Source organism: Pseudomonas sp. PDNC002, from assembly GCF_016919445.1.
Classification (GTDB): domain Bacteria; phylum Pseudomonadota; class Gammaproteobacteria; order Pseudomonadales; family Pseudomonadaceae; genus Pseudomonas.
This window is the reverse complement of the sequence record NZ_CP070356.1, coordinates 5,903,222-6,014,898: the sequence shown is the minus strand read 5'-3', so window position 1 is coordinate 6,014,898 and position 111,677 is coordinate 5,903,222. Positions and strand designations below refer to the sequence as shown.

Annotated in this window: 105 protein-coding genes and 1 tRNA gene (2 of these 106 running past the window's edge); 65 read left to right on the top strand and 41 right to left on the bottom strand. The window is 64.5% G+C overall.

Annotation, left to right across the window (positions count from 1 at the left end):
- The 4 genes from JVX91_RS27220 to JVX91_RS27205 form a co-directional block, all read right to left on the bottom strand.
- On the bottom strand, positions 1-367 hold the 5' portion of the coding sequence (locus JVX91_RS27220) for a VTT domain-containing protein (protein WP_205337136.1). It extends 212 nt beyond the left edge of the window; only the first 367 of its 579 coding nucleotides appear in the window; it begins with the start codon at positions 365-367; its stop codon lies off the left edge, out of view.
- A 10-nt stretch (positions 368-377) separates the two neighbouring features.
- On the bottom strand, positions 378-674 hold the full coding sequence (locus JVX91_RS27215) for a winged helix-turn-helix domain-containing protein (protein WP_205337135.1): 297 nt from the start codon (positions 672-674) through the stop codon (positions 378-380).
- Positions 675-705: 31 nt separating this feature from the next.
- Complete coding sequence (locus JVX91_RS27210) at positions 706-2,535, bottom strand: SLC13 family permease (protein ID WP_205337134.1); 1,830 nt, start codon at positions 2,533-2,535, stop codon at positions 706-708.
- Positions 2,536-2,649: 114 nt separating this feature from the next.
- Positions 2,650-4,305 carry a thiamine pyrophosphate-binding protein gene (locus tag JVX91_RS27205; protein ID WP_205337133.1) on the bottom strand — a complete coding sequence of 552 codons (1,656 nt, stop codon included), beginning with the start codon at positions 4,303-4,305 and terminating at the stop codon, positions 2,650-2,652.
- A gap of 225 nt (positions 4,306-4,530) precedes the next feature.
- On the opposite strand from JVX91_RS27205, the gene JVX91_RS27200 reads away from it, so the two are divergent.
- Positions 4,531-6,435 carry a M14 family metallopeptidase gene (locus tag JVX91_RS27200; RefSeq protein WP_205337132.1) on the top strand — a complete coding sequence of 635 codons (1,905 nt, stop codon included), beginning with the start codon at positions 4,531-4,533 and terminating at the stop codon, positions 6,433-6,435.
- A gap of 347 nt (positions 6,436-6,782) precedes the next feature.
- Here JVX91_RS27200 and JVX91_RS27195 read toward each other — a convergent pair whose 3' ends face one another.
- From JVX91_RS27195 to JVX91_RS27180, 4 genes are all read right to left on the bottom strand, one after another.
- Complete coding sequence (locus tag JVX91_RS27195) at positions 6,783-9,632, bottom strand: valine--tRNA ligase (RefSeq protein WP_205337131.1); 2,850 nt, start codon at positions 9,630-9,632, stop codon at positions 6,783-6,785.
- Between the two features lie 255 nt (positions 9,633-9,887).
- Positions 9,888-10,259 carry a DNA polymerase III subunit chi gene (locus JVX91_RS27190; protein WP_205337130.1) on the bottom strand — a complete coding sequence of 124 codons (372 nt, stop codon included), beginning with the start codon at positions 10,257-10,259 and terminating at the stop codon, positions 9,888-9,890.
- A gap of 19 nt (positions 10,260-10,278) precedes the next feature.
- On the bottom strand, positions 10,279-10,707 hold the full coding sequence (locus JVX91_RS27185) for a DNA polymerase III subunit chi (protein ID WP_205337129.1): 429 nt from the start codon (positions 10,705-10,707) through the stop codon (positions 10,279-10,281).
- A gap of 34 nt (positions 10,708-10,741) precedes the next feature.
- Positions 10,742-12,232, bottom strand: coding sequence for a leucyl aminopeptidase (locus tag JVX91_RS27180; protein ID WP_205337128.1), 1,491 nt, complete (start codon positions 12,230-12,232; stop codon positions 10,742-10,744).
- Positions 12,233-12,421: 189 nt separating this feature from the next.
- Between JVX91_RS27180 and lptF the strand changes: the two genes are divergently transcribed.
- On the top strand, positions 12,422-13,546 hold the full coding sequence (gene lptF, locus JVX91_RS27175) for an LPS export ABC transporter permease LptF (protein ID WP_205337127.1): 1,125 nt from the start codon (positions 12,422-12,424) through the stop codon (positions 13,544-13,546).
- Positions 13,539-14,606 (top strand): LPS export ABC transporter permease LptG, encoded by a 1,068-nt coding sequence (gene lptG / locus JVX91_RS27170; RefSeq protein ID WP_205337126.1) that lies wholly within the window; start codon positions 13,539-13,541, stop codon positions 14,604-14,606. The genes lptF and lptG overlap by 8 nt, the downstream gene beginning before the upstream one ends.
- Before the next feature lie 54 nt (positions 14,607-14,660).
- On the opposite strand, the gene JVX91_RS27165 is transcribed toward lptG, so the two are convergent.
- A complete protein-coding gene (locus JVX91_RS27165; protein ID WP_205337125.1) occupies positions 14,661-15,176 on the bottom strand; it encodes an RDD family protein in 516 nt (171 codons plus the stop codon).
- Positions 15,177-15,339: 163 nt separating this feature from the next.
- On the opposite strand from JVX91_RS27165, the gene JVX91_RS27160 reads away from it, so the two are divergent.
- Positions 15,340-16,890: an EAL domain-containing protein gene (locus tag JVX91_RS27160; RefSeq protein ID WP_205337124.1), complete on the top strand. Its 1,551-nt coding sequence runs from the start codon at positions 15,340-15,342 to the stop codon at positions 16,888-16,890.
- 54 nt (positions 16,891-16,944) lie between these two features.
- On the opposite strand, the gene JVX91_RS27155 is transcribed toward JVX91_RS27160, so the two are convergent.
- Positions 16,945-17,850, bottom strand: coding sequence for a hypothetical protein (locus JVX91_RS27155; protein ID WP_205337123.1), 906 nt, complete (start codon positions 17,848-17,850; stop codon positions 16,945-16,947).
- A gap of 194 nt (positions 17,851-18,044) precedes the next feature.
- Positions 18,045-18,130: transfer RNA gene (locus tag JVX91_RS27150), tRNA-Leu, on the bottom strand.
- A 105-nt stretch (positions 18,131-18,235) separates the two neighbouring features.
- Here JVX91_RS27150 and queA point away from each other — a divergent pair.
- The 6 genes from queA to JVX91_RS27120 all read left to right on the top strand — a co-directional run bounded on the left by queA (position 18,236) and on the right by JVX91_RS27120 (position 24,345).
- Positions 18,236-19,279: a tRNA preQ1(34) S-adenosylmethionine ribosyltransferase-isomerase QueA gene (gene queA / locus JVX91_RS27145; RefSeq protein WP_205337122.1), complete on the top strand. Its 1,044-nt coding sequence runs from the start codon at positions 18,236-18,238 to the stop codon at positions 19,277-19,279.
- A 12-nt stretch (positions 19,280-19,291) separates the two neighbouring features.
- Positions 19,292-20,410 carry a tRNA guanosine(34) transglycosylase Tgt gene (gene tgt, locus JVX91_RS27140; RefSeq protein WP_205340114.1) on the top strand — a complete coding sequence of 373 codons (1,119 nt, stop codon included), beginning with the start codon at positions 19,292-19,294 and terminating at the stop codon, positions 20,408-20,410.
- A gap of 43 nt (positions 20,411-20,453) precedes the next feature.
- Entirely contained in the window at positions 20,454-20,795 is a 342-nt protein-coding gene (yajC, locus tag JVX91_RS27135; RefSeq protein WP_024762947.1) for a preprotein translocase subunit YajC, read from the top strand.
- A 64-nt stretch (positions 20,796-20,859) separates the two neighbouring features.
- Positions 20,860-22,722: a protein translocase subunit SecD gene (gene secD, locus JVX91_RS27130; RefSeq protein ID WP_205337121.1), complete on the top strand. Its 1,863-nt coding sequence runs from the start codon at positions 20,860-20,862 to the stop codon at positions 22,720-22,722.
- Positions 22,723-22,732: 10 nt separating this feature from the next.
- Positions 22,733-23,650, top strand: a complete 918-nt coding sequence (gene secF, locus JVX91_RS27125; protein WP_205337120.1) for a protein translocase subunit SecF — start codon at positions 22,733-22,735, stop codon at positions 23,648-23,650.
- A 158-nt stretch (positions 23,651-23,808) separates the two neighbouring features.
- Entirely contained in the window at positions 23,809-24,345 is a 537-nt protein-coding gene (locus JVX91_RS27120; protein WP_037010115.1) for a glycine zipper 2TM domain-containing protein, read from the top strand.
- A 207-nt stretch (positions 24,346-24,552) separates the two neighbouring features.
- On the opposite strand, the gene suhB is transcribed toward JVX91_RS27120, so the two are convergent.
- On the bottom strand, positions 24,553-25,368 hold the full coding sequence (suhB, locus tag JVX91_RS27115; protein WP_205337119.1) for an inositol-phosphate phosphatase: 816 nt from the start codon (positions 25,366-25,368) through the stop codon (positions 24,553-24,555).
- 146 nt (positions 25,369-25,514) lie between these two features.
- On the opposite strand from suhB, the gene trmJ reads away from it, so the two are divergent.
- The 21 genes from trmJ (at position 25,515) to JVX91_RS27010 (ending at position 44,186) form a co-directional block, all read left to right on the top strand.
- Positions 25,515-26,294 carry a tRNA (cytosine(32)/uridine(32)-2'-O)-methyltransferase TrmJ gene (trmJ, locus tag JVX91_RS27110; protein WP_205337118.1) on the top strand — a complete coding sequence of 260 codons (780 nt, stop codon included), beginning with the start codon at positions 25,515-25,517 and terminating at the stop codon, positions 26,292-26,294.
- Positions 26,287-27,066, top strand: coding sequence for a serine O-acetyltransferase (cysE, locus tag JVX91_RS27105; RefSeq protein ID WP_205337117.1), 780 nt, complete (start codon positions 26,287-26,289; stop codon positions 27,064-27,066). The genes trmJ and cysE overlap by 8 nt, the downstream gene beginning before the upstream one ends.
- A gap of 140 nt (positions 27,067-27,206) precedes the next feature.
- A complete protein-coding gene (iscR, locus tag JVX91_RS27100) occupies positions 27,207-27,701 on the top strand; it encodes a Fe-S cluster assembly transcriptional regulator IscR (protein ID WP_152225360.1) in 495 nt (164 codons plus the stop codon).
- A 28-nt stretch (positions 27,702-27,729) separates the two neighbouring features.
- Complete coding sequence (locus tag JVX91_RS27095) at positions 27,730-28,944, top strand: IscS subfamily cysteine desulfurase (RefSeq protein WP_205337116.1); 1,215 nt, start codon at positions 27,730-27,732, stop codon at positions 28,942-28,944.
- A gap of 27 nt (positions 28,945-28,971) precedes the next feature.
- On the top strand, positions 28,972-29,358 hold the full coding sequence (gene iscU, locus JVX91_RS27090; RefSeq protein ID WP_192435189.1) for a Fe-S cluster assembly scaffold IscU: 387 nt from the start codon (positions 28,972-28,974) through the stop codon (positions 29,356-29,358).
- A gap of 26 nt (positions 29,359-29,384) precedes the next feature.
- Positions 29,385-29,708: an iron-sulfur cluster assembly protein IscA gene (gene iscA, locus JVX91_RS27085; protein ID WP_017522292.1), complete on the top strand. Its 324-nt coding sequence runs from the start codon at positions 29,385-29,387 to the stop codon at positions 29,706-29,708.
- 8 nt (positions 29,709-29,716) lie between these two features.
- Entirely contained in the window at positions 29,717-30,238 is a 522-nt protein-coding gene (hscB, locus tag JVX91_RS27080) for a co-chaperone HscB (protein ID WP_205337115.1), read from the top strand.
- 44 nt (positions 30,239-30,282) lie between these two features.
- Positions 30,283-32,142 (top strand): Fe-S protein assembly chaperone HscA, encoded by a 1,860-nt coding sequence (gene hscA / locus JVX91_RS27075; RefSeq protein WP_205337114.1) that lies wholly within the window; start codon positions 30,283-30,285, stop codon positions 32,140-32,142.
- Positions 32,143-32,147: 5 nt separating this feature from the next.
- Positions 32,148-32,486, top strand: a complete 339-nt coding sequence (fdx, locus tag JVX91_RS27070; RefSeq protein WP_205337113.1) for an ISC system 2Fe-2S type ferredoxin — start codon at positions 32,148-32,150, stop codon at positions 32,484-32,486.
- A 10-nt stretch (positions 32,487-32,496) separates the two neighbouring features.
- Positions 32,497-32,697, top strand: coding sequence for a Fe-S cluster assembly protein IscX (gene iscX / locus JVX91_RS27065; protein WP_017522288.1), 201 nt, complete (start codon positions 32,497-32,499; stop codon positions 32,695-32,697).
- A gap of 250 nt (positions 32,698-32,947) precedes the next feature.
- Positions 32,948-33,379: a nucleoside-diphosphate kinase gene (gene ndk, locus JVX91_RS27060; protein ID WP_024762960.1), complete on the top strand. Its 432-nt coding sequence runs from the start codon at positions 32,948-32,950 to the stop codon at positions 33,377-33,379.
- 29 nt (positions 33,380-33,408) lie between these two features.
- Entirely contained in the window at positions 33,409-34,557 is a 1,149-nt protein-coding gene (rlmN, locus tag JVX91_RS27055) for a 23S rRNA (adenine(2503)-C(2))-methyltransferase RlmN (protein WP_205337112.1), read from the top strand.
- A gap of 16 nt (positions 34,558-34,573) precedes the next feature.
- Positions 34,574-35,332, top strand: coding sequence for a type IV pilus biogenesis/stability protein PilW (gene pilW / locus JVX91_RS27050; protein ID WP_205337111.1), 759 nt, complete (start codon positions 34,574-34,576; stop codon positions 35,330-35,332).
- Positions 35,332-36,369 carry a RodZ family helix-turn-helix domain-containing protein gene (locus JVX91_RS27045; RefSeq protein WP_205337110.1) on the top strand — a complete coding sequence of 346 codons (1,038 nt, stop codon included), beginning with the start codon at positions 35,332-35,334 and terminating at the stop codon, positions 36,367-36,369. Before pilW ends, JVX91_RS27045 begins: the two co-directional genes overlap by 1 nt.
- 1 nt (position 36,370) lies before the next feature.
- Positions 36,371-37,483, top strand: coding sequence for a flavodoxin-dependent (E)-4-hydroxy-3-methylbut-2-enyl-diphosphate synthase (ispG, locus tag JVX91_RS27040; protein ID WP_205337109.1), 1,113 nt, complete (start codon positions 36,371-36,373; stop codon positions 37,481-37,483).
- 18 nt (positions 37,484-37,501) lie between these two features.
- The gene (gene hisS / locus JVX91_RS27035; protein WP_205337108.1) at positions 37,502-38,791 is read left to right on the top strand and encodes a histidine--tRNA ligase; all 1,290 of its coding nucleotides are present in this window, start codon (positions 37,502-37,504) and stop codon (positions 38,789-38,791) included.
- A 25-nt stretch (positions 38,792-38,816) separates the two neighbouring features.
- Positions 38,817-39,461, top strand: coding sequence for a YfgM family protein (locus tag JVX91_RS27030; RefSeq protein WP_205337107.1), 645 nt, complete (start codon positions 38,817-38,819; stop codon positions 39,459-39,461).
- Between the two features lies 1 nt (position 39,462).
- Complete coding sequence (gene bamB / locus JVX91_RS27025; RefSeq protein ID WP_205337106.1) at positions 39,463-40,605, top strand: outer membrane protein assembly factor BamB; 1,143 nt, start codon at positions 39,463-39,465, stop codon at positions 40,603-40,605.
- Between the two features lie 84 nt (positions 40,606-40,689).
- On the top strand, positions 40,690-42,174 hold the full coding sequence (der, locus tag JVX91_RS27020; RefSeq protein WP_205337105.1) for a ribosome biogenesis GTPase Der: 1,485 nt from the start codon (positions 40,690-40,692) through the stop codon (positions 42,172-42,174).
- An 81-nt stretch (positions 42,175-42,255) separates the two neighbouring features.
- The gene (locus JVX91_RS27015) at positions 42,256-43,404 is read left to right on the top strand and encodes a pyridoxal phosphate-dependent aminotransferase (protein WP_205337104.1); all 1,149 of its coding nucleotides are present in this window, start codon (positions 42,256-42,258) and stop codon (positions 43,402-43,404) included.
- Positions 43,392-44,186: an amidohydrolase gene (locus JVX91_RS27010; protein ID WP_205337103.1), complete on the top strand. Its 795-nt coding sequence runs from the start codon at positions 43,392-43,394 to the stop codon at positions 44,184-44,186. The genes JVX91_RS27015 and JVX91_RS27010 overlap by 13 nt, the downstream gene beginning before the upstream one ends.
- Before the next feature lie 18 nt (positions 44,187-44,204).
- On the opposite strand, the gene JVX91_RS29170 is transcribed toward JVX91_RS27010, so the two are convergent.
- Together JVX91_RS29170 and JVX91_RS27000 are read right to left on the bottom strand one after the other, a co-directional pair.
- Positions 44,205-45,809: a M10 family metallopeptidase gene (locus tag JVX91_RS29170; RefSeq protein WP_205337102.1), complete on the bottom strand. Its 1,605-nt coding sequence runs from the start codon at positions 45,807-45,809 to the stop codon at positions 44,205-44,207.
- Between the two features lie 326 nt (positions 45,810-46,135).
- Entirely contained in the window at positions 46,136-47,089 is a 954-nt protein-coding gene (locus JVX91_RS27000; protein ID WP_205337101.1) for an aldo/keto reductase, read from the bottom strand.
- A 296-nt stretch (positions 47,090-47,385) separates the two neighbouring features.
- Here JVX91_RS27000 and JVX91_RS26995 point away from each other — a divergent pair, with 296 nt between their 5' ends.
- Positions 47,386-47,718 (top strand): DUF5629 family protein, encoded by a 333-nt coding sequence (locus JVX91_RS26995; protein ID WP_205337100.1) that lies wholly within the window; start codon positions 47,386-47,388, stop codon positions 47,716-47,718.
- A gap of 42 nt (positions 47,719-47,760) precedes the next feature.
- On the opposite strand, the gene JVX91_RS26990 is transcribed toward JVX91_RS26995, so the two are convergent.
- The 4 genes from JVX91_RS26990 to leuA all read right to left on the bottom strand — a co-directional run bounded on the left by JVX91_RS26990 (position 47,761) and on the right by leuA (position 52,958).
- The gene (locus JVX91_RS26990; RefSeq protein WP_205337099.1) at positions 47,761-48,999 is read right to left on the bottom strand and encodes an OprD family porin; all 1,239 of its coding nucleotides are present in this window, start codon (positions 48,997-48,999) and stop codon (positions 47,761-47,763) included.
- Positions 49,000-49,079: 80 nt separating this feature from the next.
- The gene (locus JVX91_RS26985; RefSeq protein WP_205337098.1) at positions 49,080-50,456 is read right to left on the bottom strand and encodes an MFS transporter; all 1,377 of its coding nucleotides are present in this window, start codon (positions 50,454-50,456) and stop codon (positions 49,080-49,082) included.
- A 272-nt stretch (positions 50,457-50,728) separates the two neighbouring features.
- Complete coding sequence (locus tag JVX91_RS26980; protein WP_205337097.1) at positions 50,729-51,205, bottom strand: hypothetical protein; 477 nt, start codon at positions 51,203-51,205, stop codon at positions 50,729-50,731.
- 82 nt (positions 51,206-51,287) lie between these two features.
- A complete protein-coding gene (gene leuA / locus JVX91_RS26975; protein WP_205337096.1) occupies positions 51,288-52,958 on the bottom strand; it encodes a 2-isopropylmalate synthase in 1,671 nt (556 codons plus the stop codon).
- A 401-nt stretch (positions 52,959-53,359) separates the two neighbouring features.
- On the opposite strand from leuA, the gene JVX91_RS26970 reads away from it, so the two are divergent.
- From JVX91_RS26970 to JVX91_RS26950, 5 genes are all read left to right on the top strand, one after another.
- Positions 53,360-53,818, top strand: coding sequence for a DUF2946 domain-containing protein (locus JVX91_RS26970; protein WP_205337095.1), 459 nt, complete (start codon positions 53,360-53,362; stop codon positions 53,816-53,818).
- A gap of 105 nt (positions 53,819-53,923) precedes the next feature.
- Positions 53,924-56,020 carry a TonB-dependent copper receptor gene (locus JVX91_RS26965; RefSeq protein ID WP_205337094.1) on the top strand — a complete coding sequence of 699 codons (2,097 nt, stop codon included), beginning with the start codon at positions 53,924-53,926 and terminating at the stop codon, positions 56,018-56,020.
- A 53-nt stretch (positions 56,021-56,073) separates the two neighbouring features.
- A complete protein-coding gene (locus JVX91_RS26960; protein WP_205337093.1) occupies positions 56,074-57,444 on the top strand; it encodes a PepSY domain-containing protein in 1,371 nt (456 codons plus the stop codon).
- Positions 57,445-57,573: 129 nt separating this feature from the next.
- Positions 57,574-58,062: a copper chaperone PCu(A)C gene (locus tag JVX91_RS26955; RefSeq protein ID WP_205337092.1), complete on the top strand. Its 489-nt coding sequence runs from the start codon at positions 57,574-57,576 to the stop codon at positions 58,060-58,062.
- A complete protein-coding gene (locus JVX91_RS26950; RefSeq protein ID WP_205337091.1) occupies positions 58,062-58,604 on the top strand; it encodes a GNAT family N-acetyltransferase in 543 nt (180 codons plus the stop codon). The genes JVX91_RS26955 and JVX91_RS26950 overlap by 1 nt, the downstream gene beginning before the upstream one ends.
- On the opposite strand, the gene JVX91_RS26945 is transcribed toward JVX91_RS26950, so the two are convergent.
- The 4 genes from JVX91_RS26945 to xseA all read right to left on the bottom strand — a co-directional run bounded on the left by JVX91_RS26945 (position 58,585) and on the right by xseA (position 62,346).
- Positions 58,585-58,974 carry a DUF2809 domain-containing protein gene (locus JVX91_RS26945; protein WP_205337090.1) on the bottom strand — a complete coding sequence of 130 codons (390 nt, stop codon included), beginning with the start codon at positions 58,972-58,974 and terminating at the stop codon, positions 58,585-58,587. The genes JVX91_RS26950 and JVX91_RS26945 overlap by 20 nt on opposite strands.
- A complete protein-coding gene (locus JVX91_RS26940; protein WP_205337089.1) occupies positions 58,974-59,810 on the bottom strand; it encodes a M23 family metallopeptidase in 837 nt (278 codons plus the stop codon). The genes JVX91_RS26945 and JVX91_RS26940 overlap by 1 nt, the downstream gene beginning before the upstream one ends.
- 394 nt (positions 59,811-60,204) lie before the next feature.
- Positions 60,205-60,960, bottom strand: coding sequence for a M15 family metallopeptidase (locus tag JVX91_RS26935; protein ID WP_205337088.1), 756 nt, complete (start codon positions 60,958-60,960; stop codon positions 60,205-60,207).
- Between the two features lie 6 nt (positions 60,961-60,966).
- A complete protein-coding gene (xseA, locus tag JVX91_RS26930) occupies positions 60,967-62,346 on the bottom strand; it encodes an exodeoxyribonuclease VII large subunit (RefSeq protein ID WP_205337087.1) in 1,380 nt (459 codons plus the stop codon).
- Positions 62,347-62,494: 148 nt separating this feature from the next.
- Here xseA and guaB point away from each other — a divergent pair, with 148 nt between their 5' ends.
- The 4 genes from guaB to tadA all read left to right on the top strand — a co-directional run bounded on the left by guaB (position 62,495) and on the right by tadA (position 67,909).
- Entirely contained in the window at positions 62,495-63,964 is a 1,470-nt protein-coding gene (gene guaB, locus JVX91_RS26925) for an IMP dehydrogenase (protein WP_205337086.1), read from the top strand.
- A gap of 81 nt (positions 63,965-64,045) precedes the next feature.
- On the top strand, positions 64,046-65,623 hold the full coding sequence (gene guaA, locus JVX91_RS26920) for a glutamine-hydrolyzing GMP synthase (protein WP_205337085.1): 1,578 nt from the start codon (positions 64,046-64,048) through the stop codon (positions 65,621-65,623).
- A gap of 376 nt (positions 65,624-65,999) precedes the next feature.
- The gene (locus tag JVX91_RS26915; protein WP_205337084.1) at positions 66,000-67,403 is read left to right on the top strand and encodes a multicopper oxidase family protein; all 1,404 of its coding nucleotides are present in this window, start codon (positions 66,000-66,002) and stop codon (positions 67,401-67,403) included.
- Positions 67,391-67,909 carry a tRNA adenosine(34) deaminase TadA gene (gene tadA / locus JVX91_RS26910; RefSeq protein WP_045210481.1) on the top strand — a complete coding sequence of 173 codons (519 nt, stop codon included), beginning with the start codon at positions 67,391-67,393 and terminating at the stop codon, positions 67,907-67,909. The genes JVX91_RS26915 and tadA overlap by 13 nt, the downstream gene beginning before the upstream one ends.
- 185 nt (positions 67,910-68,094) lie before the next feature.
- Here tadA and mltF read toward each other — a convergent pair whose 3' ends face one another.
- On the bottom strand, positions 68,095-69,573 hold the full coding sequence (gene mltF / locus JVX91_RS26905; protein WP_205337083.1) for a membrane-bound lytic murein transglycosylase MltF: 1,479 nt from the start codon (positions 69,571-69,573) through the stop codon (positions 68,095-68,097).
- 290 nt (positions 69,574-69,863) lie between these two features.
- Here mltF and purL point away from each other — a divergent pair, with 290 nt between their 5' ends.
- The 3 genes from purL to JVX91_RS26890 all read left to right on the top strand — a co-directional run bounded on the left by purL (position 69,864) and on the right by JVX91_RS26890 (position 74,602).
- Positions 69,864-73,760 carry a phosphoribosylformylglycinamidine synthase gene (gene purL, locus JVX91_RS26900; RefSeq protein WP_205337082.1) on the top strand — a complete coding sequence of 1,299 codons (3,897 nt, stop codon included), beginning with the start codon at positions 69,864-69,866 and terminating at the stop codon, positions 73,758-73,760.
- On the top strand, positions 73,700-74,101 hold the full coding sequence (locus JVX91_RS29215; protein WP_345890267.1) for a CDGSH iron-sulfur domain-containing protein: 402 nt from the start codon (positions 73,700-73,702) through the stop codon (positions 74,099-74,101). Before purL ends, JVX91_RS29215 begins: the two co-directional genes overlap by 61 nt.
- A 183-nt stretch (positions 74,102-74,284) precedes the next feature.
- Entirely contained in the window at positions 74,285-74,602 is a 318-nt protein-coding gene (locus JVX91_RS26890; RefSeq protein ID WP_205337081.1) for a YqfO family protein, read from the top strand.
- 48 nt (positions 74,603-74,650) lie between these two features.
- Here JVX91_RS26890 and JVX91_RS26885 read toward each other — a convergent pair whose 3' ends face one another.
- Together JVX91_RS26885 and JVX91_RS26880 are read right to left on the bottom strand one after the other, a co-directional pair.
- The gene (locus JVX91_RS26885; protein ID WP_205337080.1) at positions 74,651-75,151 is read right to left on the bottom strand and encodes a L,D-transpeptidase family protein; all 501 of its coding nucleotides are present in this window, start codon (positions 75,149-75,151) and stop codon (positions 74,651-74,653) included.
- A 53-nt stretch (positions 75,152-75,204) separates the two neighbouring features.
- On the bottom strand, positions 75,205-75,756 hold the full coding sequence (locus JVX91_RS26880) for an NUDIX hydrolase (RefSeq protein WP_205337079.1): 552 nt from the start codon (positions 75,754-75,756) through the stop codon (positions 75,205-75,207).
- A gap of 153 nt (positions 75,757-75,909) precedes the next feature.
- Between JVX91_RS26880 and JVX91_RS26875 the strand changes: the two genes are divergently transcribed.
- From JVX91_RS26875 to JVX91_RS26855, 5 genes are read left to right on the top strand one after another with little or no spacing between them, the layout of a single operon-like run.
- Positions 75,910-76,515, top strand: coding sequence for a CoA pyrophosphatase (locus JVX91_RS26875; protein ID WP_205337078.1), 606 nt, complete (start codon positions 75,910-75,912; stop codon positions 76,513-76,515).
- A gap of 48 nt (positions 76,516-76,563) precedes the next feature.
- The gene (locus tag JVX91_RS26870; protein ID WP_205337077.1) at positions 76,564-77,088 is read left to right on the top strand and encodes a gamma carbonic anhydrase family protein; all 525 of its coding nucleotides are present in this window, start codon (positions 76,564-76,566) and stop codon (positions 77,086-77,088) included.
- On the top strand, positions 77,085-77,273 hold the full coding sequence (locus JVX91_RS26865; RefSeq protein ID WP_205337076.1) for a DUF1289 domain-containing protein: 189 nt from the start codon (positions 77,085-77,087) through the stop codon (positions 77,271-77,273). Before JVX91_RS26870 ends, JVX91_RS26865 begins: the two co-directional genes overlap by 4 nt.
- A gap of 50 nt (positions 77,274-77,323) precedes the next feature.
- Complete coding sequence (gene purT, locus JVX91_RS26860; RefSeq protein WP_205337075.1) at positions 77,324-78,505, top strand: formate-dependent phosphoribosylglycinamide formyltransferase; 1,182 nt, start codon at positions 77,324-77,326, stop codon at positions 78,503-78,505.
- Positions 78,502-79,242: an SGNH/GDSL hydrolase family protein gene (locus JVX91_RS26855; protein ID WP_205337074.1), complete on the top strand. Its 741-nt coding sequence runs from the start codon at positions 78,502-78,504 to the stop codon at positions 79,240-79,242. Before purT ends, JVX91_RS26855 begins: the two co-directional genes overlap by 4 nt.
- 84 nt (positions 79,243-79,326) lie before the next feature.
- Here JVX91_RS26855 and JVX91_RS26850 read toward each other — a convergent pair whose 3' ends face one another.
- From JVX91_RS26850 to JVX91_RS26840, 3 genes are all read right to left on the bottom strand, one after another.
- A complete protein-coding gene (locus JVX91_RS26850) occupies positions 79,327-80,640 on the bottom strand; it encodes an MFS transporter (protein WP_205337073.1) in 1,314 nt (437 codons plus the stop codon).
- 286 nt (positions 80,641-80,926) lie between these two features.
- On the bottom strand, positions 80,927-82,219 hold the full coding sequence (locus JVX91_RS26845; protein ID WP_205337072.1) for an HlyC/CorC family transporter: 1,293 nt from the start codon (positions 82,217-82,219) through the stop codon (positions 80,927-80,929).
- A 42-nt stretch (positions 82,220-82,261) separates the two neighbouring features.
- Positions 82,262-83,062, bottom strand: a complete 801-nt coding sequence (locus JVX91_RS26840) for an inner membrane protein YpjD (RefSeq protein ID WP_205337071.1) — start codon at positions 83,060-83,062, stop codon at positions 82,262-82,264.
- Between the two features lie 221 nt (positions 83,063-83,283).
- Here JVX91_RS26840 and ffh point away from each other — a divergent pair, with 221 nt between their 5' ends.
- From ffh to JVX91_RS26810, 6 genes are all read left to right on the top strand, one after another.
- A complete protein-coding gene (gene ffh / locus JVX91_RS26835; protein WP_205337070.1) occupies positions 83,284-84,657 on the top strand; it encodes a signal recognition particle protein in 1,374 nt (457 codons plus the stop codon).
- A 144-nt stretch (positions 84,658-84,801) separates the two neighbouring features.
- Positions 84,802-85,050, top strand: a complete 249-nt coding sequence (gene rpsP, locus JVX91_RS26830) for a 30S ribosomal protein S16 (protein ID WP_017522237.1) — start codon at positions 84,802-84,804, stop codon at positions 85,048-85,050.
- Between the two features lie 5 nt (positions 85,051-85,055).
- Positions 85,056-85,592: a ribosome maturation factor RimM gene (rimM, locus tag JVX91_RS26825; protein ID WP_205337069.1), complete on the top strand. Its 537-nt coding sequence runs from the start codon at positions 85,056-85,058 to the stop codon at positions 85,590-85,592.
- A 26-nt stretch (positions 85,593-85,618) separates the two neighbouring features.
- Positions 85,619-86,362, top strand: a complete 744-nt coding sequence (gene trmD / locus JVX91_RS26820) for a tRNA (guanosine(37)-N1)-methyltransferase TrmD (RefSeq protein WP_205337068.1) — start codon at positions 85,619-85,621, stop codon at positions 86,360-86,362.
- 43 nt (positions 86,363-86,405) lie between these two features.
- Positions 86,406-86,756 (top strand): 50S ribosomal protein L19, encoded by a 351-nt coding sequence (rplS, locus tag JVX91_RS26815; RefSeq protein ID WP_017522234.1) that lies wholly within the window; start codon positions 86,406-86,408, stop codon positions 86,754-86,756.
- A gap of 160 nt (positions 86,757-86,916) precedes the next feature.
- Entirely contained in the window at positions 86,917-87,330 is a 414-nt protein-coding gene (locus JVX91_RS26810) for an acyl-CoA thioesterase (protein WP_205337067.1), read from the top strand.
- A gap of 47 nt (positions 87,331-87,377) precedes the next feature.
- Here the strand turns inward: JVX91_RS26810 and JVX91_RS26805 are convergent, their stop codons facing one another.
- Both JVX91_RS26805 and JVX91_RS26800 read right to left on the bottom strand, forming a co-directional pair.
- On the bottom strand, positions 87,378-88,055 hold the full coding sequence (locus JVX91_RS26805) for a hypothetical protein (protein WP_205337066.1): 678 nt from the start codon (positions 88,053-88,055) through the stop codon (positions 87,378-87,380).
- A 98-nt stretch (positions 88,056-88,153) separates the two neighbouring features.
- Positions 88,154-89,998 (bottom strand): sodium:proton antiporter, encoded by a 1,845-nt coding sequence (locus JVX91_RS26800; protein WP_205337065.1) that lies wholly within the window; start codon positions 89,996-89,998, stop codon positions 88,154-88,156.
- Between the two features lie 88 nt (positions 89,999-90,086).
- Between JVX91_RS26800 and xerD the strand changes: the two genes are divergently transcribed.
- From xerD to JVX91_RS26775, 5 genes are all read left to right on the top strand, one after another.
- Positions 90,087-90,983: a site-specific tyrosine recombinase XerD gene (gene xerD, locus JVX91_RS26795; protein WP_205337064.1), complete on the top strand. Its 897-nt coding sequence runs from the start codon at positions 90,087-90,089 to the stop codon at positions 90,981-90,983.
- 241 nt (positions 90,984-91,224) lie between these two features.
- Positions 91,225-91,953 carry a thioredoxin fold domain-containing protein gene (locus JVX91_RS26790; RefSeq protein ID WP_205337063.1) on the top strand — a complete coding sequence of 243 codons (729 nt, stop codon included), beginning with the start codon at positions 91,225-91,227 and terminating at the stop codon, positions 91,951-91,953.
- A 174-nt stretch (positions 91,954-92,127) separates the two neighbouring features.
- Positions 92,128-93,432 carry a homoserine dehydrogenase gene (locus tag JVX91_RS26785; RefSeq protein ID WP_024766890.1) on the top strand — a complete coding sequence of 435 codons (1,305 nt, stop codon included), beginning with the start codon at positions 92,128-92,130 and terminating at the stop codon, positions 93,430-93,432.
- A 51-nt stretch (positions 93,433-93,483) separates the two neighbouring features.
- Positions 93,484-94,893: a threonine synthase gene (gene thrC, locus JVX91_RS26780; RefSeq protein ID WP_205337062.1), complete on the top strand. Its 1,410-nt coding sequence runs from the start codon at positions 93,484-93,486 to the stop codon at positions 94,891-94,893.
- Positions 94,894-95,065: 172 nt separating this feature from the next.
- A complete protein-coding gene (locus JVX91_RS26775) occupies positions 95,066-95,347 on the top strand; it encodes a DUF3509 domain-containing protein (protein WP_205337061.1) in 282 nt (93 codons plus the stop codon).
- 103 nt (positions 95,348-95,450) lie between these two features.
- Here the strand turns inward: JVX91_RS26775 and JVX91_RS26770 are convergent, their stop codons facing one another.
- The 5 genes from JVX91_RS26770 to JVX91_RS26750 form a co-directional block, all read right to left on the bottom strand.
- Positions 95,451-96,152: an ATP-binding cassette domain-containing protein gene (locus JVX91_RS26770; protein WP_205337060.1), complete on the bottom strand. Its 702-nt coding sequence runs from the start codon at positions 96,150-96,152 to the stop codon at positions 95,451-95,453.
- Positions 96,153-96,155: 3 nt separating this feature from the next.
- A complete protein-coding gene (gene livG / locus JVX91_RS26765) occupies positions 96,156-96,923 on the bottom strand; it encodes a high-affinity branched-chain amino acid ABC transporter ATP-binding protein LivG (protein WP_205337059.1) in 768 nt (255 codons plus the stop codon).
- Positions 96,920-98,176 (bottom strand): high-affinity branched-chain amino acid ABC transporter permease LivM, encoded by a 1,257-nt coding sequence (locus JVX91_RS26760; RefSeq protein ID WP_205337058.1) that lies wholly within the window; start codon positions 98,174-98,176, stop codon positions 96,920-96,922. The genes livG and JVX91_RS26760 overlap by 4 nt, the downstream gene beginning before the upstream one ends.
- Positions 98,173-99,096 (bottom strand): high-affinity branched-chain amino acid ABC transporter permease LivH, encoded by a 924-nt coding sequence (livH, locus tag JVX91_RS26755; protein ID WP_205337057.1) that lies wholly within the window; start codon positions 99,094-99,096, stop codon positions 98,173-98,175. Before livH ends, JVX91_RS26760 begins: the two co-directional genes overlap by 4 nt.
- A gap of 116 nt (positions 99,097-99,212) precedes the next feature.
- Positions 99,213-100,334, bottom strand: coding sequence for a branched-chain amino acid ABC transporter substrate-binding protein (locus JVX91_RS26750; protein ID WP_205337056.1), 1,122 nt, complete (start codon positions 100,332-100,334; stop codon positions 99,213-99,215).
- 331 nt (positions 100,335-100,665) lie between these two features.
- Here JVX91_RS26750 and JVX91_RS26745 point away from each other — a divergent pair, with 331 nt between their 5' ends.
- Positions 100,666-100,983, top strand: coding sequence for a DUF2288 domain-containing protein (locus JVX91_RS26745; RefSeq protein ID WP_205337055.1), 318 nt, complete (start codon positions 100,666-100,668; stop codon positions 100,981-100,983).
- 66 nt (positions 100,984-101,049) lie between these two features.
- Positions 101,050-101,415 carry a DUF5064 family protein gene (locus tag JVX91_RS26740; protein WP_205337054.1) on the top strand — a complete coding sequence of 122 codons (366 nt, stop codon included), beginning with the start codon at positions 101,050-101,052 and terminating at the stop codon, positions 101,413-101,415.
- A 558-nt stretch (positions 101,416-101,973) separates the two neighbouring features.
- Here the strand turns inward: JVX91_RS26740 and phnE are convergent.
- Genes phnE through JVX91_RS26720 form a run of 4 tightly spaced genes read right to left on the bottom strand, consistent with a single transcriptional unit; the run spans position 101,974 to position 105,237 of the window.
- On the bottom strand, positions 101,974-102,744 hold the full coding sequence (gene phnE, locus JVX91_RS26735; RefSeq protein WP_205337053.1) for a phosphonate ABC transporter, permease protein PhnE: 771 nt from the start codon (positions 102,742-102,744) through the stop codon (positions 101,974-101,976).
- On the bottom strand, positions 102,741-103,583 hold the full coding sequence (locus tag JVX91_RS26730) for an ABC transporter permease (RefSeq protein WP_205337052.1): 843 nt from the start codon (positions 103,581-103,583) through the stop codon (positions 102,741-102,743). The genes phnE and JVX91_RS26730 overlap by 4 nt, the downstream gene beginning before the upstream one ends.
- Positions 103,577-104,383: an ATP-binding cassette domain-containing protein gene (locus JVX91_RS26725; protein WP_205337051.1), complete on the bottom strand. Its 807-nt coding sequence runs from the start codon at positions 104,381-104,383 to the stop codon at positions 103,577-103,579. The genes JVX91_RS26730 and JVX91_RS26725 overlap by 7 nt, the downstream gene beginning before the upstream one ends.
- A complete protein-coding gene (locus JVX91_RS26720) occupies positions 104,380-105,237 on the bottom strand; it encodes a putative selenate ABC transporter substrate-binding protein (protein ID WP_205337050.1) in 858 nt (285 codons plus the stop codon). Before JVX91_RS26720 ends, JVX91_RS26725 begins: the two co-directional genes overlap by 4 nt.
- 165 nt (positions 105,238-105,402) lie before the next feature.
- On the opposite strand from JVX91_RS26720, the gene JVX91_RS26715 reads away from it, so the two are divergent.
- Positions 105,403-106,302: an NAD(P)-dependent oxidoreductase gene (locus JVX91_RS26715; RefSeq protein WP_205337049.1), complete on the top strand. Its 900-nt coding sequence runs from the start codon at positions 105,403-105,405 to the stop codon at positions 106,300-106,302.
- Positions 106,299-107,087 (top strand): TIM barrel protein, encoded by a 789-nt coding sequence (locus JVX91_RS26710; RefSeq protein WP_205337048.1) that lies wholly within the window; start codon positions 106,299-106,301, stop codon positions 107,085-107,087. Before JVX91_RS26715 ends, JVX91_RS26710 begins: the two co-directional genes overlap by 4 nt.
- 19 nt (positions 107,088-107,106) lie before the next feature.
- On the opposite strand, the gene JVX91_RS26705 is transcribed toward JVX91_RS26710, so the two are convergent.
- On the bottom strand, positions 107,107-109,269 hold the full coding sequence (locus tag JVX91_RS26705) for a bifunctional diguanylate cyclase/phosphodiesterase (RefSeq protein ID WP_205337047.1): 2,163 nt from the start codon (positions 109,267-109,269) through the stop codon (positions 107,107-107,109).
- Positions 109,270-109,561: 292 nt separating this feature from the next.
- On the opposite strand from JVX91_RS26705, the gene JVX91_RS26700 reads away from it, so the two are divergent.
- The gene (locus tag JVX91_RS26700) at positions 109,562-111,220 is read left to right on the top strand and encodes a phosphoethanolamine--lipid A transferase (RefSeq protein ID WP_205337046.1); all 1,659 of its coding nucleotides are present in this window, start codon (positions 109,562-109,564) and stop codon (positions 111,218-111,220) included.
- A 67-nt stretch (positions 111,221-111,287) separates the two neighbouring features.
- On the opposite strand, the gene JVX91_RS26695 is transcribed toward JVX91_RS26700, so the two are convergent.
- A protein-coding gene (locus JVX91_RS26695) for a universal stress protein (protein WP_205337045.1) crosses the window boundary here: on the bottom strand, positions 111,288-111,677 show its 3' portion. It continues 63 nt past the right edge of the window; the window shows 390 of its 453 coding nt (coding positions 64-453); its start codon lies beyond the right edge, outside the window; its stop codon occupies positions 111,288-111,290.

The window sequence follows — 111,677 nt, the reverse complement described above, 5'->3', positions numbered from 1 at the left end:
GGGTCAGCCTGTTGTTCAGCAGGCGCAGGCCATTGCCGCCGACGGCACGCACGATCAGGAAGGTGAAGCCACAGGAAAACACTGCCGCGCAGTAGGTGATCAGTCCGCCCCAGAGCTTGCCCATGGTCAGCACGGCGGCGGCGAGGAACAGCAGGCCGGGGATGTGCAGCAGGTTGCCCAGGGCGAACAGCCCGACGAACAGCAGCATCCCACGCAAGCGGTTGTCGGTGAGTTCGCTGCGCAGGTAGTCGAGGCTGAACTCCTCGTGCAGGCCGCTGGCGCGATAGAGCAGCGCCAGCACGATGGCGAAGGCCAGCAGCAGGATCAGTCGCCGAAAGCGCCAGATGGCGGGAGGGAGGGCAAGCATGGCAGCGGGCTCAGGGGTATCGCAGGATATCCTTGATCCGCGAGAGGTGCGCGGCGATCCAGCGAGGATCGATGGCACCCCAATCACGGATGCGGTAGTGACCGGCGTTGTTGCGTTCGCCGTCGTGCTGCTCGAAGGCGCAATCGATGTCCAGGTCGGCAAGGGCAGCCAGGGTGTCCTGGGCGGTGCGCCGGGGCATGCCGGTGGCTTCCATCAGCGCCGGGACGCTGGTGGCGGTGCCGCTGTCGATCAGCCAGGCGACGTACAGGCGACGGTAGAAACTGCTTTTCGTCTTGCTCACTTCCATCGAGACGCTTCCTTGGGGCCTTGTTGGACGACTACAGCGGCAGCAGCCAGGGTACCAGCAGAACGCTGACGATCATCACCAGAATCGTAAACGGTACGCCAACCTTGACGAAATCTCCGAAGCGATAGCGTCCGGGGCCGAGCACCAGGGTATTCACCGGCGAGGAAATCGGCGTCATGAAGGCCGCCGAGGCGGCCAGCGCGACGATCATCGCGAAGGCTTCGGGAGAGGCGCCAAGTGCCTTGGCCGTGGCGATGGCCACCGGCGCCATGAGCACGGCGGTGGCGGTGTTGGAGATGAACAGGCCGATCACCGCGGTGAGCACGAACAGGCTGGCGAGGATGGCATAAGGGCCCGCGCCGCCGAGGGCGCCGACCAGCCCGTTGACCGCCAGGGTGATCCCGCCGGTCTTCTGCAGGGCGAGAGCGAAGGGCAGCATGCCAACGATCAGCAGTAGGCTCTGCCAGTGGATGGAGCGATAGGCGCTGTCCATGTCGATGCAGCGGAAAGCGCCCATCAGCAGGCAGGCGATCAGCGCGGCCATGACGTTGGGCACCAGCCCGCTGACCATCAGGATCACCATCACCGCCAGGCTGAACAGCGCGTGGGGCGCCTGGCTGGCGGCGGGAGCGGCCTCGTCCACCTCGGCAGGCAGGCTGAGGACGAGGAAGTCGCGGGCGCGTGCCTGCAACTGGCGGATTTCCTTCCAGCCGCCGATCACCAGCAGGGTATCGCCGACCTTCAGCTTGGCCTCCAGCAGGCCCTCCACCAGCGCCTCGCGGTTGCGCCGCAGGCCGACCACGTTGAGACCGAACTGGCTGCGGAACTCCAGGTCGCGCACGCTCCTGCCCAGCAATCCGGACTCCGGCGGCAGGGTGACTTCGGCCATGCCCACCTCGTGGGCGCGTTCGGTGAAATAGTCGCCCTGCAGGCTCAGCGGCTCCAGGCCGAACTCGTGGTACATACCCAGCAGGTCGCTGCGATCACCGTAGATATCCACCAGCAGCACGTCGCCGGCCTGCAGGAGAATGTTGGCGGTCGGGCTGAGAATCTTCAGGCGAAAATGCACCATGCGCTCGATGGCGACCACGTTGGTCCCGGCGCGGGCCCGCAGCTCCACATCGCCCAGGCTCATGCCGACCAGTTGTGAGTCGGCGCGGATGCGCAGGCGACGTTCGCGGCCGGCCAACTGGTAGTCGCGGATCAGGTCGCTCAAGGTGCGCCGCTTGACGCTCTGCCCGGCGTCACCCGGGTCATCGCCCAGCCAGCGCCGCGCCACCAGCATGTAGCCGACGCCGAGCACCAGCACGACCAGGCCGAACGGGGTAAAGCTGAAGAAGCTGAAACCCTTCGAGCCTTCACGCACCAGCTCGCTGTGCACCACCACGTTGGGTGCGGTGGCGACCAGGGTGAGCATGCCGCTGATCAGCCCGGCGAAGCTCAGCGGCATCATCAGCCGGCGCGGAGAGACATGCAGACGCGCGGCGATGCTCAGCACCACGGGGATAAAGATGGCGACCACGCCGGTGGAGCTCATCACCGAACCGAGGCCGGCCACGGCGAGCATCAGCAACACCAGCAGGCGCGTCTCGCTGGCGCCGGCTCGGCGGGTCAGCCATTCGCCGATGCGGTAGGCCACGCCGGTGCGCACCAGGCCTTCGCCGATGACGAACAGCGCGGCGATCAGGATGACGTTGGGATCGGCGAAGCCGGCCAGCGATTCCTGCACGCTGAGGATGCCGGACAGCGGCAGGGCGACCATCACCAGCAGGGCGACCACGTCCATGCGTGGCCGGTTGATGATGAACAGCCCGACCGCAGTGGCGAGCAGGGCGAGGACCCAGATCAGTTGCAGACTCATGCGCTTCCCTAGCGTTTTTTCGGCGCGCCATTGTGCCCGCTGCGATGGGCACGATGCGTTGATCCGATGCAGCTTAGCGAAGCGTGACGCCCTGCGCGCGGGACGATCCCGTGGTTACGGGAGGCGCGCGACCGGGGTGATCTGCTTCGGATCGGTGCGCAGTTCGATCAACGCCGGCTTGCCGCTGGCCTGGGCGCGTTCGAAGGCGGCGGCGAAGTCCTCGGTGCGTTCGACCAGCTCGCCGTGGGCGCCGAAGGCCCGGGCGAGGGCGACGAAGTCCGGGTTGCGCAGCTGCGTGGCACTGATGCGGCCGGGGTATTCGCGCTCCTGGTGCATGCGGATGGTGCCGAGCATGCCGTTGTTGACCACGATGACGGTCAGTGCCGCGCCGTACTGCACGGCGGTGGCCAGCTCCTGCGGGTACATCATGAAGCAGCCGTCGCCGGCGAAGCACACCACGCTGCGTTGCGGGTCGCGCAGCTTGGCGGCGATGGCGGCGGGGAAGCCGTAACCCATGGCGCCGTTGGTGGGGGCCAACTGGCTGCGGGGGCTGCGGTAGCGGTAGAAACGGTGCACCCAGACGGCGTAGTTGCCGGCGCCGTTGCTGATCACCGCGTCGTCCGGGAGCGTTTCGTTGAGGTACTGGACGACCTGCGCCAGGTCTACGCCTTGCGGTGGTTCGGTAGGTTGCGGTGGGGTGGCGTAGGCCAGGTAGTCGGCGCGGGCGGCGGCGGTCCAGTCGGCCCAGGGTGCTTCAGTGATGGGTTCGAGACTGGCCAGGGCGGCGGCGATCTCCGGCATGCCGGCCTCGATCGTCTGGTCGGCCTGGTAGACGCGGCCCAGCTCGCTGGCGTCGGCGTGTACGTGGATCATCGCCTGCAATGGACGTGGGCTCTGGATGAGGGTGTAGCCGGCGGTGGGCGTTTCGCTCAGCCGTGAGCCGAGCACCAGCAGGAGATCGGCTTCCTGCACCCGTGCGGTGAGCTTGGGCGAGGCGCCGAAGCCGAGCTGGCCGGCGTACTGTTCGTCGCGGTTGTCGATCAGGTCCTGGCGACGGAACGAAGCTACCAGTGGCAGGCGGTTGGCGCGGGCGAAGTGGCGGACCTGCTCGCAGGCATCACGGGTCCAGCCAGTGCCGCCGACGATCAGCAGCGGGCGCCGCGCCTTGGCCAGGCGTTCGCGCAGTTCGGCCAGCGCGTCGGTCGTCGGTGCGGCGCGGGTGATCGGCGTCGGCGCGACGTCAGCGACCTGCGCCGAGCCGAACAGCACTTCCTCCGGCAGACCGATCACCACCGGTCCCGGCCGCCCGGATTGGGCGACGCGGAAGGCGCGGGCGATGACTTCGGGAATGCGACGGATGTCGTCGATCTCCGTGGCCCACTTGGCCAGGCCGCCGAACATCTGCCGGTAGTCCACTTCCTGGAAGGCTTCGCGGCCCTTGAAGGCGCTTTCCACCTGGCCGATGAACAGGATCATCGGTGTCGAGTCCTGCATCGCGGTGTGCACGCCGTTGGCCGCGTGGGTCGCGCCCGGCCCGCGGGTGACGAAGCAGATGCCCGGGCGCCCGGTCAGCTTGCCGTAGGCGTCGGCCATGTTCGAGGCGGCGCCTTCGTGGCGGGTGACGATGGTCTGGATATCAAGGGCGTCGTGCAGGGCATCGAGCACCGGCAGGTAGCTTTCGCCGGGGATGCAGTAGACGGTATCCGCTGCGTGGCGCAGCAGGGCATCGACGAGAATCTGGCCGCCGTTGCGGGCCGGAAGGTCGGACATGGGAATCGGGTTCCTGGAGGGGGCAGGGGTGCGCTGATCTTCGAACAACTGCCACGGGGATCCAAGCGAGCATTCTTCGCAAGGTCATTCCTTCGAGGAATGAATACGCCGCCGTAGAGCGGGCGCGACGACGAACCGCGCTGGCTTTTCCCCGGCGTTGACTATGGTTGATGCACGGGCGCGCCTGCGTCCGCAGGACGTTTTGCTGCAAAAGGAGAACCTCCCATGTACCACCTCTCGTCCCGAGCATTGCTCGCCGGCCTGTTCGCCACCGCCAGCCTGCCCCTGTACGCCGCCCTGCCTTCGGCGCCGGGGTATATCGATGACAGCGGCTACGGCGCTGCGGCCAAGACCCGCATCCTGCCGGCGATGTTCGAGCAGAAGCTGACCAGCACGAAATACATCGCCAAGGCCGACAACCCGCTGATCACCCTGGCCGAATCCAGCGGCTTCAAGGAAACCTCCGATTACCACCAGACCCGTGCCTGGCTGCAGAAGCTGGCGGATGCTTCGGGCGGCGTCATCACTCTCAGCGACCTGCCGGAGAACAGCGCCACCGGCGAGCCGATGCTGCTGGTCACCGCCAGCCGCGAGGCGGACAAGTCGGCGGCGGGGCTGAACAAGTCCAGCAAGCCGACCATTTTTGTCGAGGCGGAAATCCACCCCGGAGAGGCCAATGGCAAGGACGCGATGTTCATGCTGCTGCGCGACATGACCACCGGCGACAAGCCGCTGGCCGGGCTGCTGCACAAGGTCAACATCCTGTTCATCCCCACCGTGAACATCGACGGCGACCTGCGCCGCAGCCCCTACGGGCGGATCAACCAGAACGGTCCGGAAGTCACCGGCTGGCGGGTCAACGGCCTGAACTACAACCTCAACCGCGACTTCACCAAGCTCGACAGCGCGGAAATCCGCAACGTCGCCTCGGTGTTCAACCAGTACGACTTGAGCTTCTTCGCCGACACCCATTCCACCGACGGCGCCATGTACCCCTACGACAGCTCCTATTGCCACAACGGCAACGGCTGGTCGCCGGCCTCCAGTGAATGGATGGACAAGGTCATGCGGCCGCCTGTTTACAAGGAGCTGGAAGGCGACGGCCATGTGGTCCACGAGTGCATCAGCTTCAACGACAACCAGGACCCGACCAAGGGTTACTACCCCTATCGCACGGACCTGGCGCGCTTCTCCAACCAGTACGGCGATATCCGCAACGTGCCGTCGATCCTCATCGAGCAGCACGCGCTGCATCCCTACGAAACCCAGGTGCTGGGCAACTATGTGATGCTCAAGGCGATGTTCCAGGTGATCGGTGATAACGCCGATTCGCTCAAGCAGGCCATCGCCAAGGATCGTGAGCGGCTGGCCGCGCAGAAGGAGGTGATCCTCACCTGGAAGCCCGGCAAGGAGCAGCACACGCCGTTCATCGTGGGCGACTACCGCTACGAGGAGTCGCCGATCACCGGGAAGAAGACCATCGTCTGGAGCAACAAGCCCAAGCAACTCAATGTGCCGATCAGCGATAACTCGGTGCCGGACCTGGTGGTGAAGCGGCCGAAGCAGTTCGTGGTGCCGGTGCAGTGGAGCGAGGTGATCGCGCGCCTGAAATCCCACGGCATCCAGATGAAGACCCTGGACAAGGCCACGCCCATCGAGGTGACCCTGAACCGCATGGACGACATCAAGCTGGCCGGCGGCTTCGAGCCGGATCGCGCCGCCACCAACGAGATTCCCGGCTACGAGGGGCACCTGCTGGTCAGTGGCGTGGGCAAGCCGTTCCAGCGCCTGCAGACCTACCCGGCGGGCTCTGTGGTGATCGACACCGACCAGCCGCTGGGCGTGCTGGCGATCAACCTGCTGACGGCGGAAAGCCCGGACTCGTTCTGGTCGTGGGGCTTCTTCAACTCGACGCTGGTGGTTGCCGAGGAGCCGGAGGAGTACGTGATGGAACCGATGGCGCGCAAGATGCTCGCCGAGGACCCGAAGCTCAAGGCCGAGTTCGAGAAGAAGCTCAAGGACGACAAGGCCTTCGCCAAGGACGCGCAGGCGCGCCTGCAGTGGTTCTACCAGCGCACGCCGTTCTATGACGTGAATGCCTACGTGTATCCGGTGGGGACGGTGTATTAAGAGAGAAGGGATTGCTGGGAGCAGTCTTCCCCGGCAAATCCGTGCATGTATTGGCCCTCTCCCCAGCCCTCTCCCTGAAGGGAGAGGGGGCAGTCAGTGCCGGCTGACACTTTGGTTACATTCTGCACCGAACGGTCCCCTCTCCCGCTTGCGGGAGAGGGTCAGGGAGAGGGGAATTTGATCGGCGAACGACACCGAAGCGGTGTGTCAGTGCCGCCTTGCTGTTCTCCAGCAACCTGACGGTCGTCTCGCGATTCATCGGGCGATCCATCCATGCGTTGCAGTTGGCTGAAGTGAGCACCGCGGAAAAGCAAAAGGCCCGCGCGGGGCGGGCCTTTCGGTGGCACTTACAGGCTGGCGATCTTCTCGCGCTGCTGGATCAGGTTGGTCACCGCCTGCTCGGCTTCAGCCAGCTTGGCGCGTTCCTTCTCGATCACTTCCGGCGGAGCCTTGGCGACGAAGCCTTCGTTGGACAGCTTGCCGCCCACGCGTTTGACTTCGCCTTCCAGGCGCTGGATTTCCTTGTCCAGGCGCGCCATCTCGGCGGCCTTGTCGATCAGGCCGGCCATCGGCACTAGCACCTGCAGGTCGCCGACCAGCGCGGTGGCGGACATCGGTGGTTCTTCGCCTTCGTCCAGCACGCGGATGGTCTCGAGCTTGGCCAGCTTCATCAGCAGCGGCTCGTTGTCGGCCAGGCGACGGTGGTCTTCGGGCGATGCGTTGTTCAGCACCAGGTCGATGCGCTTGGCCATGGAGATGTTCATCTCGCCACGGATCTGGCGGATGCCCAGCATCAGCGCCTTGACCCACTCGATGTCGCCTTCGGCGGCGGCATCGATCTTCGCCTCGTCGGCGATCGGCCAGGGTTGCAGCATCAGAGTCTCACCGGATTTGCCAGCGGCGGTCTTGATGCGCTGCCAGATTTCCTCGGTGATGAATGGCATGAACGGGTGCGCCAGGCGCAGTGCGGTTTCCAGCACGCGCGCCAGGGTGCGACGGGTGCCGCGCTGACGTTCGATGGGGGCGTTCTCGTCCCACAGCACCGGCTTGACCAGTTCCAGGTACCAGGCGCAGTACTCGTCCCAGATGAACTCGTAGAGGGCCTGGGTGGCCAGGTCGAAGCGGAAGGCATCGAGCTGACGGGCGACTTCGATCTCGGTGCGCTGCAGGGCGGAGATGATCCAGCGGTCCACGGAGGACAGCTCGACCGGCTCGCCATTCACGCCGGTGTCCTTGCCATCGGTGTTCTCGATGACGAAGTTGGCAGCGTTCCACAGCTTGTTGCAGAAGTTGCGGTAACCCTCGACGCGGCCCATGTCGAACTTGATGTCGCGACCGGTGGACGCCAGCGAGCAGAAGGTGAAGCGCAGGGCGTCGGTGCCGTAGCTGGCGATACCTTCGGGGAACTCGGCCTTGGTCTGCTTGGCGATCTTCTCGGCAAGCTTGGGCTGCATCATGCCGCTGGTGCGTTTCTCCAGCAGTTCGTCGAGGGTGATGCCGTCGACGATGTCCAGCGGGTCGAGCACGTTGCCCTTGGACTTGGACATCTTCTGGCCCTGGCCATCGCGCACCAGGCCGTGGACGTAGACGGTCTTGAACGGAATCTGCGCGGTGCCATCGCCATTCTTGATCAGGTGCATGGTCAACATGATCATGCGCGCGACCCAGAAGAAGATGATGTCGAAGCCGGTCACCAGGACGTCGGTGGGGTGGAAGGTCTTCAGGTATTCGGTCTGTTCCGGCCAGCCGAGGGTGGAGAAGGTCCACAGGCCCGAGCTGAACCAGGTGTCGAGGACGTCTTCGTCCTGGCGCAGGTTGGCGTCGCCCAGGTTGTGCTTGGCGCGCACTTCGGCTTCGTTGCGGCCGACGTAGACGTTGCCGGCGTCGTCGTACCAGGCGGGGATGCGGTGGCCCCACCACAGCTGACGGCTGATGCACCAGTCCTGGATATCGCGCATCCAGCTGAAGTACATATTTTCGTACTGCTTGGGCACGAACTGGATGCGGCCGTCTTCCACGGCGGCGATGGCGGGTTCGGCCAGCGGCTTGGTGGAGACGTACCACTGGTCGGTCAGCCACGGTTCGATGACTGTGCCGGAGCGGTCGCCCTTGGGCACTTTCAGCGCGTGGTCGTCGATCTTCTCGAGCAGGCCGGCGGCTTCGAAGTCGGCGACGATCTGCTTGCGTGCGACGAAGCGGTCGAGGCCGGCATAGGCGGCGGGCAGGCTGGCGTCGAACTCGGTGTTGACGCTGCCGTCGAGCTGGAACACCTGGGCGGTACCGAGCACGGCGGCGTTCTTGTCGAAGATGTTGATCAGCGGCAGGTTGTGGCGCTTGCCGACTTCATAGTCGTTGAAGTCGTGGGCCGGGGTGATCTTCACGCAGCCGGTGCCGAACTCGCGGTCGACGTAGTCGTCGGCGATGATCGGGATGCGGCGGCCCACCAGCGGCAGGTCGATGAAGGTGCCGATCAGGGCGGCGTAACGCTCGTCTTCCGGGTGCACGGCGACCGCGCTGTCACCCAGCATGGTTTCCGGACGGGTGGTGGCGACGATCAGGTGGTCCTTGCCGTCGGCGGTCTTGTTGCCATCGGCCAGCGGGTAGCGCAGGTGCCAGAGGTGGCCCTTCTCGTCGTGGTTCTCCACTTCCAGATCGGAAATGGCGGTGTGGAACTTGGTGTCCCAGTTGACCAGGCGCTTGCCGCGGTAGATCAGGCCGTCGTCGTGCAGGCGCACGAAGGCTTCCTTGACCGCTTCGGAGAGGCCGTCGTCCATGGTGAAGCGCTCGCGCGACCAGTCCACGGAAGAGCCCAGGCGACGAATCTGGCGGGTGATGGTGCCGCCGGACTGGTCCTTCCATTCCCAGACCTTCTCCAGGAACTTCTCGCGGCCCAGGTCATGACGGGCGATGCCTTGGGCGGCCAGCTGGCGTTCCACCACCATCTGGGTGGCGATGCCGGCGTGGTCGGTGCCCGGCTGCCACAGGGTGTTGCGGCCCTGCATGCGGCGGTAGCGGATCAGCGCGTCCATGATGGCGTTGTTGAAGCCGTGACCCATGTGCAGGCTGCCGGTGACGTTCGGCGGCGGGATCATGATGGTGTACGGCTCGCCGGAACCTTGCGGGGCGAAGTAGTTCTCTTTCTCCCACAGGGGATACCAGTGGGATTCAATGGCGTGGGGCTGGTAGGTCTTGTCCATGAGTGCGGCGGGACCCTGATAAGGCTAGACGGAAAACCGCTGAGTATAACGGGAGGCGGGGCGCTCAGGCCACCGGCGCGGATGGCCGTGTGCCCAAAGGGGAGTTGTAGGAGCGAGGCGGCCGTAGGGCATACAACCGTTCGCGGTTGTACGCCGGCACGTTTCAACTGGCCCGTCGCCAAGGTCGAGCGCAGCCTGCCCTGGGATCAAGGCCAATCGGCGTATAACGCGGAGCGTTATACGCCCTACGTTGGGTTAGGGCTTGCGCTGGGCCAGCAGGCGCTGCATCCGCGCTTCCAGGCGGCGCTGCAGTTCGGCTTCGATCTGCGGCGCGAAGTCGTCGATGACATCCTGCAGGATCAGTTGAGCGGCGGCGCGCAGCTCCAGGTCCAGGCGATTCAGCTCGCTAGCCTGGGGCAAGGGGTTCGGCTCGACCGGTTGGATGGCAGGCGGCGCCGGGGCCTGGGGCGCAGGCGTGACGACGTCGGACAGCAGCGGAATGTTGTCCGGCTCGAAGGATTCGGTGAGCAGAGGCGGCTCGACGCCGGACTCGTCCAGCAGGTCCTGGATCTTCTTCAGGTCTTCCAGCAGGTGGTCGGGGTCGTGCGGGGGCTTACGGCTGTCCATGGTCTTAGTTGAAGCGTTCTCAAGGGCGCGGCAGGCGATGGTCCTGCAAAGGATAGCCTTGCTCGCGGTATCGGCGGAAATTCTCCCGCGCGGCCTGACGAATCGCCGGCTCCTCGATTACCAGCTCGGCGACGCGGTTGAAGCGGTCGACGAAGGTGGGAATGGCGAGGGTCAGGTTGATCAGCAGGTCCTTGTGACTCTCCGGCGGCTCGCCCAGGGCGAGCACGATCGGCGAGTCGGCGTCTTCTTCCACCGCGTTGTGTGGGATGAAGGTTTCACCGCGGAAGTTCCACAGCCGGGCATCCAGCGCCTCGCGCTGGGCCTCGTCGCTGCACAGCACGAAGATGCGCATGCCTTGCCGCCAGGCCTTTTCGGCCAGGCGGCAGGCGATGGTCAGGCGTGCGTCGGGATCGGCGCTGGGAATGACGTAGAAATCCACACGCGTCATGCGTTCGATCCCATCGGCAGATTGCACTGTGCCATTACTTGGCGCGGTCCAGCAGATACTGGGTCAGCAGCGGAACCGGGCGGCCCGTGGCGCCCTTGTCCTTGCCACCACTGATCCAGGCGGTGCCGGCGATGTCCAGGTGCGCCCAGTGGAACTTCTTGGCGAAGCGCGACAGGAAGCAGCCGGCGGTAATGGTGCCGGCCTTCGGCCCGCCGATGTTGGCGATGTCGGCGAAGGGGCTGTCCAACTGCTCCTGGTACTCGTCGAACAGCGGCAGTTGCCAGGCGCGGTCGTCGGCGACTTCGCCGGCCTTGAGCAGTTGCTTGATCAACGCGTCGTTGTTGCCCATCAGGCCCGAGGTGTTGGAGCCCAGGGCGACGATGCAGGCGCCGGTGAGGGTGGCAATGTCCACCACGGACTGCGGCTTGAAGCGCTCGACGTAGGTCAGTGCGTCGCACAGCACCAGGCGGCCTTCGGCGTCGGTGTTTAGGATTTCGACGGTCTGGCCGCTCATGGTGGTGACGATGTCGCCAGGACGGGTGGCGCCGCCGCTGGGCATGTTCTCGGCGCAGGCCATCACGCCCACCAGGTTGATCGGCAGCTGCAGCTCCAGCACGGCGCGGAAGGTGCCGAACACGCTGGCGGCGCCGCACATGTCGAACTTCATCTCGTCCATGCCCAGGCCAGGCTTCAGGCTGATGCCGCCGGTGTCGAAGGTGATGCCCTTGCCGACCAGGACGTGCGGGGCTTCGTCCTTCTTCTTCGCGCCGTTGTACTGCAGCACGATCAGGCGCGGCGGCTGGTCGCTGCCCTGGGCGACGGCGAGGAAGGAGCCCATGCCCAGTTCGCGCAGTTTCTTCTCGTCGAGGACTTCGACTTTCAGCCCCTTGTATTCCTTGCCCAGCGCCTTGGCCTGTTCGCCCAGGAAGGTCGGGTGGCAGAGGTTCGGCGGCAGGTTGCCCAGGTCGCGGGTCAGGGCCATGCCATTGGCGATGGCCTGGGCTTCCTTGGCGCCTTGTTCGACGGCGGCGGCGTCAGCCTTGTCGGCCAGCAGGGTGATCTTTTTCAGCTTCGGTGCTTCGGCCTTCTGGCTCTTGAAGCGGTCGAAGACGTAGGTGCCGTCGGCCAGGGTTTCTACCTGCAGGCGGGCCTTGCCGTGGGCGTTGCGGCCTTTTACCGCCAGATCGCCGAGGGCCAGGACGGCGTCGGCGCCGCCCAGGTTCTTCAAATTGCCGAGAACGGCGGAAACCAGTTTGCGGTAGGCGCGGTCGGAGAGTTCGCGCTCTTTGCCGGCGCCGACCAGCAGCACGCGCTCGGCCTTAAGGTTGGGTAAATCTTGCAGGAGTAGAGTCTGACCCACCTTGCCTGCCAGGTCGCCACGCTTGAGCAGGGCGCTGACGGCACCGCCGGTCGCCTCGTCCACCGCCTTGGCAGTGGCGCCGAGCTTGCGGCCTTCGCCCACGGCGATGACCAGGGTGGCGGTCTTCAGGGTTTCCGGACGTACGCTTTTTACAAGGAATTCCATGGCTGAGTGTCCCCGGGACAAAGAGCAGAATGGTCTGCGAATGAAGGTGGACTGCGCAGTGACAGGCCCGGCGAATCGCAGGATAATGCCGGCTATTTGCGCTGGGTCGCGTCTACGCGGGCCGGCAATGCTTCACGGCGGCTAGTTTGAGCGTAGCCGCCTGAGCGTGACAACCCTGGAGTGTCCGGTTTGATTGTCTTCCGTTACCTGTCCCGTGAAGTGCTGATCACCATGAGCGCGGTGAGCGCCGTGCTGCTGGTGATCATCATGAGCGGCCGCTTCATCAAATACCTGGCACAGGCGGCCCAGGGCCTGCTCGATCCGGGTTCGCTGTTCATGATCATGGGGGTGCGCCTGCCGGGCTTCCTCCAGCTGATCCTGCCGCTGGGCCTGTTCCTCGGCATCCTGCTGGCCTATGGCCGCCTGTATCTCGACAGCGAGATGACCGTGCTCACCGCCACCGGCATGAGCCAGCAGCGTCTGCTGGCCTATACCCTGGCGCCGGCCTTCTTCATCGCGCTGCTGGTGGCCTGGCTGAGCTTCTGGCTCGCGCCCCAGGGCATCACCCAGATGCAGCTGCTGCTGAACAAGCAGGACGCGATGACCGAATTCGACACCCTGGCGCCCGGGCGCTTCCAGTCGATGCGCGACGGCACGCGGGTAACCTACACCGAGACATTGGCCAACGAGCGAACCGAGCTCGGCGGTGTGTTCATTTCCGACAAGAACCGCCCGCACAACGGCAAGGACGGCGATACGTCGGTGCTGGTCGGCACCACTGGCGTGCAGGAAATCCATCCCGACGGCAGCCGCTACCTGATCCTCAAGAACGGCTACCGCTATGACGGCACGCCGGGCCAGGCGGACTACCGGGAAATCAAGTACGACACCTACGGCGTGCTGCTGCCCAAGCCGGAAGTAAGCAGCGAAATCGACGACCGGGACGCCATTCCCACCTCCGAGCTGCTGGGCAGCGACGATCCGAAACTGCAGTCCGAGCTGCAATGGCGCTTCTCGATCCCGCTGCTGGTGTTCGTGGTGACGTTCCTGGCCGTGCCGCTGGCGCGCGTCAACCCGCGCCAGGGCCGCTTCCTCAAGCTGCTGCCGGCGGTGCTGCTGTACATGGCCTACCTGGCGCTGCTGATCGCCGGGCGCGGCATGCTCGACAAGGGCAAGATCCCCATGGCACTGGGCCTGTGGTGGATTCATGGAATCTTCCTGGCCATCGGCCTGCTGTTGTTGTACTGGGAACCGCTGCGGCTGAAGCTGGCCGCGAAGCGGGCGAATTCGGGCCGGGAGCCGAAGCATGCGTAAGCTGGATCGTTACATCGGCATCACCGTTTTCGTTGCCATCCTGGCCGTGCTCGGCGTCATCCTCGGACTGGCCGAGCTGTTCGCCTTCGTCGACCAACTGGGCCAGATCAGCGACACCTACACGCTCACCGAAGCGCTCAAGTTCGTGCTGCTCACCGCGCCGAGCCGCGGCTACGACATGCTGCCGATGGCCGCGCTGATCGGCTGCCTGGTTGGCCTCGGCACCCTGGCCAGCAACAGCGAGCTGACCATCATGCGTGCCGCCGGGGTTTCCCTGCAGCGCATCGTCTGGGCGGTCATGAAGCCGATGCTGGTGCTGATGTTCGTCGGCATCCTGATCGGCGAGTACGTGGTGCCCTACACCGAGACCGCGGCCCAGAGCGGTCGCGCCCTGGCCCAGAGCGGCAACGGTGCGCAAAGCTCCAAGTCCGGCCTGTGGCACCGCCAGGGGCGCGAATTCATCCACATCAACGTGGTGCGTCCGGATGGCGTGTTGCTGGGCGTGACCCGTTACGACTTCGACGAGACCCGCCGCCTGCAGACTGCCAGCTTCGCTCGCCAGGCAGTGTTCCAGGACAATCAGTGGACGCTGCAGGACGTGACCACCACGATCCTTCATGCCGAGGAAAAACGCAGCGAAGTGCTGAAAAAGGCTAACGAAGCCTGGAACATCCAGCTCAGCCCGCAGTTGCTCAACACCGTGGTGATGGAGCCGGAAGCGCTGTCGATCACCGGCCTGTGGAGTTACATCCACTATCTCCAGGACCAGGGCCTGAACTCCAATCGCTACTGGCTGGCGTTCTGGACCAAGATTCTCCAGCCGATGGTGACTGCCGCGCTGGTGCTGATGGCGATCTCCTTCATCTTCGGCCCGCTGCGCAGCGTGACCTTGGGACAGCGGGTGTTCACCGGCGTGCTGGTGGGCTTCACCTTCCGCATCGCCCAGGACCTGCTCGGCCCTTCCAGCCAGGTCTTCAACTTCCCGCCGTTGCTGGCGGTGCTGGTGCCCGCGGCGATCTGCGCCTTCCTCGGTGCACTGCTGTTGCGAAGGGCGGGATAATCCGCGCGCGCAAAAGAAAAGCCGGCAATCGCCGGCTTTTTTCTGCCTGGGATTTCAGCCCCGGCCTTGTGCGGCCTTGCGCACCGCCTTGGGAATCTGCACCACGACGCTTTCGGAATAGCGGTCCTGCCAGGTGCGCTTGTCCTTGTCCCAGAGCATCCAGAGGAAGCCCAGCCCCAGGCAGGCCCATGAGCCGATGGCGATGACGAAGCGCAGCAACGCCTGCATCAGGCTGATGCGCGTGCCGTTGGCGTTCTGCACGCGAACGCCCCAGACCTGCATTCCCAGCGTCTGGCCGCTGTGGGTCCAGAACTTGGCGAAGAAGGCAAAAAGGCTGATGAACAGTAGGCTCGACAGCAGCGGGTCGCCGGTGAGCGCGCCCTGGTCGGCCAGCAGCTTGAGCTTCTCGCTGCCGTAGATCAGGCGCAGGAAGCCTTGCTGGTAGATCAGCGTCACCACCATCAGCAGCGCCACGCAGAGCAGGAAGTCATAGAACATCGCGGCGAAACGACGAATGAGCGTGGCGGGCGGGAAATCTCCCGCGGGCTGGAGCTGCGGCGGCTTGGGCATGGCGTCTTCTGTGGCGATCAGGAGGATTCGGGTCGGATTATACGGATTCCGCACCGGGGAGGCGTTCCCCGGCGGACGCTGTTCTAAGCTGAAAGGGCGCTGCTGCCCAAGGGGGAGTGGCAATGCGTCGCAGGTCGCGATGCCCGCCGAGCAAGGATCAAGGATGCCTCTACGCAGCTACACCCGGCGCAGACTGCTGCCCCGGCTGGTGTTCTCCGTGTCCATGGCACTGCTGCCCCTGGTGCTGGGCAGCGCCATCATCTACTGGCAGACGTTGCGCAGTCTCTCCGTGGAGGCGCGTACCGCGTCCAACGAGGCGGTGCGCCTGTTCGACGTGATGCTCGGCAATGCCACCAGCGCCGCCCGCGTGGCGCTGCTGCATGCCGAGGAACCTTGCGACGACGCCACGCTGGTGTTGCGTGAGCAGGTCGCCGTGGTGCCGTTCGTGCGTTCGGTCAACCTGACGCGAGACAACGTCATTTATTGCACATCGCTGTTCGGAGAATTCGACGAGCACCTAGACCCGGGGCTCTATGTCGATGGCCAACTGCGCATGATGGCTGGCAACGCCGTGACGCCCGACTTCGCGCTGCTGGTGCTGCGGCGCCCCGAAGGCAGCCATGCGGCGTTGGCGACCGTGGACGGCCGCTACCTGAGCAATACGCTGCAGTTGGTGGACCAGCGAAGTGACCTGCAACTGCAGGTCGGCCGGCAATGGATGGACGAGGAAGGCGCCGTGCACGATGGCCAGCCGGCGCCCCTGCCACTGGGGCATATCGTGCAGCGCTCGAAGAGATTCCCCTACTCGGTGATTGGCGGATTCCCCGCGGGGGCGCAGTGGCGGCACATCCGCGAGGATTCCCTGCCTCTGGTGGTGCTGATGTTCATGCTGGGTGGCATCTCCGGCCTCGTTTGCTTCTGGCTCTGGGGGCGCTCGGCTACGCCGAGCCTGGAGCTGGAGCGTGCGCTGCTCGCCGGGGAATTCGTCCCTTACCTGCAGCCGCTGGTGGATGCGCGAGATGGCCGCTGGATAGGTGCCGAGGTGCTGATGCGCTGGATGCACCCGCGCGAAGGCATGGTCGGGCCTGATCTGTTCATCCCCATGGCCGAACGCTCTGGCCTGATCGTGCCCATGACCCGCGATCTCATGCACCAGGTCGCAGACGGCCTGGCGCCTCACGGGCCATTGCTGGGGGAGGGCTTCCACCTTGGCTTCAACATCAGCGCTCGGCACTTCGCCGAGCCGGGCCTGCTCGACGATTGCCGTGATTTCCAGGCTCGCTTCCTGCCCTGTCGTCCGGGCCTGACCCTGGAGTTGACCGAGCGCGAACTGATCGCGTCCAGCGAGGCGACGGACGAGTTGTTCGACCAACTCCATGCGCACGGCATATTCCTGTCCATCGACGACTTCGGTACGGGTAACTCCAGCCTTGCCTATTTGCACCGATTCAAGGTGGATGCGTTGAAGATCGATCGAAGTTTCGTCGCGATGATCGGCGTGGACGCATTGTCCTCGCACATCCTGGACAGCATCGTCGAGCTATGCGGCAAGCTGAATCTGCGGATTGTGGCGGAGGGCGTGGAAACCGAGGAGCAATGGCGCTATCTCGCGCAACGCGAGGTGGACGTGCTGCAGGGCTACCTGTTCGGCAAGCCGATGTCGCTGCCCGATTTCATCGAAGCGCTGAAAGCCAGGAATGAAACAAACCGCTGATGGCGAGGTCGTTCAAGTGTCTGGCGGTAGCCAGCGCGGCAGTCCTGCGTGGGTTCAGATCTTGCTGAAGTCGTAGGCGTCGAATGCGAGCGCCTTGCTCTCGTCGAGAATCGCAGAGCGAATGTCATCCAGACTCTTGAAGTTATCGATGGCCGCCCGGTAGCTGGTGAAGGATAGGGCCAGCGCCTTTGTCTTCTCGGTGGGGGCGAAGACGTAGCCTATGGTCGCCCTTACCGAGCTGCTGGCAACCGGGGTACGGGTCTCCGTTTTCTGGCCCTCTTCATCGACATGTTCCTTTTTGATCGCCCACGCTGGCAGGCCGATTAGGCGGTACCCCGCTTCGTGCAGGCCAATCAGCTCCCGGCCAAGCATCCGCAGGCGCGGCCCCTTGGGTTTGGGCGAGGAATCCCACAACAGGCCTTCGTCGATGCTCGCCAGGGCCAGGTGAAAGCGCTTGAAGGAGTGGACTCCGCCGATCAGCCAGGCGTCATTGATCAGTGGCCACCAAAAACCGTCGTTCAGAACGCTGCCATTGCGGAAATGGCGGGTGACGTTGGCGATGTATGCAGGCGGCTTGTCGGTCTGGGTTTCGGTAATGATCCCGGACGCGATCATGTTCTTGCGGATGGTCGCGGTAATCTGCTCGGGGCCGATGACCTGATTGCCATCGCCGTGCAGCGTGCCTCTCTCCAGAGTCGTCACGCTGCCTGACGTGGTGCCGAAGTTATTCATGATTTCGACGTGGGAGCGTAGCTTCAGATCACCCAGCAAGAGCTCGTCAAGGGTACTGGCTTTGGTGTTCGAGTAGACCCGCCAGGCGGCGGCTGACTCGTTGGTAATCTGCTCATCCTGCGTCTTGCCGCGGAATTTGTACCAGATGGGTTTCATCGTCGAGCAGATCACTGACCAGTGAGGCGTGAGCTCGTTCTTGATGTCCATATCGCTGGCGTACGCTGCCATTTCAACCTCCAGTCCGTGAGGATCGAGGGCCGTACGATACGGCCATTGGAGGAGCGTAGACCAGTGTTTGCAGAGTGCTTGTGCAGTGGCAAGGCGCGGCTCAATGGTGAAGCCTAAGGCTCCGCCGATAGCACCATAGTTGTGCCGCCAAAAACAAAAAAATCCCGTAAGAGCAATGTCTTACGAGATTGATTTGGTGCCCCGGGAGAGACTCGAACTCTCACTCTGTCGCCAGAAACGGATTTTGAATCCGCCGCGTCTACCATTCCGCCACCGAGGCAATGGGCGCGCAGTATAGGGAGGCGCTCTGCGCCGGTCAATCGGCTCGAATGGTCAGAATTTGGCATTTCCATTAAGATATGCGCCCCTTCGAGATAGCTCCCCCATGCGCGTCGCTGACTTTCATTTCGACCTGCCCGAGGCGCTGATCGCCCGCCATCCGCTCCCTGAACGCCGCGGCAGCCGCCTGCTGGTGCTGGACGGTCCGAGCGGCGAGCTCAGCCATCGGCAATTCGCTGACATTCTCGGCTTCCTCAAGCCGGGTGACCTGATGGTGTTCAACAACACCCGGGTAATTCCTGCCCGCCTGTTTGGCCAGAAGGCCTCCGGCGGAAAACTCGAGATTCTCGTGGAGCGCGTGCTGGACAGCCACCGCGTGCTGGCCCACGTGCGCTCCAGCAAATCGCCTAAGCCGGGTTCGAAGATTCTCATCGATGGCGGTGGCGAGGCCGAGATGCTGCAGCGCCACGACGCGCTGTTCGAGCTGGGCTTCAGTGAGGACGTGCTGCCGCTGCTGGAGCGCGTCGGGCATATGCCGCTGCCGCCCTACATCGATCGTCCGGATGAGGACTCGGACCGCGAGCGCTACCAGACCGTCTACGCCGAGCGCGCCGGCGCCGTGGCCGCGCCTACCGCCGGGCTGCACTTCGACGAGGCGCTGCTGGAGTCGATCCGTGAGAAGGGCGTGGAAACCGCCTTCGTCACGCTGCACGTCGGTGCCGGTACCTTCCAGCCGGTGCGGGTCGAGCGCATCGAAGATCACCACATGCACAACGAATGGCTGGAAGTCAGCCAGGATGTGGTCGATGCCGTGGCGGCCTGCAAGGCGCGTGGCGGCCGGGTTGTCGCGGTCGGCACCACCAGCGTGCGCTCGCTGGAGAGCGCGGCCCGCGATGGCGTACTCAAGCCGTTCAGTGGCGATACCGACATTTTCATCTTCCCGGGCCGGCCGTTCCATGTGGTCGACGCCCTGGTGACCAATTTCCACCTGCCCGAATCCACCCTGCTGATGCTGGTCTCCGCCTTTGCCGGCTACCCGGAGACGATGGCCGCCTATGCGGCAGCGGTGGAGCAGGGTTATCGCTTCTTCAGTTACGGCGATGCCATGTTCATCACCCGTAATCCCGCGCCGCGCGGCCCCGAGGACTGATCCATGAGTTTCATGAAATTCGAACTGCTGGCCACCGAAGGCAAGGCCCGTCGCGGCCGCCTGACCTTCCCCCGTGGCGTGGTGGAAACCCCGGCGTTCATGCCGGTGGGCACGTACGGCACCGTGAAGGGCATGCTCCCGCACGACATCGAGGGCATCGGCGCGCAGATCATCCTGGGCAACACCTTCCACCTGTGGCTGCGCCCGGGGACCGAGGTGATCCAGAAGCACGGCGACCTGCATGACTTCATGCAGTGGAAGGGCCCGATCCTCACCGATTCCGGCGGCTTCCAGGTGTTCAGCCTGGGCGCGCTGCGCAAGATCAAGGAAGAGGGCGTGTACTTCGCCTCGCCGGTGGATGGCGCCAAGGTCTTCATGGGGCCGGAAGAGTCGATGGCCGTCCAGCGCGCGCTGGGCTCGGACATCGTGATGATCTTCGACGAGTGCACCCCGTACCCGGCCGAGTTCGACGTGGCCAAGCGCTCCATGGAGCTGTCGCTGCGCTGGGCCAAGCGCTCCAAGGTCGCCCATGGCGACAGCCCGTCGGCGCTGTTCGGCATCGTCCAGGGCGGGATGCACGAAGAGCTGCGCATGCGCTCGCTCGAAGGTCTGCAGGAGATCGGCTTCGATGGCCTGGCCATTGGCGGTCTGTCGGTAGGCGAGCCCAAGGAAGAGATGATCCGTGTACTGGACTTCCTGCCCAAGCACATGCCCGCGGACAAACCTCGTTACCTGATGGGTGTGGGCAAACCCGAGGACCTCGTGGAAGGTGTGCGCCGGGGCGTCGACATGTTCGACTGCGTCATGCCGACCCGCAATGCGCGCAACGGTCACCTTTTCATTGACACCGGGGTGATCAAGATTCGCAACGCGGTTCACAAGCATGACGAATCGCCACTGGACCCAACCTGCGATTGCTACACCTGCAAACACTTCTCCCGCGCCTACCTCTACCACCTGGACAAGTGCGGCGAAATGCTCGGCAGCATGCTCAATACCATCCACAACTTGCGGCATTATCAGCGGCTTATGGCTGGTTTGCGCGAGGCAATCCAACAGGGTACATTGGCGAACTTTGTCGACGCCTTCTACGCCAAGCGCGGCCTTCCCGTGCCGCCGCTGGCGGACTGACCTTTCCCAGAATCTTCGAAAAGCTTTGTGACAGGAGTTTCCAATGAGCTTTCTAATTCCCGCTGCCTACGCTGACGCCGCAGCTCCCGCCGCTGCTGCTGGTCCTGCCGGCACCGGTTTCGAGTGGATTTTCCTGGTCGGTTTCCTGGTCATCTTCTATCTGATGATCTGGCGTCCCCAGGCCAAGCGCTCCAAGGAGCACAAGAATCTGCTGTCCGGCCTGCAGAAGGGCGATGAAGTCGTCACTTCCGCCGGTATCGCCGGCAAGGTGACCAAGGTCGCTGACGATTTCGTCGTGGTCGAGGTTTCCGACAACGTCGAGCTGAAGTTCCAGAAGGCCGCTATCGCCGCCACGCTGCCGAAAGGCACCCTGAAGGCAATCTGATCCAACTACCAGAAAACCAATCGACGGGGCGCAAGATGCGCCCCGCGTCATAACGGGCGGTGTCATGCTCAACAAGTATCCCCTGTGGAAGTATCTGCTGATCCTGGCGGTCCTGGCCGTCGGTTTCATCTACTCCGCACCCAACCTTTATCCTGACGATCCGGCGGTACAGATCAGTGGCGCGAGCACCGCGCTGCAGATTTCCCAGGCCGATCTGGACAAGGCCAGCAAGGCGCTGACCGATGCGGGCATCACCGTCAAGGCGGGCTCCCTCGGCAAGAACAGCGGCCTGATCCGCCTGGTCAAGCAGGAAGACCAGTTGCCGGCCAAGGACATCGTCCGCCGCGCACTGGGTGACGACTACGTAGTCGCCCTGAACCTGGCGCAGACCACCCCGAACTGGCTGCGCAGCATTGCCGCCCACCCGATGAAACTGGGTCTCGACCTGTCCGGTGGTGTGCACTTCCTGCTGGAAGTGGACATGGACAAGGCCGTCGATGCGCGCATGAAGGTCTACGAAAGCGAGATCAAGAGTGCGCTGCGCAAAGAGCGCGTGCGCTACCGCAGCCTGCCGGTTCAGGACGGCGGCATCCAGCTGGGCTTCACCGAAGAGGCCGACCTGGGCAAGGCCAAGTCGATCATCGCCAAGGATTACCGCGATTTCGAAGTCACCCAGACCGAGCGCAACGGCATGCAGGTGCTGCGCCTGGGTATGACCGCCACCAAGCTGGCTGAAATCCGCGAATACTCGATCAAGCAGAACCTCACCACCGTTCGCAACCGCGTGAACGAGCTGGGCGTTTCCGAGCCGCTGGTACAGCGCCAGGGCGCCAACCGTATCGTGGTCGAGCTGCCGGGCGTGCAGGACACTGCCGAAGCCAAGCGTATCCTCGGCAAGACCGCCAACCTGGAATTCCGCCTGGCCGCCGAGCCGGACGCGATCAAGTCCTCCACCGAAACCCTCGAATTCCGTGAGCCGCGCCGTCCGCCGGCAGCCCTGGAGCGTGGTGTGATCATCACCGGTGACCAGGTCACCGATGCCAGCGCCAGCTTCGACGAGAACGGCCGCCCGCAGGTGAACATCCGTCTGGATGGTCACGGCGGTGAACTGATGAACCGCGCTACCCGCAACAACGTCGGCCGCAGCATGGCCGTGGTGTTCATCGAGCAGAAGCCGGTCACCCGCTACACCAAGCAGGTCGTCGACGGTGTCGAGCAGGAAGTCGCCGTTCCGTCGTTCAAGGAAGAGAAGCAGATCATCAGCCTGGCGACCATCCAGTCGCCGCTGGGCAACCAGTTCCGTATCACCGGCCTGGACGCTCCGGGCGAGTCCTCGGAGCTGGCCCTGCTGCTGCGCGCCGGTGGTCTGGCCGCACCGATGTACTTCGCCGAAGAGCGCACCATCGGCCCGAGCCTGGGTGCGGACAACATTGCCAAGGGCATCGACGCGTCCCTGTGGGGCATGGTCTTCGTTTCCCTGTTCATCATCGTCATCTATCGCTTCTTTGGCGTGATCGCCACCGTCGCCCTGGCCTTCAACATGGTCATGCTGGTGGCGTTGATGTCGATCCTCGGTGCGACCCTGACCCTGCCGGGTATCGCGGGTATCGTGCTGACCATGGGTATGGCGGTGGACGCCAACGTGCTGATCTTCTCGCGGATACGAGAGGAGCTGGCATCAGGCATGTCCGTTCAGCGTGCGATCCACGAAGGCTTCAACCGTGCGTTCACCGCGATCATCGACGCCAACCTGACCTCGCTGCTGGTCGGCGGCATTCTCTACGCCATGGGCACCGGCCCGGTGAAGGGCTTCGCCGTAACCATGTCCCTCGGCATTCTTACCTCGATGTTCACCGCCATCATGGTCACCCGCGCAATGGTCAACCTGATCTACGGCGGCCGCGACTTCAAGAAGCTGTGGATCTAAGGGGCCAGAGATGAATATCAAGATCGGTACTATCAACTTCATGGGCGTGCGAAACATTGCTTTCGCCGCCACCCTGATCCTGACCCTGATCGCCCTCGGCAGCTGGTTCGTCAAGGGCATCAACTTCGGCCTCGACTTCACCGGCGGTACGTCGATCAAGCTGGCCTACGAGCAGCCTGCCGACCTCGCCAAGGTGCGTGAGCAACTGGTTGCCGCCGGCTACAACGAAGCCGTGGTGCAGAGCTTCGGTGATACCCGCGACGTGCTGGTACGCATGCCCAGCGAAGACCCGGAACTGGGCAAGAAGGTCGCCGCGGCGCTGCAGAAGGCCGATGCGAACAATCCGGCGAAGGTGAACGGCGTCGAGTACGTCGGCCCGCAGGTGGGTGAAGAGCTTCGCGACCAGGGCGGCCTCGGCATGCTCCTGGCGCTGGGCGGCATCCTGCTGTACGTCGGCTTCCGCTTCCAGTGGAAGTTCGCCCTGGGGGCCATCCTCTCGCTGATCCACGACGCCATCATCGTGATGGGCGTGCTGTCGTTCTTCCAGATCACCTTCGACCTGACCGTGCTGGCCGCGGTGCTGGCGGTGGTGGGCTATTCGCTCAACGACACCATCGTGATCTTCGACCGGGTGCGCGAGAACTTCCGCGTACTGCGCAAGGCGAGCCTGATCGACAACATCAACATCTCGACCAGCCAGACCCTGCTGCGGACCATCGCCACGTCGGTGTCGACGCTGCTGGCCATCGCCGCGCTGCTGTTCTTTGGTGGTGACAACCTGTTCGGCTTCTCCATCGCGCTGTTCGTCGGTGTGATGGCGGGTACCTACTCGTCGATCTACATCGCCAACGTGGTGCTGATCTGGCTGAATCTGTCCACCGAGGACCTGATCCCGCCGCCGAGCAAGGAAGTCGACGAACGCCCGTAATAGAGCGTTTCCGGCCTTTCGACAAAACTCCCGCCTCGGCGGGAGTTTTTGTTTGTGCGACGTATCGCTCAACATTCTGGGAACTTTCTTACGAAATCCGCCTTCCAAGGCAGGGTAAAGGGCAGAGCCCGAATGAGAAGAAAGACCAGGAGATTCGTATGAACAAGTCGTTGCTAATCGGTACCGTGCTGGGCGCTGTTGGCGTGACTGCCGGTGGCGCCGTGGCTACCTACAGTCTGGTGGACCGTGCGCCGCAATACGCCGAGGTGCTCGCCGTTCAGCCGGTCAAGGAAACCATCAAGAATCCGCGCCAGGTCTGCAAGGACGTGGCGGTGACCCACCAGCGTCCGGTCAAAGACCAGCATCAGATCGCCGGTACCGCGATCGGCGCCATTGCCGGCGGCCTGCTGGGCAACCAGATCGGCGGCGGCAACGGCAAGAAGATCGCCACCGTGGCCGGCGCCATTGGCGGCGGTTATGCCGGTAACAAGGTGCAGGAAGGCATGCAGGAGCGTGATACCTACACCACCACCGAAACCCGCTGCAGCACTGTCAACGACACCAGCGAGAAGGTGGTCGGCTATGACGTGAAGTACCTGCTCGATGGCAAGGCTGGCCAGGTTCGTATGGATCGCGATCCGGGCTCGCAGATTCCGGTCGACAAGAGCGGCCGTCTGGTCCTGGGTCAGCAATAAGCAGTCGCCAGGTGTGAACGAAAAAGGCGCCCATGGGGCGCCTTTTTCTTTTTGGGCTTTCGTAGGAGGGAGCTTGCTCGCGAACCGCCCAGTATCGTCGCTCTGGAGCGAAAAGCTTCGCGAGCAGGCTCGCCCCTGCAAGGAGAGCGTTCCCGCAGGCACAAAAAAAGCCCGGCATCGCCGGGCTTTTTCTGTCGAGGCTCAGGCTCAGCGCTTGAGCGACGGCGGCAGGTGCGGCTGGATGCTGGTCAGCAGCGCCTTGAAGCACTTGGTGTTGCCGGCAACGATCTGGCCTTTCTCGAGGAATTCGTGACCGCCGGTGAAGTCGCTCACCAGGCCGCCCGCTTCTTGGATCAACAGGGCGCCCGCAGCCATGTCCCACTCGGACAGACCGAACTCCCAGAAGGCGTCGTAGCGACCGGCGGCGACATAGGCCAGGTCGAGGCTGGCGGCGCCGGCGCGGCGGATGCCGGCGGTCTGGCCGACCAGGCTGCGGAACATGCCCAGGTAGGCGTCCAGGTTGTCCATCTGGCTGTCGCGGAACGGGAAGCCGGTGCCCAGAAGCGCGCCTTCCAGGCTCTTGCGGTTGCTGACGCGCAGGCGGCGACCGTTCAGTGCGGCACCACGGCCACGGCTGGCGGTGAACTCTTCCTGGCGGACCGGATCGAGGACCACGGCGTGCTCGAGGCGGCCGCGGTACTTACAGGCGATGCTGACGGCGTAGTGCGGAACGCCGTGGATGAAGTTGGTGGTGCCGTCCAGCGGATCGATGATCCACAGGTAGTCGGCGCCTTCGCCGCTGCCTTCCAGGTAACCGCCTTCCTCACCCATGATCCCGTGGTTCGGGTAGGCCTTGCGCAGGGCGGTGACGATGGAGAGTTCGGCAGCGCGATCGACTTCGGTGACGTAGTCCTTGGCTTCTTTTTCGTTGACCGAGAGGGTGTCCAGGCGTTCGATGGAGCGGAAGATCAGTTCACCGGCGCTGCGGGCGGCGCGCAGGGCGATATTCAGCATAGGCTGCATGGAGAGGTCACCTGGGTCGTTAAAGAAAGCCGAACATTCTAGCAGAAAGCCGGGGCGTTCATAGAGCGACCTGTCGGCTGCGTGGCGCAAGACCCACTGCTGCGGTAGGATTCCCTCCCTTTTTCGCTTTTGTGTGGAGTCGCGCGTTGCTCGACAAAATTCGCGTGGTGCTGGTCAACACCAGCCATCCCGGCAATATCGGCGGTACGGCCCGTGCGATGAAGAACATGGGCCTTACGCGCCTGGTCCTGGTCGATCCGATGGATTTCCCCAGCGGTGAGGCCCGCGCCCGTGCATCCGGCGCCGATGACATTCTCGACGCGGCCGTGGTCGTTCCGACCCTGGAAGATGCCCTGGCCGGTTGCAGCCTGGTGCTCGGCACCAGCGCGCGCGATCGCCGCATCCCCTGGCCGCTGCTCGATCCCCGCGAGTGCGCCACCACCAGCCTGGAGCATGTCCAGCAGGGTGGTGAGGTCGCGCTGGTCTTCGGTCGCGAGTACGCCGGCCTGACCAACGAGGAGCTGCAGCGATGTCAGTTCCACGTGCACATCCCGGCCAATCCCGAGTTCAGCTCGCTGAACCTGGCGACGGCGGTGCAGGTGCTGGTCTATGAGGTGCGCATGGCCTGGTTGGCCGTTCAGGGGCAGCCGACCAAACAGGAGAAGGTGGAGTCGACCGCGGTGCTCAACAGTATTCCGGTGACGTCGGATGAGCTGGAGCGCTTCTACGCACACCTGGAATCGACTCTCGTCGATATCGGTTTCCTCGATCCGCAGAAGCCGCGCCACCTGATGTCACGCCTGCGCCGCCTGTATGGCCGCAGCGCTGTCAGCAAGCTGGAGATGAATATCCTGCGGGGTATTCTCACCGAGACACAGAAAGCTGCCCGCGGGGAGCTTTCCAAGCGGAGTGATGAAGATGTTTGAGCGTGTACGCGAGGATATCCAGAGCGTATTCCATCGTGACCCGGCGGCGCGCAACGCCTTCGAGGTGCTCACCTGCTACCCGGGCCTGCACGCTGTCTGGCTGCATCGCCTGGCCCATGGTCTGTGGACGTCCGGCTGGAAGTGGCTGGCACGCATGGTGTCGAACTTCGGTCGCTGGATGACCGGGATCGAGATCCATCCGGGCGCGAAGATCGGTCGCCGCTTTTTCATCGATCACGGCCTGGGCATCGTCATTGGTGAAACCGCCGAGATCGGCGACGACGTGACCATCTACCAGGGCGTGACCCTGGGCGGCACCAGCTGGAACAAGGGCAAGCGTCATCCGACCCTGGCCGATGGCGTGGTGGTAGGGGCGGGCGCCAAGGTGCTCGGTCCGTTCACCGTCGGCGCTGGCGCCAAGGTTGGCTCCAATGCGGTGGTCACCAAAGAAGTACCGCCGGGTGCCACCGTTGTGGGTATCCCGGGTCGCATCATCGTCAAGGATGACGCGGATCAGGCGGCCAAGCGCCAGGCCATGGCAGAAAAGCTCGGGTTCGATGCCTACGGTGTCGGCCAGGACATGCCCGACCCGGTGGCGCGTGCCATCGGTCAACTGCTCGACCACCTGCAGGCGGTCGACGGTCGTCTGGAGGGGATGTGCAAGGCTCTGACAGCCCTTGGTAGCGACTATTGTGCGAAAGATCTTCCGATTCTGCGGGAAGAGGACTTCGCTGGAGTGAAGGACCAGGAGAGCAGCAAGTCGGCGCAATGATGCGCCGACCCTTGCATTGCTGCTAGAATACGTCGCCGCTCGCTGGCTAAATCCGACTAAAGTAATAGGTCTTATAGTTGACTTAAATAGTCGGAAAAGAGCATACTCCCGCCATACCAGCGATTCTTCCGGATTTCCCCATGCGATTGACCACCAAAGGCCGCTATGCCGTCACCGCCATGCTCGATCTGGCGTTGCACGCCCAGCGTGGCCCGGTTTCTCTCGCCGATATCTCCGAGCGCCAGGGTATCTCTCTGTCCTACCTGGAACAGCTGTTCGCCAAGTTGCGCCGTGGCAACCTGGTGGTCAGCGTGCGCGGTCCCGGCGGCGGCTACCAGCTGTCCCGTGACATGACCGGCATCCACGTCGCCCAGGTGATCGATGCGGTCAACGAGTCGGTGGACGCCACTCGCTGCCAGGGCCAGGGTGACTGCCACTCCGGCGATACCTGCCTGACCCACCACCTGTGGTGCGACCTCAGCCAGCAGATTCATGAGTTCCTCAGCGGTATCAGCCTGGCCGACCTGGTCGAGCGCCGCGAAGTTCAAGAGGTGGCCCAGCGCCAGGACGAGCGTCGCTGCTCGGGCAGCAAGACGCCGCGCCTCGACAAGATTGAAGCGTCCGCCATCGATTGAGCGAACGCCCGCCTGTAGGAGTTACCTGATGAAATTGCCGATTTACCTCGACTACTCCGCCACCACCCCGGTGGATCCGCGTGTCGCTCAGAAAATGGCCGACTGCCTGCTGGTTGACGGCAATTTCGGCAACCCGGCCTCGCGCTCCCACGTCTTCGGCTGGAAGGCCGAGGAAGCGGCTGAGAATGCCCGTCGCCAGGTCGCCGAGCTGGTCAATGCCGATCCCCGCGAGATCGTCTGGACGTCCGGTGCCACCGAGTCCGACAACCTTGCCGTCAAAGGTGTCGCGCACTTCTACGCGACCAAGGGCAAGCACATCATCACCTCGAAGATCGAGCACAAGGCGGTCCTGGATACCTGCCGCCAGCTGGAGCGCGAAGGCTTCGAGGTCACCTACCTGGAGCCGACCCCCGAGGGCATCATCACCCCGGCGATGGTCGAGTCCGCCCTGCGTGACGACACCATCCTGGTCTCGGTCATGCACGTGAACAACGAAGTCGGCAGCATCAACGACATCGCCGCCATCGGCGAGCTGACCCGCTCGCGCGGCATCCTGCTGCACGTCGACGCCGCTCAATCCGCCGGCAAGGTGGACATCGACCTCGAGAAACTCAAGGTCGACCTGATGTCCTTCTCCGCCCACAAGGTCTACGGCCCCAAAGGCATGGGCGCACTGTATGTGCGCCGCAAGCCACGTGTTCGTCTGGAAGCCCAGATGCACGGCGGCGGCCACGAGCGTGGCATGCGTTCGGGCACCCTGGCGACACACCAGATCGTCGGCATGGGCGAAGCCTTCCGCATTGCCAAGGAAGAAATGCACCAGGAAATGGCCCGCATCGAAGGCCTGCGCAAGCGCTTCTTCGATCAGGTGCAGGACCTGGAAGAGCTGTACCTCAATGGCAGCCCGGTTTCCTACGCGCCGAACATCCTCAACGTCAGCTTCAACTATGTCGAAGGCGAGTCGCTGATGATGTCGCTCAAGGATCTGGCCGTGTCGTCCGGCTCCGCCTGCACCTCGGCCTCGCTGGAGCCGTCCTACGTGCTCCGCGCGCTGGGTCGCAACGACGAACTGGCGCACAGCTCCATCCGTTTCAGCTTCGGCCGCTTCACCACCGAAGAAGAGGTCGATTACGCCGCCAAGAAGGTGGTGGAAGCCGTTTCCAAGCTGCGTGAACTCTCGCCGCTGTGGGATATGTTCAAAGAGGGTGTCGACCTGTCCAAGGTCGAATGGCAGGCCCACTGACCCGCCCCGTAGAAGTGAGGATTAGCCATGGCTTACAGTGAAAAGGTCATCGACCACTACGAAAACCCGCGCAACGTCGGCAAGCTCAACGCCGAAGACCCGGATGTCGGCACCGGCATGGTCGGTGCTCCTGCCTGCGGCGACGTAATGCGCCTGCAGATCAAGGTCAACGAGCAGGGTGTCATCGAAGACGCCAAGTTCAAGACCTATGGCTGCGGCTCCGCCATTGCCTCCAGCTCCCTCGCTACCGAGTGGATGAAGGGCAAGACCCTGGACGAAGCCGAATCCATCAAGAACACCACTATTGCCGAAGAACTGGCCCTGCCGCCGGTGAAGATCCACTGCTCGGTGCTCGCCGAGGACGCCATCAAGGCGGCCGTGCGCGACTACAAGCAGAAGAAAGGTCTGCTCTGAAGCGATTCGTTGAGTAAGGAGTTCCCATGGCCATCAGCATGACCGAATCCGCCGCCAATCACGTACGCCGCTCCCTCGAAGGGCGCGGCAAGGGCGAGGGTATTCGTCTTGGCGTGCGCACCACCGGGTGTTCCGGTCTTGCCTACGTGCTGGAGTTCGTCGATGAACTGGCAGCCGAGGACCAGGTCTTCGAGAGCCACGGCGTGAAGGTCATCATCGACCCGAAAAGCCTGGTTTACCTCGACGGCACGGAGTTGGACTTCACCAAGGAAGGCCTCAACGAGGGCTTCAAGTTCAACAACCCGAACGTGCGCGGTGAGTGTGGCTGCGGCGAAAGCTTCAACGTCTGAGGCCGGGTGTGGGTAGTCCCTGTCACTTCGCGCTGTTCGACCTGCAGCCGGGCTTCCGGATCGATCTGGAAGCCCTCGGCAACCGCTACCGTGAGCTGGTACGAACCGTCCATCCGGACCGTTTTGCCGATGCTTCCGAGCGTGAGCAGCGACTGGCGCAGTCCAAGGCCGCCGAGCTCAACGATGCCTACCAGACGCTGAAGAGCGTTCCGCGTCGTGCCCTGTACCTGCTGGCCCTGCGTGGCGATGCGTTGCCGCTGGAAGCCACGGTGCAGGATCCGGAGTTCCTCCTGCAGCAGATGCAGTTGCGCGAGGATCTGGAAGATCTGCAGGACAGCGCCGATCTCGACGGTGTGGCGCAGTTCAAGCGTCAGCTGAAGACCGCCCAGCAGCAGCTGGAAGCGGACTTCGCCGACTGCTGGGATGACGCGGCCCGTCGCGAATTGGCCGAACGCCTGGTGCGTCGCATGCAGTTCCTCGACAAGCTGGCGCAGGAAGTGCGGCAGCTGGAAGAGCGACTCGACGATTAATCCGCGCGGCCCGTGCCGCGCCCGATAGCCTGATTAGAAACCGCATGGCCCTACTGCAGATCGCCGAGCCCGGACAGAGTCCCCAGCCACACCAGCGTCGCCTGGCGGTGGGGATCGACCTGGGCACCACGAATTCCCTGGTCGCTGCCGTACGCAGCGGCGTCGCAGCACCGTTGCCCGATGATCGCGGCGAGGTGATCCTTCCTTCCGCGGTGCGCTATCTCGCTGATCGCATCGAGGTGGGCGAGGGCGTTCGCGCCACGGCGTCCCAGGACCCGCTGAACTCCATCATCTCGGTCAAGCGCCTGATGGGGCGCGGCCTGGAAGACGTGAAGCAGTTGGGCGGCCAACTGCCGTATCGCTTCACCCAGGGCGAATCGCACATGCCCTTCATCGAGACTGTCCAGGGCGCCAAGAGCCCGGTGGAGGTCTCGGCTGAAATCCTCCGCGTCCTGCGCCAGCGCGCCGAATCCACCCTGGGTGGCGAACTGGTTGGCGCCGTGATCACTGTTCCCGCCTATTTCGACGACGCCCAGCGCCAGGCCACCAAGGACGCCGCGCGTCTGGCTGGCCTGCATGTGCTGCGCCTGCTCAACGAGCCGACCGCTGCGGCGGTGGCCTACGGCCTCGACAAGAATGCCGAGGGCGTGGTCGCCATATATGACCTGGGTGGCGGTACATTCGATATTTCGATTCTGCGTCTGACCCGAGGCGTCTTCGAAGTCCTGGCCACCGGCGGCGATACCGCGCTGGGCGGCGACGATTTCGACCATGCCATCGCGGGTTGGGTCATCGAGCAGTCCGGCATCTCGGCCGACCTCGATCCGGGCGCCCAGCGCCGCCTGCTGCAGGCTGCCTGCGCGGCGAAGGAAGCGCTGACCGACAGCGCCTCTGTCTCTGTCACATATGACAGCTGGAGTGGCCAGCTCAGTCGAGCCCAGCTGGATGCCCTGATCGATCCGATGATCCAGCGCAGCCTGAAAGCTTGCCGCCGTGCGGTGCGTGATTCCGGCGTGGAACTGGAAGAGGTCAGCGCCGTCGTCATGGTTGGCGGTTCCACCCGCGTACCCCGCGTCCGCGAGCTGGTGGGCGATCTGTTCGCCCGGGAGCCGTTGACCGATATCGACCCGGATCAAGTCGTCGCCATTGGTGCAGCCATCCAGGCTGATGCCTTGGCCGGCAACAAGCGCGGCGAAGAATTGCTGCTGCTTGACGTGATTCCCCTGTCGCTCGGCCTGGAAACCATGGGCGGGCTGATGGAGAAGGTAATTCCGCGCAACACCACCATTCCGGTGGCGCGTGCCCAGGAATTCACCACCTACAAGGATGGCCAGACGGCCATGATGATCCATGTGCTGCAGGGCGAGCGCGAATTGGTCAAGGACTGCCGGTCCCTGGCGCGCTTCGAGCTGCGTGGCATCCCACCGATGGTGGCCGGCGCGGCGAAGATCCGTGTCAGCTTCCAGGTCGATGCCGACGGCCTGCTGGGCGTTTCCGCCCGTGAATTGTCGTCGGGCGTCGAAGCAAGCATCCAGGTCAAGCCGTCCTACGGACTGACCGATGGCGAGATCGCCCGCATGCTGCAGGATTCCTTCCAGTACGCCGGCGACGACTTGGCCGCCCGCGCCCTGCGCGAGCAGCAGGTCGAGGCCCAGCGCTTGCTGGAAGCCGTGCAGTCGGCGCTGGATGTCGACGGCGAGCGCTTGCTGGACGCCGATGAGCGCCTGGTGATCGATGCTGGCATGGATTCCCTGCGCGAGCTGGCCACCGGCGGCGATACCGCTGCCATCGAACAACAGATCAAGCGTCTGTCCCAGCTGACCGACGCCTTTGCCGCGCGCCGTATGGACGCCACCGTCAAAGCCGCACTGGCCGGTCGCCGGCTCAACGAAATCGAGGAATAAGCGAGATGCCGCAGATTGTCTTTCTGCCCCACGCCGAACACTGCCCGGAAGGCGCCGTGATCGAAGCCCAGCCGGGCGAAACCATCATGAAGGCGGCGCTGCGCAATGGCATCGAGATCGAGCATGCGTGCGAGATGTCGTGCGCCTGCACCACTTGCCACGTGATCGTGCGCGAGGGCTTCAACTCGATGGAAGGCTCCGACGAGCTGGAAGACGACATGCTGGACAAGGCCTGGGGCCTGGAGCCGGACTCGCGCCTGTCCTGCCAGGCGGTGGTGGGTGAAACGGATCTGGTGGTGGAAATTCCGAAATACACCATCAACCAGGTTTCCGAAGGTCACTGAGGGCATCGACATGAGCTTGAAATGGGTTGATGTGCTCGAAATCGCCATACAGCTGGCCGAGTCCAAGCCGGATGTCGATCCGCGTTATGTGAACTTCGTCGATCTGCATCGCTGGGTGCTGGCATTGCCGGAGTTCAGCGACGATCCTTCCCGTGGCGGAGAAAAAGTCCTGGAAGCCATCCAGGCCGCCTGGATCGAAGAAGCCGACTGAGGGCGCGGCTCACCAGAGCCGCGTACCCATTTGTCATGAACCCGCGTATAATTCGCGGGTTTTATCTTTAGGTGAGCTGTCGAAAATTTCCCCAGGGGAATTTTCCAGTCGCCGGCCCTGTCGCAGTCGGGCCGGTTTCGCGGCTGCCGCCCAACGGGCGTGGCGCGCGGCAAACCCTAGAATCGCAGGAGCTCCTGGCCATGCCAGGGGCTTCTTGGCTTTACCAACCTTGCTTTCCGGAGTTATTTCCATGGCCCTGCAACGTACCTTCTCCATCATCAAGCCCGACGCTGTTTCCAAGAACGTCATCGGCGAAATCCTGACCCGCTTCGAGAAAGCCGGTCTGCGCGTCGTCGCTTCGAAGATGGTTCAACTGTCCGAGCGCGAAGCTGGCGGTTTCTACGCTGAACACAAAGAGCGTCCCTTCTTCAAGGACCTGGTTTCCTTCATGACCTCCGGTCCGGTCGTCGTTCAGGTTCTGGAAGGCGAAGACGCCATCCTGCGCAACCGTGAACTGATGGGCGCCACCGATCCGAAGAAAGCCGACGCCGGCACCATCCGCGCCGACTTCGCCGTTTCCATCGACGAGAACGCCGTACACGGTTCCGACTCGGAAGCTTCCGCAGCTCGCGAAATCGCTTACTTCTTCTCCAGCACCGAGGTGTGCGAGCGCATTCGCTGATCCGTCAGTGAATGAGCGAGGGTGAATCCATGACTGATACCGCTGTAAAGGCCAACCTGCTGGGCATGACCAAGCCCCAGCTCGAGGAATTCTTCGAGTCCATCGGTGAAAAGCGCTTCCGCGCCGGCCAGGTGATGCAATGGATTCACCACTTTGGCGCCGTCGATTTCGACGCCATGACGAACGTCGGCAAGGCCTTGCGCGAAAAGCTCAAGGCCGTTGCCGAAATTCGTCCTCCGGAGATCGTCAGCCAGGACATTTCCTCTGACGGTACCCGCAAGTGGGTGGTACGCGTGGCTTCGGGCAGCTGTGTCGAGACCGTGTACATCCCGCAAGGCGGCCGCGGCACCCTGTGCGTGTCGTCCCAGGCCGGTTGCGCGCTGGATTGCAGCTTCTGCTCCACCGGCAAGCAAGGCTTCAACAGCGACCTGACCTCCGCCGAGATCATCGGCCAGGTGTGGATCGCCAACCAATCGTTCGGGACCATCCCGGGCAAGATCGACCGTGCCATCACCAACGTGGTGATGATGGGCATGGGCGAGCCGCTGCTGAACTTCGACAACGTCGTGAGTGCCATGGGCATCATGATGGAAGACCTCGGCTACGGCATTTCCAAGCGCAAGGTGACCCTGTCCACCTCCGGCGTGGTGCCGATGATCGACAAGCTGGCCGAAGTGACCGACGTGTCCCTGGCCCTGTCGCTGCACGCACCGAACGACGAACTGCGCAACAAGCTGGTACCGATCAACAAGAAGTACCCGCTGGAGATGCTCCTCGACGCCTGCTATCGCTACATCACGCGTCTGGGCAAGGAGCGCGTGCTGACCATCGAGTACACATTGCTGGCCAATGTGAACGACCAGCCCGAGCATGCCGAGCAATTGATCGCATTGCTCAAGGATTTCCCTTGCAAGATCAACCTGATTCCGTTTAATCCGTTCCCGCATTCGGGTTACGAGCGGCCGAGCAACAATGCCATCCGCCGTTTCCAGGACATGCTGCACAAGGGCGGGTTCAACGTGACCGTACGCACCACCCGTGGCGAAGACATCGACGCCGCGTGTGGGCAACTGGTGGGCCAGGTGATGGACCGCACCCGCCGCAGCGAACGTTACATCGCCGTACGCCAGCTGGCTGCCGATGCCGACCAGGCCGCACCCGCTGCCAATCGAAACTGAACTAGGGAGGATTCCGATGACCCTGCGCGCCGCGCTGTTCTTACTGTTGGCAACCGTGCTGACGGGTTGCGTGACGACTGGTAAACAGGATCCTCTGAAAACCGAGAAGGGCCGGGACGAGGCGCGTGACGCGTACATCCAGCTCGGCATCGGTTACCTGCAGATGGGTAATACCGAGCAGGCCAAGATACCTCTTCGCCAGGCCCTGGATATCGATTCGTCAAGCGCCGATGCCCATGCCGCCCTGGCTGTGGTGTACCAGACCGAGATGGAGCCCAAACTCGCTGAGAGCGAGTACCGCAAGGCGCTGTCCGCGCGCTCGGGTGACGCGCGCATCCTGAACAACTACGCCAGCTTCCTGTTCGAGCAGAAACGCTACAAGGAAGCCTACGACACCTACATGAAGGCCACCGAAGACGGCCTTTATTCAGAGCGCTCGCGCATCTTCGAGAACCTCGGTCTGGTCAGCCTGAAGCTGAACGACCGTGCGCAGGCCAAGCAATTCTTCGAGAAGGCGGTTCGCCTGAACCGCAACCAGCCCAATGCGCTGCTCGAACTTTCCGAAATGAACTACCAGGATCGCGAGTACGTACCGGCTCGCACCTTCTATGAGGAATACCTCAAGCAAGGCCCGCAGACCGCGCGCAGCCTGCTGCTGGGGATTCGACTGGCGAAGATTTTCGACGACCGGGATACCGCTGCCAGCTACGGGCTGCAACTCAAGCGCCTGTATCCCGCTTCTCCTGAATACCAGGCATACCAGGCGGATAAATAATGAATACGTCGCAGTCCGATGTCATCGGCACGACCCGCGCCAACCCTGGCGAAGTGCTGCGCCAAGCGCGCGAAAACAAAGGCTGGAGCACCACGCAGGTGGCGGGCCAGCTGAACCTGACCGAGAACGCCTTGCGCCAGCTGGAGCAGGGCTCCTTCGAGCAACTACCAGGTCATACCTTTGCGCGTGGCTATATCCGCGCCTACGCCAAGCTGCTGGGCATGGACCAGGCCCAGATGGTCGCCGCCTTCGACCAGTACACCGGCACCGATGCCACGGGCAGCAACGTGCAGGCCCTGGGGCGCGTCGTCGAGCCGGTACGCCTGTCGCGCAACCTCTTGCGTGGTTTCAGCCTCCTGCTGCTCGCCCTGCTGATTGGCTTCGGTTACTTCTGGTGGCAGGAGCGTGCCTCCCGTCCGGCGGAGACCGGCAACCTGAACATGGAGCACGTCGAGGTCGAGAGCGCCGACGGCACCACCGAGATACATACCCTCGACGAGCCGGAAGATCAGGCTGTGGCCGAAGATCAGGCCAATACGCCGCCGGTTCCCTCCGAGCCGGCGGGTGACAGTGGCGTCGCCGAGACGCCCGCCGAGGGCACCCCGCCGGTTGCGACCAACCCGGTTGCCCCGACCGTTCCGGGTGTACCCGCTGCCGCTGAAACCGCTCCTGCCGCTCCTGCCGTTCCTGCCGTACCCGCGCAGCAGCCGACTGCCCAGCAACCTGCCGCACCTGCTGCTCCTGTCGCGCCGACAGAAGCCCCGGCACCTGCTGTTCCGGTCGTCGCCAGTGCAGGCCAGGGCGTGGTCAAGGTGCAGTTCACCGCGGACTGCTGGACCCAGGTCACCGATGCCGACGGCAAGGTGGTGCTGGAGGGCCTCAAGCGCAAGGGTGATGCGATCGAGCTTGCCGCCAAGGCTCCGGTTCAGGTACGCCTGGGCTTCGCCCAGGGTGCACAGGTCAGCTACAACGGCCAGCCCGTCGAAGTCACGCCAGCGCGCGGCGGTACCGCGCGCCTGAAGTTGGGTGGACAGTAAGATGCATTGCGAGTCTCCGATCAAACGTCGCCTGTCCCGCAAGATCTGGGTGGGTAACGTGCCGGTGGGTGGGGATGCCCCCATCGCCGTGCAGAGCATGACCAACACCGATACGTTGGATGTGGCCGCCACTGTCGCGCAGATCCGCCGTCTCGAGGACGCCGGCGCCGACATCGTCCGCGTCTCCGTGCCGGACATGGATGCTGCCGAAGCCTTCGGCAAGATCAAGCAGCAGGTGAAAGTCCCGCTGGTCGCCGATATCCACTTCGACTACAAGATCGCCCTGCGCGTCGCCGAACTGGGCGTCGATTGCCTGCGTATCAACCCGGGCAACATCGGTCGCGAAGACCGCGTGAAGGCGGTGGTGGATGCGGCGCGGGACAAGAACATCCCGATCCGCATCGGCGTCAACGCAGGTTCCCTCGAAAAAGACCTGCAGAAGAAGTACGGCGAGCCGACCCCGGAAGCGCTGCTGGAGTCGGCCATGCGCCATGTCGATCACCTCGACCGCCTGGACTTCCAGAACTTCAAGGTCAGCGTGAAGGCCTCCGACGTGTTCATGGCCGTCGCCGCCTACCGCCTGCTCGCCAAGGAAATCGAACAACCCCTGCACCTGGGCATCACCGAAGCCGGTGGCCTGCGCTCGGGCACCGTGAAGTCCGCCGTCGGCCTGGGCATGTTGCTCGCCGAGGGTATCGGCGACACCATCCGCATCTCCCTGGCCGCCGATCCGGTGGAAGAGATCAAGGTCGGCTTCGACATCCTCAAGTCGCTGCGCCTGCGCTCCCGTGGCATCAACTTCATCGCCTGCCCGAGCTGCTCGCGGCAGAACTTCGATGTAGTGAAGACCATGAACGAGCTGGAAGGCCGCCTCGAGGACCTGCTGGTTCCACTGGACGTCGCCGTCATCGGCTGCGTGGTCAACGGCCCAGGCGAAGCCAAGGAGGCCCACATCGGCCTTACCGGCGGCACGCCGAGCAACCTGATCTACATCGACGGCAAGCCGGCGCAGAAGCTGCAGAACGAAAACCTGGTGGATGAGCTGGAACGGCTGATCCGCGAAAAAGCGGCCGAGAAGGCCGAGGCCGACGCCGCACTCATCGTGCGCGGCTGACCGCAACAAGGACCCTATGTGAGCAAGTCCCTGCAAGCCATCCGTGGCATGAACGACATCCTGCCGGAACAGACCCCGGCCTGGCGCTATCTGGAGCGCACTTTCGCCGGCCTGCTGGACAGCTACGGCTACAGCGAGATCCGCCTGCCCATCCTGGAGTTCACCGAACTCTTCGCCCGCGGCATCGGTGAAGGCACCGACGTGGTCGACAAGGAGATGTACACCTTCCTCGACCGCAACGGCGAATCCCTGACCATGCGTCCGGAAGGCACCGCGGGTTGTGTGCGCGCCGTGCTCGAGCACGGTCTGTCGGGCGGTGGCCAGGTGCAGAAGCTGTGGTACACCGGCCCGATGTTCCGCTACGAGAAGCCGCAGAAAGGGCGCTACCGCCAGTTCCACCAGATCGGCGTGGAAGTCTTCAACCTGCCCGGCCCGGACATCGATGCCGAGCTGATCATCCTCACCTGGCGCCTGTGGCAGAAGCTGGGCATGGCCGACGCCGTGACCCTGCAACTGAACACCCTGGGCTCCAGCGAAGCCCGCGCGCGCTATCGCGACGACCTGGTGGCCTATCTGAAGGACCGCTTCGACCAACTGGACGAAGACAGCCAGCGCCGCATGACCACCAATCCGCTGCGCATCCTCGACAGCAAGGTCGAAAGCACCCAGGCACTGCTGGTCGGCGCGCCGACCCTGCACGACTACCTGGACGAAGAGTCGATCGCCCACTTCGAGGGCCTGAAGGCTCGCCTGGATGCGGTCGGCCTGCGCTACGAGATCAACCAGAAGCTGGTGCGCGGCCTGGACTACTACTGCCGCACCGCGTTCGAATGGGTCACCGACAAGCTCGGCGCCCAGGGCACCGTTTGTGGTGGGGGCCGTTACGATGGCCTGGTCAGCCAGTTCGGCGGCAAGCCGACCCCGGGTGTCGGATTCGCCATGGGCGTGGAGCGCCTGGTGCTGCTGCTCGAGACCCTGGGTGTGGTCCCGGCCGAGCTGAACCGCCCGGCCGACCTCTACGTCTGCGCCTTCGGCGAGCCGGCCGAGCTGGCCGCACTGACCCTGGCCGAACAACTGCGTGAGGCCATTCCGGGTATTCGCCTGCTGGTCAACGCCGGCGCCGGCAGCTTCAAGAGCCAGTTCAAGAAGGCAGATAAGAGCGGTGCACAGTTCGCAATGATTCTGGGTGACGACGAACTGGCCAACCGCGTGGTAGGTTTCAAGCCCCTGCGTGGCGAGGGCGAACAACAGAATGTCGCCTGGGATGCTCTGCCTGAGCACCTGGCAGCCTGCTTGCAGCAGGCCTGAGAATCGAGCGGATAGGAGTATTGGGGTGAGTACGCGTACCGAAGAAGAACAACTGGCTGACATCAAGGACTGGTGGCAGCGCAATGGCATGCCCCTGCTGACCGGTGCCGCACTGGCGCTGATCGTGGTGTTCGGCTGGCAAGCCTGGAAGAAATACCAGACCAACCAGTCCCAGGGCGCCTCCATCATTTACCAGGCCCTGCTGGAAACCGCGCTGAACCCGACGGGCAAGCCGGATACCGCCAAGGTCGCTGAGCTCGCCAACAAGCTCACCAGCGAATACGCCGGTACGCCGTACGCTCAATACGGTCGCCTGTTCGTCGCCAAGGTGGCGGTGGACAGTGGCAAGCTCGATGACGCGGCCCTGGAGCTCAAGGCCGTGGTTGACAAGCCGGTCGACGCCACCCTTGGCGAATTGGCCCGTCAGCGCCTGGCCCGTGTCCTGGCTGCTCAGGGCAAGGCCGAGGAAGGTCTGAAGCTGCTCGACGGCAACGTCGACAAGGCCTACGTGGCGACTCGCGAAGAACTGCGCGGCGACCTGCTGGTGCAGCTCAAGCGTGACGACGATGCCCGCGCAGCCTACGAGAAAGCCAAGGCCGCCCTGCCGGAAGACGCCGCTGTTGGCGCCCTGCAGATGAAACTCGACGACCTGGCCAAGGGAGATGCCTGAGATGCTGCGCTGGAAACATGTTGCACTGCTGGCGCTGACTCTGCTGGCCGTAGGTTGCAGCAGCAATAGCAAGAAAGAACTGCCTCCGGCCGAACTGACCGACTTCAAGGAAGAGGTTCGCCTGGATAAACAGTGGAGCCGCTCGGTCGGTGACGGCCAGGGCGATCTCTACAACCTTCTCGAGCCCGCCGTAGACGGTCAGACCATCTACGCCGCTTCCGCCGAAGGCCGGGTCATGGCGATCCAGCGCGAAAGCGGTGAAGTGCTCTGGAAGAAAGACCTCGACCTGCCGGTGTCCGGCGCGGTCGGCGTGGGCAACGGCCTGGTCCTGCTGGGTACCATGCGCGGCGACGTGATTGCTCTGGACTCCGGTTCGGGCGAGCAGAAGTGGCGCGCCAAGGTCACCAGCGAAGTGCTCGCCGCCCCGGCCACCAACGGTGACGTGGTGGTGGTGCAGACCCAGGACGACAAGCTGATCGGCTTCGATGCCGCCAGCGGCAACCAGCGCTGGATCTACGAAAGCACCGTTCCGGTCCTGACCCTGCGCGGCACTGGCGCTCCGCTGATCGCTGGCCGCCTGGCGCTGGCCGGTCTGGCAAGCGGCAAGGTCGTCGCGGTTGACGTCGAGCGTGGCCTGCCAGTCTGGGAACAGCGCGTTGCGATCCCGCAAGGCCGTTCCGAGCTGGACCGCGTGGTCGACATCGACGGCGGCCTGCTGCTGGTCGACGATGTGCTCTACGTTGCCAGCTACCAGGGCCGTGCCGCGGCGCTGGACGTGCGCAGCGGTCGCGTGCTGTGGCAGCGCGAAGCTTCGAGCTACGTCGGCGTCGCCGAAGGCACTGGCAGCGTGTTCATCAGCCAGGCCAGCGGCACTGTCGAAAGCCTGGATTCCCGCGGTTCGTCCTCGCTGTGGAGCAACGACGCCCTGGCTCGCCGCCAGTTGTCCGCTCCGGCCGTGTTCTCGAGCAACGTGGTGGTGGGTGACCTGGAAGGTTACGTACACCTGCTGAGTCAGGTGGATGGTCGTTTCGTGGGCCGCGAAAAGGTCGACGGTGACGGCGTGCGGGTTCGCCCGCTGGTGGTCGGCAACTGGATGTATGTGTTCGGCAACAGCGGCAAGCTGGTCGCCTACACACTCCGCTAAGCTGAGTGTTACTGCCGGCCGCTGCCGTGAAGACGGCAGCGGCCGTCGTGTTTTCTGAAATTCTGAATTTTCCTGGAGAGCCGCATGGTTCCCGTAATAGCCCTGGTGGGTCGCCCGAACGTCGGCAAGTCCACCCTGTTCAACCGCCTGACCCGTACCCGTGACGCCATCGTCGCCGAGTACGCCGGTCTGACCCGCGATCGCCAGTACGGCGAGGCCAAGTGGCAGGGCAAGAAATTCATCGTCATCGATACCGGCGGTATTTCCGGTGACGAGGAAGGTATCGACGCCAAGATGGCCGAGCAGTCGCTGCAGGCCATCGAAGAGGCCGATGCCGTGCTGTTCATGGTCGATTCCCGCGCCGGCCTCACCGCCGCCGACGAGATGATCGGTGAGCACCTGCGCAAGAAGAACAAGCGTACCTACCTGGTGGCCAACAAGGTCGACACCGTCGATCCGGACATCGCCCGCGCCGAGTTCAGCCCGCTGGCCCTGGGGCATGCGATCCCGATCGCCGCCGCCCACGGCCGCGGCATCACCCAGATGCTCCAGGAAGCCCTGGGCGAGATGTTCGCGCCCGAGCCCGAAGCCCCGGAAGACAACGACCTGCCCAGCGAGCTGGAAGAGGTTGCCGAGGGCGAGGAAGCCAAGCGTATCCCCGGCCCGAGCGAGAAGGATGGCATCAAGATCGCCATCATCGGCCGCCCGAACGTCGGCAAGTCCACCCTGGTCAACCGCATGCTCGGTGAAGAGCGGGTGATTGTGTATGACCAGGCCGGCACCACCCGCGACAGCATCTACATCCCCTTCGAGCGCAACGACGAGAAGTACACCCTGATCGACACCGCCGGCGTGCGCCGCCGCGGCAAGATCTTCGAAGCGGTGGAAAAGTTCTCCGTGGTGAAGACCCTCCAGGCGATCCAGGATGCCAACGTGGTCATCTTCGTCATGGACGCCCGCGAAGGCGTGGTCGAGCACGATCTCAACCTGCTCGGCTTCGTGCTGGAGACCGGCCGCGCGCTGGTCATCGCCCTGAACAAGTGGGACGGCATGGAGTCCGGCGAGCGCGACTACGTGAAGACCGAGCTGGAACGCCGGCTGATGTTCGCCGACTTCGCCGACATCCACTTCATCTCCGCGCTGCACGGCACCGGTGTCGGCCACCTGTACAAGTCGGTGCAGGACTCCTTCCGCTCCGCCGTGACCCGCTGGCCCACCAGCAAGCTCACGCAGATCCTCGAAGACGCCGTCCAGGTCCACCAGCCGCCGATGGTCAACGGTCGCCGCATCAAGCTGCGCTACGCGCACCTGGGTGGCGCCAACCCGCCGCTGATCGTGATCCACGGCAACCAGGTCGACGCGGTGCCCAAGGCCTACACGCGTTACCTGGAGAAGACCTACCGCCGCGTGCTCAAGCTGGTCGGTACGCCGATCCGCATCGAGTACAAGGGTGGTGACAACCCGTTCGAGGGCAAGAAGACCCAGCTCACCGAACGCCAGGTCAACAAGAAACGCCGCCTGATGTCGCACCACAAGAAAGCCGAGAAGAAGCGGAAAGATAAGCGCTAATAGCGACTTCGGGCTTCAGACCGCAAGCTGCAGGCGATAGAGTAGGGCTTCCCTCCATCGCCCGCAGCCTGTAGTCACGCCATGCTCACCAGCAAACTGCCGAATGTCGGCACCACTATCTTCACCCGCATGTCCCAGCTCGCCGCCGAAAGCGGCGCGCTGAATCTCTCCCAGGGTTTCCCGGACTTCCCCGGCCCCGCGCCGCTGCTCGAAGCAGTCGCCCGCCATGTGATGGCCGGACACAACCAGTACAGCCCGATGACCGGCCTGCCGGCGCTGCGCGAGCAGGTCGCGGCCAAGGTCGCCAGCCTCTACGGCCGCTCTGTCAGCGCCGATGCCGAAGTGACGATCGTCCCCGGAGCGACGGAAGGCATCTTCTGCGCGGTGCAGGCGCTGATCCGGCCGGGCGACGAGGCCATCGTGCTCGATCCCTGCTACGACAGCTACGAGCCTTCGGTGGAACTGGCCGGTGGCCGCTGCGTGCATGTCGCCCTGAGCCAGCCGGACTTCCGCATCGACTGGCAGCGTCTGGCCGATGCCGTCACCCCGCGCACTCGACTGATCTTCCTCAACAGCCCGCACAACCCCAGCGGCGCATTGATCGACCGCGCCGACCTGGACCGGCTCGCGCAGCTGATCCGTGATCGTGAGATCTACGTCATCAGCGACGAGGTCTACGAGCACCTGATCTACGACGGCGTGCAGCACGCCAGCGTGCTGGCCCACGACGAGCTGTACAGCCGCGCTTTCGTGGTCAGCTCCTTCGGCAAGACCTACCACGTCACCGGTTGGAAGACCGGCTATGTGGTGGCGCCGCCGGCGCTGTCGGCCGAAATGCGCAAGATCCACCAGTACGTGAACTTCTGCGGTGTGACGCCGCTGCAGTGGGCGCTGGCCGACTTCATGGCCGCGCATCCCGAGCATCTGCGTGAACTGCCGGCGTTCTACCAGGCCAAGCGCGATCTGTTCTGCGATCTGCTGGGTGGCTCGCGCTTCAGCTTCCAACGTGCGGCCGGTACCTATTTCCAGGTGGTCGACTATTCGGCGATCCGTCCGGACCTGGACGACGTCGCCATGTCTGAATGGCTGACGCGCGAGCACGGCGTCGCCGCTATCCCGGTCTCGGTGTTCTACCAGCAGGCCCCGGCGGACATGCGCCTGGTGCGCTTCTGCTTCGCCAAGAAAGAGGAGACGCTGCGCCAGGCGGCGGAAAGACTATGCGCGATCTAAGCCAATTGCCCGATCTCAAGCTCGCCCTGGTGCAGACCACGCTGGTCTGGCACGACGCCAAGGCCAACCGCGAGCGTTTCGACGCGCTGTTGGAGAAGGCACGCGGCGCCGACGTGGTGATCCTCCCGGAAATGTTCACCACCGGCTTCTCCATGGAGTCCGAGACGCTGGCCGAAGCGGAGGAGGGCGAGACCTACGCCTGGTTGCGCGCACAGGCGGCGAAGCTCGATGCCATCGTCTGCGGCAGCGTGATCATCCGCGCCGCCGACGGCAGCCACCGTAACCGCCTGCTCTGGGTGCGGCCGGATGGCGACGTGCAGTATTACGACAAGCGCCACCTGTTCCGCATGGCCGGCGAGCACAAGCACTACACGCCCGGTGAACGCCAGGTGCTGCTGGAGTGGAAGGGCTGGCGAATTCGCCCGCTGGTCTGCTACGACCTGCGCTTCCCGGTGTGGAGCCGCGACGCCCAGGACACCGACCTGTTGCTCTACACCGCCAACTGGCCGGCCGCGCGCCGCCTGCATTGGAACCGACTGCTGCCGGCGCGGGCCATCGAGAACCTGTGCTATGTCGCGGCGGTCAACCGGGTCGGCGAGGACGGCAAGGGCCACGCCTATTCCGGTGACAGCCAGGTCCTGGATTTCCAGGGTGACAGCCTGCTGGCGGCCGGGGATGCCGACGGTGTGTTCCACATCGCCTTGAGCGCAACGGAGCTGGCGGCCTACCGCGAGCGCTTCCCTGCCAACCTGGATGCCGACGTCTTCAGCATCAGGCCCTGAGCCGCCTGCCGCTGCCGCCTACACCCAGCTGGCCGCCAGCACCGGCGCCAGGGCTTTCTGGTAGTCCGGCGGCAAGCTGGTCTGGCCCTGGCCGGGTGGCGCGAATGCCGCCATGGCGTTGACCAGTTGGTCGACCTGGTTGGCGTACAGCGACTTGTTCTCGCCAATCACCTGGAACTGCTCCACCTGGTACTGCTGCCCCAGGTACCAGTTGTCGATGGTCAGGCTCGAGTGGTCGGCGATGCCGATGCAGGACACCTCCAGGTCGTTGCCCTGGCGGCGGAACCACAGCTGGTCGGCGGTCATCGGACGGTCGGCGAGTCCCCCCTGGTCGAACTGCACGACATCGAAGTTGCCGGGCGTAGTGTCATTCTCGCTGATGTGGTCGACGCCCCAGCCGCGGAAGAAGTTGCTGTAGGTATCGTTTCCGCTGCCACCGATCAGGGTGTCGTTATCCAGCCCGCCGAGCAGGTAGTCGTTGCCCGCGCCACCCACGAGGGTGTCGTTGCCCCGATTGCCCAGCAGCGTGTCGTCGCCATCGTTGCCCAGGATAAGGTCGTCGCTGCCGCGTCCCCACAGCTCGTTGTTGGCGGAGTTGCCCGTCAGTGTGTCGCTGAACTGCGTTCCCTGGGCGTTCTCGATGGTGCAGCCGTAGGCGATGGTCAGGCAGTCGCGGACGTTCGCCTGGCCGTTCCAGAAGGCCTTGCCGATCTGTGACCAACTGCCCGCATTCAGGTCGAGCGAAACGCCCTGGTCGAGATTGTTCACATCGATGGTATCGGTGCCGCCGGCGTCGTAGAGCGTCTCGTAGATGGAGGTGCCCGGCAGCCATTTGTACGTGGTGTTGCCCGCGTTGTAGGTCGTGTTGGCGCCATACAGGTACTGCAGCGCCTGGATGTCGTTGAGCATCAGCGAGGTGGGGAAGAAGGTCGACTCGTAGCCGTTCAGCGGTTCGTCGGCGTAGTCGCGGTAGCTCATCACGCTGTACTTGAGCTGGTCCTGTCCCGCCGGAGCCGATACGTAGCCCGCGTCATGGGGATGGACGAGTCCCACCGCATGTCCCATTTCGTGCAGGAAGGTCAGGTAGCCGTAGCTGCCCTTGATCGGTGTCGCATAGTCGCTGTCGCTGGTGCCGATCCAGATGTCGCCGCCGAAGGGGTTGAGGGAGTTGGGCAGGCTGGCCTGGGAGGTCTGCACGGCCACCTCGTTGTTGGTGCTTCCCCAGCGGATGTCGCCGGCGCTGGTGGGCGTGTCCTCGACCTGGGTAAGCGTCAGGTTGGTGACGTTCGCATAGGCGTGCATCACCGACTGGATGGCGTTGAGCTGGACGGGGTTGAAGTCGAGAAAATCCCGTGGGGCGCCCAGGTTGTAGGTGGAGGAGGCGCCGGAGACGCTGTAGGTCAGGGCCACGGGCTGGCCCATGGTGGTCCCCCATTTGTTGCCGTGAGGGGCGAAGGCGGGACCCTGGAAGATGAGGTTGTCGATGGCGTCGTTGTCGCTGGCCATGCCGATATTGAATGCCCAGACCGGGGCGATTGGCGCGGTGATGCCGTTGCCGGACGTGTTATCGGCTTGCTGGTAGGTTTCTGCGGACGCAATGCTCCGCGAGCGGGCGATGGACATGCTCGAAGCTCCTGTACTTCAGGAAAGGGAAATGCGTTGTGGCACTGCGAATCAGCGGTGGGGAGGGGACAGCAGATGGAGTGTCCGATAGCGTTCCGGACGGGCTCCGAGAATGTCGATGGAGGAAGTTCGCATGTGGAAATGCCTTGTGTTTGCGTAAGGCAAATCCTAGCAATGGGAATTGACCTGGAATTGCTTCCTAAGTGATTTGTGAAAATTCACTCAAGATTAAAAGAAGTTTCGCACACTGATTTTCTCTTCTGGTTTTCGGCGGCGAATCGGAAAGGCGGCGACGGGCAAGCCCCGTACGCCGCCGGCAGCAGGTATCAGTAGGCGCTGGCGGCATCCAGGCGCCGGGTGGCCTCGTCACCCAGGGTGAGCTGCGTGGCTGCGATCAGGTCGGGCAGTTGCTCCAGCTTCGAGGCGCTGGCGATCGGTGCGGTGATGCTCGGCCGCGCCATCAGCCAGGCCAGGGCGACCTGGGTCGGGGTTGCCTTCAGTTCGCCGGCCACTTCCTCCAGCGCATCGAGAATCGCGAAGCCGCGCTCGTTCATGAAGTTCTTCACCTTGTAGCCGCGCACGCTGCTCTTGCCCAGGTCCGCTTCGCTACGGTACTTGCCGGTGAGGAAGCCCGCCGCCAGCGAATAGAAACTGATGACGCCCAGACCCAGCTGCTGCACCGTGGGTTCCAGGTTGGTCTCGTAGTTGGCGCGGTCGTAGAGGTTGTAGTTGGGCTGCAGGCTCTGGTAACTGGGCAGCTTCAGACGGTCGCACACCTCGCGGGCCTCGCGCAGGCGCTTGGCGTCGAGGTTCGAAGCGCCGATCACCCGTACCTTGCCGGTCTCGATCGCTTCGGCGAAGGCGCCCATGGTTTCCTCCATCGAGGTGTGCGGGTCATCGCAGTGCGACTGGTAGAGGTCGATGTAATCGGTCTGCAGGCGTTTGAGCGAGCGGCCCAGGGCCTGCTCGATGTACACCGCCGACAGGCCCTTGTGGCCGTTGCCCATGTCCATGCCGGCCTTGGTGGCGATCAGCACCTGGTTGCGCTTGCCGGTCTTCTTCAGCCATTTGCCGATGAGGGTTTCCGACTCGCCACCCTCGTGGCCGGGAACCCAGCGCGAGTAGACGTCGGCGGTATCGATGCAGTTGAGGCCGGCATCGAGCAGAGCGTCCAGCAGGCGGAAGGAGGTCGCTTCGTCGGCGGACCAGCCGAACACATTGCCGCCGAAGACCAGCGCGGGAATCTTCAGGCCCGATAGTCCGAGTTCGCGTGTGCGCATCTGCTTTTACTCCCGGTAGCGTGCGAAAACCCTCAGTGTAGACTCCGCCTCTGCCCGCGCCGGGCGGAATCACCGGCAGCCGCAACCCAGCTGGTCTATGATGGCGGCCAGCCCAATTGCCGAGTGCCGAACATGACCACGACTCCCTGTTCGCGTGTGCGCATCTGCTTTTACTCCCGGTAGCGTGCGAAAACCCTCAGTGTAGACTCCGCCTCTGCCCGCGCCGGGCGGAATCACCGGCAGCCGCAACCCAGCTGGTCTATGATGGCGGCCAGCCCAATTGCCGAGTGCCGAACATGACCACGACTCCCTACCTGCTGGACCAGCTGGAAACCGCCGACATGCTATTGATCGACGGCCTCCACGCCTGGCAGTTCGAGCTCAACGAGGCATTGCTGGACCAGGCCGACGCCGCCGCCCATGCGGACAAGCCCTTCGCCAGTGAAGACGTGGTGCTGCAGATCGAGTCCATCGATGGTCGCGATCGCCGCGAATGGCACTTCAGCTACAACCAGGTGATGGAGGCCAGCTACCAGCCCGAGGACCAGAGCTGGCTGCTGCAGGCTGGTGAGCAGCAGCATCGACTGTGCTGCCTGGGCGCGGTCGCCGCGAGTGGCGACGACGAGTGAATGACGAAGGCCCCGCAAGGGGCCTTCTTCGTTTCAGGGCAGTCAGAATGCCAGCGGATAGCTTGTGATGAAGCGCACCTCGTCGTAGTCGCTGGCATAGCTGCTGCGGACGGTGGAGGTTCGCATGAGGAAGGACAGCGTCTTCAGCGGCCCGCTCTGGACGGTATAGCCGATGTCGGTATCGCGCTCGTACTCATGCCCGTCGCTCTTGCCCGGCCGCGCGATGTCGGTGCCCTTGGTGTAGCGCGTCATCAGCGTCAGGCCCGGCAGTCCGAGGCTGGCGAAGTCGTAGTCGTAACGCAGCTGGTAGGAGCGCTCCTGCGCCCAGAAGAACCCGCCGTTGGTGACCCAGTTGACCAGGTAGGGCTGCGGCGTGTTGCCCAGCAACATGGGGAACATGTCCTCGCCGAGCATGCGCTGGTAGGTGGCCGACAGCATATGTCCGCCATGCTTCACGCCCAGGCGCGCACCGTAGGCGCGGTTGTCGATGCGCCCGGACAGTGCCTGCCCGGACTCCTCATTGTGGAAGTAGCTCAGGGTGCCGAGCAGCGCGGTGTTTTCGCCGACCGGCTGCTTGAAGTTGGCGCCGACATAGTGCTGGTCGTAGATGTCCTCGAGCTGGGCGAAGTAGTAGCTGGTGGACAGCGCCGGCGTCCATTGCGCGTCGACACCGCCCAGGTTCAGCTTGTTGCTGTCCTGGCTGGCGGGGTGGGTCGCCAGGTAGAACGACTCGCGGTCGCTGGAGGCGCGGGTGCTGGTGTTCCACAGTTGCGCGGCGGTGAACTTGAAGCGGTCCAGCTCCTTCGACTCCAGCATCACGCCTTGGAAGGTCTGCGGCAGCACGCGCACGTCGTCCTGGACGATCACCGGCAGGCGCGGCTCCAGCAGGCCGACCTTCAGCGTGGTCTTCGAATAGCGCAGCTTGAGCGTGGCGCCGCCACGGCTGAAGTCATCCACCGGCTCGCCGGTCGTACGGTCATAGGGCAGGTTGCTGTCGTTGCTGGTGCCGGCGCCGCCGTCGAGCTTCAGGGCGTAGAACCCGGTGAAGTCCACGCCGACACCGATGGTGCCTTCGGTAAAGCCCGAGCTGAAGCGTGCCAGCACGGCCTGGGACCAACTGCCGGCCTGGGATTGCGGGGCGTTGTCCTGGCGGTAGTCGCGCAGCATGTAGAAGTTGCGCAGGGTGGTATCCAGGCGGCTGTCGTCGATCAGGTCGGCCTGGGCGCAGAGGGGCAACAGCGCGCTGGCGACCAGCGCACCGGCAAAGCGATTACGGAACATCGTCATCTCCTGGGCACCGCTCGCCGAGCGCGGGGCGACATGTCGGCGAGCGGGCGTACGTCGTATCGAGGCGGGCGCGATCAGTTCGCGGCGGCGGCGTTGCTGTTCAGCGTTGCGGCGGTGTCGGGCTGGGCCGTTTGCTCCTGGCCCAGGCTACGGCGGAAGTGCTTGCGCCCGTTGCCCAGCAGCCACAGGCAGAGCAGCCCGGCCAGGGTGACGATGATGCCGATGGAGGAGCCGACGGCCTTCGGGTCCTTGAAGTAATGGTCGGTCAGCAGGGCCACCAGGGTGGTGCCGACGCCCAGGCCAATCAGGTTGGAGACCAGCAGGAACAGCGCCGAGACCTGCGCGCGCAGGCGGTTGGGTGTGAGCACCTGCATGGCGGCCGCCGAGGTGGAGATGCAGAAGGCGCAGAAGAACATCGCCGGGCCCATGAACAGCACCGACAGTGTCAGATCGCCGGCCAGTACCGCACCGATGACGAAGGGAATCGTGCAGGCGGCGCCGAGCATGCCGCTGATCAGCGCGGCGTCGCTGCGCCCGCGCTTCTGCAGCACATCCACCAGCCAGCCGGCGCAGAACACGCCGGCGGTGTTGAGCACCAGCAGGATGCCGCCGAGGATGTAGCCCACCTCCAGCGGCGTCAGGCCGTACTGGCGGATGTACATGGCTGGCGCCCAGCCCATCAGCGCGTACTGGCACATGGCGAAGAAGGAGAAGCCCAGGTAGTGGCAGGTGAAGGTGGCACGGTGGCGGCGCAGGAAGCGCAGGCCGTCACGGACCGTCGCCTTCTTCTCCGAGTCGGCCAGCTTGCGTGCCGGGTCGCGGATGGTCAGGGCGATCAGCAAGGCCACCAGCACGCCGGGCAGGCCGACGATGAAGAACGCGATTTGCCAGGAACGCACCTGGCCCAGCCAGCCCAGGTCGATGGCCGGCACGTCGCGCAGCGCCTCGATCACGTAGCCGCCGACCAGGAAGGCCAGGCCGCCGCCGAGGAAGGCGCCCATGGAGTACAGCCCCAGTGCGCGGCCGAGTTTCTCCCTGGGGAACAGGTCGGCGAGCATCGAGTAGGTCGCCGGAGTCAGCGCGGCCTCGCCGACGCCCACGCTCATGCGCGCCAGGAACATCTGCAGGAAGTTCTTCGACAGCCCGCACGCGGCGGTGGCGATGCTCCAGAAGGCCACGCCGATGGCGATGATCCTGACCCGCGAGGAGCGGTCGGCCAGGTAGGCGATGGGCAGGCCCATGAAGGCATAGAACAGCGAGAAGGCCAGCCCGCTGAGCAGGCTGAACTGGGTGTCGCTGATCTGCAGGTCGGCTTTGATCGGCTCGATCATCAGCGAGAGGATCTGCCGGTCAACGAAGGAGAAGATGTACGCCACCATGCACAGCACGACGACATACCAGGAATAACGGGAAGCACGGACGGATTGCGGGTGGGGAGATTGCGGGTTCACGGTTACTGGCTCCTGAAGCGGGTGAAGGCAGATGGCCAAGCACGTCGAGCTCGTTGTTGTTGTAGGTAACCGGGCGCCTCTGTACGCAAGGCAGGGGCGGCCGAAAGTGTCTGATTGCGTGACACGGATTTTTGTTTGCCTGCCGCTTTCACGGCAGTGCACGCAAGACTAGGGAAGGGAAGAGCGAGGAGTAATCGGGGCGAGTACCAGCGTTGCGGAGACTTCCCCCTAGGGGACTAGGGGGAATCTTTAGGTGATGTGCAAAGGGTGGTTCAGATCAGCCCGAACAGGGCCAGGACAAAGGCACCGCCGAAGATCACGGCTATGACGGCGAGCGAGAAGAGCAGGCTAACGCCAAAGGCGCGCCAATTGGACGCCACGGTGCCGCCGGCGGCGAGATGCGCCTCCAGCGTCGGTCCGATCAGTTGCTTGGCATGATGTTGCATGCCGGCTGCAAACATGAGGTTGATGGGGGTAAAGGACGTTTTCCCCGGCAGTATCAATGCCAGCACGTTGACGGCGAGGAACAGGCCGATGCCAAGGGTCCAGGCCTTACGAACGAGGTCATGACGCCCCAGGCGCTCAAAACTCCTGGCCATGACCCAGGCGCCGGCCAAGGGCGTTCCGAAGAATCCAGCGATGCCAATGGCGGCCAGGCGGAAGGGCGGCTTCTCTGCCGCGGCGGGAGCTTGCAGCAGGAGAGCGGCGGGAGGCTGGAATGGGAGATTGTTGCTGTCGACAGGCGTCATGTTTTCACTCCATTGAAAACAGCCCCGGACGCACGAAGCGTCCGGGGCAAAGGGACTTCCTGTTGAACAGCGTAGGCCAGATTTACGCGGCTTTCGCGTGGCCCAGCGTCACGGCGCGGTTCAGGGCGCTGAACAGCGCACGGAAGCTCGCGGTGGTGATGTTTTCATCGATGCCGATGCCGTGCAGCGAACGACCACCCTCGACACGCAGTTCGATATAGGCGGCCGCGCGGGCATTGGTGCCGGCGCCGATGGCGTGCTCGTTGTAGTCCATGATCTCGACGTCCACCGGCAGCGAGGCGACCAGGGCTTCCAGGGTGCCCTTGCCCTTGCCGTGCCAGCGGTGCTGCTCGCCCTTGTGGGTCACGTCGATGTCGATGGCGCAGACACCGTTCTCTTCCTGCAGACGATAGTTCTTCAGGCCGAACGGGGACACGGCTTGCAGGTACTCGGTCTGCAGCAGGGTGTAGATCTGCTCGGCGGTCATCTCCAGGCCCAGGCGATCGGTCTCGTTCTGCACGACCTGGCTGAACTCGATCTGCATGCGGCGCGGCAGGCTGATGCCGTATTCCTGTTCGAGCAGGAAGGTGATGCCGCCCTTGCCGGACTGGCTGTTCACACGGATCACGGCCTCGTAGCTGCGGCCGATGTCCGCCGGGTCGATCGGCAGGTACGGTACTTCCCACAGGGCGTCGTCTTTCTGCTGGGCGAAGCCCTTGCGGATGGCGTCCTGGTGGGAGCCGGAGAAGGCGGTGTGGACCAGGTCACCGACGTACGGGTGACGCGGGTGCACCGGAATCTGGTTGCACTCTTCCACCACCTTGCGCACGGCGTCGATGTCGGAGAAGTCCAGCTCGGGGTCGATGCCCTGGGTGTACATGTTCAGCGCCATGGTCACCAGGCACAGGTTGCCGGTGCGCTCGCCGTTACCGAACAGGCAGCCTTCGACGCGGTCGGCGCCGGCCATCAGGGCCAGTTCCGAAGCGGCCACGCCGGTGCCACGGTCGTTGTGGGTGTGCAGGCTGATCAGCACGCTGTCGCGCTTGTTGATCTGGCGGCCGAACCACTCGATCTGGTCGGCGTAGTTGTTCGGCGTGGCGCACTCGATGGTGGCGGGCAGGTTGAGGATCAGGCGGTTGGCCGGGGTCGGCTGGAACACGTCGATCACCGCGTTGCACACCTCGACGGCGAAGTCGGTCTCGGTGGAGCTGAACACTTCTGGCGAGTACTCGAAGCCCCACTGGGTTTCCGGCGCGGCGGCGGCCAGGCGCTTGATGGTCTTGCCGGCGTCGATGGCGATCTGCTTGACGCCATTCTTGTCCTGGTTGAAGACGATCTTGCGGAAGCTTGGCGCGCAGGCGTTGTAGTAGTGGACGATGGCCTTCTTCGCGCCTTTCAGGGACTCGAAGGTGCGCTCGATGAGATCGTCGCGGGCCTGGGTCAGCACCTGGATAGTGACGTCATCGGGAATGTGGCCGTTCTCGATCAGCTCACGCACGAAGTCGAAGTCGGTCTGCGAGGCGGACGGGAAGCCCACTTCGATTTCCTTCAGGCCGACCTGCACCAGGCACTTGAAGAAGCGCATCTTCTTCTCGGCATCCATCGGCTCGATCAGGGACTGGTTACCGTCGCGCAGGTCGGTGGACAGCCAGATCGGCGCCTTGTCGATGATCTTGTCCGGCCAGGTGCGGTCGGGCAGGGTGATCTGGGTGAAGGCGCGGTATTTCTTCGACGGGTCTTTCAACATGCTCATGAGCGGAATCCTTGTTCTCTGCGGCCTGCGGGCCAGCGCAAAAAAAATCGAATCGAGGCGAAACCGGGGGAGGGGGGCTCAGCTACGCAGTCGCGGGCTGACCAGGCGCAGGCAGGCGTGTTGGCGAAGCAGGATGAGGGTGTGTGCGGTTTTCATGAGTGCCACGCTAATGGCCTGGGAGGCCGATGGCAAGCATTTGGGAAAATTTGGTAGAAAAAGTCTCCAATGTTTTCATGGTGATCATTAATTGCCGGAATAATTGATTTTTAGCAATTTTTTCCATCGCTTAATACTGTGCTTAACTGATTCTGCGTCCACTTGCCGCAGCGGAGCTTTGTAACTCCGTGCGATCATTGCGCACCCCCGCCGCAGGTGGGGCATACCCTGCTCAAGGACATTTCGTGACCCGTCGCATTCGACAAGGCGTAGGCACCTGGCTGGCGTTGTTCGCCATGCTGATGATCTATGTCGGCCCGCTGGTTTCCCAGTCGATGCCGATGGATCACGCCATGCCCATGGATCACGTCATGCCGATGGAGCATGGCAAGGCCATGGACCATGGTGCGGCGATCGCCGCCATGGACGAAATGGCCTGTTCGGATGGGCACCGGGCTACTGCACAACACGCGGCACCGACTTCCCACGGCGAGCAACCGCTCACTGCCGACGCCTTCATGGAGAAGTGCGGCTACTGCAGCCTGCTGATCCACAGCCCGCCGCTGACACCGCCGCCGGTCCTGCTCGATCACAGCCTGCCTGCCGTCGGCGCGCCGGGCGTCCAGTTCGTCTCCTCTCGTATTCCCGCCTCGCCGGTCTTCCCCGGCGCACGCTCGCGCGCACCTCCTGCCCTGATCGGCTGACCCGCAATCCCGACTCCCCGACCCCGGCGCGGATGCCTGCATTCGCTTGCGCGCCGTGCGAGTACGCGTGGAGCGGGCGTCATCACCGATCATGGAATTAATGGAATGTCCCGCATGCAAATGCGCCGTCGGCAACGTGCCGTCGGCTTGCGCGCCCTGTGCGCGCTGACCGCCCTTGGCGGTTTCACTGCCGCCCCGGCGATGGCCGAAGAGGAAGATCACTCTTCGCATGTCACCGAACTGTCGCCCAGCGTCATCACTGCTGTGGCGCAGAGTTCACCGCTGACCATCGTCACCGACCCCAAGCAGCCGCGCCAACCGATCCCCGCCAGCGACGGTGCCGATTACCTCAAGACCATCCCCGGCTTCTCCGCCATCCGCAACGGCGGCACCAACGGTGACCCGGTGCTGCGCGGCATGTTCGGCTCGCGCCTGAACATCCTCACCAACGGCACCACCATGCTCGGCGCCTGCCCGGCGCGGATGGACGCGCCGACTTCCTATATCTCGCCGGAAACCTACGACAAGCTCACCGTGGTGAAAGGCCCGGAAACCGTAATCTGGGGCCCAGGCGCCTCGGCCGGCACCATCCGCTTCGACCGCGAGCCGGAACGCTTCGGTGAGTTGGGAACCCGCGTCAATGGCAGCATCGTTGCCGGCTCCAACGGTCGCTTCGACCGTGTGCTGGACGCCGCTGCCGGCGGACCGCTGGGCTACGTGCGCGTCACCGGCAACAAATCCCAGTCCGACGACTATGAAGACGGCAGCGGCAACACCGTGCCGTCGCGCTGGAACAAGTGGAACGGCGACGTGGCCGTGGGCTGGACGCCGGACGCCGATACCCTGGTCGAGCTCACCGCCGGCAAGGGCGATGGTGAAGCGCGTTACGCCGGACGCGGCATGGACGGCTCGCAGTTCAAGCGCGAGAGCCTCGGCCTGCGCTTCGAGAAGTCCAACATCGGCGAAGTGCTCGACAAGCTGGAGGCGCAGGTCTACTACAACTACGCCGACCATGTGATGGACAACTACAGCCTGCGCACGCCCTCGGGCATGGGCATGATGGCCGGCCCCATGGCTTCCAACGTCGACCGCCGGACCCTCGGCGGGCGCCTGGCCGCCACCTGGCGCTGGGACGATTTCAAGCTGATCACCGGCGTCGATGCCCAGACCAACGAGCACCGCGAGCGTAGCGGCATGGGCATCGGCACCTACGACGAAGTGCCGTGGGACAAGGACGCGGTCTTCCACAACTATGGCGCCTTCGGTGAGCTGACCTGGTACGCCGCCGACCGCGACCGCGTGATCACCGGTGCGCGCCTGGACCGCGCCTCGGTCAAGGATTATCGGCAGAGCACCGGCTCGGGGATGATGGTGATGCCCAACCCCACCGCCGACGACACCCGCGCCGACACGCTGCCCAGCGGCTTCGCGCGCTACGAGCACGACCTGGCCGACACGCCGACCACGCTCTATGTCGGCCTTGGCCACGTGCAGCGCTTCCCCGACTACTGGGAGCTGTTCTCCCCGGACAAGGGACCGACCGGCTCGGTCAACGCCTTCGACAGCATCAAGCCGGAGAAAACCACCCAGCTGGACTTCGGCGCGCAGTACGAGGACGAGAAGCTCAAGGCCTGGGCGTCCGGCTATGTCGGCGTGATCCGCGACTACATCCTGTTCGACTACATGCCCGGCGGCATGATGGGCCGCACCTCCCAGGCGCGGAACGTCGATGCACGGATCATGGGTGGCGAACTGGGCGCGGCCTACGCGTTGACCAGCAACTGGACGGCCGACGGCACCCTGGCCTACGCCTGGGGCAAGAACACCACCGACGATACTGCGCTGCCGCAGATGCCGCCGCTGGAGGCGCGTTTCGGCCTGAGCTACGAGGAAGGCGACTGGAGCGCCGGCGGTCTCTGGCGCGTGGTCGCGCACCAGGGACGCATCGCCGAGAACCAGGGCAACGTGGTCGGCTACGACTTCGACGAAAGCCCCGGCTTCGCGGTGTTCTCGCTCAACGGCGCGTACAAGCTGAGCAAGAACCTCAAGGTCAGCACCGGCGTCGACAACCTGTTTGACAAGGACTACGCCGAGCACCTGAACCTGGCGGGCAACGCCGGCTTCGGCTACCCGGCCAACGACCCCGAATCGATCCACGAGCCGGGACGTACGTTCTGGACCAAAGTGGACTTCTCGTTCTAATGCCCGACCGGCCCCCGCTGGTCGGGGGCCTCCTTGCGTGAGGAGATCAACGAATGCAGAAGAAGACATTCGATTTCTACAACCTGGCCTGGCGCTGGCACTTCTATGCCGGGCTGTTCGTCGCGCCGTTCATGATCCTGCTGTCGCTGACCGGGATCATCTACCTGTTCAAGCCGCAGCTCGACCCGCTGATGTACAGCGACCTGCTGCAGGTGACGCCGGCTGAGGTGTGGCTGTCCGCCGACGAGCAACTGATGCACCTGCATCACCAGAACCCGCAGCTGCAGGTCAGCCAGTATTTGCCGGCACCGGCCGCTGACCGTAGCGCACAGTTCGTCGCCCAGCTCGATGGGCGCGAGGTGAATGCCTTCGTCGATCCTTACAGCGGCAAGCTGCTCGGCGTGCAGGACGCGAAGTCCAATCTGCAGGCCATGGCCCGTGCGCTGCACGGCGAGCTGATGATTGGCACTGTTGGCGACCGACTGATCGAGCTGGCCGCCGGCTGGGGCATCGTATTGGTGGTCTCCGGCTTGTACCTGTGGTGGCCGCGCAAGCGCTCTCTGCGCGTGCTGCTCTGGCCGGACCTGTCGCGCCGCGGCCGTGCGCTGTGGCGCGATGTGCACATGGTGGTCGGTTTCTGGGGCTCGCTGCTGATGCTGTTCATGCTGCTCACCGGCATGACCTGGACCGGCTTCTGGGGCAAATCCTTCGCCGATGTCTGGAACCGCTTCCCGGTGGCCATGTGGAACGACGTGCCCAAATCGGACCTGGAGGCGCGCACGCTCAACGAGGCGCACCGCCAGACCATTCCCTGGGCGATGGAAAACACCCCGATGCCGATGTCCGGCGGCGCCCACGCCGAACACATGGCCCATGGTTCCGGCGGCATGGCGATGCCGCAGATCAGCTTGCAGCAGGTGGTCGATACCGCCGACAAGGCCGGCGTGGTGCCGGGCTATGCCATTGCGCTACCCAAGGGCGAGCAGGGCGTGTTCACCGTCTCGGTGTTCGCCGACGACTCGCGCAACGACGCCACCCTGCACATCGATCAGTACACCGGCAAGGTGCTCGCCGACGTGCGCTGGAAGGACTACGGGCTGGTGGCCAAGGGTGTCGAATCCGGCGTGATGCTGCATGAAGGCAAGATGTTCGGCCTGTTCAACCAACTGCTCATGCTCGGCGTCTGCCTGATGATCCTGCTCAGCGCCGTCAGCGGCCTGTGGATCTGGTGGAAGCGCCGTCCGCAGGGTCGCCTCGGCGTGCCGCCGATGCCGCACGCGCTGCCGGTATGGAAGGGCGGGGTGGCGCTCATGATCATCCTCGGTGTCGCCTTCCCGCTGGTGGGCGCGTCGCTGCTGCTGGTGTGGGCGCTGGACTGGGCGGTGTTGTCGCGCCTCAAGTCGCGCAGCCCTGCGCTGGGTTGATGCGTGCGCTGTTTCACCCTGACGCCTGCCGCGAGGCAGGCTATGCTGCGGCGCGATCATTGCGCCCGCGACCCGATGTTTTTCCGCCCTCACGGCGGATCTGATCACAAGCCAACTGGAGTCTCGAACATGCGTAAAACCCTGCTCGCTTTCGCTGTCCTGCTGGGCTTCTCCGGCGCCGCCATGGCCCACGAATACGAGGCCGGCAACCTGCACATCGACCACCCCTGGTCGCTGCTGCTGCCGGCCAACTCGGTGAACGGCGCGGCCTACTTCATCGTGCAGAACCACGGCAAGGACGCGGACCGCCTGCTCGGCGCCGACACCGACCGCGCCGCCAGCGCCGAAATCCACCAGCACGTGGAGAAGGACGGCATGATGAAGATGCAGAAGGTCGAGGGCGTGGATATTCCTGCCGGCGGCAAGGTCGTCTTCGCGCCCGGCCAGTACCACCTGATGCTGTTCGGCCTGAAGAAGCCGCTCACCGATGGCGAGCGCTTCCCGTTGACCCTGCATTTCCAGAAGGCCGGTGATGTGAAGGTCGAGGTCGCGGTGCAGAAGGAAGCGCCGAAGGGCACCGACATGGGCCATGACATGCACGGCATGAAGATGAACTGATGAGCGACCGGCTCCTGCGCCCACTGGTGTGGGCGCAAGACGGCGAGTGGCTGCTGGGTTTCGACGGCAGCTACTCGAGCGACTCGATCCTGCGCATCGAGAGCGCCGCCGATGGTTTCATCCTGCGCGAGGAGCGCCTGCCCGAGGCGCAGACCAAGCGCTATCCGTTCGCCGACCTGAAGGACGACGTGACGGCGGCCGACTGGACCGCCGTGGTCGTTGACGAAGAGGGTGAGCGCCTGGGCTTTGCCATCGCCCGCTACGAAATCTGGAATCGTCGCGCCGTGTTGGACGACCTGTTCGTCCTTCCCGAAGCGCGCGGGTTGGGCGTAGGCAAGCAACTGCTGGAAGGCTGCCTGGACTGGGCTCGCGGCACCGAAGCACGTCACCTGTGGCTGGAAACCCAGAACCTCAACCTGCCGGCGGTAGGCTTCTACCGCTCCCGCGGCTTCTCCCTCAGCGGACTTTCCACCGACCTCTACGACCCGGCGCAGGTACTGCCCGGGGAGATGGCGCTGTTCTTCAGTTACCCGCTGGCCTGAGGGCCAGGCGCGTCTGCCGCACCGCGAGAATCAGCGCGAAGCCGATGCAGTAGGCCAGCACATCCAGCCAGTCCGGTGTGGCGCCCAGCACGATGCGCAGTGCGCGGTTGCCGATCTGCCAGTGGAAGGTCGCGGCGAGGAACTGGCCGAACTCGATCAGCAGCCCGCAGGCCAGCGCGGCTCCGGCCAGCCATCGCGCGGGTGCATCCAGCGCCGCGCGCAGCAGGCAGTACAGCCAGATCACCGCCAGCACGTCGCCGCCGAAACCGCGCAGCCAGCCGAGATTCGCGCCGGCCGTAGCCAGCCAGACCAGCACGGCGAACCAGAGCAGCGCGAACAGCGCACTGCGTCCATCGAAACGAAGTCGCATCAGGGCTTGAACGCGCCGATGAAGATCGCCGGATCGACGCGGGCGTCGTTCAGGCTGACGTTCCAGTGCATATGCGGCCCGGTGGCGCGGCCGGTGGCACCGACGCGGCCAACTACGCCGCCGCGCGGGAGCTGGTCGCCGAGCTTCACGTCGATCTTCGACATGTGGCAGAACATGCTGATGAAGCCCTGGCCGTGGTCGACGAACACCGTGTTGCCGTTGAAGAAGTAGTTGCCGATCAGGATCACCTTGCCGGCGGCCGGTGTCTTGATTGGCGTGCCGGCGGGCACGGCGAAGTCGAGACCCGAGTGCGGGTTGCGTTCCTCGCCGTTGAAGAAGCGGCGCAGGCCGAAGGGGCTGGAGAGCGGACCGTTGACCGGTTTGTCCAGCACCAGATTGCTTGGCGTGCCGGGGCTGAAGCTGCGGTAGGCGGCGGTCTGCTCGGCCAACTCGCGGTTGATGCGCTTGAGGTCCTCGGGCAGCGGGTTCACCTGGCGGGTGTTCTTCAGGGTGATGCGCTGCTCTTTATAGTGCTTGGCGCCGACGGTGAAGCCGAAGCTGCGGCTGGCGCCGGCCTGCTTCACGGCGATCTGCTGGTTGCCGGCCTTGGTGGTCAGCGGGATGCCGACGATGGCGATCCAGTCGCGGCCTTCTTCGCGCACCACCAGTACCGGTTTTCCCTGATAGGTGGCAGTGGGCACGGCGGCATCCCGGCCCAGTTGCACCACGGCGACACCGCCGGGCACCGGCTTGTTCAGCGTGCGGCTGATGAAACCTTCGGCATGGGCGGGCAGGGCGAGGAGGGTGGCGGCGAGCAGGCAGAAGAGTCGGAACATATCGCAATCCGTGGACGTGTCGGCGGATGAAGCGGGCAGTCTACACGGGGCGATTCGGCGAGCGGGGCGATTTCGTCGAAAGCGGAACGTCGTGGCACGGCGCTTTTTTGTAGGAGCGAGGGGGGCGCCCAGCCCTTGCTCGCGAACTCACCCCGCAGCGAAGCCGTTCGCGAGCCAGCTCGCTCCTACAGCCCCCTGATGTTTCTGTGCGTGGCTCCTTTAGGGGGAGCTTGCTCGCGATGGAGGCGGTGCGATTCGGCCCGCTTCCTGACGGCACCCAGTTCGACCTGTAGGAGCGGACCTTGTCCGCGAAGGGACTCAACTCGCACTGGGCAGTTCAGGGCGCGCCGGATGGACTTCGCGGACAAGGTCCGCTCCTACGAAGGCCCAAGCGCTAGCGGCGTAGGTTTTCCAACTGCTGGCGCCACAGCTGTTCCAACGGCAGCACCTGCGCTGGGCCATAGATAGCGTGTGGCTTGCCCAGGTGCGCGGCCCACAGCTGGTCGCCGTAGTCGTAGTGCCACCATTCGCTGGACAGGTTGCTGAACCCCGCCGCGCTCATGGCGTTGAACAGAATCCGACGATTGTCGCGGATGCGCCGCTGTTGTTCGTCCGGCGCGGAGATGTCTTCGTAATGGCGGGTATAGGAACGCGGCGTGGCCTCGTCGAACAGGCTGCCCATGTCCAGCCAGCGGCCTTCGCTGTCGCACAGGGTCAGGTCGATCGCGCCGCCGGTGAGGTGCGGGCTGGGCGATTCGGCGCGGGTACTGGGCGGGGCGACGAACTCGCGGGTGCGCCGGGTCAGCTCGACCGGATCGGCGTCCGGTTTGTGCTGGCGAAGGATGTCATAGAGGGTGTCATACAGGTGCTGCTGCACCGCAAAGGGCCGCCAGGCATCGAGGATGACCAGACGCAGGCTGTCGGGCAGCAGGCTGGCGGCCTGCAACAGGCGCTCGAAGACTTCGGTGCGCGCATAGCACTCCGGTTGCGCGTTGGGCACGCCGAGGCGGTGATAGGCCGGCCACACCGCGAAACCCGTGGCGATGCCCATGGCCTGCAGCGGCTGGTTGCACTCGACGATGGGCACGCGGAAGGCCTCGGCCCAGTCCGGATCGGTTTGCGGCAGGATCGGTGCGAGCAGGTCGGTCATCGGTTCTCAGTCCAGCAGCGACAGGGTGACGGGCGCCTGGTGGTTGTCTTCCACCCGCACTTCCAGCTCGCCATCGCCCAGCTTGGCCTTGAGGCGTTGGCCGTTCTTCGTCTGCGCGGCGCTGCGGATCGCCTGCCCCTTGTCGTCCAGCAGGATGCTGTAGCCCCGGCCGAGGGTCGCCAGCGGGCTGACGATGTGCAGCGTCTGCATCAGGCCGTCCAGGCGCTGGCGCTGTTCACGCAGGATCGCGTTGGTAGCGCGTGGCAGGCGGGCGCTGAGGTTGTCCAGGCGCTGGCGCAGCAGGGCCAGGTTGCGGCCGGGGTGCTGGGCGGCAAGGCGAGTATCCAGGCGCGCCACACGCTCCTGGCGGATCTGCAGCTGGCGCTCGAAGGCGCGGCGCAGGCGCATGTCCAGGTCGTCCAGGCGCTGGGACTGCTGGCGCAGGCGCTCGCCGGGATGGCGCAGGCGTCGGGCGGTGCCTTCCAGGCGCAGACGTTCGCGGGTCAGACGGTCCTGGATACGCAGGATCAGTCGGCGGCGCAGGCTGTCCAGGCGCTGCTGCAGGTCGCCGCTGTGGGGAGCCAGCAGCTCGGCGGCGGCCGATGGTGTGGGGGCGCGCACGTCGGCGACGAAATCGCTGATGGACACGTCGGTCTCATGGCCCACGGCGCTGACGATGGGCGTCACGCAGGCGGCGATGGCGCGGGCCACCGGTTCCTCGTTGAAGCACCAGAGGTCTTCCAGCGAGCCGCCGCCACGGGCCAGGATCAGCGCGTCGAAGCCCTGCGCATCGGCCAGCTTGAGCGCGCGGACGATCTGCCCGATGGCTTCGCGGCCCTGCACGGCGGTGGGGATCAGGGTCAGCTCGACCTGCGGCGCGCGGCGGCGGAACACGCTGATGATGTCGCGGATCACCGCGCCGGTGGGCGAGCTGACGATGCCGATGCGCCGGGGATGAGCCGGCAGCTCGCGCTTGCGCTCGGTGGCGAACAGGCCTTCGGCGGCGAGTTTCTCTTTCAGCGCCTCGAAAGCCAGGCGTAGAGCGCCATCGCCGGCGGGTTCGACGGTGTCGGCGATCAGTTGGTAGTCGCCGCGCCCTTCGAACAGCGAGACCTTGCCGCGCACCCGCACGGCCAGGCCATCACGCAGGGCCTGGCGCACGCGCAGGGCGTTCTGGCGGAACAGCGCGCAACGCACCTGGGCGTTGCTGTCCTTCAGGGTGAAATACATGTGGCCAGACGCGGGTTTGGCGAGGTTGGAAATCTCGCCCTCGACCCAGACCTGCGGGAACACGTCCTCCAGCAGGTGGCGGGCGCGCTGGTTGAGCTGGCTGACGGTCAGAACCTCGCGGTCGAGGCCCAGCCGTTGGAAGGGATCTTTCTGCATGGCGAAGGATGATAAGCGGGCCCGTGGACAGGGGCCAGCGCGTAAGGTGGAGAAAGGCTTTATTCAGATCGTCTGGTTACGTTGAGCCGCAGCCCCCAGCTGGGATATAATGCCGCGCTTCCATTTTTCCCGATCGGGAGCCCCCGCCATGCTGCGCATCAGCCAAGAAGCCCTCACTTTCGACGACGTCCTCCTGATTCCGGGTTATTCGGAAGTTCTACCCAAGGACGTGAGCCTGAAAACTCGCCTGACCCGAGGCATCGAGCTGAACATCCCGCTGGTGTCCGCCGCGATGGATACCGTGACCGAAGCCCGCCTGGCCATTGCCATGGCGCAGGAAGGCGGCATCGGCATCATCCACAAGAACATGAGCATCGAGCAGCAGGCCGCCGAGGTCCGCAAGGTCAAGAAGCACGAGACCGCCATCGTTCGCGACCCGGTCACCGTGACCCCGTCGACCAAGATCATCGAGCTGCTGCAGATCGCCCGCGAGTACGGCTTCTCCGGCTTCCCGGTGGTGGAAGAGGGCGAACTGGTCGGTATCGTCACCGGCCGCGACCTGCGCGTGAAGCCGAACATCGGCGATAGCGTGGCCGCGATCATGACCCCGAAGGACAAGCTGGTCACTGCCCGCGAAAACACCCCGCTGGAAGAGATCAAGGCGGCGCTCTACGAGAACCGCATCGAGAAGATGCTGATCGTCGACGAGAACTTCTACCTCACTGGCCTCGTGACCTTCCGCGATATCGAAAAAGCCAAGACCTACCCGCTGGCGTCCAAGGATGACCTGGGTCGCCTGCGCGTCGGCGCAGCCGTCGGCACCGGCGCAGACACCGGCGAGCGCGTTGCCGCACTGGTTGCCGCTGGCGTTGACGTCGTCGTGGTGGACACCGCCCACGGTCACTCCAAGGGCGTGATCGACCGCGTCCGCTGGGTCAAGGAAACCTTCCCGCAAGTGCAGGTCATCGGCGGCAACATCGCCACCGGCGAAGCTGCCAAGGCACTGGCTGACGCCGGCGCCGACGCCGTGAAAGTCGGCATCGGCCCAGGCTCCATCTGCACCACCCGTATCGTCGCGGGTGTCGGCGTGCCGCAGATTTCCGCCATCGCCAACGTCGCCGCTGCCCTGGAAGGCACCGGCGTTCCGCTGATCGCCGACGGCGGCATCCGCTTCTCCGGCGACCTGGCCAAAGCCATGGTGGCTGGCGCCTACTGCGTGATGATGGGGTCGATGTTCGCCGGTACCGAAGAAGCGCCGGGCGAGATCGAGCTGTTCCAGGGCCGTTCCTACAAGTCCTACCGTGGCATGGGTTCCCTGGGCGCCATGGCCGGTTCCACCGGTTCCTCCGACCGCTACTTCCAGGACGCCTCCGCCGGCGCCGAGAAGCTGGTGCCGGAAGGCATCGAAGGCCGAGTGCCCTATAAAGGCCAACTGACCGCCATCGTCCACCAGCTGATGGGTGGCCTGCGTGCCGCCATGGGCTACACCGGCAGCGCCGATATCCAGGACATGCGCACCAAGCCGCAGTTCGTGCGCATCACCGGTGCCGGCATGGCCGAGTCCCACGTCCACGATGTCCAGATCACCAAGGAAGCCCCGAACTACCGCGTAGGTTAAGGGTTTCAGGTTAATGAGTCGGACACGGGGCTGCTTGATACAGCCCCGTGTCGTTTAAGAATTTCGCTACGAGAGATGGCCATGTCCCAAGACATTCACGCTCACCGGATCCTGATCCTCGACTTCGGCTCCCAGTACACCCAGCTGATCGCCCGCCGCGTTCGCGAGATCGGCGTGTATTGCGAGATCCATCCGTTCGACATGAGCGACGACGAGGTTCGCGCCTTCGCCCCGCGCGGCGTCATCCTGGCCGGCGGCCCGGAGTCGGTGCACGAAGCCAACAGCCCGCGCGCGCCCAAGGCCGTGTTCGACCTCAAGGTGCCGCTGTTCGGCATCTGCTACGGCATGCAGACCATGGCCGAGCAGATGGGCGGCAAGGTGCTGGGTTCGGACCTGCGCGAGTTCGGCTACGCCCGCGTCGATGTGGTCGGCAAGGCCCGCCTGCTCGATGGCATCGAAGACCACGTGGATGAAGACGGTGTGTTCGGCCTCGACGTATGGATGAGCCACGGCGACAAGGTCACCGAGATTCCCGAAGGTTTCCACATCCTGGCCAGCACCCCGAGCTGCCCGATCGCCGCCATGGCGGACGATGCCCGCGGCTACTACGGCGTGCAGTTCCACCCGGAAGTGACCCACACCAAGCAGGGCGGTCGCATTCTCTCGCGCTTCGTGCTGGACATCTGCGGCTGCGAAGCTCTGTGGACTCCGTCCAACATCGTCAACGACGCCATCGCCACCGTGCGTGCCCAGGTCGGCAACTCCAAAGTGCTGCTGGGCCTGTCCGGCGGCGTGGATTCCTCGGTGGTCGCAGCCCTGCTGCACAAGGCCATCGGCGACCAGCTGACCTGCGTGTTCGTCGACAACGGCCTGCTGCGCCTGCACGAGGGAGACCAAGTGATGGCCATGTTCGCCGAGAACATGGGCGTCAAGGTGATCCGCGCCAACGCCGAAGAGAAGTTCCTTGGCCGTCTGGCCGGCGTCAGTGACCCGGAGCAGAAGCGCAAGATCATTGGCGGCAGCTTCATCGAAGTCTTCGATGAGGAAGCCACTAAGCTGAAGGACGTGAAGTTCCTCGCCCAGGGCACCATTTACCCCGACGTGATCGAGTCGGCCGGCGCCAAGACCGGCAAGGCCCACGTGATCAAGTCGCACCACAACGTCGGCGGCCTGCCCGAAGACATGCAGTTCGAATTGGTCGAACCGCTGCGCGAGCTGTTCAAGGACGAAGTCCGCAAGATCGGCCTGGAGCTCGGCCTGCCCTACGACATGGTCTACCGCCACCCGTTCCCGGGCCCGGGCCTGGGTGTGCGCATCCTCGGCGAAGTGAAGAAGGAATACGCCGACCTGCTGCGTCGCGCGGACCACATCTTCATCGAAGAGCTGCGCAACTTTGACTGGTACCACAAGACCAGCCAGGCCTTCGTGGTGTTCCAGCCGGTGAAATCCGTCGGCGTGGTCGGTGATGGCCGTCGCTACGCCTGGGTCGTTGCCCTGCGTGCCGTGGAAACCATCGACTTCATGACCGCTCGCTGGGCGCACCTGCCGTACGAGCTGCTGGAGAAGGTCTCGAACCGCATCATCAACGAGATCGAAGGCATTTCCCGCGTCACCTACGACGTGTCGAGCAAGCCGCCGGCAACCATCGAGTGGGAATGATCGGAGACGTCTAAAAACCTGCTTCGATCTGCTGCGCGTCGGCCGTAGGGCGTTGGAAAGCGTCCTCAGATGCTCATTTACAGCTGTAAACTCCGCTGTTCGGGCACTTTCCGCCTACTACGGCTCTAGCTCGCGAGATCGAAGTCAGGTTTTAACGTTTCCTTAACGAGGAAGGCGGCAATCTCGCCGCTTTCTTCGACAGGCGAGGGCGGGATACCCGTCCTTGACCTGGCGCATGAGAGGCATTCGCGCCTTCATGCACAGTTCTCCTGTTTGCAGTGCAGCCGGCCGCAAGAGCCTGGCGCCGGGCGCGAACGCGCCAACCTCCGTGAAAGCCGATGGGGTCGCAAGTCCCTTGTTTGAGGAGTCTGGACCCATGTCGTTTACCCGTAGACAAGTACTCGGTGGCCTCGCTGGCTTGGCCGTCGTCGGCCTGGGCGCTGGCGGCGCGCGCATCTGGCTGGCGCGCCCGGAAGTCGCCGCCGAGCACGATTACGAACTGATTGCCGCCCCGCTCGACCTGGAGCTGGTGCCCGGCCACAAGACCCCCGGCCTGGGCTATGGCGGCCAGGCTCCCGGCGTGGAAATCCGCGCGCGCCAGGGTGACTGGCTGCGTGTGCGCTTCACCAACAAGCTGGACGAGCCGACCACCATCCACTGGCACGGCATCCGCCTGCCCATCGAGATGGACGGCGTGCCCTACATCTCTCAGCCGCCGGTGCAGCCGGGCGAAAGCTTCATCTACCAGTTCAAGACGCCGGACGCCGGCAGCTACTGGTACCACCCGCACCTGATGAGCAGCGAGCAACTGGGCCGTGGTCTGGTCGGGCCGCTGATCATCGACGAGCGCGAGCCGACCGAGTTCACCAGCGAGAAAATCCTCAACCTGAAGACCTGGCATGTGGACGAAGAAGGTAACTTCACCGCCTTCAGCGTGCCGCGCGAGGCTGCACGCGAAGGTACTCGCGGGCGCCTGTCGACCATCAACGGCGAACGTACGCCGGTGATCGAGCTGCCGGCCGGCGAGATCGTCCGCGTGCGCATCCTCAACGTCGACAACACCGTGACCTACCGCCTCAACCTGCCGGACGCCGAGGCGAAGATCTACGCCATCGACGGCCATCCGGTGGAGCCGCGCGATTTCGGCAAGGGGCCGAACGACCAATACTGGATCGGCCCGGGCATGCGCCTGGAGCTGGGCATCCGCGGCCCGGCCGAAGGCACCGAGCTGTCGCTGCGTAACGGTCCGGTACGCCTGGCAACCATCCGTGGCGTCGCCAACCCGAAAGCGCCCACCGCCAAGTGGCCGGCGCCGCTGCCGCGCAACCCGGTGGCCGAGCCGGACCTGAAGAACGCCGAGACCATCAACTTCAAGTTCGAGTGGGTCGGCGCCATGTCGGACTACTCCAAGGGCCAGTCGGCGCCGTCGCTGTGGCAGATCAACGGCGTGGCCTGGCAGGGCGGCGAGGAGCACAAGCACAACGCGCCGCCGCTGGCCAAGCTCAAGGAAGGCAACAGCTATATCTTCGTGCTGCGCAACATGACCCAGTACCAGCATCCGATCCACCTGCACGGCATGGCCTTCAAGGTGCTGGACTCCGATCGCAGGGACATCATCCCGTACTTCACCGACACCTACCTGCTGGGCAAGAATGAGACGGCACGCGTGGCGCTGGTGGCGGATAACCCCGGCCTGTGGATGTTCCACTGCCACGTGATCGATCACATGGAGACCGGGCTGATGGGAACCATCGCGGTAGGCGAGGCATGGTGCGGCTGACCAACAGCAAGGGACATCCGACGGTGAAGGGGTTGGCGCCGGTCATCGACCGCAGCCAGGACATCCCCTTCATGCGTGAAGCCATGGCCCTGGCCGAGCAGGGCGCGGCGCTGGGCGAAGTGCCCGTGGGCGCCGTGCTGGTGCTGGACGGCCAGGTCATCGGCCGTGGCTTCAACCGCCCGATCACCTCGCACGACCCCAGCGCCCATGCGGAAATGGTCGCCATCCGCGAGGCCGCCGCCGCTGCGCAGAATTATCGCCTGCCCGGCAGCACCCTCTACGTCACCCTCGAGCCCTGCAGTATGTGCGCCGGCCTGCTGGTGCACTCGCGCATCCAGCGCGTGGTGTTCGGTGCCACCGAGCCCAAGTCGGGTGTGGTGGTCAGCCGGGGCAACTTCTTCGAACAGGACTTCCTCAACCACCGGGTGCTGGTGGAAGGCGGGGTGCTGGGGGAGGAGTGCAGTGCGATGCTCTCGGCCTTCTTCAAGGCGCGGCGCAAGGGCTGAGCTTTTTGACTCTGTAGGATCGAGGGGACGCCCAGTCCTTGCTCGCGAACCTGCTCAGCCTTGCGCGGTGCTTGGTCTATCGCGGATAAATCCGCTCCTACCCAATGCTCGATATCCGCGTAGTAGCGGACTCCGTCCGCGATCGATTCGATGTGGCACGTGGGCGGGGCAGTGGGGTTGAAGCCTCAGAGCTTCTGATCCCGCCCGTCATCATCATCGTCAGGCTTGGTCTTGTTCACGCCCGGCAGATGCAGGCCGCTCTCGGCGAGCTGGCCGCCTTCCATCTGCGGCTGGGTCACCCAGGTGAGGATGTCGTAGTAGCGCCGTACGTTCTGCACGAAGTGCACCGTCTCGCCGCCGCGCGCATAGCCGTAGCGGGTCTTGCGGTAGTACTGCTTCTGCGACAGGCGCGGCAGCATCTTCTTCACGTCCAGCCACTTGTTCGGGTTCAGGCCCTGCTGCTCGGCCATCTTGCGCGCGTCGTCCAGATGCGCGCCGCCGATGTTGTAGGCGGCCAGGGCGAACCACATGCGGTCCGGGTCCTTGATGCTGTCGGGCAGCTCGTCCTTGATCTGCACGTAATACTTGCTGCCGCCCTGGATGCTCTGCTTCGGGTCCAGGCGGTTGGCCACGCCCATGGCCTGGGCGGTGCGGTTGGTCAGCATCATCAGGCCGCGTACGCCGGTTTTGGACGTCGCGTCGGGCTGCCACATGGATTCCTGATAGCCGATGGCCGCCAGCAGGCGCCAGTCCGCCTCAAGCTTGGTACCGCTCTGGCGGAAATGCTGCTCATACTTGGGCAGGCGTTGCTGCAGGTGCTGGGCGAAGGTGTAGGCGCCGACATAACCCAATACGTCCACATGGCCGTAGTAGCGGTCCTTCAGGCGTTGCAGCAAACCGTCCTGCTTGGCCTTGTCGAGGAAGGCGTTGACCTTCTCCAGCAGGCTGTTGTCATCGCCGGCCGGCAGCGCCCACGCCAGGCCCTTGGCGTCGCCGAGGTCGAAGGCGACGCGCACGTTGGGGAAGTACACCTGGTTCATTGCCAGTTCGTTGGAGTCGACCAGGGTCAGGTCGATCTCGCCGACGTCCACCATGCGCAGCAGGTCGACCATCTCGTCGGCGTCGGACTCGCGGTACTCCAGATTGGGATACTGCTTCTTCAGCTCCGCCAACTGCTGGGCATGGCTGCTGCCTTTCAACACGACGATGCGCTTGCCGACCAGATCGTCCGGGCGGGTCGGGCGCTGGGCGCCGTTGCGGTAGACGACCTGTGGGGTGACATCGAGGTAGGAGTGCGAGTAGCGCACCTGGGTATCGCGCTCGCCGCCCGGCGTCAGGCCGGCGGCAGCCAGGTTCGGCCCGCCATCGCGGCCGATACGGTCGTAGAGGTCGTCGATATTGTCGGCGGTTTCGATCTGCAGCTGTACGCCCAGGCTGTCGGCGAATCGCTTGGCCAGCTCGTACTCGAAGCCGGTGTCGCCGTTGCGGTCCTGGAAGTAGGTGGCCGGACTGTTGCGGGTGATCACGCGCAGCACGCCGTCCTTCTGCACGCGCTCGAGGGCCGTCGGGGCTTTCGCCTCGCTACAGCCGGAAAGCAGCAGAAAGATACAGGTCGCCAAGATCCAGGCGGTGCAGCGCACACGGGACACAGTCAGGGCAAGCATCAGGGCAGTATACGCAAAGGCAGTTGTGCGCCATATCTCGACAGCCGACGGCTTCTCTGCTAGCTGGCGCGCCGTTCGTCGGCCTGTCGGGCACGGAGGGCCGGGCGCAGGCGCTCGCGCGGCCGTCGCTCGAAGGCATTCGAAGATGAATGGCGATTTTCGCGGGAGCAACGGCAAGGAAGGCGCTTGAAAGCTGCCGCCGCGCAGCGCTTTACGGTAGAATGCACGGCCTCTGTGGGCCGGCCCGTCCGGCCCCACACACTTCCCCGTCTCCAGAGGCTGTTCCGACAATGCTGATCCTGCGCGGTGCTCCCGCCCTTTCCGCTTTCCGCCACGGCAAACTGCTCGACCTGCTGACCCAGCATGTGCCCGCCGTCACCGGGCTGTATGCCGAGTTTGCGCACTTCGCCGAGGTCACCGGAGCCCTCAACGCCGAGGAAGAACAAGTCCTGGCGCGCCTGCTGAAATACGGCCCGAGCGTCCCGGTGCAGGAGCCCGCCGGCCGTCTGTTCCTGGTCGTCCCGCGCTTCGGCACCATCTCGCCCTGGTCGAGCAAGGCCTCGGACATCGCCCGCAACTGCGGTCTGGCCAAGATCGAGCGCATCGAGCGCGGCATCGCCTACTACGTCAGCGGTGAGCTGAGCGAGGCCGACGCACAAGCCGTTGCCGCCCGCCTGCACGACCGCATGACCCAGCTCGTGCTCAACCAGCTGGAACAAGCTTCCGCCCTGTTCAGCCACGCCCAGCCCAAGCCGCTGACCGTGGTGGACATCCTCGCCGGCGGTCGCGCCGCTCTGGAGAAGGCCAACCTCGAGCTGGGCCTGGCCCTGGCCGATGACGAGATCGATTACCTGGTGAAGAGCTTCGTCGAGATGGGCCGCAACCCGCACGACGTCGAGCTGATGATGTTCGCCCAGGCCAACTCCGAGCACTGCCGCCACAAGATCTTCAACGCCAGTTGGGACATCGACGGCCAGTCGCAGGACAAGAGCCTGTTCGGCATGATCAAGAACACCTATGAAATGCACCGCGAAGGCGTGCTGTCCGCGTACAAGGACAACGCCGCGGTCATGAAAGGCTACGTCGCCGGCCGCTTCTACCCGAACGCGGAGACCCGCGAGTACGCGGCGAGCGAAGAGCCCGTGCACATTCTGATGAAGGTGGAAACCCACAACCACCCGACCGCCATCGCCCCGTTCCCCGGCGCCTCCACCGGCTCCGGCGGCGAGATCCGCGACGAAGGCGCGACCGGTCGTGGCGCCAAGCCGAAAGCCGGCCTGGTGGGCTTCACCGTGTCCAACCTGAACATCCCCGGTTTCGAGCAGCCCTGGGAAGTGCCGTACGGCAAACCCGAGCGCATCGTCACTCCGCTGGACATCATGATCGAAGGCCCGCTGGGCGGCGCCGCGTTCAACAACGAATTCGGCCGCCCGAACCTGGCCGGCTACTTCCGTACCTTCGAGCAGTCCATCACCACCCCGCGTGGCGAGGAAGTCCGTGGCTACCACAAGCCGATCATGATTGCCGGCGGCCTGGGCAATATCCGCGAAGACCACGTGCAGAAGGGCGAGATTTCGGTCGGCGCCAAGCTGATCGTCCTCGGCGGTCCGGCCATGCTGATCGGCCTGGGCGGCGGCGCCGCTTCCTCCATGGCCACCGGTGCTTCCGCCGCTGACCTGGACTTCGCCTCGGTGCAGCGCGAGAACCCGGAAATGGAACGCCGTTGCCAGGAGGTCATCGACCGCTGCTGGCAGATGGGCGAGAACAACCCGATCAAGTTCATCCACGACGTAGGCGCGGGCGGCATCTCCAACGCCCTGCCGGAACTGATCAACGACGGCGGCCGTGGCGGCCGCTTCGAACTGCGCGCCGTGCCCAACGACGAGCCGGGCATGAGCCCGCTGGAAATCTGGTGCAACGAGTCGCAGGAACGCTACGTGATGTCGGTGGACGCCGCCGACTTCGAGACCTTCAAGGCCATCTGCGAGCGCGAACGTTGCCCGTTCGCCGTGGTCGGCGAAGCGACCGAAGAGAAGCAGCTGACCGTCGCCGACAGCCACTTCGGCAACAAGCCGGTAGACATGCCGCTCGACGTGCTGCTGGGCAAGCCGCCGCGCATGCACCGTTCGGTCACCCGCGAAGCCGAGCTGGGCGATGACTTCGCCGCCGCCGGCCTGGACCTGACCGAATCCACCGAGCGTGTGCTGCGTCACCCGGCCGTGGCCAGCAAGAACTTCCTGATCACCATCGGCGACCGCACCATCACCGGCCTGGTTGCCCGCGACCAGCTGGTCGGCCCGTGGCAGGTGCCGGTGGCCGACTGCGCCGTGACCGCCACCAGCTTCGATGTCTACACCGGCGAAGCCATGGCGATGGGCGAGCGCACCCCGCTGGCCGTGATCGACGCTCCGGCTTCCGGGCGCATGGCGATCGGCGAGACCATTACCAACCTGGCCGCCGCCAGCATCGACAAGATCTCCGAGATCAAACTCTCCGCCAACTGGATGGCTGCCGCCGGCCACCCGGGCGAAGACGCGCGCCTGTACGACACCGTCAAGGCCGTTGGCATGGAGCTGTGCCCGGCGCTGGGCATCACCATCCCGGTGGGCAAGGACTCCATGTCCATGAAGACCCGCTGGCAGGATGGCGACGCCGAGAAGAGCGTCACCTCGCCGATGTCGCTGATCATCTCCGGCTTCGCCCCGGTCAACGACGTGCGCAAGACCCTGACCCCGCAACTGCGCCTGGACAAGGGCGAGACCGACCTGATCGTCATCGACCTGGGCCGTGGCAAGAACCGCATGGGTGGCTCCATCCTCGCCCAGATCAACGGCCAGATCGGCCGCGCCGCTCCGGACGTCGACGATGCCGAGGACCTGAAAGCCTTCTTCGCCGTGATCCAGGGCTTGAACGCCGACGGCCACCTGCTGGCTTACCACGACCGTTCCGACGGCGGCCTGATGGCCACCGTGGTCGAGATGGCCTTCGCCGGTCACTGTGGTCTCGACCTGCGTCTCGACGCGCTGGCTGACAGCGCCGACGAACTGGCTGCCGTCCTGTTCAACGAAGAACTCGGCGCGGTGATCCAGGTGCGCGAAGGCGCCACCCCGGAAGTGCTGGCTCAGTTCAGCGCTGCCGGCCTGGAAGACTGCGTCGCCGTCATCGGCCAGCCGGTCAACGGTGCCGAGATCGACGTCGCCTTCAATGGCGAGCGCGTCTTCAGCGCCCAGCGTCGTAACCTGCAGCGTATCTGGAGCGAGACCAGCTACCGCATCCAGCGCCTGCGCGACAACGCCGACTGCGCCGATCAGGAATTCGACGGCCTGCTGTCCGAGGACAATCCGGGCCTGTCGGTGAAACTGAGCTTCGATGTCAACGACAACGTTGCGGCACCCTACATCAAGAAGGGCGTGCGTCCGCAGATCGCGATCCTGCGCGAGCAGGGCGTCAACGGCCAGGTGGAAATGGCTGCGGCCTTCGACCGCGCCGGCTTCGCCGCCGTCGACGTGCACATGAGCGACATCCTCTCCGGCCGCATCAGCCTGGAGCAATTCAAGGGCCTGGTGGCCTGCGGCGGTTTCTCCTACGGCGACGTACTGGGCGCCGGCGAAGGCTGGGCCAAGTCGATCCTGTTCAACACCCGTGCCCGCGACGGCTTCCAGGCCTTCTTCGAGCGCAAGGACAGCTTCGCCCTCGGCGTGTGCAACGGTTGCCAGATGATGTCCAACCTGCACGAGCTGATCCCCGGCACCGAGTTCTGGCCGCACTTCGTGCGCAACCGCTCCGAGCAGTTCGAAGCGCGCGTGGCGATGGTCCAGGTCCAGGAGTCGCAGTCGATCTTCCTGCAGGGCATGGCCGGTTCGCGCCTGCCCATCGCCATCGCCCACGGCGAAGGCCATGCGGAGTTCGAGAGCGAGGAAGCCCTGCTCGAAGCCGATCTGTCCGGCACCGTGGCCATGCGCTTCGTCGACAACCTGGGCAAGGTCACCGAGAGCTACCCGGCCAACCCGAACGGCTCGCCCCGTGGCATCACCGGCCTGACCAGCCGCGACGGTCGCGTCACCATCATGATGCCGCACCCGGAGCGCGTGTTCCGCGCCGTGCAGAACTCCTGGCGCCCGGACGAGTGGGAAGAGGACGGCGGCTGGATGCGCATGTTCCGCAATGCCCGCGTCTGGATCGGCTGAGTTCGGCTCCGTGCGATACGACAAAGGGGAAAGCTTCGGCTTTCCCCTTTTTCTTTGCCCCGCGGTCATGGGAGCGAATCGTGCCTGAAGACGTCGTTATTCCCGAAGTACGCGCCGTCGAGCCGGGCCAAACGCTGCGCCTGTGCCGCTGCGGCCGCTGTCCAAGCTTGCCGGATGCCGCTGACGATTGCGTCGCTGCTCTGGAGCTGCAGGTCGGACGGGAGCGCCACCTGTTGCTGTGTCGCTGCGGCCGCTCGGAGAGGCTGCCGTTCTGCGACGGTTCCCACGCACCCGCTGCCACGAGCCTGAAAGACTGCTGGCGGCACTTCAGGGGACGGTGATCTCGAAGTCGGTCACAGAATTCATACAAAGTGCCGTCGTGGCGAACAAGCCTGGAACCGGACGGTCGAACTGGGACGATGACCCGCGAGTCACAAGAGGCAAAGTGCCACTATTTGTGGCAGCATTTGTCACCCGTGGCGCATAAAGCCACGGTCGTGTCCCTGTTTCGATCGGAGTCTCCGATGTACAAACTGTGTTTCTACGTTCCGGAAAGCCATCTGGAACCGGTCAAGAAAGCGGTGTTCGCCGCCGGTGCAGGACGCATCGGTGCCTATGACAGCTGTTGCTGGCAGGCGCTCGGACAGGGACAGTTCCGCCCGTTGCAGGGCAGCAATCCCTTCATTGGCCAGGCCGGCAGCGTCGAGCAGGTCTCGGAGTGGAAGGTGGAAATGGTGGTTGCCGACGAGCTGATCCATGACTCGGTGAAGGCACTGAAAGCGGCGCACCCCTACGAGACGCCGGCTTTCGAAGTCTGGCGGCTATCGGACATGGTGTTCTGACAGACGTGAAAAAGGCGCCCTCAGGCGCCTTTTTCCTTGCCGCTCCGCTCAGGGGCGGATCTCGATCAGCGTGCCGTCCTTGACCAGGCTCCAGACCTCGCGCATGTCGGCGTTGGTCATGGCAATGCAACCGTTGGTCCAGTCCAGGGTCGAGAAATACCACTCGGGGTAGTCGTCGTCCATGGGGGTGCCATGGATCATGATCATCCCGCCCGGCGCCAGGTTCTTCTCCCGCGCTTTCGCCACGTCGCGGGCGTTGGGGTAGGAGATATGCATGGAAAGGTTGTACTTGTCGCTGGTCTTGCGCCAGTCGACCCAATAGAAGCCTTCCGGTGTGCGGTTGTCGCCCTCGGCGAGTTTCGGCCCCTGCGGGCGCTTGCCCAGGGACACGCGGTAGCTCTTGAGAACCTTGCCGTTGCTCATGAGGTGCAGTTTACGCTCGGACTTGAGCACAAGAATCTTGTCGATATGACCGTCGAGCGTGGGCGTCGCGTTGGCATGCGAGAACGCTGCGAAGGTCAGACAAAGTACGGCAATCAACCAGCGCATCAGGTGGTATTCCCCGGTAGTTCCTAAAGCCTTAGAGGCGGTAAACGAGTCTATTAGTTCTTTTTCTGTGCAAGCATTGGGAGAATCCCTTCGTTGCGTATCGGGAAACTCTGAACCACCCGGTCCGCAAAGAAGCATTCTAAGGTACGGCCTACAGTGGGGAAAGCCAGCTCGCCCCACGGAATATCGGATTCTTCGAAGAGCTGCACCTCCAGGCTTTCCTCACCAGCGCAGAAGTCCAGGTCGGCCAGTTCGGCGCGGAAGAAGATATAAACCTGGCTGATATGGGGCAGATCAAAGACCGTATAAAGCTCCAGGCCGTGGACGCGCGCATTGGCTTCTTCGAGTGTCTCGCGCGCGGCGGCCTGTTCGAGCGTCTCGCCGTTCTCCATGAAGCCGGCGGGCAGGGTCCAGAATCCCTGGCGCGGCTGGATGGCACGGCGACACAGCAGGATGCGCCCGTCCCAGACTGGCAGGCAGCCGGCGACAATCCGCGGGTTCTGGTAATGCACAGTCTGGCACTGGTCGCAGACGAAGCGCGGGCGGTTGTCGCCGCTGGGGATGCGCAGGCTTACGCTGGCGCCGCACTGGCTGCAGAATTTCATGCCCGGTCCTTGTTGCGATTCATTGTTGGATTCGTTGCTGGAAAGTGCGCCAATCTTGCGCGTTGCGCGGGGCGCCCAGCAAGGGGCGGGGGTTGGGCAGGGCCGTCTTTCGTGCCATGATCCTTCAATTAGAAGAATCGGCCCCTCGCTAGGATGTTCGGCATGCTGGACCAGCTGCGCCAACGCATACAGGCGCACACGCCACGCGACCTCGAAACGGACCACAGCTTCCCGGAAGCGGCGGTCCTGCTCCCCATCACTCCCCAGGAAGAGCTGGTGCTCACCCTCCGTGCGACCGGGCTTTCGACCCATAGCGGCGAAGTGGCCTTCCCTGGCGGTCGGCGCGACCCGGAGGATGTGGACCTGATCCACACCGCCCTGCGCGAAGCTCACGAGGAGATCGCCCTGCCTCCCGGACTGGTGGAAGTGGTCGGGCCATTGAGCACTTTGGTCTCGCGCCACGGCATCCTGGTCAAGCCGTTCGTCGCTTTCGTCCCGGATTTCGTGGAGTACCGCCCCAACGACGGTGAGATCGACGCCGTGTTCAAGGTGCCGCTGGAGTTCTTCCGCGGTGACCCGCGCGAAACTACCCACCGCATCGATTATTTCGGCCGCAGCTGGTATGTCCCGAGCTACCTGTTCGAGGGCTACAAGATCTGGGGCCTGTCCGCGATCATGCTGGTCGAGCTGCTGAACCTGCTGTACGACAGCGGTATCGACCTGCACCAGCCGCCCCCGAAGTTCATCAAGTTGAGCTGATGCTTCCACGTCACATAAGAACGAGCGGCCCCGCCTGAGGAGACACTGATGAAATACCGCCTGGGCTCGTCCCGAGTCGAAACCCATCCGGAAAGCTGGATCGCCCCCAACGCCACGGTGGTTGGCAAGGTCCGCCTCGATGCCGGCGCCAGCGTATGGTTCAACGCCGTGCTGCGCGGCGACAACGAACTGATCCACATCGGTGAGCACAGCAACGTGCAGGACGGCACCGTCATGCACACCGACATGGGCTTCCCGCTGACCCTGGGCAAGGGCGTCACCATCGGCCACAACGCCATGCTGCACGGCTGCCAGGTAGGCGACTACAGCCTCATCGGAATCAACGCGGTGATCCTTAACGGCGCGAAGATCGGCAAGTACTGCATCATCGGCGCCAACGCGCTGATCCCCGAAGGCAAGGAGATTCCCGACGGCTCCCTGGTCATGGGTTCGCCCGGCAAGGTGGTGCGCGAGCTCACCGAGCCGCAGAAGAAAATGCTCGAAGCCAGCGCCGCCCACTATGTGCATAACGCCCAGCGTTACGCCCGCGACCTGGCCGAGCAGGAAGAATGAGCCAGGAGCGTCCCGTGGCTTCGCCCTGCGTGCATGTCTGCGCGCTGGACGAGGCCGACATCTGCCTGGGTTGCCAGCGCACTGCTGCCGAAATCACCCGCTGGGGGCTCATGGACAACGCCGAGCGCCGTGAAGTGCTGGTGCGTTGCGAAGAGCGCGCCCGCGAACAGGGCGTGCTGAGCTAGCGCGCCGCTTAACTCTTTTCTAAAAACTTGCCTTTCCGAGGTTTCACGCAATGCCCCGTATTGGAACTCCTCTGTCGCCGACCGCGACCCGTGTCCTGCTCTGCGGCTCTGGCGAGCTGGGCAAGGAAGTGGTGATCGAACTGCAGCGCCTGGGTTGCGAAGTGATCGCCGTGGACCGTTACGCGAACGCGCCGGCCATGCAGGTGGCGCACCGCAGCCACGTGATCAGCATGCTCGATGGCGTCGCCCTGCGCGCCGTGATCGAGCAGGAGAAGCCGCACTACATCGTGCCGGAAATCGAGGCCATCGCCACCGCGACCCTGGTCGAGCTGGAAAGCGAAGGCTACACCGTCATCCCCACCGCCCGTGCCGCGCAACTGACCATGAACCGCGAGGGCATCCGCCGCCTGGCCGCCGAAGAGCTGGGCCTGCCGACCTCGCCCTACCACTTTGCCGACACCTACGAGGACTACGCCGCGGGCGTTGCCGCCGTGGGCTATCCGTGCGTGGTGAAGCCGATCATGAGCTCCTCGGGCAAGGGCCAGAGCGTGCTCAAGTCCGACGCCGACCTCAAGGCCGCCTGGGACTACGCCCAGGAAGGCGGCCGCGCCGGCAAGGGTCGGGTAATCGTGGAAGGCTTCATCGACTTCGACTACGAGATCACCCTGCTCACCGTGCGCCATGTCGGCGGCACCACCTTCTGCGCGCCCATCGGTCACCGTCAGGTGAAGGGCGACTACCACGAATCCTGGCAGCCCCAGGTCATGAGCCCGAAGGCGCTGGCCGAGTCAGAACGCGTCGCCAAGGCCGTCACCGAGGCGCTGGGCGGCCGTGGCCTGTTCGGCGTGGAGCTGTTCGTCAAAGGTGACGAGGTGTGGTTCAGCGAAGTTTCGCCGCGCCCGCACGACACCGGCTTGGTCACGCTGATTTCCCAGGACCTCTCCGAGTTCGCCCTGCACGCTCGCGCCATTCTCGGCCTGCCGATTCCGGTGATCCGCCAGCTGGGTGATTCAGCCTCGGCGGTGATCCTGGTCGAGGGCAAGTCCGAGCAGGTCGCTTTCGGCAACCTGGGCGCCGCCCTCAGCGAGCCGGATACCGCGTTGCGCCTGTTCGGCAAGCCGGCAGTGGACGGCCAGCGGCGCATGGGCGTTGCTCTGGCGCGTGATGAATCCATCGATGCCGCCCGCGCCAAGGCTACCCGCTCGGCTCAGGCGGTCAACGTCGAGCTGTGAGACGCTGGGCGGGGCTGATGTGGTGGGCGGCGGCGTTGCCGCTGCTGCCGCTCGCCCTGCCCATGGCTGTGCGTACCAAGCGCACGGCCTTGCGCCTGGCTCCCGCCGCGGGCGTCTGTGAAGGTGTTGCGGGCGCAGAGTTTCCTGGCGAACCCTTTCGTCTTCTCCTGCTGGGTGAATCCACGGTCGCCGGCGTTGGTGCGTCCTGTCTGGACTTTGCGCTGGCCGGGCGGCTGGCGTTGGCGCTATCGAGCCGCCTGGAGCGCCCCGTTGCCTGGCGCGCGGTCGGGGAGAACGGCATTACCGCCGCAGAGGCCTGCGAGCGCCTGCTGCCGGTGGCGACTGATCAGGATTACGAGCTGGTGGCGCTGGTCTTCGGCGTCAACGACACCACGCATTTCAGCTCCAGTCAGCGTTGGCTGGGGTCTCTTGAGCAGCTGATCGCGCACTTTCGTGGTCGCGGCGCACGGGTCGTCTGCACGGCCGTGCCGCCATTGCAGCATTTCACGGCGCTACCCTGGTTGTTGCGCCGGCTGCTCGGCTGGCGCGCGGCGCTGCTGGATCGTCAGCTCAGCGGATTGGCGCTGGCGCAGGGGGCGGGGTATTGCGGCGTCAGCCTGGAGATGCAGCCACAGTTCCTCGCCATCGATGGCTATCACCCGTCGGCGCTGGGTTATCAGGTCTGGGGTGAACACCTGGCCCAGTGGCTGGTTTCCCGGGATCGAACCCTTCTGTAGGAGCGAGCTTGCTCGCGAACCCGCGTCACGCCGGGGCTGACGGTGCAATGCGTTCGCGAGCAAGCTCGCTCCTACAGGTAAGTCTCAGCGGATATCGTTCAGATCATCCCCACGCGTCTCGCGCAGGCACAGCACGGCCAGCAGGCTGAGCGCTGCCGCGACCGACACGTAACCGCCGACCCAGCTCAGACCGCCCATGCCCACCAGCTTCTGCGCGATATACGGCGCCACCGAGGCGCCAAGAATGCCGCCCAGGTTGTAGGCCGCCGAGGCGCCGGTGTAGCGCACGTGGGTGGGGAACAGTTCCGGCAGCAGCGCGCCCATGGGGGCGAAGGTCACGCCCATGAGGAACAGCTCCAGCGACAGGAAGACCGCCACTTCCACCGACGAGCCCTGGCTCAGCAACGGCTCCATGGCAAAGCCGGAGGCGATGGCCGCAATGCAGCCGACGATCAGTACCGGCTTGCGCCCGAAACGGTCGCTCAGCCAGGCGGAGACCGGCGTGGCCGCTGCCATGAAGAGCACGGCGATGCACAGCAGGCCGAGGAAGTCTTCACGGCTGTAGCCCAGGCTGCTGACACCGTAGCTCAGCGAGAACACCGTGGAGATATAGAAGAGGGCGTAGCACACCACCATCGCCAGGGCGCCGAGCAGGGTCGGCCGCCAGTGTTTCGAGAAAAGCTCGGCAATCGGCAGGCTGGCGCGTTCATGACGCTCCATGGCCTTGGCGAACACCGGGGTTTCCACCAGCTTCAGGCGTACATAGAGGCCGACGATGACCAGCACGGCGCTGAGCACGAACGGGATGCGCCAGCCCCAGGCACGGAACTGCTCTTCGCTGAGCAGCATGGCCAGGCAGAGGAACAGCCCGTTGGCGGCGAGGAAGCCGATCGACGGGCCCATCTGCGGGAACATGCCGAACCAGGCGCGACGGCCCTTGGGCGCGTTCTCCGTGGCCAAAAGCGCAGCGCCGCCCCATTCACCGCCCAGGCCCAGGCCTTGGCCGAAGCGCAGCACGCAGAGCAGGATCGGCGCCCAGGCGCCAATGCTGTCATAGCCCGGCAGCAGGCCGATCAGGGTGGTAGAGATGCCCATCAGCAGCAGCGAGGCCACCAGGGTCGATTTGCGTCCGATGCGGTCGCCGAAGTGGCCGAACAGCGCCGAGCCCAGCGGGCGGGCGAGGAAGGCGATGCCGAAGGTGAGGAAGGCGCTGAGCGCCTGGGCGGTGCCGGAGGTCTGCGGAAAGAACACCGGGCCGATCACCAGCGCGGCGGCGGTGGCGTAGACGTAGAAGTCGTAGAACTCGATGGCGGTGCCGATGAAGCTGGCCACCGCGACGCGGGTGGTGGAGTTGGTCTGTTCGGCCGGTTGTGCGGCTTCGAGGGTGGCGCTGGTCATACGGGGGATATCCCTGGCAGTCAGGCGCGGCGACGACTCTGGCGGTCGTGTCCGGCGTTTCTTGAGGCATCGCCATGGCGCGAGTGCGAGCGCGGCCCGGGATCGGGGCAGGGTGGGCGCGGCTCGCGACGGGTCGGGGCGAGGCCGGCTGCTTCGCAAGGCAACGACGCAGGGTCGAGGCTCGGCGGGGCGTGCGATTGACTGGCCGGCGGGACGTCGCGGGTAGCGGTGGGCGCCGGCGGGAGGCTGGGTAAGCCGTCCGGATTATAGGGGCGGGCGGGGCGGCTCAGGCAAGCTCGTCGGCGTAGGGTTCTTTCGGCGGTGCGCCGGGCAGCCAGGCGCGCACGCTTTTCACCCGGTTTTCGCCCGATTGCAGTATCTCCAGGCGATAGCGCCCGATCTTCAGGCATACCGCACAGTCTGGAATCTGCTCCAGGGCTTCGGTCACCAGACCGTTGAGGGTCTTGGGCCCGTCACTGGGCAGTTGCCAGCCCAGCGCGCGGTTGACGTCGCGCAGGTTGGCCGAGCCGTCGATGACGTAGGTGCCGTCGGCCTGGGGGTGGATGTCCGGGTTGCGCAGGGTGTTCTGGTTGCTGAACTCGCCGACGATTTCTTCGAGGATGTCTTCCAGGGTGATGATGCCGATCACCTCGCCGTACTCGTCGACGACGATGCCGATGCGGCGCTTCTGCTTCTGGAAGTTCACCAGCTGGGTCGACAACGGCGTGCTCTCCGGTACGAAGTAGGGCTCCAGGCAGGCGGCCTTGAGGCTGTCCTTGGTCAGCTGGTTATGGGTCAGCAGACGGGCGATCTGGCGCATGTGCACCACGCCTTCCACCTGGTTGATGTCGTTGCGGAACACCGGCAGGCGCGTGTGGGTGGTGTTGCGCAACTGGCCGATGATGGTTTCCAGCTCGTCGTCCAGGTCGATGCCCTGGACTTCGTTGCGCGGCACCATCAGGTCGTTCACCGTGATCTTTTCCAGGTCGAGGATGCTCAGCAGCATGTCCTGGCGGTTGTGGGTGAGTTTCTCGCTGGAGTCGGTGACCACGCTGCGCAGCTCGTCGTTGTTCAGTGGCTTGCCGCCGCGCTGGGTCGGGTCGAGGCCGCCCATGCGCAGCAGCGCGTTGCTGATGCCGGTCATTAGCCAGAGCAGCGGGCTGAACAGCTTCTGCATCCACAGCAGCGGCAGGCTGGCGGGGAAAGCCACGCGCTCGGGGCGCAGGGCGGCGTAGGTCTTGGGGGTGATCTCGCCGAAGATCAGCAGGACCAGCGTCAGCGCGACAGTGGCGATGGCCACGCCGGCCTCGCCCCACAGGCGCAGGGCCAGCAGGGTCGCCAGGGACGAGGCGACGATGTTGACGAAGTTGTTGCCGATCAGGATGGTGCCCAGCAGCCGGTCGGTGCGCAGCAGCAGCCAACTGGTACGCCGCGCGCCTCGGTTACCCTTCTTGGACAGGTGGCGCAGGCGGTAGCGGTCGAGGCTGAGCATGCCGGTCTCGACGCTGGAGAAGAACGCCGAGCAGAGGATCAGGAAGACGAGCAGGCCGATCAGGTAGCCGGGGTGGATCTCTTCCATGCGCGCATGTCCTTCAGCGGCGCTCAGGCGCCACCGTTAGCCTCAGATGTGCAGGATGAATTCCTTGACCAGCTTGCTGCCGAAGTAGGCCAGCATCAGCAGGCAGAAACCCGCAAGGGTCCAGCGGATCGCCTTGTGGCCGCGCCAGCCGAGCTGGTGGCGACCCCACAGCAGTACGCCGAATACCACCCAGGCGAAGCAGGACAGGATGGTCTTGTGCGCCAGATGCTGGGCGAACAGGTTGTCGACGAACAGCCAGCCGGAGATCAGCGACAGCGAGAGCAGCGACCAGCCGCCCCAGAGGAAGCCGAACAGCAGGCTTTCCATGGTCTGCAGGGGCGGGAAGTTGCGGATCAGTCCCGACGGGTGCTTGTGCTTGAGCTGATGGTCCTGCACCAGCAGGAGCAGCGCCTGGACCACGGCGATGGTCAGCAGGCCGTAGGCCAGGATCGACAGCAGGATGTGGGCGAGGATGCCGGGCTGCTCGTTGATCGGCTCGATGGTGCCGTGGGGCATCAGCAAGGCCAGCAGGGTGGTCAGCGCGCCGAGCGGATAAAGGAAGAGCAGCAGGTTGTGCACCGGGATGCGCAGACACGCCAGCAGCGTCAGGGCGGTGACCGCGGCGGAGATCAGGCTGGCGGCGTTGAAGAAGTCCAGCGCCAGGCCCGCGGGCGTCAGCAGCTCCTGGCTCAGGCTGTAGGCCTGGCAGAGCAGGGCGATGAGGCCCAGCAGGAGGAGCAGCGGTTTCTGCGGCGAGGTGCGGCGGGCCAGGCTTGCGCCCTGGTAGACGGTGGTGCCGATATAAAGGACGGCGGCGATCAGGCTGGGCAGCAGAGGTTGCATAAGTCCTTGGAACAGTCCTTCGAAAGGGGACCCGAAAGGTCGTGAGTGTGGCACAGATCGCCCGCGCCTAGAAAGCGGCTGAGAACAGTTCGCTTCTGGGCTGCGAAGCGGTCCGTCACATCAGGATCATCGGCGGTGTTGGCGCTGGCCGCACTTCGCTATAATCGCCGGCTTGCTGACAAGCCAAACCTTGGCCCGACCGGGCCCGATTAGGATCGCGCATGTTCGAAAACCTTACAGATCGCCTCTCGCAAACGCTGCGCCACGTCACCGGCAAGGCCAAGCTGACCGAGGACAACATCAAGGACACGCTCCGCGAAGTGCGGATGGCCCTGCTGGAGGCCGACGTGGCCCTGCCGGTGGTCAAGGACTTCGTCGCCAAGATCAAGGATCGCGCGGTCGGCACCGAGGTTTCCAAGAGCCTGACCCCGGGCCAGGCCTTCGTGAAGATCGTCCAGGCCGAACTGGTCGAGCTGATGGGCGCGGCCAACGAGGATCTCGACCTCAACGCCGCTCCGCCAGCGGTCATCCTGATGGCCGGCCTGCAGGGCGCGGGCAAGACCACCACTGCCGGCAAGCTGGCGCGCTTCCTTAAAGAGCGCAAGAAGAAGTCCGTGCTGGTGGTTTCCGCCGACGTCTACCGCCCGGCGGCGATCAAGCAGCTGGAAACCCTGGCCAGCGACATCGGCGTGACCTTCTTCCCGTCCGATACCAGCCAGAAGCCCGTGGCCATCGCCGAAGCGGCGATCCGCGAGGCCAAGCTGAAGTTCATCGACGTGGTGATCGTCGACACCGCCGGCCGTCTGCACATCGACGCCGACATGATGGACGAGATCAAGCAGGTCCACGCGGCGATCAAGCCAGTGGAAACCCTGTTCGTGGTCGACGCCATGACCGGCCAGGACGCCGCCAACACCGCCAAGGCCTTCAACGACGCGCTGCCGCTGACTGGCGTGGTGCTGACCAAGGTCGATGGCGACGCCCGTGGCGGTGCCGCGCTGTCCGTACGTGCCATCACTGGCAAGCCGATCAAGTTCCTCGGTATGGGCGAGAAGAGCGAAGCGCTCGATCCGTTCCACCCCGACCGCGTGGCCTCGCGCATCCTCGGCATGGGCGACGTGCTCAGCCTGATCGAGCAGGCCGAGCAGAGCATGGATCGCGAGAAAGCCGAAAAGCTCGCGAAGAAGATCAAGAAGGGCAAGGGCTTCGACCTAGAAGACTTCCGCGATCAGTTGCAACAGATGAAGAACATGGGCGGCCTGGGCAGCCTGATGGACAAACTGCCGATGCTCGGCGGCGTCAACCTGTCGCAGATGGGCAACGCGCAGAACGCGGCGGAGAAGCAGTTCAAGCAGATGGAGGCGATCATTAACTCCATGACCCCCGGCGAGCGCCGCGATCCGGAAGTGATCAGTGGCTCGCGCAAGCGCCGTATCGCCATGGGTTCGGGCACTCAGGTGCAGGATGTCGGCCGTCTCATCAAGCAGCACAAGCAGATGCAGAAGATGATGAAGAAGGTCACCGCCAAGGGCGGCATGGCGAAGATGATGCGCGGCATGGGCAGCATGTTCCCTGGCGGCATGCCCAAGATGTGACCCCAGACGGCTCGCCGCCCAGCGGGCCGGACGCGCTGCGGCTTGCGGCGCGGGGCTTTAGCTCATAGAATATGCGGCCTTTCGGGCTATGTGCCCGAGGGCTGCATTTCTTTTTTGCAAGCAAACCATAGGAACAACGTACGCATGGTAACCATTCGTCTGGCTCGTGGCGGCTCCAAGAAGCGCCCGTTCTATCACCTGACCGTGACCAACAGCCGCAACGCTCGCGACGGCCGTTTCGTCGAGCGCGTCGGTTTCTTCAACCCTGTCGCCACTGGTGCCGAAGTCAAGTTCTCGGTCAACCAGGAGCGTCTGAACTACTGGCTGAGCCAAGGCGCTCAACCGTCTGAGCGTGTTGCTCAGCTGATCAAGGACGCCGCCAAGGCTGCCTGAGATCGATGAACACGAATCCTGCTCCCGCCGAGGAGATGGTTGTTCTCGGCAAGATCGTATCGGTGCACGGTATTCGTGGTGAGGTGAAGGTGTATTCCTTTACCGATCCGTTGGACAACCTGCTGGACTATCGACGCTGGACGCTCAAGCGTGGCAACGAGGTTCGACAGGCTGAGCTGGTTCAAGGTCGCGTGCAGGGCAATGTCCTGGTCGCGAAGCTGAAGGGACTGGATGATCGCGAGATCGCCCGCACCTTCGCAGAGTTCGAAATCCTGGTCCCGCGCAGCGAGCTGCCGGTGCTGGACGATGGCGAGTTCTACTGGAGCCAGTTGGAAGGTCTCAAGGTGATCGACCAGAACGGGCAACTGTTCGGGATTCTCGACCACATGCTGGAGACCGGCGCCAACGATGTGATGGTAGTCAAGCCCTGCGCAGGCAGCCTGGACGACCGTGAACGCCTGCTCCCGTATACGGATCAGTGCGTACAAGCGGTGGACCTGGAAGCCGGTGAGATTCGGGTGGACTGGGACGCGGACTTCTAACCCATGTGGATGAGAGCCCTCAGCCGATGTGGATAGGAGTAATCAGCATCTTTCCGGAGATGTTTCGCGCCATCAGCGACTACGGCATCACGAGTCGCGCGGTCAAGCAGGAGCTGATTCAGCTTCAATGCTTCAACCCGCGGAGCAACACTGAGGACCGTCACCAGACGGTGGACGACCGGCCTTTTGGCGGTGGTCCCGGCATGGTGATGAAAATCAAGCCGCTCGAAGGCGCACTGGGCGATGCCCGGCAAGCCGCAGGCGGACCGGCGAAGGTGATCTACCTCTCGCCGCAAGGTCGCAAGCTCACGCAAGCGGCCGTGAAAGAACTGGCGAACGAGGAGCGTTTGATCCTGATCGCCGGGCGTTACGAAGGCATCGACGAGCGCTTCATTGAAGAGCATGTCGATGAGGAATGGTCAGTCGGCGATTATGTCCTGTCCGGGGGTGAGCTTCCGGCCATGGTGCTGATTGACGCGGTCACGCGGTTGTTGCCCGGTGCATTGGGCCACGTGGACTCCGCCGAGGAGGACTCCTTCACGGATGGCCTGCTTGACTGTCCGCACTACACCCGACCTGAGGTGTATGCAGATAAACGTGTTCCGGAGGTGCTGCTCAGCGGCAACCACGAACACATCCGGCGCTGGCGTTTGCAGCAGTCCCTTGGTAGGACCTGGGAACGACGTGCCGATCTTCTGGATTGCCGCTCGCTTTCTGGAGAAGAGAAGAAGCTGCTGGAGGAATACATCCGCCAGCGGGACGATAGTTAACGTATCGATGGCAGGCGCCGCGCGCTTGTCTTAGGAGCACGAAATGACCAACAAGATCATTCAGCAGATCGAAGCTGAACAGATGAGCAAAGAGATTCCGGCGTTCGCCCCCGGCGACACCGTAATCGTCCAGGTTAAAGTGAAGGAAGGCGACCGTCAGCGTCTGCAGGCCTTCGAAGGCGTTGTCATCGGCAAGCGTAACCGCGGCCTGAACAGTGCTTTCACCGTTCGCAAGATCTCCAACGGCGTAGGCGTTGAGCGTACCTTCCAGACCTACAGCCCGCTGGTAGACAGCATCTCCGTCAAGCGTCGCGGCGACGTGCGCAAGGCCAAGCTGTACTACCTCCGCGAACTGTCCGGCAAGGCAGCGCGCATCAAGGAAAAACTGGCCTAAGTCGCCGGTGGTTCCCGAAAAAAGCAGCCCACGGGCTGCTTTTTTCTTGCCCGTAGTTTTTCGTCGTTCAATCCGGCGTCCCATCTGCCCCCGGCAGCGCATTAGAAGTACAAGACCCGCAGCACCGGCAGCCACCCTCATTGCATCAGGTAGCAGTGGCATGAGCCCCCGAGAGCAAGAAATCCTCCGTCGCACCGCGCTGGCGGAAACCCGCGTGACCAAGGCGGTATTCCCGCCCACCACCAACCATCACAACACTCTGTTCGGCGGTACCGCGCTGGCCTGGATGGACGAAGTGTCGTTCATCGCCGCCACCCGTTTCTGCCGCTTGCCACTGGTGACCGTTTCCACCGACCGCATCGACTTCAAGCACCCGATTCCCGCTGGCTCCATCGTCGAGCTGATCGGCCGGGTGGTGAAGGTCGGCAACACCAGTCTCAAGGTTGAGGTGGAGGTGTTCGTCGAGAGCATGTCCGCCGACGGCCGCGAGAAGGCCATCCATGGGCTGTTCAGCTTCGTCGCCATCGATGACGAGAAGCGCCCCGTGCCGGTCCTGCCCGGCTTCGAGGCCTGAAACGCAAGAAGGCGCCCGTGGGCGCCTTCTTTCATGGCAGGTCGGCCTCAGTGGCGCAGGCTGATTTTCAGCGAGGCCTGGGACAGGTCGATGTTCTGCAGGCTCAGGCTGCCCATGCTCTGGGTCTTGGGCGCGCCGGCGACGCGGATATTGTCGAAGCGCACCTCGCCGATGGAGCTGGGCAGACGCACGTTGATCGAGCCATCGGCGTTCAGCGTGGAAGAGGCGTGCAGGGTGTCGTACTGCACGTCCTGCAGTGACGTTTCGGCGTCCAGGCTGTCCACCACCGGCATGACCAGACGGGCCAGTTGTTTGACCGTACCGACTCCGTCACCGCTTTCGGCGCTGACCAGCAGGCCCTGCAACGTATCGTCGAAGCCCTGGGCGCTGACATCGCTCATCTCGCGGTCGCTGAGCGGCTTCAGGCCCTTGGGCGCCTCGTGGCGGGTGATGCTGATCGGCGCCTGGCGCTGCACGTCGGCGCTGGCCAGTTGGAACGGGCTGAGTAGCGCGGCGACCAGTGTGGCCGTCAGGCGCAGGTTGTTCTGCTTCTTCAGCGCTCGGCCGAGCTGGCGTTCGCTGATCCAGCCCTGCTGGATCAGCGTTTCACCCAGGCGCAGGCCGTTGGTGAGTTGGAGCTGGATGGCCTTGTCCAGCTGTTGCGAGGTGATCAGGCCTTTGCTGACAAGGATCTGACCGAGACGGGAGTTCTGTTGGCTGGGCATGGAGTTGGCTTCGTGGGGCGCAATGATGGCGTGGTGCAATCATTGTCTGTCAGACACATTCTGTCACCAGTCTTAAGATAGGCAGACACGGCCAGTCGTCAGGTTGTTTCGGTACGCCCCGTTTCGCTCGCGCTCGCCGTGTTTCCGGGTGCCTCCTCGATCAATGAAATCACTGTCCATCCGGTGTCGGGTTGCAGCGGGCGTTCAGAGCTGGCCACGCGCAGGCGTCCGCTCGGGTCCTTGGCGAACAGCAGCAGTGCTCGATTGCCGTGCCGGCACTGGTAGGCCTCCCAGCCGAAGTTGTCGCTGAGTAGCGTGGAACGAATCTCCGCGCCACGTGCGATCAGGCCAGCCATCTGCGGGTAGGTGATCGCCGGCTGTCCCAGGGGGCGGCCGCGATGGCGGTCGCTGACCCGGTGCTTCTCGCTGCGTCGACTGTCCTGGCTGCTGGGCAGGATGAAGCGCTGGCGTGGGTTGAACTCGTGGCGGAAGCTCATGCACATCAGGGCATTCAGTTCGGCATTGGGGGACAGGGCCAGCAGGTGGCCCAGGCCAATAAGGTCAAGGTGCGCTTCCGCATGCTGCGACGCCGGATTGCCGAAGTAGGTGGGGAGGTTGTCCATACGCGCGGCGCGCGTGTTCTCCCAGCTTGAGTCGGTGAGCAGCACCTGTACGCCGGCATTCTGCAGGCCGCTGCCGATGGTGCGGGCGACCGGGTTGGCGCCGATGATCAGGAAGCCGGTGGGTACCGGTTCGGCAACCTTCAGCAGGCGGGCCAGCGGCCGCGCGGTGGCGCTCTGCAGGATCACGGTGCCGATGATGACCAGGAAGGTGAGCGGCACCAGTACGCCGGCCTGCGCGTGGCCGGCCTCCTGCAGGCGGATGGCGAAGATCGCCGAGACAGCCGCGGCAACGATCCCGCGCGGTGCGATCCAGCTCAGTAGCGCTCGTTCGCGCCAGTTGACGGAGGAGCCCGCGGTGGAGATCAGCACGTTCAGCGGGCGCGCGACGAACTGGATCAGCACCAGCACCAGCAGGGCGATCGGCCCCAGGCCCAGCAGCGCCGGCAGGTCCAGCCGCGCAGCGAGCAGCACGAAGAGGCCGGAGATCAGCAGGACGCTGAGGTTCTCCTTGAAGTGCAGGATGTGCCGCACGTCCACGCCTTTCATGTTGGCCAGGCGCAGGCCCATCACTGTGACCGCCAGCAGGCCCGACTCGGACATCACGGTGTTGGACAGGACGAACACGCCCAGGACGACGGACAGCGATGCCAGGTTGTGCAGGTAGTCCGGCAGCCAGTGGCGCCGTAGTGCGACGCCCAGCGCCTGGCCGCCGAGCAGGCCGAAGAGGATGCCGCAGCCGATCACGCTGAAGAAGGTCAGCAGGCTGTCCGTCCAGCCCGAACCGGCATCGCTCGCGGCGATGAAGGTGTAGACCACCACCGCGAGGATGGCGCCGATTGGGTCAATGACGATGCCTTCCCAGCGCAAAATGTTGGCGATGGTGGCATTGGGGCGTACCACGCGCAGCATCGGCACGATCACCGTAGGGCCGGTGACCAGCGTCAGGGTGCCGAACAGCAGCGCCATTTCCCAGGTGAAGTCCAGCAGGTAGTGGGTTGCCAGGGCGATCACGCCCCAGGTGACCAGGGCTCCGATGGTGACCATGCGGCGCACCACGCTGCCGATTTCCTTCCACTCGTCCAGGTGCAGCGTCAGGCTGCCCTCGAACAGCACCAGGGCGACCGCCAGCGACACCAGCGGGAAGAGCAGCGGCCCGAACAATACTTCCGGCGATAGCAGGTGCAGGACGGGGCCGACCAGTATGCCGGTCAGCAACAGGAACAGGATGGCTGGCAGGCGCAGGCGCCAGGCCAGCCATTGGCTGGCAAGGGAGGCGGCGCCGATGCCGGCGAGGGCGTAGTAAGTGCTTTGTTCATCCATGGAGCGACAGCATCCTTTGCAGGAGTGGTGAGGGGTATGGGGATATGAAAGACTACCCGCGCCACCTTTTCCTTTGCCACGGCCTGAGATGACCCCGGTTTCACACTTATTGATCGACCGCTTCCTCGATTCCCTCTGGCTGGAAAAAGGGTTGTCCGACAACACCCGCAGCGCCTACGGCAGCGACCTCGCGCTATTCAACGGCTGGCTGGGTGAGCGTGGCGTGGCGCTGGAATCCGCCGGGCGCGACGTGATTCTCGATCACCTGGCCTGGCGCCTGGGCGAGGGCTACAAGGCACGCTCCACGGCGCGGTTCCTTTCCGGTCTGCGCGGCTTCTACCGCTATTGCCTGCGCGAAGGCCTGATCGCCGAAGACCCGACATTGCTGGTGGAGCTGCCGCAGCTGGGCAAGCCGCTGCCCAAGTCGCTGTCCGAGTCTGACGTGGAAGCCTTGCTGGCGGCGCCCGAAACCGACGATCCCCTCGGCCTGCGCGATCGCACGATGCTCGAGGTGCTCTACGCCTGTGGCCTGCGGGTCAGCGAGCTGGTCGGGTTGACTCTGGAGCAGATCAACTTGCGCCAGGGTGTGGTGCGTGTACTCGGCAAGGGCAGCAAGGAGCGCCTGGTGCCGTTGGGTGAAGAAGCCATCCTGTGGATCGAGCGCTACTTGCGCGAGGCGCGTGGCGACCTGCTCGCCGGCCGGCCGAGCGACGTGGTGTTCCCCAGCCTGCGGGGAGAGCAGATGACCCGGCAGACCTTCTGGCACCGCATCAAGCTGCACGCCAGGGTGGCGGGCATCGGCAAGAGTCTGTCACCGCACACGCTGCGGCACGCCTTCGCTACCCATCTGCTCAATCACGGCGCCGATTTGCGCGTGGTGCAGATGCTGCTGGGGCACAGTGACCTGTCTACCACGCAGATCTATACCCATATCGCCCGGGCGCGCCTGCAGGACCTGCATGCGCAGCATCACCCGCGTGGGTGAGCGGGGCGGATGCCTGGATATCGTCCGAAATTCGCGGTCCTGCTCTGCCCTGTGGTGCCCGCCTTGCAGGAGCGAACCTGCGCGCGGACCGCTGGCTGCCATCGTTGCCGGTCGGTTCGCGTGCAAGCGCGTTCCTACGTGAGATTCTGGCGTCTGACGCCGAAGCTTCCCGCTACAGCCTGCGGCTCGGCCTGACCGGCCTGGTGTGATAGTCTTCGCCGACTGACATCAGGAGCTTTCCATGCGTTTGTCCCGACTTCTGACTGCCGCGGCCCTTGGCCTCGCCAGCACCTTCGCCCTGGCCGCCGAACCGGACCAGGCGATCCGCACCACTCTTCAGTCCCTGCAGCCTGACCTGCCCATCGAGAGCATCGCCAAGGGCCCCCTGGAGGGCATCTACCAGGTGCAGCTCAAGGGCGGCCGTGTGCTCTACGCCAGCGCCGACGGCCAGTTCGTCGTACAGGGCAACATCTACCAGGTGAAGGACGGCAAGCCGACCAACCTGACCGAACAGGCCGAAAGCGCCGGCGTGGCCAAGACCATCAACGCCATCGCCGCCAAGGACATGGTCGTGTTCCCGGCCAAGGGCGAGACCAAGGCCCACATCACCGTCTTCACCGATACCACCTGCCCGTACTGCCAGAAGCTGCATGCCGAAGTGCCGGAACTGCAGAAACGCGGTATTGAAGTCCGCTACCTGGCTTTCCCGCGCCAGGGCCCGAATTCGCCGGGCGATGCGCAGCTGCAGGCGGTGTGGTGCTCGAAGGACCGCCAGTCGGCCATGAGCGACATGTTCCACGAGAAGGAAGTGAAGGCTGCCAAGTGCGAGAACCCGGTGGACCAGCAGTTCGCCCTGGGCCAGATGGTCGGTGTGCAGGGCACTCCGGCGATCATCCTCGCCGACGGCACCATGCTGCCGGGCTACCAGTCGGCCGGCCAGATCGCCAAGCTGGCCCTGGAAGCCAAGTAAGCCGCGGGTTGCGCTCTGATTGACTAATGCGGAACCGCTTCGTAATGTTCGGTTCCTTTTGACTATGGAACAGGCAGTCCGCCTGTTCTGACCTGGTGCCTGCTCCCATGCCCGCTTCGTTGCGGGCATCGGTGCGTCAGGCGCCCCGATGCTGTAATCATGGGGAGTTTCAGCGTGAAACCGGTGAAAGTGGGAATCTGCGGGTTGGGGACCGTCGGTGGCGGTACCTTCAATGTACTCAAACGCAACGCCGAGGAGATTGCCCGCCGTGCCGGGCGTGGTATCGAGGTTGCGCAGATTGCCGCCCGTCGCCCCAACCCGAAGTGTGAAACCGGTAGTACCCCCATTACTGCCGACATCTTCGACGTGGCGAACAACCCGGAAATCGACGTCGTCATCGAATTGATCGGCGGCTACACCCTGGCCCATGAACTGGTGCTCAAGGCCATCGAGAACGGCAAGCACGTGGTCACCGCCAACAAGGCGCTGATTGCCGTGCACGGCAACGAGATCTTCGCCAAGGCCCGCGAGAAGGGCGTCATCGTCGCCTTCGAAGCCGCCGTGGCCGGCGGCATCCCGGTGATCAAGGCGATCCGCGAGGGCCTCGCCGCCAACCGCATCAACTGGCTGGCCGGCATCATCAACGGCACCGGCAACTTCATCCTCACCGAGATGCGCGAGAAAGGCCGCGCCTTCGCCGACGTGCTGAAGGAAGCCCAGGCGCTGGGTTATGCCGAAGCCGACCCGACCTTCGACGTGGAAGGCATCGACGCCGCGCACAAGCTGACCATCCTGGCATCCATCGCCTTCGGCATCCCGCTGCAGTTCGACAAGGCCTACACCGAAGGCATCACCCAGCTGACCACCGCCGACGTGAACTACGCCGAAGCGCTGGGTTACCGCATCAAGCACCTGGGCGTCGCCCGCCGTACCGACAAGGGTATCGAGCTGCGCGTCCATCCGACCCTAATCCCGGCCGACCGCCTGATCGCCAACGTGAACGGCGTGATGAACGCGGTCATGGTCAACGGCGATGCCGCCGGTTCCACGCTGTTCTACGGCGCTGGCGCTGGCATGGAGCCCACCGCTTCCTCGGTGGTCGCCGACCTGGTGGACGTGGTTCGCGCCATGACCGCCGACCCGGAGAACCGCGTGCCGCACCTGGCCTTCCAGCCGGACTCGCTCTCCGACCACCCGATCCTGCCGATCGACGCCTGCGAAAGCGCCTACTACCTGCGCATCCAGGCCAAGGACCATCCGGGCGTACTGGCCCAGGTGGCGACCATCCTCTCCGAGCGCGGCATCAACATCGAATCGATCATGCAGATGGAAGTCGAAGAGCATGACGGTCTGGTGCCGATGATCCTGGTTACCCACCGCGTGCTCGAGTCCCGCATCATCGAAGCCATCGCCGCGCTGGAAGCGCTGGATGACGTCGTCGGCAATGTCGTACGCATCCGCGTCGAACAACTGAACTGAATCGACCGCGGCGGCGCCTGCGCGCCGCCGCCAACCCGAAGGTTTCACACCATGCGTTACATCAGTACCCGCGGCCAGGCGCCCGCGCTGAACTTCGAAGACGTGCTGCTGGCTGGCCTGGCCAGTGACGGCGGCCTCTACGTGCCGGAAAACCTGCCGCGCTTCACCGTCGAGGAAATCGCCTCCTGGGCCGGCCTGCCGTACCACGAACTGGCCTTCCGTGTGATGCGCCCGTTCGTTGCCGGCAGCATCTCCGATGCCGATTTCAAGAAGATCCTCGAAGAGACCTACGGTGTCTTCGCCCACAACGCCGTGGCGCCGCTGCGCCAGCTCAACGGCAACGAGTGGGTGCTGGAGCTGTTCCACGGCCCGACCCTGGCCTTCAAGGACTTCGCCCTGCAGCTGCTCGGCCGCCTGCTCGACCACGTGCTGACCAAGCGCGGCGAGCGCGTGGTGATCATGGGCGCCACCTCCGGCGACACCGGCTCGGCCGCCATCGAAGGCTGCAAGGCCTGCGAGAACGTCGACATCTTCATCATGCACCCGCACAACCGTGTGTCCGAGGTGCAGCGCCGGCAGATGACCACCATCCTCGGCGAGAACATCCACAACATCGCCATCGAAGGCAACTTCGACGACTGCCAGGAGATGGTCAAGGCCAGCTTCGCCGACCAGGGCTTCCTGAAAGGCACGCGCCTGGTGGCGGTGAACTCGATCAACTGGGCGCGGATCATGGCCCAGATCGTCTACTACTTCCACGCCGCCCTGCAGCTCGGTGCGCCGGCCCGTTCCGTGGCCTTCTCGGTGCCCACCGGCAACTTCGGCGACATCTTCGCCGGCTACCTGGCGCGCAACATGGGCCTGCCAGTCAGCCAGCTGATCGTCGCGACCAACCGCAACGACATCCTGCACCGCTTCATGTCCGGCAACCGCTACGACAAGGACACCCTGCACGCGTCGCTGTCGCCGTCCATGGACATCATGGTGTCGTCCAACTTCGAGCGCCTGCTATTCGACCTGCACGGCCGCAACGGCAAGGCTGTCGCCGAGCTGATGGACAACTTCAAGGCCACTGGCAAGCTGGCCGTCGAGGATGACCGCTGGACCGAAGCGCGCCGCCTGTTCGATTCGCTGGCAGTGAACGACGAAGAAACCTGCGAGACCATCGCCCAGGTCTACGCCGAGTCCGGCGAACTGCTCGACCCGCACACCGCCATCGGCGTGCGTGCGGCCCGTGAATGCCGCCGCAGCCTGGCCGTGCCCATGGTCACCCTGGGTACCGCGCATCCGGTCAAGTTCCCGGAAGCGGTGGAGAAGGCAGGCATCCAGGCGGTTCCGGCGCTGCCGGCACACCTGGCCGACCTGTTCCAGCGTGACGAGCGTTGCACTGTGCTGCCGAACGAACTGGCCAAGGTCCAGGCCTTCGTCAGCGCCCACGGCAACCGTGGCAAGCCGCTCTAAACCGCGGATCGCCGTTCGAAAAAGCCCGCCACCTGGCGGGCTTTTTCATGCCCGCAAGGGCGGGCCATGAAACATGCCGTCATGACCAACGGTACTGAAACCCACGAACTTTATCGCCGATCGTGCTGTCTTCTTCCTGTGTTTTTTTCATTTCGCAACAAGGAGATACGACATGGACCGGCTAAGCGCCCTGCTGACCGAGACCTTCGCTCCCTACGCTCCCTCCCTGGGCCCGGCACGCCCCGACGGCGGCCGTATCCTGACCCTTACAAACAACGATGGAGACGTGGTACTGCGGCGAGTCATCGAGGGCCAGCACCTGGCCGACCATGCACAGAGCGAGGAGGCGGTGCAGACCATCCGCCGCGACCTGCTGATCTCCGAAGGCCGGATGGAGGATGACGTCGTCTCCCAACTGCGCCAGCGAGCGCAGGTGCTGAGTTACGGGACCTGAGTCGTCCTGATGTGAGAACGCCGCCCAATGGGCGGCGTTCCTGTTTACACGCCAGATAGAAAAAACGGCCCCGAAGGGCCGTTTTTCGTTGCAGCACCTGAGATCAGCCGCCGAGGTACGCGTCGCGCACCTTGGGGTTCACCAGCAGGTTGGCGCCGGTGTCCTGCATGACGATCCGACCATTCTCCAGCACGTAGCCGCGATCCGCGATCTTGAGCGCCTGGTTGGCGTTCTGCTCGACGAGGAACACGGTCACGCCTTCCTGGCGCAGTTGTTCGACGATGTCGAAGATCTGCTGGATGATGATCGGCGCCAGGCCCAGGGATGGCTCGTCGAGGAGCAGCAGCCTGGGTTTGCTCATCAGCGCACGGCCGATGGCGAGCATCTGCTGTTCGCCGCCGGACATGGTGCCGCCGCGCTGGTTGAAGCGCTCCTTCAGGCGCGGGAACAGTGCCAGGACCTTGTCCATCTGCTCCTGGTAGTCACCCTTGCTGGTGAAGAAACCGCCCATGGCGAGGTTCTCCTCCACGGTCAGGCGGGCGAACACGCGACGGCCTTCCGGCACGACGGCGATGCTCTTGCGCATGATCACGGCGGATTCCTTGCCGACCAGTTCCTCACCCATGTAAGTGATGCTGCCCGAAGAGGCGCGCGGCGAGCCGCACAGGGTCATCAGCAGGGTCGACTTGCCGGCGCCGTTGGCGCCGATCAGGGTGACGATCTCGCCCTGCTGGACTTCCATGCTGACGTCGTGCAGCGCCTGGATCTTGCCGTAGAACGTGGAAACCTTGTCGAATTTCAGCATGACTCAGGCCTCCCCCAGATAGGCTTTGATCACATCCGGGTTGCCGCGGATTTCTTCCGGGGTGCCGTTGGCCAGGGGGGTGCCCTGGTTGATCACGTAGATATGGTCGGAAATGCTCATCACCAGCTTCATGTCGTGCTCGATGAGCAGGACGGTGACGCCGTGTTCCGAGCGCAGCATGGCGATCAGGGCCTTGAGGTCCTCGGTTTCCCGCGGGTTCAGGCCGGCCGCCGGTTCGTCCAGCATCAACAACTGCGGACGGGTCATCATGCAGCGGGCAATCTCCAGGCGGCGCTGCTGGCCGTAGGCGAGGGTGCCCGCCGGGCGGTTGGCGATTTCCTTGAGATTGACGATTTCCAGCCAGTGCGAGGCGTAGTCCAGCGCTTCGGCTTCCGCGCGGCGGAAGGCCGGAGTCTTGAGCAGGCCGGAGAGGAAGTTGGTGTTGATGTGCCGGTGTTGCGCCACCAGCAGGTTCTCCACCGCGGTCATCTCCTTGAACAGCCGCACGTTCTGGAAAGTACGCACCACGCCCTTGTGGGCGATCTTGTGGCCCGGCAGGCCCTGGATGGGCTCGCCGCGTAGCAGGATCTCGCCGCCGGTAGGGGCGTAGAAGCCGGTGAGGCAGTTGAACACGGTGGTCTTGCCGGCGCCGTTGGGGCCGATCATCGAGATCACCTGTTTTTCTTCGACCTTCAGGGCGACGTTGTTGACGGCCAGCAGCCCGCCGAAGCGCATCGTGAGGCCGGATACTTCAAGAATCGGGCGGCTCATTTTCGCAACTCCAGGTGCGGGCGCTGCATGGGCAGGAGGCCCTGCGGACGCCAGATCATCATCAGCACCATGAGGGCGCCGAACATCAGCATGCGGTACTCGCTGAACTCACGCATCAGTTCGGGCAGCAGGATCATCACCACGGCCGCCAGGATGACGCCGAGTTGGGAACCCATGCCGCCCAGCACCACGATGGCGAGGATGATGGCCGATTCGATGAAGGTGAACGACTCCGGTGTCACCAGGCCCTGGCGCGCGGCGAAGAAGCTGCCGGCGAACCCGGCGAAGCAGGCGCCGAGGGTGAAGGCGGAGAGCTTGATCAGCGTCGGGTTGAGGCCGAGGGCGCGGCAGGCGATCTCGTCTTCACGCAGGGCTTCCCAGGCTCGGCCCAGGGGCATGCGCAGCAGGCGGTTGATCACGAACAGCACCAGCAGCACCAGCAGCAGCGCGACCAGGTAGAGGAACACGACCTTGTAGTTCGAGTTGTAAGCGATGCCGAAGAACTCGTGGAAGGTCTGCATCCCTTCGGGGGCGCGGCGCTCGAAGGTCAGGCCGAACAGGGTCGGCTTGTCGATGTTGCTGATGCCGTTGGGGCCGCCGGTCAGCTCGGTCATGTTGCGCAGCAGGATGCGGATGATCTCGCCGAAGCCCAGGGTCACGATCGCCAGGTAGTCCCCGCGCAATCTCAACACCGGGAAGCCGAGGATGAAGCCGAAGAACGCGGCCATCAGGCCGGCGATCGGCAGGCACACCCAGAAGCCTAGTCCGTAGTAGTGCGACAGCAGCGCATAGCTGTAGGCGCCCACGGCGTAGAAGCCGACGTAGCCGAGGTCGAGCAGGCCAGCCAGGCCCACCACGATGTTCAGGCCCAGGCCCAGCAGCACGTAGATCAGGATCAGGGTGGCGATATCCACCGCGCCGCGCGAGCCGAAGAACGGCCAGGCGAGGGCGACGAGGATCAGCACCATGATGATCTTGCGTTGCACGGAGGCATGGGTCAGGCGTTCGGCAAGCTTGGTATGCGGGTGTGACAGCGCCTGTTTCACGCTGCCGCCGAAGGAGAAGCGGTCACGCACCAGTTGCCAGACGAACATGAGTGCGGCGCACGCGGCGATGGTCCACAGGCGCGCAGGGCTGACGTTTTCCAGCTGCAGGCCGATGCCGATCACGCTGAGCTTCACGCCCAGCACCGGGTAGGCCACGGCCATGACCAGCAGCGCGCTGAAGATGGCAGTCTTGAGTTTCTGGCTCATACCTTTTCCACCTCCGGGCGACCGAGGAGGCCGGTGGGACGCAGAAGCAGAACCAGGACCAGCAGGGTAAACGCCACCACGTCCTTGTACTGGTCACCGAACACGTCGGCGCCGAAGGCTTCGGCCACGCCCAGCACCAGCCCGCCGAGCATGGCGCCCGGAATACTGCCGATGCCGCCCAGTACTGCGGCGGTGAACGCCTTGATACCGGCGAGGAAGCCGATGTGCGGGTTGATCACGCCGTATTGCAGACCCAGCAGCACCGCGGCCACGGCGGCCAGGGTGGCGCCGATGACGAAGGTCAGGGCGATGATGTTGTTGGTGTTGATGCCCAGCAGGTTGGCCATCTTCAGGTCCTCGGCGCAGGCGCGGCAGGCGCGGCCCAGGCGGGAACGGGAGATGAACATGGACAGGCCGTACATGGTCAGCAGGGTGACGATGAAGATCAGCACCTGCATGTACGAGATGGTCACGCCGGTCATTTCGTCGGCGCCGATCACGAAGTTGCCCGGCAGCAGGCTGGGAATCGCCTTGTCCTTGGAGTCCTGGGCGAGCAATACCTCGTTCTGGAGGAAGATCGACATGCCGATCGCGGAGATCAGCGGAATCAGCCGGTTGCTTCCGCGCAGGGGCCGATAGGCGATCCGTTCGATGCTGTAGCCATACGCACTGGTGACGATGATGGCGGCGGCGAAGGTGCAGATGATGACGACAGGAAGACTCACGATTCCCATCATCGCCAGCCCCGTGATCACGATGAAGGCCACGTACGAGCCAATCATGTACACCTCGCCATGGGCGAAGTTGATCATGCCGATGATGCCGTAGACCATGGTGTAGCCGATGGCGATCAGGGCATAGGTGCTGCCGACGGTGAGACCGTTGATCAGCTGTTGCAGGTAGTGATAGAGCTCAGGCATTACCTAACTCCTCGGGCGTCGCGTGAAGCGGCGCTTGTGGCGCGACGGACCCCCGGAATACTCGGATAAACAAAGCCCACTGCGGTTGCAGTGGGCTTTGTGTGTCGGCGGGTGGCTTACTTGGCTTCGGTCTTGGTGCCGTCCTTGTGCCACTGGTAGACCACGAAGTTGAAGTTCTTCAGGTCGCCCTTCTCGTCGAAGGCCAGGTCACCGGTCGGGGTCGCGAAGGTGTTGGAGCGCAGTGCGGCGGCTACCTTGTCGGTATCCTCGCTGCCGGCTTTCTTGATGCCTTCGGCGATGACTTCCACGGCGGCGTACGCCGGGAACACGAACGGACCGCTCGGGTCTTCGTTCTTGGCCTTGAAGGCCTCAACCAGAGCCTGGTTCTTCGGATCCTGATCGAAGGATTTCGGCAGGGTCACGTACAGGCCTTCGGAGGCCGGGCCGGCGATGGCGGAAATCTCTTTGTTGCCGACGCCTTCCGGACCCATGAAGCCGACTTTCAGGCCTTTCTCGGCAGCCTGGCGCAGGATCAGGCCCAGCTCCGGGTGGTAGCCGCCGTAGTAGACGAAGTCGACCTTGGCTTGCTTGAGCTTGGCGATCATCGCGGAGAAGTCCTTGTCGCCGGCGTTGATGCCTTCGAACAGGGCGACCTTGACGCCGGCGCCTTCCAGGGTCTTCTTCACGGCAGTGGCGATGCCTTCGCCGTACTGCTGCTTGTCGTGGATCACGGCCACGGTCTTGGGCTTGATGTGCTCGGCGATGAACTTGCCGGCGGTCGGGCCCTGCAGGCTGTCCAGGCCGATGGTGCGGAAGATCAGCTTGTAGCCGCGGGCGGTGATGTCCGGGCTGGTGGAGGCGGCGGTGATCATCAGCACGCCTTCGTCTTCGTAGATATCCGAAGCCGGTTGAGTGGAGCTGGAGCACAGGTGGCCAACGACGAACTTGACGCCATCGTTGACGATCTTGTTGGCAACGGCCACGGCTTGTTTGGGATCGCAAGCGTCGTCGTAGACCACGCCTTCGAGTTGCTTGCCGTCGACGCCGCCGGCCTTGTTGATCTGCTCAATGGCCATTTTCGCGCCAATGAACTGCATCTCCCCGTACTGTGCGACGGCGCCGGTCACCGGGCCGGCCAGAGCGATCTTGATGGTGTCGGCGGCCATGGAGAAGCTGGCAACGCCGGCCAGAGCCATGGCGGTGAACAGCTGGGAAAGACGCTGAGTACCCTTTTTCATAGTGCTCCACTCTTCTTGTGTTTTCGTTTTTGTAGTCCTGGTTGCCGAAGGCCTCCGGACCGGGATTGCCCCGGACAGACCCACCGGCAACTGTACCGGTACAGTGTAGAGTGCCGCTTGACCGCTTGAAAAGACGGGGGCGGCGGGCCGGTTGCGGGTATGTCGCAAGATTGAAACAAACGTACAGAAAAACGGCGCTCCCCCGACTTCTCCCCGTTGGTTTTCCGTCGTTCGGTCCGCAGGGTTTCAATCGACCCGAAAGCGCCGCCGGAACCTTGCCTGGCGCGGTCTCGGCGCTATCATGGCGCCGTTCGTTTACCAGGTGAGATCCATGACTGAACAAGCTAGCACCCTCTATGCCAAGTTGCTTGGCGAAACCGCGAAGATTTCCTGGCAGGAGCTCGCGCCCTTCTTCGCTCGCGGCAACCTGCTCAAGGTCGGGGCTTGCGCCGATCTGGTGGAGGTCGCGGTAGGCGTGGCCGAGGACGACAAGGCGAAGGTCGCTGCCTGGTTGAACAGCGGTGAGCTGGCCAAGGTCGACGAAATCCAGGCGCAGGATTTCCTCAATCGCGATCCGGAGCTTTGGGCCGTGGTCATCGCCCCGTGGGTACTGGTGCAAGAAAGAGTTCGAAAGGAAGTCCTGCACTGACACAGGGCGATTTCCAATTCACAAAGGCCGGCTAGACTGTCGGGATTCCATCGAAGGAGATTCGCCATGTTCGAACCGGGCCATCTGCACCTCCAGGCCATGCCGGGGCTGGATCAGCAGGAGATCGACGCTCATATCTATTACGAAATCCGCAAGGATGCGGAGAAGGGCACCTACGTGCACTTCACCATGAAAGGCGAGATCGATCGCAACTCATTCACCGAAGAGTGGGACATGCCCAAGGAGCAAGCCTTCAACTTCGCCAGCGACGCCACTCGCATCGCCCAGAAACACGGCTTGCACCCGCGCTTCGGTGCGGTGGTGCGCAATCACAAGGAGTACGACGCGATGTTCGAGGACATCCGTCAGAAACTCGGCACCCATCCCGGCGACCCGATCGACCTGGACAAGGTGATCCACGGCGGCGAGTAAGCAACCCATTCGAAGAAAAGCCCGGCCATGTGTCGGGCTTTTTGTTGCGCTCTGTTTCCACTCAAACCCGTTGAGCGCTTCTTTGTAGGAGCAACTGTCTTTCTCGGGAAGCCCGTGCCGATGCTTTCCCCTCACCCCAGCCCTGGCTACGCGCCCCGCTCCTGAGGGAGAGAGAGCAGTCCGTGCCGGCTGACACCGAAGATTCATCCTGCACCGAACGGTCCCCTCTCCCCCCCTGGGAGAGGCTCAGGGCGATGACTGGAGCACGGACCGATCAGGCAGGAGCGGAGCTTCTCCGCGAAATCCCGGCGAAGCCGGGACAAACGGCATCGCGGATAAGATCCGCTCCTACGAAAAGCAGCCCGCCGCACGCCCCGCTGCACAGTTGAAAACGCGCCAAAAGAGACCGGCTCACAGGTCAGTCGAGGGGCAATCGTTGCAGGCGCGGGCCGCGAGGCTCGTGTAGGAGCGGACCTTGTCCGCGATTGGTCCCGTCTGTTGGACAGCGGTCACACCGGCTGCGCCGGGATTTCGCGGAGAAGCTCCGCTCCTACAGGTTCAATGGCTCACCCAGCGCTGCCGCGCCCAGGCGCTCAGCGAGTCGACGCACAGCACCAGCAACAGCATGGCGATGATCACGGTCGCCGCCTGCGCCTGCTGGAACAGGCTGAGGCTGAAATACAGCATCTGCCCCAGCCCGCCGGCACCGACAAAGCCGAGCACGCTGGCCATGCGGATGTTGTTCTCCCAGCGATAGAGCATGTAGGCCACCAGTTGCGGCCAGACGCCGGGCAGGGTGCCGTAGGCGAATGCCGCGATCCGGCCGCCGCCGGACAGGCGCACGGCCTCGGCGGGAGCGGTCGGGGTATTTTCCAGCGCTTCGGCGAACAGGCGACCCAGCACGCCGCCTGTATGCAGCGCCAGCGCCAGGGTGCCGGCGTTCGGACCGAGCCCGGCGGCCAGCACCATCAGCGCGCCCCAGACCAGTTCCGGCACCGCACGCAGGGCATTGAGCAGCAGGCGTGACAGACTCTGGGCGATGCGCCCGAAGCGTCCCGCCGCCGGCAATGCCAGCAGCAGGCCGAGCAGTGCTGCCAGCAGCGTACCGATGGCCGACATGGCCAGGGTTTCCAGGGCGCCGCGGCCCACCGCCGCGAGATGGGGCGCGGTGAGGTCCGGCGAAAGGAAGTCGCGACCGTACTCCAGCATCTGGCCAAGGCCGCGGGCGTCGAACAGCCCGCCCGTGTCCACTTCCAGATAGGCGAAGGATGCGCCAACCGCGAGGAGGATCAGCAGCAGCCAGCCGAAACTGCGCAGCACGCCGGTCATTCGAGCCTCCCGCGCAGGAAGCGGCTGAGCAGATCGGCGCCCAGCACCAGCACCAGGAAGGTCAGCAGGATGCTCGACACCTCGCCGCCGGCGAACATGCGCAGCGACAGGTCGATCTGCTGACCCAGGCCGCCCGCGCCGACGAAGCCCATCACCACCGAAGCGCGGATCGCGCACTCCCAGCGGTAGACCGTGTAGGAAATCAATTCCGCCGCCGCCGAAGGCAGTACGCCATAGGCGAACGCTTGCAGCCGCGAGCCGCCGCCCAGCAATAGCGCGCGGGTCGGTCGTGGGTCCACCGATTCGAAGATTTCCGCGTAGACCTTGCCGAGCATGCCGCCGTAAGTGATGGCGATGGCCAGCACCCCGGCCGTCGGCCCCAGGCCGACGGCGCGGACGAACAGCAGTGCCCAGACGATCTCCGGCACGCTGCGCAGCACGATCAGCAAGCCGCGCACCGGCCAGCGCAGCGCCCGCGCCCACCAGGCCGGCAGGCCGCCGCGGGGCAGGGCGGAGATCGACAGCGCACGGGTTGCCAGCAGCGCGGCGGGGAAGGCGATCAGCCAGGCCAGCGCCATGCCGGCCGTGGCGATGGCCAGGGTTTCCAGGGTGGCGCGGCCGAGCAGGGCGAGGAATTCGCTGTCATGGGCCGGCGGCAGGAAGCCACCGAGGAAGTTGGCCATGGTCCGTGCGTTGTCGCCGCTGAACAGGCCGACGATGTCCATCTCGGACAGGCGCAGCCCGGGCCAGAGCAAGGCCAGTGCGAGCAGGGTGAGCAACAGGCGCGGCAGCGCCGCCGGATCGCGGGGCGACGTCTTCGGGAGTGCAGGGTTCAGCATCGCGGAATCTGCACCACCAGCGGTGTGCCAACGGGCGAGGCGGCGTCCTGCCGGCCCAGCTGTTCATTGGCGTACAGCGCGCGCAGGTCCTCGGGGGTCACGTTCTGCGTGGCCTTGTCGAAGGCGATGCGGCCATCGCGCACACCGACGATGCGCGGGAAGTGTTCCAGCGCCAGGTCCACCGCGTGCAGGCTGGCCAGCAGGGTCACACCACGGTTCTGCGCCTCGCGGGTGAGCACCCCGAGCGTGTGCCCGGCGAGCACCGGGTCCATGGCCGAGACCGGCTCGTCCGCCAGCAGCACTTCGGCATGCTGGTAGAGCGCGCGGGCAATGCCGACCCGCTGCAATTGTCCGCCGGAAAGCTGGTCGCAGCGCTCGAAGAGCTTGTCGGAGAGGTCGAGGCGCTGCAGCTCGCTGCGGGCTCCGGCGCTGTCCAGCGGATAGACCAGGCTGGCCAGGCTCTTCCACAGTGGCCACTGGCCGAGGCGCCCGGCAAGCACCGCCGTGACTACCCGCTGGCGTGGCGGCAGCGGCGGTGCCTGATGAACCAGGGCGATGCGGGCGCGCAGGCGCTGGCGCGCGGCGGCACCCAGCGACCAGGGTTGTACGTCGAGCAATTCGTAGTGGCCCGCCGAGGGTTTCAGGGCGGTGGCCAGGATGCGCAACAGGGTCGTCTTGCCGGCACCGGACGGGCCGATGATCGCCACCCGTTCGCCGGTCCCGACCGCGAGGTCGATCCCGGCGAGCGAGCGCTGGCCGTTGGCGTGGATGTGCTCCACGCCGGTCAGTTTCAGGGTCACTTCAGCAGGCCGGCGGCGCGCGCCGAGTCCTCGATGCCCTTGTAGTTCTCAGGCTTGGTTTCGATGAAGCGGCTGGCCGCCTGCAGATCGAGGATTTCCTTGTCGCGCGGCTTGCTCGGGTCGAGGGCGAGGAAGGCCTTCTTGATCTTCTCCGCTAGTGCGGGGTCGAGGTTGCCGCGCACGGTCCAGTTGTAGTCGTAGTAAGTCGGCGTGGTGGCGAAGACCTTCACCTTGTTGGTGTCGACCTTGCCCGCGTCCACCAGCTTCTGCCACACGGAGGCGTTCAGCACGCCAGCGTCGACCTTGCCGGCCTGGACCCAGGCGACGGTGGCGTCATGCGCGCCGGAGTAAGCCACGCGGGAGAAGAACTGCTCGGGGACGATGCCGTCCTTCTGCATGAAGTAGCGCGGCATCAGGCTACCCGAGGTGGAGGACACGGAACCGAAGGCGAAGGTCTTGCCCTTGAGGTCCTGTAGTGACTTCACGTTCGGGTCGGCGGTGATGAATTTGCTGGTGAACTGCTGGTCCTGCTCGCGCTGCACCAGGGGGATGGCGTTGCCGGTCTTCAGGCGCGCCTGGACGAAGGTGAAACCGCCCAGCCAGGCCATGTCCAGGCGATCCGAAGCCAGGGCCTCGACCACGCCGGCATAGTCGGACACCGGGATGAACTTCACCGGCATGCCCAGTTGCTCTTCGAGATAGGCGCCCAGGGGCTTGAACTTGCGCAGCAGCTCGGTCGGGGCTTCGTCGGGAATGGCGGAAACCTTGAGTTCCTTCGGTGTATCGGCGTGGGCGAAAACAGCGGACAGGGACAGAGCGAAACCGGCGGCGAGCGCCAGGGTGCGTTTGAGCATGGGGAGAGTTCTCCGGGTCAATGGCGGAAAAAACTCCGGGAGTATAGTGGCGCCGCGTCTGTTTCGCTGCCCGCCAGTTCGTCGCGGCGCACTCGGCCGGTGGTTGGCCGCGCCTGCTAGAATGCCGCTCCCCGTACTTTTCCCGCCCTGTACTGGAGAGTGTCCATGTCGTCCGCCATTCCCTCCCTCGCCTTCGCCGGTCTCGGCCTGATGGGCGTGCCCATGTCCCGTCGCCTGATCGCCGCAGGTTACCCGCTGACCGTGTGGAATCGCTCCGCCGGCAAGCGCGAACTGCTCGCGGCGGAAGGCGCGAAGGCCGTGGCGACGCCCGCACAGCTGTGTGCCGACGCCGAGGTGGTGATGCTCTGCCTGGCCGATACCGCCGCCGTGCGCGAAGTCGTATTCGGTGCTGGCGGCATCGTCGAGGGCGCGCGAGCCGGGCAGGTGCTGGTGGACTTCTCCAGCCTGGAGCCCGCCGCCACCCGCGAGATGGCGGCCGAGCTGGAAGCGCGCACCGGCATGCGCTGGGTCGATGCGCCGGTGTCCGGCGGCACGCCGGGCGCCGAGGCGGGTACCCTGGCGATCATGGCCGGCGGGCGGATCGAGGACATCGATCGGGTCCGCCCGATCCTTGAACACCTCGGCCAGCGCCTGACGCGCATGGGCGATGTCGGCGCCGGGCAGGTGACCAAGGTGTGCAACCAGATGATCGTCGCCTGCAATGCGCTGGTGATCGCCGAAGTGGTGGCGCTGGCGGAGAGGTCCGGTGTCGACGCGAGCTTGATCGCCCCCGCGCTGGCCGGCGGTTTCGCCGACTCCAAACCCCTGCAGATCCTTGCGCCGCAGATGGCCGAGAGCCGCTTCGAACCGGTGAAATGGCACGTGCGCACGCTGCTCAAGGACCTGGATACCGCCGTGAAGCTTTCCCGCGAGGAAGGCTCGGCCACGCCCATGAGCGGCCTCGCCGCGCAACTGATGCGCCTGCACGGCAGCCAGGGCCATCTCGAACACGACCCGGCTACCCTGGTCGAGCAATACCGTCTTTCGAAGGAATTCCCGCAATGAAACTCTGCGCCAACCTGTCCCTGCTGTTCACCGAAGTCCCGCTGCTGCAGCGCATCGACGCCGCCGCCAAGGCCGGCTTCGATGGCGTGGAAATCCAGTTCCCCTACGACGTGCCGGCCGAGCAGCTGAAGGCGGCCCTGGATGATGCCGGGCTGCCGCTGATACTGATCAACCTGCCCGTTGGTGACCTGATGCAGGGCGGCCCGGGCCTGGCGGCGGTGCCGGAGTGTGCGGCGGAGTTCGAGGCGGCGCTGGCCAAGGCACTGGACTACGCGCGCATCGTCAAGCCGCAGCATGTGAACGTGCTGGCGGGCCGGCTGGTCGAGGGGCAGGAGCGCGAAGTCGCCCTGCAGACCCTGGCCGAGCGCCTGCGCGCTACCTGCGATGCCTTCGCCGGCAGCGGCACAGACGTGCTGATGGAGGCGATCAACTGCCACGACATGAAGGACTTCCTGCTCAACACCCCCGAACACCTGCAGGACATGCTTGAGCGTGTCGCGCGGGAGAACCTGCGTGCGCAGTTGGACCTCTACCACATGGCGCGCATGGGCCTGGAACTGGTGGACTGCATCTACGCGCTGATGGGGCAGATCGGCCACGTGCAGTTCGCCGACTACCCCGAGCGCGGCGAACCGGGCTCGGGCGAGATGGATTTCGAAGTGCCGCTGCAGGTGCTCGACGACGTCGGCTACGACGGCTGGTTGGGCGCCGAGTACCGTCCCACCGGAACCACGGCCGACTCCCTGCGCTGGCTGCCGCGTTGGCGCGCCGGCAAGTTCGAGTGAGCAGGGCTGGCGAGCGGGTTCAGGCCTGATTGCTGAGCAGCACCGCGTCGCTGTCCTCGCGGTAGGCGTCGAGGAATTCCACCAGCGCGGAGAGTGGCAGCGGGCGGCTGAACAGATATCCCTGGGCCAGCTCGCAATGGTTGTCCCGCAGGAACGTCAGTTGCTGCGCGTGCTCCACGCCCTCTGCAATCACCTTCAGGTGCAGCTTCTGCGCCATCGCGATAATGGCCTGGGCGATCTCGGCGTCGCGGCGTGATTGCGGCACGTCGCGGATGAACGAGCGATCCACCTTCAGTGCATCCAGCGGCAGCTGGCGCAGGTAGGACAGCGATGAATAGCCGGTGCCGAAGTCGTCGATGGACAGGCTCACGCCCAGGTCGCGGAGGCGGTTGAGCAGCGGCACGGCCTGGCTGACGTTGGCCATCACGGCGTTCTCGGTGACTTCCATCTCCAGGAAGCGTGGCGCGAGACCGGCCTCGTCGAGCGTCTGCTGCACTTCGTCCACCAGGCCTTCGCGGCCCAGGTTGCTGGCGCAGCAGTTGACCGCCACGCGCAGGTCGCTGTAACCCAGGTCATGCAGGTGCCGCAGGTCCCGACAGGCCCGGCGCAACACCCAGGAATCCAGGGCGCCGATCAGGCCGTTGGCCGTTGCCAGGCCGATGAATCGGTCCGGCGCCAGCAGGCCGTGGGTCGGGTGCTTCCAGCGTACCAGCGCTTCCAGCTGCTCCACTTCCCCATGATCGATGCGCAGGATCGGCTGGTAGTAGAGCACCAGTTCGTCGTCCCACAGCGCCTTGCGCAGCTCCTCCTCTAGCTGCAGTTCCTGGGTCGCCTTGGTCTTCAGGTGCGGGCTGAAGAAATGCGTGACGTTGCGCCCGTTGCCCTTGGACTGGTACAGCGCGAGGTCGGCGTGCTTGAGCAGCTCCTCGGGTTGTTCGCCATCGTTGGGGAACAGGCTGATGCCCACGCTCAGGGTCATCACCAGGCTGCGCCCGGCGGTGCTGATCGGCTCCTTCATGCGCTGCATCAGGCGCTGGGCGAGGATGCGCGCCTCGTGGTCCTCGCCCAGGTCGGCGAGGATGCAGAACTCGTCGCCGCCAAAGCGCGCCAGCAGGTCGGTGCTGCGCAATGCGCTGCGGATGCGCTCGGAAACGATGCACAGCAACTCGTCGCCGGCGGCGTGGCCGAGGGTGTCGTTGACCCGCTTGAAGTGGTCCAGGTCCAGCAGGATCACCGCCATGCCCTGGCCCTTCTGCCGGTTGCGTTGCAGGCGAGCATCGAACTCCTCGTTGAGCGCGTTGCGGTTGTGCAGGCCGGTCAATCCGTCGAAGCGGGCCAGCTGCTGCAATGAAGCATTGGCGTGGTCGAGCTGGGTGAGCAGCGTGTTGACCCGGCTGAGCTCGCTCTCCTTGCTTTCCAGGCTGTCTTCGATCCAGGCCGCCCAGAGCCCGGCCAGCACCACCGCCAGGGACAGTAGGCCGACCATCAGGCCGAGCTGGATGGCGTTGTTGCGACCGACATCCGCCACCGGCGCCACCCAACTGGGCAGGGTCAGTGTCAGTGCGGCCATGCCGGTGAAGTGCATGCTGGCGATGGCGCAGCCCAGCAGCAGGCTGGCGGTGATCTGGTAGATCCACTGGCGGCCGGCCGGTTGCCGATTCAGGACCGGTGCCAGCACCAGCGCGACGAAGGCGACCAGCACGGCCATCAGCACCGACAGGGTCACCAGCAGCGGGTCGTAGTGCTGCATGGGCGGCGATTCGATGGCGGCCATGCCGGTGTAGTGCATGCCGGCGATACTGGTGCCGATGCAGCAGGCGGCGAGCAGGTATTGCAGGGGGCTCAGCCCGGCATGGGCGAGCAGGCGCATGGCGACCACCGAGATGGTGATGGCGATGAGCAGTGACAGCAGCGTCATCCCGCCGGAGAAATGCAGCGGGACTGTCGAGTGGAAGGCCAGCATGGCGACGAAATGCATCGACCAGATGCCGCTGCCCAGGCAGATGCCGCCCACCCACTGCCAGCGGTGTGCGTGCTGTGGCGCGCGGACCATGCGCGCGGTGATGCTCAGGGCGACGAAGCTGGCGACGCAGGCGATCAGGATGGACAGCAGGACCAGTCCGGGATTGTGAGAACACTCCAGCAGCACAGCATCGGGTAAGGCGTCCTTGTGCCATTCCATGGGCGGGAAGCTCCGGGTCTGGGGATGCGTGGGCGAATTGATATCACTTTGATGTGAGTCTAGGAAGCTGCCAGGACCCTGCAAGACGCACCGCCGCTTTCCGACAAGCTGAAGGATTACCGCCGACGTACGGTCGTGCCTACTGGCTGCCGTCGCACAGTTTGTGCTCCCGCCTATCATCCTGTAGCCAACTTGACACTTTTTTGACTAACTGCCCGCTACAGTTGCGCCGCCGGCCGGCAAGGTGGGCCCGGCAACTTTCATCAGAATTCCGAAGTAAGGAGTGCGCTCGATGTTCGAGGGCAAGCGTCGCGTGTTCCCGCAGGTCAGTTCGACACGGCTGGTTCTGCTGTTTTCCCTGGCCCTGGTGTTGTTCTACAACTTCGCCACCTGGAAAGCCCTGAACGACCTGGTACCCCTGCACGGCGTCTGGGGGGCGGCGTTCTTCGTGTCCTTCGGCTTCTTCCTCTGGGCCGCCTTCAGTCTGCTGCTCATGCTGGTATCGTTCCGCCCGCTGCTTAAACCGGCGCTGACGGTGGTGGCGCTGGTCTCGGCGGGCGCAGCGTATTTCATGAACACCTACGGCGTCGTCATCGACACCGTGATGGTGCAGAACGTCATCGAGACCAATCCCGGCGAGGCCGCCGCGCTGTTCAGCGCGCGCATGGTCGGCTATCTGCTGGTGCTGGGCGTGCTTCCGGCCGCGATCATCTGGCTCACCCCGGTGAGCTACCGGCCCTTCTTCCGCGGCCTGTTGAACAAGGTGCTGGTGATTGCCGGTTGCGTGGTGGTGGTGGCGGTCTGCGTGGGTACCTTCTATTCCACCTATGCGCCGGTGTTCCGTCAGGAAGACAAGCTCACCCACTTCATCAACCCGACCAACTACATCTACGCGGTCGGCAAGTTCACCAAGCAGCGCCTGGGCATCAAGGAAAACCTGGTGGTACAGCCCATCGGCGAGGACGCGGTGATGGCCCGCAAGGTGCGCGCCGACGGCAAGAAGTCGCTGATGATCTTCGTGGTTGGCGAAACCGCCCGTGCCGATCACTTCTCCCTGAACGGCTATGCCCGCGAGACCAACCCGGAGCTCGCCAAGCTCGACATCATCAACTTCGCCGATGTCAGCTCGTGCGGCACTTCGACCGCAGTGTCGGTGCCCTGCATGTTCTCGAAGTTCCCCCGCGAGGACTACAGCGACAAGAAGGGCAAGACCAATCAGGGCCTGCTGGATATTCTCCAGCGCGTCGGCGTCTCGGTGCTCTGGCTGGACAACAACAGCGACTGCAAGGGCACCTGCCTGCGTGTGCCGAGCCGGGATATCTCGAAGAACCAGCCGGGGCCGTTCTGTGACGGCAACCGCTGCCTCGACGAGGCCATGCTGCAGGACCTGCAGGCGTATATCGACGGCCTGAAGGACAACGCCATCATCGTTCTTCACGCCGACGGCAGCCACGGCCCGGAATACTACGACCGCTACCCGAAATCCATGGAGCGTTTCGCGCCGGTCTGCCACACCAACCAGCTGGGTAGTTGCAGCACCGAGGAGCTGGTGAACGTCTACGACAACACCATCCTCTACACCGACTTCTTCCTGTCGAAAGTCGTCGAGCTGCTCAAGCAGAACCAGGAGCGCTTCGATACCTCGATGCTCTATGTCTCCGACCACGGCGAATCGCTGGGCGAGAATGGCGTTTACCTGCACGCGGCGCCCTACGCCATTGCGCCGAAAGCGCAGACCCACGTGCCGATGGTGATGTGGTTCGGCGACGGCGCGCTGGGCGGCATGGGCGTCGATCGTGGCTGCCTGGAGAAGAAAGCTTCCGGCACCGAGCTGAGCCATGACAACCTGTTCCACTCGGTGCTCGGTCTCTATGACGTGCGCACCAGCCTGTACCAGCCGGATCTGGATATCTTCCATTCCTGCCGGCGGGACATGACGGTCGCCCAGTAATCGATTCGGCACATGAAAAAGGCCCTGCGGTGATCGCCGCAGGGCCTTTTTCGTTGCTGGAGTGCTGTTACTTGTCGCGCACCAGCAGCACCGGGCGGTTGCTGACGCGCAGCAGACCTTCGGCCACGCTGCCCAGCATCAGGCGACGCACGCCACGGCGGCCGTGGGTGCCCATGACGATGATGTCGGACTTGGACGCTTCCGCCTCGGTCTCGATGCGCTCGGCAATCTCTTCGCTGGCACGCTCCTGGCAGACTCGCTCGAAGCTGGTCTTCACCGTGTACTCGGCGATCTTGTCCTTGGCCTTGGCCAGGATGTCGTCGGCGGCCTTCAGTGCGGCTTCGCGCAGCGGTTCCGGGTTGTAATACACAGCGTAGTCGGGCAGGTGCCGCAGCGGGCTGTCGACGATGGTGATGACACGCAGTTCGCCTCCGCTCAGTTGGGCCAGTTTGGCCGC

What these genes read in the sequence shown, in the direction of transcription:
- JVX91_RS27215 (WP_205337135.1), bottom strand. Translation starts at nt 674, where the DNA reads ATGGAAGTGAGCAAGACGAAAAGCAGTTTCTACCGTCGCCTGTACGTC.
- JVX91_RS27210 (WP_205337134.1), bottom strand. Translation starts at nt 2,535, where the DNA reads ATGAGTCTGCAACTGATCTGGGTCCTCGCCCTGCTCGCCACTGCGGTC.
- JVX91_RS27205 (WP_205337133.1), bottom strand. Translation starts at nt 4,305, where the DNA reads ATGTCCGACCTTCCGGCCCGCAACGGCGGCCAGATTCTCGTCGATGCC.
- JVX91_RS27200 (WP_205337132.1), top strand. Translation starts at nt 4,531, where the DNA reads ATGTACCACCTCTCGTCCCGAGCATTGCTCGCCGGCCTGTTCGCCACC.
- JVX91_RS27195 (WP_205337131.1), bottom strand. Translation starts at nt 9,632, where the DNA reads ATGGACAAGACCTACCAGCCCCACGCCATTGAATCCCACTGGTATCCC.
- JVX91_RS27190 (WP_205337130.1), bottom strand. Translation starts at nt 10,259, where the DNA reads ATGGACAGCCGTAAGCCCCCGCACGACCCCGACCACCTGCTGGAAGAC.
- JVX91_RS27185 (WP_205337129.1), bottom strand. Translation starts at nt 10,707, where the DNA reads ATGACGCGTGTGGATTTCTACGTCATTCCCAGCGCCGATCCCGACGCA.
- JVX91_RS27180 (WP_205337128.1), bottom strand. Translation starts at nt 12,232, where the DNA reads ATGGAATTCCTTGTAAAAAGCGTACGTCCGGAAACCCTGAAGACCGCC.
- lptG (WP_205337126.1), top strand. Translation starts at nt 13,539, where the DNA reads ATGCGTAAGCTGGATCGTTACATCGGCATCACCGTTTTCGTTGCCATC.
- JVX91_RS27165 (WP_205337125.1), bottom strand. Translation starts at nt 15,176, where the DNA reads ATGCCCAAGCCGCCGCAGCTCCAGCCCGCGGGAGATTTCCCGCCCGCC.
- JVX91_RS27160 (WP_205337124.1), top strand. Translation starts at nt 15,340, where the DNA reads ATGCCTCTACGCAGCTACACCCGGCGCAGACTGCTGCCCCGGCTGGTG.
- JVX91_RS27155 (WP_205337123.1), bottom strand. Translation starts at nt 17,850, where the DNA reads ATGGCAGCGTACGCCAGCGATATGGACATCAAGAACGAGCTCACGCCT.
- queA (WP_205337122.1), top strand. Translation starts at nt 18,236, where the DNA reads ATGCGCGTCGCTGACTTTCATTTCGACCTGCCCGAGGCGCTGATCGCC.
- tgt (WP_205340114.1), top strand. Translation starts at nt 19,292, where the DNA reads ATGAAATTCGAACTGCTGGCCACCGAAGGCAAGGCCCGTCGCGGCCGC.
- yajC (WP_024762947.1), top strand. Translation starts at nt 20,454, where the DNA reads ATGAGCTTTCTAATTCCCGCTGCCTACGCTGACGCCGCAGCTCCCGCC.
- secD (WP_205337121.1), top strand. Translation starts at nt 20,860, where the DNA reads ATGCTCAACAAGTATCCCCTGTGGAAGTATCTGCTGATCCTGGCGGTC.
- secF (WP_205337120.1), top strand. Translation starts at nt 22,733, where the DNA reads ATGAATATCAAGATCGGTACTATCAACTTCATGGGCGTGCGAAACATT.
- JVX91_RS27120 (WP_037010115.1), top strand. Translation starts at nt 23,809, where the DNA reads ATGAACAAGTCGTTGCTAATCGGTACCGTGCTGGGCGCTGTTGGCGTG.
- suhB (WP_205337119.1), bottom strand. Translation starts at nt 25,368, where the DNA reads ATGCAGCCTATGCTGAATATCGCCCTGCGCGCCGCCCGCAGCGCCGGT.
- cysE (WP_205337117.1), top strand. Translation starts at nt 26,287, where the DNA reads ATGTTTGAGCGTGTACGCGAGGATATCCAGAGCGTATTCCATCGTGAC.
- iscR (WP_152225360.1), top strand. Translation starts at nt 27,207, where the DNA reads ATGCGATTGACCACCAAAGGCCGCTATGCCGTCACCGCCATGCTCGAT.
- JVX91_RS27095 (WP_205337116.1), top strand. Translation starts at nt 27,730, where the DNA reads ATGAAATTGCCGATTTACCTCGACTACTCCGCCACCACCCCGGTGGAT.
- iscU (WP_192435189.1), top strand. Translation starts at nt 28,972, where the DNA reads ATGGCTTACAGTGAAAAGGTCATCGACCACTACGAAAACCCGCGCAAC.
- iscA (WP_017522292.1), top strand. Translation starts at nt 29,385, where the DNA reads ATGGCCATCAGCATGACCGAATCCGCCGCCAATCACGTACGCCGCTCC.
- hscA (WP_205337114.1), top strand. Translation starts at nt 30,283, where the DNA reads ATGGCCCTACTGCAGATCGCCGAGCCCGGACAGAGTCCCCAGCCACAC.
- fdx (WP_205337113.1), top strand. Translation starts at nt 32,148, where the DNA reads ATGCCGCAGATTGTCTTTCTGCCCCACGCCGAACACTGCCCGGAAGGC.
- iscX (WP_017522288.1), top strand. Translation starts at nt 32,497, where the DNA reads ATGAGCTTGAAATGGGTTGATGTGCTCGAAATCGCCATACAGCTGGCC.
- ndk (WP_024762960.1), top strand. Translation starts at nt 32,948, where the DNA reads ATGGCCCTGCAACGTACCTTCTCCATCATCAAGCCCGACGCTGTTTCC.
- rlmN (WP_205337112.1), top strand. Translation starts at nt 33,409, where the DNA reads ATGACTGATACCGCTGTAAAGGCCAACCTGCTGGGCATGACCAAGCCC.
- pilW (WP_205337111.1), top strand. Translation starts at nt 34,574, where the DNA reads ATGACCCTGCGCGCCGCGCTGTTCTTACTGTTGGCAACCGTGCTGACG.
- JVX91_RS27045 (WP_205337110.1), top strand. Translation starts at nt 35,332, where the DNA reads ATGAATACGTCGCAGTCCGATGTCATCGGCACGACCCGCGCCAACCCT.
- ispG (WP_205337109.1), top strand. Translation starts at nt 36,371, where the DNA reads ATGCATTGCGAGTCTCCGATCAAACGTCGCCTGTCCCGCAAGATCTGG.
- bamB (WP_205337106.1), top strand. Translation starts at nt 39,463, where the DNA reads ATGCTGCGCTGGAAACATGTTGCACTGCTGGCGCTGACTCTGCTGGCC.
- der (WP_205337105.1), top strand. Translation starts at nt 40,690, where the DNA reads ATGGTTCCCGTAATAGCCCTGGTGGGTCGCCCGAACGTCGGCAAGTCC.
- JVX91_RS27015 (WP_205337104.1), top strand. Translation starts at nt 42,256, where the DNA reads ATGCTCACCAGCAAACTGCCGAATGTCGGCACCACTATCTTCACCCGC.
- JVX91_RS27010 (WP_205337103.1), top strand. Translation starts at nt 43,392, where the DNA reads ATGCGCGATCTAAGCCAATTGCCCGATCTCAAGCTCGCCCTGGTGCAG.
- JVX91_RS29170 (WP_205337102.1), bottom strand. Translation starts at nt 45,809, where the DNA reads ATGTCCATCGCCCGCTCGCGGAGCATTGCGTCCGCAGAAACCTACCAG.
- JVX91_RS27000 (WP_205337101.1), bottom strand. Translation starts at nt 47,089, where the DNA reads ATGCGCACACGCGAACTCGGACTATCGGGCCTGAAGATTCCCGCGCTG.
- JVX91_RS26995 (WP_205337100.1), top strand. Translation starts at nt 47,386, where the DNA reads ATGACCACGACTCCCTACCTGCTGGACCAGCTGGAAACCGCCGACATG.
- JVX91_RS26990 (WP_205337099.1), bottom strand. Translation starts at nt 48,999, where the DNA reads ATGTTCCGTAATCGCTTTGCCGGTGCGCTGGTCGCCAGCGCGCTGTTG.
- JVX91_RS26980 (WP_205337097.1), bottom strand. Translation starts at nt 51,205, where the DNA reads ATGACGCCTGTCGACAGCAACAATCTCCCATTCCAGCCTCCCGCCGCT.
- leuA (WP_205337096.1), bottom strand. Translation starts at nt 52,958, where the DNA reads ATGAGCATGTTGAAAGACCCGTCGAAGAAATACCGCGCCTTCACCCAG.
- JVX91_RS26965 (WP_205337094.1), top strand. Translation starts at nt 53,924, where the DNA reads ATGTCCCGCATGCAAATGCGCCGTCGGCAACGTGCCGTCGGCTTGCGC.
- JVX91_RS26960 (WP_205337093.1), top strand. Translation starts at nt 56,074, where the DNA reads ATGCAGAAGAAGACATTCGATTTCTACAACCTGGCCTGGCGCTGGCAC.
- JVX91_RS26955 (WP_205337092.1), top strand. Translation starts at nt 57,574, where the DNA reads ATGCGTAAAACCCTGCTCGCTTTCGCTGTCCTGCTGGGCTTCTCCGGC.
- JVX91_RS26950 (WP_205337091.1), top strand. Translation starts at nt 58,062, where the DNA reads ATGAGCGACCGGCTCCTGCGCCCACTGGTGTGGGCGCAAGACGGCGAG.
- JVX91_RS26945 (WP_205337090.1), bottom strand. Translation starts at nt 58,974, where the DNA reads ATGCGACTTCGTTTCGATGGACGCAGTGCGCTGTTCGCGCTGCTCTGG.
- JVX91_RS26940 (WP_205337089.1), bottom strand. Translation starts at nt 59,810, where the DNA reads ATGTTCCGACTCTTCTGCCTGCTCGCCGCCACCCTCCTCGCCCTGCCC.
- JVX91_RS26935 (WP_205337088.1), bottom strand. Translation starts at nt 60,960, where the DNA reads ATGACCGACCTGCTCGCACCGATCCTGCCGCAAACCGATCCGGACTGG.
- xseA (WP_205337087.1), bottom strand. Translation starts at nt 62,346, where the DNA reads ATGCAGAAAGATCCCTTCCAACGGCTGGGCCTCGACCGCGAGGTTCTG.
- guaB (WP_205337086.1), top strand. Translation starts at nt 62,495, where the DNA reads ATGCTGCGCATCAGCCAAGAAGCCCTCACTTTCGACGACGTCCTCCTG.
- guaA (WP_205337085.1), top strand. Translation starts at nt 64,046, where the DNA reads ATGTCCCAAGACATTCACGCTCACCGGATCCTGATCCTCGACTTCGGC.
- JVX91_RS26915 (WP_205337084.1), top strand. Translation starts at nt 66,000, where the DNA reads ATGTCGTTTACCCGTAGACAAGTACTCGGTGGCCTCGCTGGCTTGGCC.
- tadA (WP_045210481.1), top strand. Translation starts at nt 67,391, where the DNA reads ATGGTGCGGCTGACCAACAGCAAGGGACATCCGACGGTGAAGGGGTTG.
- mltF (WP_205337083.1), bottom strand. Translation starts at nt 69,573, where the DNA reads ATGCTTGCCCTGACTGTGTCCCGTGTGCGCTGCACCGCCTGGATCTTG.
- purL (WP_205337082.1), top strand. Translation starts at nt 69,864, where the DNA reads ATGCTGATCCTGCGCGGTGCTCCCGCCCTTTCCGCTTTCCGCCACGGC.
- JVX91_RS26890 (WP_205337081.1), top strand. Translation starts at nt 74,285, where the DNA reads ATGTACAAACTGTGTTTCTACGTTCCGGAAAGCCATCTGGAACCGGTC.
- JVX91_RS26885 (WP_205337080.1), bottom strand. Translation starts at nt 75,151, where the DNA reads ATGCGCTGGTTGATTGCCGTACTTTGTCTGACCTTCGCAGCGTTCTCG.
- JVX91_RS26880 (WP_205337079.1), bottom strand. Translation starts at nt 75,756, where the DNA reads ATGAAATTCTGCAGCCAGTGCGGCGCCAGCGTAAGCCTGCGCATCCCC.
- JVX91_RS26875 (WP_205337078.1), top strand. Translation starts at nt 75,910, where the DNA reads ATGTTCGGCATGCTGGACCAGCTGCGCCAACGCATACAGGCGCACACG.
- JVX91_RS26870 (WP_205337077.1), top strand. Translation starts at nt 76,564, where the DNA reads ATGAAATACCGCCTGGGCTCGTCCCGAGTCGAAACCCATCCGGAAAGC.
- JVX91_RS26865 (WP_205337076.1), top strand. Translation starts at nt 77,085, where the DNA reads ATGAGCCAGGAGCGTCCCGTGGCTTCGCCCTGCGTGCATGTCTGCGCG.
- purT (WP_205337075.1), top strand. Translation starts at nt 77,324, where the DNA reads ATGCCCCGTATTGGAACTCCTCTGTCGCCGACCGCGACCCGTGTCCTG.
- JVX91_RS26850 (WP_205337073.1), bottom strand. Translation starts at nt 80,640, where the DNA reads ATGACCAGCGCCACCCTCGAAGCCGCACAACCGGCCGAACAGACCAAC.
- JVX91_RS26845 (WP_205337072.1), bottom strand. Translation starts at nt 82,219, where the DNA reads ATGGAAGAGATCCACCCCGGCTACCTGATCGGCCTGCTCGTCTTCCTG.
- JVX91_RS26840 (WP_205337071.1), bottom strand. Translation starts at nt 83,062, where the DNA reads ATGCAACCTCTGCTGCCCAGCCTGATCGCCGCCGTCCTTTATATCGGC.
- ffh (WP_205337070.1), top strand. Translation starts at nt 83,284, where the DNA reads ATGTTCGAAAACCTTACAGATCGCCTCTCGCAAACGCTGCGCCACGTC.
- rpsP (WP_017522237.1), top strand. Translation starts at nt 84,802, where the DNA reads ATGGTAACCATTCGTCTGGCTCGTGGCGGCTCCAAGAAGCGCCCGTTC.
- rimM (WP_205337069.1), top strand. Translation starts at nt 85,056, where the DNA reads ATGAACACGAATCCTGCTCCCGCCGAGGAGATGGTTGTTCTCGGCAAG.
- trmD (WP_205337068.1), top strand. Translation starts at nt 85,619, where the DNA reads ATGTGGATAGGAGTAATCAGCATCTTTCCGGAGATGTTTCGCGCCATC.
- rplS (WP_017522234.1), top strand. Translation starts at nt 86,406, where the DNA reads ATGACCAACAAGATCATTCAGCAGATCGAAGCTGAACAGATGAGCAAA.
- JVX91_RS26810 (WP_205337067.1), top strand. Translation starts at nt 86,917, where the DNA reads ATGAGCCCCCGAGAGCAAGAAATCCTCCGTCGCACCGCGCTGGCGGAA.
- JVX91_RS26805 (WP_205337066.1), bottom strand. Translation starts at nt 88,055, where the DNA reads ATGCCCAGCCAACAGAACTCCCGTCTCGGTCAGATCCTTGTCAGCAAA.
- JVX91_RS26800 (WP_205337065.1), bottom strand. Translation starts at nt 89,998, where the DNA reads ATGGATGAACAAAGCACTTACTACGCCCTCGCCGGCATCGGCGCCGCC.
- xerD (WP_205337064.1), top strand. Translation starts at nt 90,087, where the DNA reads ATGACCCCGGTTTCACACTTATTGATCGACCGCTTCCTCGATTCCCTC.
- JVX91_RS26790 (WP_205337063.1), top strand. Translation starts at nt 91,225, where the DNA reads ATGCGTTTGTCCCGACTTCTGACTGCCGCGGCCCTTGGCCTCGCCAGC.
- thrC (WP_205337062.1), top strand. Translation starts at nt 93,484, where the DNA reads ATGCGTTACATCAGTACCCGCGGCCAGGCGCCCGCGCTGAACTTCGAA.
- JVX91_RS26775 (WP_205337061.1), top strand. Translation starts at nt 95,066, where the DNA reads ATGGACCGGCTAAGCGCCCTGCTGACCGAGACCTTCGCTCCCTACGCT.
- JVX91_RS26770 (WP_205337060.1), bottom strand. Translation starts at nt 96,152, where the DNA reads ATGCTGAAATTCGACAAGGTTTCCACGTTCTACGGCAAGATCCAGGCG.
- livG (WP_205337059.1), bottom strand. Translation starts at nt 96,923, where the DNA reads ATGAGCCGCCCGATTCTTGAAGTATCCGGCCTCACGATGCGCTTCGGC.
- JVX91_RS26760 (WP_205337058.1), bottom strand. Translation starts at nt 98,176, where the DNA reads ATGAGCCAGAAACTCAAGACTGCCATCTTCAGCGCGCTGCTGGTCATG.
- livH (WP_205337057.1), bottom strand. Translation starts at nt 99,096, where the DNA reads ATGCCTGAGCTCTATCACTACCTGCAACAGCTGATCAACGGTCTCACC.
- JVX91_RS26750 (WP_205337056.1), bottom strand. Translation starts at nt 100,334, where the DNA reads ATGAAAAAGGGTACTCAGCGTCTTTCCCAGCTGTTCACCGCCATGGCT.
- JVX91_RS26745 (WP_205337055.1), top strand. Translation starts at nt 100,666, where the DNA reads ATGACTGAACAAGCTAGCACCCTCTATGCCAAGTTGCTTGGCGAAACC.
- JVX91_RS26740 (WP_205337054.1), top strand. Translation starts at nt 101,050, where the DNA reads ATGTTCGAACCGGGCCATCTGCACCTCCAGGCCATGCCGGGGCTGGAT.
- phnE (WP_205337053.1), bottom strand. Translation starts at nt 102,744, where the DNA reads ATGACCGGCGTGCTGCGCAGTTTCGGCTGGCTGCTGCTGATCCTCCTC.
- JVX91_RS26730 (WP_205337052.1), bottom strand. Translation starts at nt 103,583, where the DNA reads ATGCTGAACCCTGCACTCCCGAAGACGTCGCCCCGCGATCCGGCGGCG.
- JVX91_RS26720 (WP_205337050.1), bottom strand. Translation starts at nt 105,237, where the DNA reads ATGCTCAAACGCACCCTGGCGCTCGCCGCCGGTTTCGCTCTGTCCCTG.
- JVX91_RS26715 (WP_205337049.1), top strand. Translation starts at nt 105,403, where the DNA reads ATGTCGTCCGCCATTCCCTCCCTCGCCTTCGCCGGTCTCGGCCTGATG.
- JVX91_RS26710 (WP_205337048.1), top strand. Translation starts at nt 106,299, where the DNA reads ATGAAACTCTGCGCCAACCTGTCCCTGCTGTTCACCGAAGTCCCGCTG.
- JVX91_RS26705 (WP_205337047.1), bottom strand. Translation starts at nt 109,269, where the DNA reads ATGGAATGGCACAAGGACGCCTTACCCGATGCTGTGCTGCTGGAGTGT.
- JVX91_RS26700 (WP_205337046.1), top strand. Translation starts at nt 109,562, where the DNA reads ATGTTCGAGGGCAAGCGTCGCGTGTTCCCGCAGGTCAGTTCGACACGG.